The organism is Pseudomonas gingeri (assembly GCF_013385635.1).
Classification (GTDB): Bacteria; Pseudomonadota; Gammaproteobacteria; order Pseudomonadales; family Pseudomonadaceae; genus Aquipseudomonas; species Aquipseudomonas gingeri_A.
On the sequence record NZ_JACAPR010000005.1, the window covers coordinates 1 to 107,143 of the forward strand.

At 61.2% G+C, this 107,143-nt stretch carries 99 protein-coding genes, 1 tRNA gene and 3 pseudogenes; 31 read left to right on the forward strand and 72 right to left on the reverse strand.

Going from position 1 to position 107,143, the window contains the following annotated elements:
* Positions 1–23: 23 nt before the first annotated feature.
* On the reverse strand, positions 24–1,475 hold the full coding sequence (locus HX851_RS45275; protein ID WP_177065096.1) for an MFS transporter: 1,452 nt from the start codon (positions 1,473–1,475) through the stop codon (positions 24–26).
* Positions 1,476–1,604: 129 nt separating this feature from the next.
* On the opposite strand from HX851_RS45275, the gene HX851_RS03885 reads away from it, so the two are divergent.
* A complete protein-coding gene (locus HX851_RS03885) occupies positions 1,605–2,234 on the forward strand; it encodes a helix-turn-helix transcriptional regulator (RefSeq protein WP_218173400.1) in 630 nt (209 codons plus the stop codon).
* A gap of 648 nt (positions 2,235–2,882) precedes the next feature.
* Here the strand turns inward: HX851_RS03885 and HX851_RS03890 are convergent.
* The 9 genes from HX851_RS03890 to HX851_RS03930 form a co-directional block, all read right to left on the reverse strand.
* The gene (locus HX851_RS03890; protein ID WP_177056170.1) at positions 2,883–3,179 is read right to left on the reverse strand and encodes a DUF6124 family protein; all 297 of its coding nucleotides are present in this window, start codon (positions 3,177–3,179) and stop codon (positions 2,883–2,885) included.
* Between the two features lie 517 nt (positions 3,180–3,696).
* Positions 3,697–3,912: a TOBE domain-containing protein gene (locus HX851_RS03895; protein WP_062379390.1), complete on the reverse strand. Its 216-nt coding sequence runs from the start codon at positions 3,910–3,912 to the stop codon at positions 3,697–3,699.
* A gap of 41 nt (positions 3,913–3,953) precedes the next feature.
* Positions 3,954–4,760, reverse strand: a complete 807-nt coding sequence (gene ssuB, locus HX851_RS03900) for an aliphatic sulfonates ABC transporter ATP-binding protein (protein WP_177056169.1) — start codon at positions 4,758–4,760, stop codon at positions 3,954–3,956.
* A complete protein-coding gene (gene ssuC / locus HX851_RS03905) occupies positions 4,757–5,548 on the reverse strand; it encodes an aliphatic sulfonate ABC transporter permease SsuC (protein ID WP_177056168.1) in 792 nt (263 codons plus the stop codon). The genes ssuB and ssuC overlap by 4 nt, the downstream gene beginning before the upstream one ends.
* Positions 5,549–5,557: 9 nt before the next feature.
* Complete coding sequence (gene ssuD / locus HX851_RS03910) at positions 5,558–6,706, reverse strand: FMNH2-dependent alkanesulfonate monooxygenase (protein WP_177065100.1); 1,149 nt, start codon at positions 6,704–6,706, stop codon at positions 5,558–5,560.
* 25 nt (positions 6,707–6,731) lie between these two features.
* Positions 6,732–7,697: a sulfonate ABC transporter substrate-binding protein gene (locus tag HX851_RS03915; RefSeq protein WP_177056166.1), complete on the reverse strand. Its 966-nt coding sequence runs from the start codon at positions 7,695–7,697 to the stop codon at positions 6,732–6,734.
* Between the two features lie 94 nt (positions 7,698–7,791).
* A complete protein-coding gene (ssuE, locus tag HX851_RS03920; RefSeq protein ID WP_042935066.1) occupies positions 7,792–8,385 on the reverse strand; it encodes an NADPH-dependent FMN reductase in 594 nt (197 codons plus the stop codon).
* Positions 8,386–8,680: 295 nt separating this feature from the next.
* Positions 8,681–9,319 carry a peroxiredoxin gene (locus HX851_RS03925; RefSeq protein WP_177065102.1) on the reverse strand — a complete coding sequence of 213 codons (639 nt, stop codon included), beginning with the start codon at positions 9,317–9,319 and terminating at the stop codon, positions 8,681–8,683.
* Positions 9,320–9,639: 320 nt separating this feature from the next.
* Positions 9,640–11,034 carry an OprD family porin gene (locus tag HX851_RS03930; protein WP_177065104.1) on the reverse strand — a complete coding sequence of 465 codons (1,395 nt, stop codon included), beginning with the start codon at positions 11,032–11,034 and terminating at the stop codon, positions 9,640–9,642.
* Positions 11,035–11,716: 682 nt separating this feature from the next.
* On the opposite strand from HX851_RS03930, the gene tauA reads away from it, so the two are divergent.
* The 4 genes from tauA to tauD all read left to right on the forward strand — a co-directional run bounded on the left by tauA (position 11,717) and on the right by tauD (position 15,261).
* Entirely contained in the window at positions 11,717–12,694 is a 978-nt protein-coding gene (gene tauA / locus HX851_RS03935) for a taurine ABC transporter substrate-binding protein (protein WP_017125340.1), read from the forward strand.
* A 47-nt stretch (positions 12,695–12,741) separates the two neighbouring features.
* Positions 12,742–13,536, forward strand: a complete 795-nt coding sequence (gene tauB / locus HX851_RS03940) for a taurine ABC transporter ATP-binding subunit (RefSeq protein ID WP_177065106.1) — start codon at positions 12,742–12,744, stop codon at positions 13,534–13,536.
* Complete coding sequence (gene tauC, locus HX851_RS03945) at positions 13,533–14,363, forward strand: taurine ABC transporter permease TauC (RefSeq protein WP_177056162.1); 831 nt, start codon at positions 13,533–13,535, stop codon at positions 14,361–14,363. The genes tauB and tauC overlap by 4 nt, the downstream gene beginning before the upstream one ends.
* 64 nt (positions 14,364–14,427) lie before the next feature.
* Positions 14,428–15,261 (forward strand): taurine dioxygenase, encoded by an 834-nt coding sequence (tauD, locus tag HX851_RS03950; RefSeq protein WP_177056161.1) that lies wholly within the window; start codon positions 14,428–14,430, stop codon positions 15,259–15,261.
* A 249-nt stretch (positions 15,262–15,510) separates the two neighbouring features.
* On the opposite strand, the gene HX851_RS03955 is transcribed toward tauD, so the two are convergent.
* Together HX851_RS03955 and HX851_RS03960 are read right to left on the reverse strand one after the other, a co-directional pair.
* The gene (locus HX851_RS03955) at positions 15,511–16,149 is read right to left on the reverse strand and encodes a TetR/AcrR family transcriptional regulator (RefSeq protein WP_177056160.1); all 639 of its coding nucleotides are present in this window, start codon (positions 16,147–16,149) and stop codon (positions 15,511–15,513) included.
* A 287-nt stretch (positions 16,150–16,436) separates the two neighbouring features.
* On the reverse strand, positions 16,437–17,813 hold the full coding sequence (locus tag HX851_RS03960) for a glutamine synthetase family protein (protein WP_177056159.1): 1,377 nt from the start codon (positions 17,811–17,813) through the stop codon (positions 16,437–16,439).
* Between the two features lie 278 nt (positions 17,814–18,091).
* Here HX851_RS03960 and HX851_RS03965 point away from each other — a divergent pair, with 278 nt between their 5' ends.
* The 8 genes from HX851_RS03965 to HX851_RS04000 all read left to right on the forward strand — a co-directional run bounded on the left by HX851_RS03965 (position 18,092) and on the right by HX851_RS04000 (position 27,329).
* Positions 18,092–18,868 carry a gamma-glutamyl-gamma-aminobutyrate hydrolase family protein gene (locus tag HX851_RS03965; RefSeq protein ID WP_177056158.1) on the forward strand — a complete coding sequence of 259 codons (777 nt, stop codon included), beginning with the start codon at positions 18,092–18,094 and terminating at the stop codon, positions 18,866–18,868.
* A gap of 41 nt (positions 18,869–18,909) precedes the next feature.
* A complete protein-coding gene (locus tag HX851_RS03970) occupies positions 18,910–20,268 on the forward strand; it encodes a glutamine synthetase family protein (protein WP_177056157.1) in 1,359 nt (452 codons plus the stop codon).
* A 55-nt stretch (positions 20,269–20,323) separates the two neighbouring features.
* Positions 20,324–21,688 (forward strand): aspartate aminotransferase family protein, encoded by a 1,365-nt coding sequence (locus tag HX851_RS03975; RefSeq protein ID WP_177056156.1) that lies wholly within the window; start codon positions 20,324–20,326, stop codon positions 21,686–21,688.
* A gap of 188 nt (positions 21,689–21,876) precedes the next feature.
* The gene (locus tag HX851_RS03980) at positions 21,877–22,968 is read left to right on the forward strand and encodes a polyamine ABC transporter substrate-binding protein (protein WP_177056175.1); all 1,092 of its coding nucleotides are present in this window, start codon (positions 21,877–21,879) and stop codon (positions 22,966–22,968) included.
* A 239-nt stretch (positions 22,969–23,207) separates the two neighbouring features.
* Entirely contained in the window at positions 23,208–24,302 is a 1,095-nt protein-coding gene (locus tag HX851_RS03985; RefSeq protein ID WP_177056155.1) for a polyamine ABC transporter substrate-binding protein, read from the forward strand.
* Positions 24,303–24,382: 80 nt separating this feature from the next.
* Entirely contained in the window at positions 24,383–25,525 is a 1,143-nt protein-coding gene (locus HX851_RS03990) for an ABC transporter ATP-binding protein (RefSeq protein WP_177056154.1), read from the forward strand.
* Complete coding sequence (locus HX851_RS03995) at positions 25,522–26,442, forward strand: ABC transporter permease subunit (protein WP_177056153.1); 921 nt, start codon at positions 25,522–25,524, stop codon at positions 26,440–26,442. Before HX851_RS03990 ends, HX851_RS03995 begins: the two co-directional genes overlap by 4 nt.
* Positions 26,439–27,329: an ABC transporter permease subunit gene (locus HX851_RS04000; protein ID WP_177056152.1), complete on the forward strand. Its 891-nt coding sequence runs from the start codon at positions 26,439–26,441 to the stop codon at positions 27,327–27,329. Before HX851_RS03995 ends, HX851_RS04000 begins: the two co-directional genes overlap by 4 nt.
* A gap of 247 nt (positions 27,330–27,576) precedes the next feature.
* On the opposite strand, the gene HX851_RS04005 is transcribed toward HX851_RS04000, so the two are convergent.
* Positions 27,577–28,218 (reverse strand): HD domain-containing protein, encoded by a 642-nt coding sequence (locus HX851_RS04005; protein WP_177056151.1) that lies wholly within the window; start codon positions 28,216–28,218, stop codon positions 27,577–27,579.
* A gap of 204 nt (positions 28,219–28,422) precedes the next feature.
* Complete coding sequence (locus HX851_RS04010) at positions 28,423–29,109, reverse strand: M24 family metallopeptidase (RefSeq protein WP_177056150.1); 687 nt, start codon at positions 29,107–29,109, stop codon at positions 28,423–28,425.
* Between the two features lie 251 nt (positions 29,110–29,360).
* Between HX851_RS04010 and HX851_RS04015 the strand changes: the two genes are divergently transcribed.
* Complete coding sequence (locus tag HX851_RS04015) at positions 29,361–30,326, forward strand: GlxA family transcriptional regulator (RefSeq protein ID WP_177056149.1); 966 nt, start codon at positions 29,361–29,363, stop codon at positions 30,324–30,326.
* A gap of 150 nt (positions 30,327–30,476) precedes the next feature.
* Here the strand turns inward: HX851_RS04015 and HX851_RS04020 are convergent, their stop codons facing one another.
* The 3 genes from HX851_RS04020 to HX851_RS04030 all read right to left on the reverse strand — a co-directional run bounded on the left by HX851_RS04020 (position 30,477) and on the right by HX851_RS04030 (position 31,857).
* Positions 30,477–30,695 carry a DUF2790 domain-containing protein gene (locus HX851_RS04020; RefSeq protein WP_177065108.1) on the reverse strand — a complete coding sequence of 73 codons (219 nt, stop codon included), beginning with the start codon at positions 30,693–30,695 and terminating at the stop codon, positions 30,477–30,479.
* Between the two features lie 43 nt (positions 30,696–30,738).
* Entirely contained in the window at positions 30,739–31,311 is a 573-nt protein-coding gene (gene rclC, locus HX851_RS04025; RefSeq protein ID WP_177065109.1) for a reactive chlorine resistance membrane protein RclC, read from the reverse strand.
* Positions 31,312–31,515: 204 nt separating this feature from the next.
* On the reverse strand, positions 31,516–31,857 hold the full coding sequence (locus tag HX851_RS04030) for a carboxymuconolactone decarboxylase family protein (RefSeq protein ID WP_177056146.1): 342 nt from the start codon (positions 31,855–31,857) through the stop codon (positions 31,516–31,518).
* 114 nt (positions 31,858–31,971) lie between these two features.
* Between HX851_RS04030 and HX851_RS04035 the strand changes: the two genes are divergently transcribed.
* The gene (locus tag HX851_RS04035; protein WP_177065111.1) at positions 31,972–32,880 is read left to right on the forward strand and encodes an AraC family transcriptional regulator; all 909 of its coding nucleotides are present in this window, start codon (positions 31,972–31,974) and stop codon (positions 32,878–32,880) included.
* 225 nt (positions 32,881–33,105) lie between these two features.
* Here HX851_RS04035 and HX851_RS04040 read toward each other — a convergent pair whose 3' ends face one another.
* On the reverse strand, positions 33,106–35,472 hold the full coding sequence (locus tag HX851_RS04040; RefSeq protein WP_177065113.1) for a penicillin acylase family protein: 2,367 nt from the start codon (positions 35,470–35,472) through the stop codon (positions 33,106–33,108).
* Between the two features lie 119 nt (positions 35,473–35,591).
* Positions 35,592–36,170, reverse strand: a complete 579-nt coding sequence (locus HX851_RS04045; protein WP_370590412.1) for a DUF6436 domain-containing protein — start codon at positions 36,168–36,170, stop codon at positions 35,592–35,594.
* A 111-nt stretch (positions 36,171–36,281) separates the two neighbouring features.
* Here HX851_RS04045 and bipL point away from each other — a divergent pair, with 111 nt between their 5' ends.
* On the forward strand, positions 36,282–37,220 hold the full coding sequence (gene bipL, locus HX851_RS04050) for a phospholipase BipL (RefSeq protein ID WP_177065115.1): 939 nt from the start codon (positions 36,282–36,284) through the stop codon (positions 37,218–37,220).
* 26 nt (positions 37,221–37,246) lie between these two features.
* Positions 37,247–37,675 (forward strand): acyl-CoA thioesterase, encoded by a 429-nt coding sequence (locus HX851_RS04055; protein WP_177056141.1) that lies wholly within the window; start codon positions 37,247–37,249, stop codon positions 37,673–37,675.
* Here the strand turns inward: HX851_RS04055 and HX851_RS04060 are convergent.
* The 17 genes from HX851_RS04060 to HX851_RS04140 form a co-directional block, all read right to left on the reverse strand.
* Entirely contained in the window at positions 37,660–38,316 is a 657-nt protein-coding gene (locus HX851_RS04060; RefSeq protein WP_042935672.1) for a response regulator transcription factor, read from the reverse strand. The two genes, HX851_RS04055 and HX851_RS04060, sit on opposite strands and share 16 nt — an antisense overlap.
* A gap of 159 nt (positions 38,317–38,475) precedes the next feature.
* Entirely contained in the window at positions 38,476–39,531 is a 1,056-nt protein-coding gene (locus tag HX851_RS04065) for a protein-glutamate methylesterase/protein-glutamine glutaminase (RefSeq protein ID WP_177056140.1), read from the reverse strand.
* On the reverse strand, positions 39,528–40,019 hold the full coding sequence (locus HX851_RS04070; protein WP_177056139.1) for a chemotaxis protein CheD: 492 nt from the start codon (positions 40,017–40,019) through the stop codon (positions 39,528–39,530). Before HX851_RS04070 ends, HX851_RS04065 begins: the two co-directional genes overlap by 4 nt.
* Entirely contained in the window at positions 40,016–40,828 is an 813-nt protein-coding gene (locus tag HX851_RS04075; protein WP_177056138.1) for a CheR family methyltransferase, read from the reverse strand. Before HX851_RS04075 ends, HX851_RS04070 begins: the two co-directional genes overlap by 4 nt.
* A 1-nt stretch (position 40,829) precedes the next feature.
* Positions 40,830–41,357, reverse strand: coding sequence for a chemotaxis protein CheW (locus HX851_RS04080; RefSeq protein WP_177056137.1), 528 nt, complete (start codon positions 41,355–41,357; stop codon positions 40,830–40,832).
* A gap of 10 nt (positions 41,358–41,367) precedes the next feature.
* Positions 41,368–43,005, reverse strand: coding sequence for a methyl-accepting chemotaxis protein (locus tag HX851_RS04085; RefSeq protein WP_177065117.1), 1,638 nt, complete (start codon positions 43,003–43,005; stop codon positions 41,368–41,370).
* Between the two features lie 2 nt (positions 43,006–43,007).
* Positions 43,008–45,041: a chemotaxis protein CheA gene (locus HX851_RS04090; protein WP_177056135.1), complete on the reverse strand. Its 2,034-nt coding sequence runs from the start codon at positions 45,039–45,041 to the stop codon at positions 43,008–43,010.
* 3 nt (positions 45,042–45,044) lie between these two features.
* Positions 45,045–45,362 (reverse strand): STAS domain-containing protein, encoded by a 318-nt coding sequence (locus HX851_RS04095; protein ID WP_177056134.1) that lies wholly within the window; start codon positions 45,360–45,362, stop codon positions 45,045–45,047.
* A gap of 7 nt (positions 45,363–45,369) precedes the next feature.
* Entirely contained in the window at positions 45,370–45,735 is a 366-nt protein-coding gene (locus HX851_RS04100) for a response regulator (RefSeq protein WP_017127054.1), read from the reverse strand.
* 35 nt (positions 45,736–45,770) lie between these two features.
* Complete coding sequence (locus HX851_RS04105; RefSeq protein WP_370590413.1) at positions 45,771–46,877, reverse strand: methyl-accepting chemotaxis protein; 1,107 nt, start codon at positions 46,875–46,877, stop codon at positions 45,771–45,773.
* Positions 46,878–47,311: 434 nt separating this feature from the next.
* Entirely contained in the window at positions 47,312–48,220 is a 909-nt protein-coding gene (locus HX851_RS04110; protein WP_177065119.1) for a hypothetical protein, read from the reverse strand.
* 408 nt (positions 48,221–48,628) lie between these two features.
* Positions 48,629–49,099 (reverse strand): glycine zipper domain-containing protein, encoded by a 471-nt coding sequence (locus tag HX851_RS04115; protein ID WP_103032674.1) that lies wholly within the window; start codon positions 49,097–49,099, stop codon positions 48,629–48,631.
* A 207-nt stretch (positions 49,100–49,306) separates the two neighbouring features.
* Positions 49,307–50,389, reverse strand: coding sequence for an NAD(P)/FAD-dependent oxidoreductase (locus HX851_RS04120; RefSeq protein WP_177056131.1), 1,083 nt, complete (start codon positions 50,387–50,389; stop codon positions 49,307–49,309).
* Positions 50,390–52,414, reverse strand: coding sequence for a LodA/GoxA family CTQ-dependent oxidase (locus HX851_RS04125; protein ID WP_177065120.1), 2,025 nt, complete (start codon positions 52,412–52,414; stop codon positions 50,390–50,392).
* A 206-nt stretch (positions 52,415–52,620) separates the two neighbouring features.
* Positions 52,621–54,969: an FdhF/YdeP family oxidoreductase gene (locus tag HX851_RS04130; RefSeq protein WP_177056129.1), complete on the reverse strand. Its 2,349-nt coding sequence runs from the start codon at positions 54,967–54,969 to the stop codon at positions 52,621–52,623.
* Positions 54,966–55,805: a formate dehydrogenase accessory sulfurtransferase FdhD gene (gene fdhD, locus HX851_RS04135; RefSeq protein ID WP_177056128.1), complete on the reverse strand. Its 840-nt coding sequence runs from the start codon at positions 55,803–55,805 to the stop codon at positions 54,966–54,968. Before fdhD ends, HX851_RS04130 begins: the two co-directional genes overlap by 4 nt.
* Before the next feature lie 95 nt (positions 55,806–55,900).
* Complete coding sequence (locus HX851_RS04140) at positions 55,901–56,788, reverse strand: LysR family transcriptional regulator (RefSeq protein ID WP_177056127.1); 888 nt, start codon at positions 56,786–56,788, stop codon at positions 55,901–55,903.
* A gap of 138 nt (positions 56,789–56,926) precedes the next feature.
* Between HX851_RS04140 and lysM the strand changes: the two genes are divergently transcribed.
* Entirely contained in the window at positions 56,927–57,367 is a 441-nt protein-coding gene (gene lysM, locus HX851_RS04145; protein ID WP_177065121.1) for a peptidoglycan-binding protein LysM, read from the forward strand.
* Positions 57,368–57,527: 160 nt separating this feature from the next.
* Here the strand turns inward: lysM and yrfG are convergent, their stop codons facing one another.
* Positions 57,528–58,190 (reverse strand): GMP/IMP nucleotidase, encoded by a 663-nt coding sequence (gene yrfG / locus HX851_RS04150; protein ID WP_103032670.1) that lies wholly within the window; start codon positions 58,188–58,190, stop codon positions 57,528–57,530.
* An 88-nt stretch (positions 58,191–58,278) separates the two neighbouring features.
* Here yrfG and nudE point away from each other — a divergent pair, with 88 nt between their 5' ends.
* A complete protein-coding gene (gene nudE, locus HX851_RS04155; protein WP_177056125.1) occupies positions 58,279–58,845 on the forward strand; it encodes an ADP compounds hydrolase NudE in 567 nt (188 codons plus the stop codon).
* Positions 58,846–58,856: 11 nt separating this feature from the next.
* Complete coding sequence (cysQ, locus tag HX851_RS04160; RefSeq protein WP_177065150.1) at positions 58,857–59,684, forward strand: 3'(2'),5'-bisphosphate nucleotidase CysQ; 828 nt, start codon at positions 58,857–58,859, stop codon at positions 59,682–59,684.
* 37 nt (positions 59,685–59,721) lie between these two features.
* Here the strand turns inward: cysQ and HX851_RS04165 are convergent, their stop codons facing one another.
* Genes HX851_RS04165 through rfbB form a run of 7 tightly spaced genes read right to left on the reverse strand, consistent with a single transcriptional unit; the run spans position 59,722 to position 66,817 of the window.
* Positions 59,722–60,177 carry a YiiD C-terminal domain-containing protein gene (locus tag HX851_RS04165; protein WP_177056124.1) on the reverse strand — a complete coding sequence of 152 codons (456 nt, stop codon included), beginning with the start codon at positions 60,175–60,177 and terminating at the stop codon, positions 59,722–59,724.
* Between the two features lie 22 nt (positions 60,178–60,199).
* Positions 60,200–61,591, reverse strand: a complete 1,392-nt coding sequence (locus HX851_RS04170) for a sigma-54-dependent transcriptional regulator (protein WP_177065122.1) — start codon at positions 61,589–61,591, stop codon at positions 60,200–60,202.
* Positions 61,588–63,402 (reverse strand): sensor histidine kinase, encoded by a 1,815-nt coding sequence (locus HX851_RS04175; RefSeq protein ID WP_177065123.1) that lies wholly within the window; start codon positions 63,400–63,402, stop codon positions 61,588–61,590. The genes HX851_RS04170 and HX851_RS04175 overlap by 4 nt, the downstream gene beginning before the upstream one ends.
* A 37-nt stretch (positions 63,403–63,439) precedes the next feature.
* Positions 63,440–64,324 (reverse strand): dTDP-4-dehydrorhamnose reductase, encoded by an 885-nt coding sequence (gene rfbD / locus HX851_RS04180; RefSeq protein ID WP_177056121.1) that lies wholly within the window; start codon positions 64,322–64,324, stop codon positions 63,440–63,442.
* Positions 64,321–64,866 carry a dTDP-4-dehydrorhamnose 3,5-epimerase gene (gene rfbC / locus HX851_RS04185; protein ID WP_177056120.1) on the reverse strand — a complete coding sequence of 182 codons (546 nt, stop codon included), beginning with the start codon at positions 64,864–64,866 and terminating at the stop codon, positions 64,321–64,323. The genes rfbD and rfbC overlap by 4 nt, the downstream gene beginning before the upstream one ends.
* Positions 64,863–65,738 carry a glucose-1-phosphate thymidylyltransferase RfbA gene (gene rfbA / locus HX851_RS04190; protein ID WP_177065124.1) on the reverse strand — a complete coding sequence of 292 codons (876 nt, stop codon included), beginning with the start codon at positions 65,736–65,738 and terminating at the stop codon, positions 64,863–64,865. Before rfbA ends, rfbC begins: the two co-directional genes overlap by 4 nt.
* Complete coding sequence (gene rfbB / locus HX851_RS04195) at positions 65,735–66,817, reverse strand: dTDP-glucose 4,6-dehydratase (RefSeq protein WP_177065125.1); 1,083 nt, start codon at positions 66,815–66,817, stop codon at positions 65,735–65,737. Before rfbB ends, rfbA begins: the two co-directional genes overlap by 4 nt.
* A 185-nt stretch (positions 66,818–67,002) precedes the next feature.
* Here rfbB and HX851_RS04200 point away from each other — a divergent pair, with 185 nt between their 5' ends.
* The 4 genes from HX851_RS04200 to HX851_RS04215 all read left to right on the forward strand — a co-directional run bounded on the left by HX851_RS04200 (position 67,003) and on the right by HX851_RS04215 (position 72,717).
* Complete coding sequence (locus tag HX851_RS04200) at positions 67,003–69,915, forward strand: aminotransferase (protein ID WP_177065126.1); 2,913 nt, start codon at positions 67,003–67,005, stop codon at positions 69,913–69,915.
* Positions 69,916–70,279: 364 nt separating this feature from the next.
* Complete coding sequence (gene aguB, locus HX851_RS04205; protein WP_177056116.1) at positions 70,280–71,158, forward strand: N-carbamoylputrescine amidase; 879 nt, start codon at positions 70,280–70,282, stop codon at positions 71,156–71,158.
* Positions 71,159–71,163: 5 nt separating this feature from the next.
* Positions 71,164–72,270 carry an agmatine deiminase gene (gene aguA, locus HX851_RS04210; RefSeq protein WP_177056115.1) on the forward strand — a complete coding sequence of 369 codons (1,107 nt, stop codon included), beginning with the start codon at positions 71,164–71,166 and terminating at the stop codon, positions 72,268–72,270.
* A gap of 246 nt (positions 72,271–72,516) precedes the next feature.
* Entirely contained in the window at positions 72,517–72,717 is a 201-nt protein-coding gene (locus HX851_RS04215) for a hypothetical protein (RefSeq protein ID WP_042935701.1), read from the forward strand.
* Positions 72,718–72,777: 60 nt separating this feature from the next.
* Here HX851_RS04215 and HX851_RS04220 read toward each other — a convergent pair whose 3' ends face one another.
* The gene (locus HX851_RS04220; protein ID WP_177065127.1) at positions 72,778–74,871 is read right to left on the reverse strand and encodes a TonB-dependent receptor; all 2,094 of its coding nucleotides are present in this window, start codon (positions 74,869–74,871) and stop codon (positions 72,778–72,780) included.
* 400 nt (positions 74,872–75,271) lie between these two features.
* On the opposite strand from HX851_RS04220, the gene HX851_RS04225 reads away from it, so the two are divergent.
* From HX851_RS04225 to HX851_RS04235, 3 genes are all read left to right on the forward strand, one after another.
* Complete coding sequence (locus HX851_RS04225; protein WP_177056113.1) at positions 75,272–76,558, forward strand: OprD family porin; 1,287 nt, start codon at positions 75,272–75,274, stop codon at positions 76,556–76,558.
* Between the two features lie 142 nt (positions 76,559–76,700).
* The gene (locus HX851_RS04230) at positions 76,701–77,603 is read left to right on the forward strand and encodes an alpha/beta hydrolase (protein ID WP_177065128.1); all 903 of its coding nucleotides are present in this window, start codon (positions 76,701–76,703) and stop codon (positions 77,601–77,603) included.
* 173 nt (positions 77,604–77,776) lie between these two features.
* On the forward strand, positions 77,777–79,840 hold the full coding sequence (locus tag HX851_RS04235; protein WP_177065130.1) for a multicopper oxidase family protein: 2,064 nt from the start codon (positions 77,777–77,779) through the stop codon (positions 79,838–79,840).
* 366 nt (positions 79,841–80,206) lie between these two features.
* Here HX851_RS04235 and HX851_RS04240 read toward each other — a convergent pair whose 3' ends face one another.
* The 7 genes from HX851_RS04240 to HX851_RS04270 all read right to left on the reverse strand — a co-directional run bounded on the left by HX851_RS04240 (position 80,207) and on the right by HX851_RS04270 (position 87,331).
* Positions 80,207–80,980: a hypothetical protein gene (locus HX851_RS04240; RefSeq protein ID WP_177065132.1), complete on the reverse strand. Its 774-nt coding sequence runs from the start codon at positions 80,978–80,980 to the stop codon at positions 80,207–80,209.
* Positions 80,981–80,993: 13 nt separating this feature from the next.
* Positions 80,994–81,809, reverse strand: a complete 816-nt coding sequence (locus tag HX851_RS04245; RefSeq protein ID WP_177065134.1) for an acid phosphatase — start codon at positions 81,807–81,809, stop codon at positions 80,994–80,996.
* Between the two features lie 35 nt (positions 81,810–81,844).
* Complete coding sequence (locus HX851_RS04250; RefSeq protein WP_177065136.1) at positions 81,845–82,690, reverse strand: MipA/OmpV family protein; 846 nt, start codon at positions 82,688–82,690, stop codon at positions 81,845–81,847.
* A gap of 105 nt (positions 82,691–82,795) precedes the next feature.
* The gene (locus tag HX851_RS04255; RefSeq protein ID WP_177065138.1) at positions 82,796–83,830 is read right to left on the reverse strand and encodes a DUF1254 domain-containing protein; all 1,035 of its coding nucleotides are present in this window, start codon (positions 83,828–83,830) and stop codon (positions 82,796–82,798) included.
* A gap of 164 nt (positions 83,831–83,994) precedes the next feature.
* A complete protein-coding gene (locus HX851_RS04260; protein ID WP_177065140.1) occupies positions 83,995–84,978 on the reverse strand; it encodes an AraC family transcriptional regulator in 984 nt (327 codons plus the stop codon).
* Positions 84,979–85,251: 273 nt separating this feature from the next.
* The gene (locus HX851_RS04265; protein WP_177065142.1) at positions 85,252–86,265 is read right to left on the reverse strand and encodes a hypothetical protein; all 1,014 of its coding nucleotides are present in this window, start codon (positions 86,263–86,265) and stop codon (positions 85,252–85,254) included.
* Between the two features lie 658 nt (positions 86,266–86,923).
* Positions 86,924–87,331 carry a hypothetical protein gene (locus HX851_RS04270; RefSeq protein ID WP_042935698.1) on the reverse strand — a complete coding sequence of 136 codons (408 nt, stop codon included), beginning with the start codon at positions 87,329–87,331 and terminating at the stop codon, positions 86,924–86,926.
* A 455-nt stretch (positions 87,332–87,786) separates the two neighbouring features.
* Between HX851_RS04270 and HX851_RS04275 the strand changes: the two are divergent.
* Positions 87,787–87,933 (forward strand): annotated as a pseudogene (locus HX851_RS04275) (toxin-antitoxin system HicB family antitoxin); the annotation flags it as partial.
* A gap of 308 nt (positions 87,934–88,241) precedes the next feature.
* Here HX851_RS04275 and HX851_RS04280 read toward each other — a convergent pair.
* The 7 genes and pseudogenes from HX851_RS04280 to HX851_RS04310 form a co-directional block, all read right to left on the reverse strand.
* A complete protein-coding gene (locus tag HX851_RS04280; RefSeq protein WP_112196099.1) occupies positions 88,242–89,030 on the reverse strand; it encodes an SIR2 family NAD-dependent protein deacylase in 789 nt (262 codons plus the stop codon).
* Positions 89,030–89,584, reverse strand: a complete 555-nt coding sequence (locus HX851_RS04285) for a non-canonical purine NTP pyrophosphatase (protein WP_112196100.1) — start codon at positions 89,582–89,584, stop codon at positions 89,030–89,032. Before HX851_RS04285 ends, HX851_RS04280 begins: the two co-directional genes overlap by 1 nt.
* The gene (locus HX851_RS04290) at positions 89,574–90,557 is read right to left on the reverse strand and encodes an adenosine deaminase family protein (RefSeq protein ID WP_112196978.1); all 984 of its coding nucleotides are present in this window, start codon (positions 90,555–90,557) and stop codon (positions 89,574–89,576) included. The genes HX851_RS04285 and HX851_RS04290 overlap by 11 nt, the downstream gene beginning before the upstream one ends.
* A gap of 253 nt (positions 90,558–90,810) precedes the next feature.
* The gene (locus tag HX851_RS04295; RefSeq protein ID WP_112196101.1) at positions 90,811–91,953 is read right to left on the reverse strand and encodes a beta family protein; all 1,143 of its coding nucleotides are present in this window, start codon (positions 91,951–91,953) and stop codon (positions 90,811–90,813) included.
* Positions 91,950–93,170, reverse strand: coding sequence for an ImmA/IrrE family metallo-endopeptidase (locus HX851_RS04300; protein ID WP_177065144.1), 1,221 nt, complete (start codon positions 93,168–93,170; stop codon positions 91,950–91,952). Before HX851_RS04300 ends, HX851_RS04295 begins: the two co-directional genes overlap by 4 nt.
* Positions 93,160–93,438: a type II toxin-antitoxin system HigB family toxin gene (locus HX851_RS04305; RefSeq protein WP_058418254.1), complete on the reverse strand. Its 279-nt coding sequence runs from the start codon at positions 93,436–93,438 to the stop codon at positions 93,160–93,162. The genes HX851_RS04300 and HX851_RS04305 overlap by 11 nt, the downstream gene beginning before the upstream one ends.
* 494 nt (positions 93,439–93,932) lie before the next feature.
* Positions 93,933–94,595, reverse strand: a pseudogene (locus tag HX851_RS04310) (integrase domain-containing protein); the annotation flags it as partial.
* 581 nt (positions 94,596–95,176) lie between these two features.
* Here HX851_RS04310 and HX851_RS04315 point away from each other — a divergent pair.
* Entirely contained in the window at positions 95,177–95,425 is a 249-nt protein-coding gene (locus HX851_RS04315) for a hypothetical protein (protein ID WP_017127006.1), read from the forward strand.
* Between the two features lie 10 nt (positions 95,426–95,435).
* Positions 95,436–95,705: a hypothetical protein gene (locus HX851_RS04320; protein WP_083875371.1), complete on the forward strand. Its 270-nt coding sequence runs from the start codon at positions 95,436–95,438 to the stop codon at positions 95,703–95,705.
* A gap of 114 nt (positions 95,706–95,819) precedes the next feature.
* Here HX851_RS04320 and HX851_RS04325 read toward each other — a convergent pair.
* The 9 genes and pseudogenes from HX851_RS04325 to HX851_RS04365 form a co-directional block, all read right to left on the reverse strand.
* A pseudogene (locus HX851_RS04325) lies at positions 95,820–96,036 on the reverse strand (IS21 family transposase); the annotation flags it as partial.
* A 70-nt stretch (positions 96,037–96,106) separates the two neighbouring features.
* On the reverse strand, positions 96,107–96,460 hold the full coding sequence (locus HX851_RS04330) for a hypothetical protein (RefSeq protein WP_017127004.1): 354 nt from the start codon (positions 96,458–96,460) through the stop codon (positions 96,107–96,109).
* A complete protein-coding gene (locus HX851_RS04335) occupies positions 96,460–96,966 on the reverse strand; it encodes a Panacea domain-containing protein (protein ID WP_017127003.1) in 507 nt (168 codons plus the stop codon). Before HX851_RS04335 ends, HX851_RS04330 begins: the two co-directional genes overlap by 1 nt.
* A 263-nt stretch (positions 96,967–97,229) precedes the next feature.
* Positions 97,230–97,305 (reverse strand) — tRNA-Thr (locus HX851_RS04340).
* Between the two features lie 443 nt (positions 97,306–97,748).
* Positions 97,749–98,960 carry a methyltransferase gene (locus HX851_RS04345; protein WP_177065145.1) on the reverse strand — a complete coding sequence of 404 codons (1,212 nt, stop codon included), beginning with the start codon at positions 98,958–98,960 and terminating at the stop codon, positions 97,749–97,751.
* A 178-nt stretch (positions 98,961–99,138) separates the two neighbouring features.
* Positions 99,139–99,828 (reverse strand): ABC transporter permease, encoded by a 690-nt coding sequence (locus HX851_RS04350; protein WP_177058151.1) that lies wholly within the window; start codon positions 99,826–99,828, stop codon positions 99,139–99,141.
* On the reverse strand, positions 99,828–100,520 hold the full coding sequence (locus tag HX851_RS04355; protein ID WP_177058150.1) for an ABC transporter permease: 693 nt from the start codon (positions 100,518–100,520) through the stop codon (positions 99,828–99,830). The genes HX851_RS04350 and HX851_RS04355 overlap by 1 nt, the downstream gene beginning before the upstream one ends.
* A gap of 67 nt (positions 100,521–100,587) precedes the next feature.
* Positions 100,588–101,337: an ABC transporter substrate-binding protein gene (locus tag HX851_RS04360; protein WP_177058149.1), complete on the reverse strand. Its 750-nt coding sequence runs from the start codon at positions 101,335–101,337 to the stop codon at positions 100,588–100,590.
* 13 nt (positions 101,338–101,350) lie between these two features.
* Positions 101,351–102,124, reverse strand: a complete 774-nt coding sequence (locus HX851_RS04365) for an ABC transporter ATP-binding protein (RefSeq protein WP_177058148.1) — start codon at positions 102,122–102,124, stop codon at positions 101,351–101,353.
* A gap of 534 nt (positions 102,125–102,658) precedes the next feature.
* Here HX851_RS04365 and gabP point away from each other — a divergent pair.
* Entirely contained in the window at positions 102,659–104,050 is a 1,392-nt protein-coding gene (gene gabP / locus HX851_RS04370) for a GABA permease (protein ID WP_177065146.1), read from the forward strand.
* A 154-nt stretch (positions 104,051–104,204) separates the two neighbouring features.
* On the opposite strand, the gene HX851_RS04375 is transcribed toward gabP, so the two are convergent.
* From HX851_RS04375 to HX851_RS04390, 4 genes are all read right to left on the reverse strand, one after another.
* Positions 104,205–104,609 carry a hypothetical protein gene (locus HX851_RS04375; RefSeq protein WP_177058146.1) on the reverse strand — a complete coding sequence of 135 codons (405 nt, stop codon included), beginning with the start codon at positions 104,607–104,609 and terminating at the stop codon, positions 104,205–104,207.
* A gap of 124 nt (positions 104,610–104,733) precedes the next feature.
* Positions 104,734–105,672 (reverse strand): alpha/beta hydrolase family protein, encoded by a 939-nt coding sequence (locus HX851_RS04380; RefSeq protein ID WP_177065147.1) that lies wholly within the window; start codon positions 105,670–105,672, stop codon positions 104,734–104,736.
* 171 nt (positions 105,673–105,843) lie between these two features.
* The gene (locus HX851_RS04385; RefSeq protein WP_177065148.1) at positions 105,844–106,041 is read right to left on the reverse strand and encodes a hypothetical protein; all 198 of its coding nucleotides are present in this window, start codon (positions 106,039–106,041) and stop codon (positions 105,844–105,846) included.
* Between the two features lie 18 nt (positions 106,042–106,059).
* Complete coding sequence (locus HX851_RS04390) at positions 106,060–106,926, reverse strand: SDH family Clp fold serine proteinase (protein ID WP_177065149.1); 867 nt, start codon at positions 106,924–106,926, stop codon at positions 106,060–106,062.
* Between the last annotated feature and the right edge of the window lie 217 nt (positions 106,927–107,143).

Consider the following 107,143-nt stretch of genomic DNA (forward strand, 5'->3'; position numbering starts at 1 on the left):
CCCCATCGCTGGCAAGCCAGCGCCTACAGGGGGTGCGGTGTTTGTGCCGTCTCACTTTCAGGCATCGCCTCCGCCGGTCGGCCCCGGGTCGAGCGCACCGCAGTGACGATCGCCAGCAGCGGCGCCAGGGTAAACACCGCGAACAACCAGCGCGCCGCGCTGGCCGTGCCTTCGGTTCCCGTCACTTCGCTGATACCGGCCATATTGGCGATCACCCCCGCCAGCGCCGCGCCGAGCGCCATGGCGAACAGTTGCACGGTGGTGATCGACGAGGCCGCGGCATCCTGGTCCTGCGCCGAGGCCATCTGCAGCAGACGGGTCAGCAGATGCGGCCAGCCCACGCCGATGCCGAAACCGACCAGGGTCAGCCCGAGACAGATCGCCGCCAGCAGTATCCGGTTGCCCAGGTCGATCAGGGGCGTGGTCAACGCCAGGATCACCAGGCCGGTCAGGACAATCACCGGCCCGCTGATGATCGCTCGCTGCACATTGCGTCCGGTCCAGCCGGAGCTGGTGATTTCCGCCACGGTCCAGCCCGCGGCCATCAATGCGGTCATGTAGCCGGCGATCAGTGGTGACTGGCCGTGCAGGTGCTGCAGGAAATACGGCATGAAGATATCGCTGCTCATGCCGATCACCAGCAGGCTCGTGGTGGCGTAGAGCGCGCAGAGCGGCGTACCGAGATGAAACGCACCTTCGGGCAACAGGCGGATCACCGCCGTGGATTCAACGCGGATCAGCGCCACCACCAGCACCATGCAGGCGGCAATGCCCAGCAGGTTCCAGCTCGGCAGCGTCGAGACACTGCCGGCACACACCGCCAGCACGGCGGCGGCCAGCAGGATCAACTGCGGCACGGGCAAGCGCACGGTGGCGGGGCGGCTGGCCTCGCGCCGGGGCAGCACGTTGCTGGTGAGCACGATGTACGCCAGGCTCACGGGCACCATCGAGCCAAAGGCGAAACGCCAGGCATCCATCTGCGCGAAGACCCCGCCGACGGCCGGCCCGACCAGTGTCGCCACGCCCCACATGCCGGAGATCAAGGCCATTGCCCGGGGCCACAGGCGCTCTTCGAAGATCAGTTGGATCATCGAGTAGCACAGGGCGAGCAGCAGTCCGCCGCCAAGGCCCTGCAGCGAGCGTCCCGCGAGCATTACCGGCATGCTCGGCGCCAGGGCGCAGATCAGCCCGCCGAGCATGAACACCAGTGCCGCCGTGGCGTAGGCCAGGCGCGGCCCGGTGCTGCGCAGGAGTTTGGCGGTGAGGGCGGAGCCGAGGATCGAGGCGACCACATACAGCGTGGTGTTCCAGGCGTAGAGCCCCAAGCCGCCGATCTCCGTAACCACTGACGGCAGGATGGTGGTGGCGATATAGGTGTTGGTCGCATACAGCGCGATACCGCCGGAAAGGGCGATGGAGCGGGCGGCGTTCTTGCCGGAGAGTAATTCTCCCCAACTGCTTTCCTGGGTGTGCATGGGCGGTTCCCTGTGGCTGCCGTCGCCGCGCGCAAGTCGGCGAATTGCGTCGGCGTCACGCTTGAGTTAATTTGCCAAGTAGATGCTTTGAATATTGCGGCGAGGCGATTTAGTTTGTCAAGAAATGACTTGGAATATTCGACGGCGTCCCCGGCGGATCGTCTGTTGCACCTGCTCAAGACCCGCGGACCGCAACTGGCTGGCGAGGCGGGGGTGATCCTCGGTACCACGGGTGAAGCGGTGCGCCAACAGTGTGTGAAGCTGGCGGCGAGCGGGCTGGTGGAAGCGCGTTCCGAAGCCCGTGGCGTGGGGCGCCCGACCCAGGTCTGGCAACTGACGGCGGCCGGTCATGCGCGGTTTCCCGATGGTCATTCGGAACTGACGGTGCAGTTGCTGCAGACCGTGCGCGAGACGTTCGGCGAGGACGCCATCGAGCGTCTGATCGGAGTTCGCGAGCAGCAGACCCTGGCGCTGTACCAGCGCGAGATGGACGGTGCCGCAGACCTCAAGGCGCGGGTCGAACGCCTGGTGGCGTTGCGGGGGCGCGAGGGCTATATGGCCGAGTACAGCGAACAGCCCGATGGTGCCTTGGTACTGGTGGAAAACCACTGCCCGATCTGTGCCGCGGCGACCGCCTGCCAAGGCTTCTGCCGGGCCGAATTGCAGGTGTTCGAGCAAGTGCTGCGGGCCAGGGTCGAGCGGGTCGAGCACATCTTGCTGGGGGCACGGCGTTGCGCTTATCGCATCACTGCGGTTTGAGGCGGGGATCATTCCTGAACCCCAAAGGGTGGCAGGCGCAAGCCGAAAGGATTTTCTAGGAAAGTTCACGCAAGGGAAAGGGAATCGTCCTCAGGTGGTGCGCAGAGCACTTCCTTGTGGCGAGCGGGCTTGCCCGCGCTGGAGCGCGAAGCGCTCCCAAAACCAGTGATCACGGTGTGTCAGGCAGAACAAGGTGTCTGGTTTTGCGGCTGCTGCGCAGCCGAGCGCGGGCAAGCCCGCTCGCCACAAGGGGTAGGCCCACAATCATGTGTGCCCATCGCTTACAGCTGGCGATGGATACCTCGGTGGATTTCACGAAGGCGATCACTTCACTGCCGACGACCAGCGCTGGATCGCTCCCACGTTCCCGCGTGGGCATGCAGCCGTGACGCGGTGGAGCGGACTTGTCGGATCGCCGCGCCGCCGCGAAGCTTTGAAGCGGACGCGGAGCGTCCAGTGAGGTCTTCCTTTGCTGCGCGTGGGGACGATCACTGTGAACGCCGCAAAAACCTGTAGGAACAGAGCTTGCCCGCGAAGCTTTTAGCGATCTTCACGACGCCATCGCCGGCAAGCCGGCGCCTACAGGTTTTTGCGGCACGTTCAGAATTGAGGCAAATCCGCATCTGCGCGCGGAGCATGTTCAGCGTATCAATACTGTTGCGCGAGCAATCCATCCACCTGGCTCTGCGCCAACTCGATCAGATGCACCGAGGCCATCGCCAGTTGGCGCGGCGTACCGCTGAGTTGGTCGGCGGATTCGTAAGCCGTAGCGGCCGCTGAGCGCAGGATCGAATCAAGATTGTTCAGGATGTCTTCGGTGTTCGGCAGGGGCGTTTTGCGCATGGGATGTCGCGGCAACTCATAGTGGGCGAAGGCGCGTTCGGTGGCCTCTGCGTCTGCAAAAGAGACACTTTGTAACGGTGGGTCAGGAACGATTTTTTTCATGACAACTCCTCGATTGATGGAGCCGACACTGATCGCTACCAAACGATGAGGGTGGCGGCTATACGCAGGTTGGTAGACCGGGAATCAAGGAACCCAGCGCACTCGAAAGTGCCCTGCGCAGAGCCGCCATAGACGAAAACCATGGGCAATAAAAAACGCCAACGGAAAAGCGACTCGGTGGCGCCATGCGCCTTGATTGATCTCGGGCTACCAAACCCGATCACTGTTTTTTGCAGTGACAGGACCAAGCCTAGGTGCCGAAGAGTGGCAGGCGCAAGCCGAAAGGATTTTCTAGGAAAGTTCACGCAAGGGAAAGGGAATCGTCCTCAGGTGGTGCGTAGAGCACTTCCTTGTGGCGAGCGGGCTTGCCCGCGCTGGAGCGCGAAGCGCTCCCAAAACCAGTGATCACGGTGTGTCAGGCAGAACAAGGTGTCTGGTTTTGCGGCTGCTGCGCAGCCGAGCGCGGGCAAGCCCGCTCGCCACAAGGGGTAGGCTCACAATCATGTGTGCCCATCGCTTACAGCTTGGCGATGGATACCTCGGTGGATTTCACGAAGGCGATCACTTCGCTGCCGACGACCAGCTCAAGCTCTTTCACCGAACGGGTGGTGATCACCGAGGTGACGATGCCCGAAGCAGTCTGTACGTCGATTTCCGACAGTACGTCGCCGGTGACGATTTCCTTGATGGTGCCCTTGAACTGGTTGCGGACGTTGATGGCTTTGATGGTCATGGCGTTGATTCCTGTCATTGATTGAGTAGGCAAGGCATGGATTACAGCGCCCAACGCAACTGCGTGGGCAAGGGTGAAACAGGTTCCGGCTCGGGCGGTACGCCAGGCAGCGACAGCACCCGGTTCAACACTTCGGTTTCCAGCGCCGCCAGGCGATGGGAGCCCCGTACCCGGGGGCGCGGCAGTTCGACGTGGAGGTCGAGGCCGATCTCGCCGTCTTCGATCAGGATCACCCGATCGGCGATGGCCACGGCTTCGCTGACGTCGTGGGTCACCAGCAACACGGTGAAACCATGCTGCTGCCAGAGGCGCTCGATCAGTTGCTGCATTTCGATCCGGGTCAGGGCGTCCAGCGCCCCCAGCGGTTCGTCGAGCAGCAGCAGGCGCGGTTGGTGAATCAGCGCACGGGCCAGGGCCACGCGCTGTTTCTGGCCGCCGGACAAGGCCGCCGGCCATTCATTGGCGCGGTCCGCCAGGCCGACCGCTTCCAGGGCTTGCAGGGCCTGTGGCCGCCAGTTGCCCTTGAGGCCGAGGCCGACGTTGTCGATGACTTTTTTCCAGGGCAGTAATCGCGCTTCCTGGAACATCAGCCGGGTGTCCTCGCGTGCTTCGCTCAGCGCCGCGGAACCGGCCAGCAACTCGCCGCCGGTGGGTTGGTCGAGGCCGGCCAGCAAGCGCAGCAGGGTGCTCTTGCCGCAGCCACTGCGACCGACCACGGCGACAAACTGCCCGGCCGGGATATGCAGGTCGATCTCGCGCAGTACCTGGCGTTCGCCAAAGGTCTTTTGCAACTTGCGCACCGCCAGCGGAATACCGCGCAGCAGGCGTGGAGGTTGTTGAGCTGTCATGCGCCACCGCCTTTGGCCACTTGATACGCCGGGTGCCAGCGCAACCAGACGCGTTCCAGGCCCCGTGCCGCGAGGTCGGCCAGTTTGCCGAGCACGGCGTAGAGTACGATGGCCAGGACCACCACGTCGGTCTGCAGGAACTCCCGGGCGTTCATCGCCAGGTAGCCGATACCGGAGCTGGCCGAGATGGTTTCGGCGACGATCAGCGTCAGCCACATGAAGCCCAGGGCGAAGCGCACGCCCACCAGGATCGACGGCAGCGCGCCCGGCAGGATCACCTGGCGGAACAGGCCGAAGCCGGACAGGCCGTAGCTGCGGGCCATTTCCACCAGGGCCGGATCGACGTTGCGGATGCCGTGGTAGGTGTTGAGGTAGATCGGGAACAGGGTGCCCAGGGCCACCAGGAAAATCTTCGCCGACTCGTCGATGCCGAACCACAGGATCACCAGCGGGATCAACGCCAGGTGCGGCACGTTGCGGATCATCTGCACCGAGCTGTCGAGCAGGCGTTCACCCCATTTCGACAGGCCGGTGATAAAGCCCAGGGCCAGGCCGATACCGCCGCCGATGGCAAAGCCGATACCGGCACGCCAGCCGCTGATGGCCAGGTGTTTCCAGATATCGCCGCTCTGCACCAGCGCGACGCCGGCTTCGATCACGGCGCTTGGCGCGGGCAGGATCCGGGTCGACAGCCAGCCGGCCGAGACCGACAGCTGCCACACCGCCAGCAACAGCACCGGCAAGGCCCAGGGCGCGAGCCTGTGGGTGATTTTGGTCAGGGTCGTCATGGCACGGCCTCAGCTCTGGGACGCTGCTTTGGGCAGGATGTCGTTGGCGACCATCTCACCGAAGGGGCTGACGTAGCCGGCGCTTTTCGGCAGTTCCGGGCGTTCGATATCCAGGTGCGGGAACAGCAGCTCGGCGACCCGGTACGACTCTTCCAGGTGCGGATAACCGGAGAAGATAAAGGTGTCGATGCCCAGGTCCGCGTATTCCTTGACCCGTGCCGCCACCGTCGGGCCGTCACCCACCAGCGCGGTACCGGCACCGCCACGCACCAGGCCGACACCGGCCCAGAGGTTCGGGCTGACTTCCAGGTTGTCGCGACTGCCGCCGTGCAGGGCGGCCATGCGTTGCTGGCCGACGGAGTCGAAGCGCGCCAGGGATTTCTGCGCGCGGGCGATGGTCTCGTCGTCCAGGTGGGAGATGAGTTTGTCAGCGGCCTGCCAGGCTTCGGCATTGGTCTCGCGAACGATCACATGCAGGCGGATACCGAAGCGCACGGTACGCCCGAGCTTGGCCGCCTTGGCCCGCACCTGTTCGATCTTCTCGGCGACGGCGGCCGGCGGTTCGCCCCAGGTCAGGACCATTTCCACCTGTTCGGCGGCGAGGTCCTGGGCGGCTTCCGAGGAGCCTCCGAAGTACAGCGGCGGACGCGGTTGCTGGATCGGCGGATAGAGCAGCTTGGCGCCTTTGACGCTGATGTGCTGGCCATCGTAGTCGACGGTCTCGCCTTCCAGTACGCGGCGCCAGATACGGGTGAATTCCACCGAGGCCTGGTAGCGCTCTTCGTGGCTGAGGAACAGGCCGTCACCGGCCAGTTCGTCCGGGTCGCCGCCGGTCACCAGGTTGAACAGCGCGCGGCCACCGGACAGTCGGTCGAGGGTCGCGGCCTGGCGCGCCGCCACCGTTGGGGAAATGATCCCGGGGCGCAGGGCAACGAGGAACTTCAGGCGTTGGGTCACCGGGATCAGTGACGCGGCCACCAGCCAGGAGTCCTCGCAGGAGCGCCCGGTGGGGATCAGCACGCCGCCGAAACCGAGGCGGTCGGCCGCCTGGGCCACTTGCTGCAGATAGCCGTGGTCGACGGCGCGAGCGCCTTCGGCGGTGCCAAGGTAATGGCCGTCGCCGTGGGTAGGCAGGAACCAGAAAATATTGAGGCTCATGGAGTTGTCTCCTAAGGAATACGGTTCAAGGTGCGGTGGCAACGGCGGCCGGTGGGGTCCAGATCACGTCCTTGATGCTCAGCGGCTTGGGAATCAGCTTGAGCTGGTAGAAGCTGTCGGCGATTTTCTGTTGCGCGGCGATCACCTCGGGGGTGAGGAACTGCGCGCCGTAACCCTGGCGCTTCACCGAGATCAGGGTGATGTCGGCGGGCAGGCCGAGCAGCGGTGCCACCTGGGCGGTCACCTCCTGGGGATTGGCCTTGGACCAGTCGCCCACGGCGCGGACTTCCTCCACCAGGGTCTTGATCACTTGCGGGTGTTTTTCCGCGTAGGGTTTGGTCGCCAGGTAGAACTGGTTGTTGTCCACCAGGCCGGTACCGTCACGCAGGGTGCGGGCCTTGAGCTGTTGTTCGGCGGCGGCCTGGTACGGGTCCCAGATCACCCAGGCGTCGACGCTGCCACGCTCGAAAGCGGCGCGGGCATCGGCCGGCGGCAGGTAGACGGTCTCGATATCGCTGTACTTGAGGCCGGCGTCTTCGAGGGCACGGACCAGCAGGTAGTGGACGTTGGAGCCTTTGTTGAGGGCGACTTTCTTGCCCTTGAGCTCCTGCACCGATTTGATCGGCGAGTCCTTGGGCACCAGGATCGCTTCGCTGGTCGGGGCCGGTGGCTCCGAGGCGACATAGAGCAGGTCGGCACCGGCGGCCTGGGCGAAGACCGGCGGGGTTTCACCGGTGACGCCGAAGTCGATGGAGCCGACATTCAGCCCTTCGAGCAGTTGCGGGCCGCCGGGGAACTCGGTCCATTGCACCTGGACGCCCTGGGCGGCGAGGCGTTTTTCCAGGGTGCCCTTGGCCTTGAGCAGCACCAGGGTGCCGTATTTCTGATAGCCGATGCGGATCGAATCGGCTTGAGCTTGAGTAATGGCGCCGAAGGTGACAGCCGCAGCAAACAGAGCGACCAGACCGCGACGCAAAATGACAGTGCGCATGGCGCTCTCCTTTTTGCAGTGAGGGTTTTGGCTGCACCTGCTTGCCCGTTGGCGGGCGAGTAAGGCCAGTACATCTAATGTCGGGTGAAACGGCTCAGATGCTCCAGCGAGCACTCAGCAGGCGATCATTCAGCAGTGTCGGGTCCAGGGGCTTGGGGCGGCGCGCGAGGGCGCTGTGGAACTGCTCCAGGGCCTCGCTCAGGCGTTGTTCCAGTACCGGCACCAGTTGCGCTTGCGCGCTGCCTTCGCCATAGGCGATCTGGCTGTCCTCGGCGAAGATGCCGTGGAGCATTTCCTGTGCCTTCAGCGCGGCCAGGACCGGCTTGAGCGCGTAGTCCACGGCGAGCATGTGGGCGATGCTGCCGCCGGTGGCCATGGGCAGCACCACCTTGTGGCTCAGGGCGCGTTCGGGCAGCAGGTCGAGCAGGGTCTTCAGGGCACCGGAGAACGAGGCCTTGTACACCGGCGTGGCGATCACCAGGCCATCGGCGTTTTCAATCTGTTGCAGCAGGTCGACGATCTGCGGGCTGCCAAAGCGTGCGTGGAGCAGGTCTTCGGCGTTGAAATCGCGGATCTGGTAGCTCACGACTTCGATGCCTTGCTGGTTGAGCCAGCGTTTGGCGTAGTCCAGCAATACCCCGGAGCGCGATCGCTGGCTGGGGCTTCCTCCGAGTGTCACGACCAGCATGAAGGTCTTTCCTCAAAACGTGTGGCGGCGATTCGCGGCGTGCGATCTCGCTTAAGTTGGACAGACCTTACCAGTCAATTTATATATCCATAAATCTTATTTATTCATTTGTTTATTCTTTAAATGCATATATGGCCAGGATTATTCCAGGCAAAAAAATAGGCCGTCGAAACGGCCTTAAAACCCCTGCTTTGTGATTCGGTGACAGCTGGACGCGGAGCGTCCGGGGAGGCATTCCCACGCGGAGCGTGGGAACGATCAGGCGGGATCGCGCCAGCCCCTTGTGGCGGGCCTTTCAGCGGTTGGGCTGCGGCGTCAGGCGCAGGTAGGGTTTTACCGCGCGATAGCCTTTCGGGAAGCGTTTCTTGATTTCCTCTTCGTCCTTGAGCGACGGCACGATCACCACCTCATCGCCGTCCTGCCAGTTGGCGGGCGTGGCGACCTTGTAGTTGTCGGTCAACTGCAGCGAGTCGATCACCCGCAGGATCTCGTGGAAATTGCGCCCGGTGCTCGCCGGGTAGGTGATGGTCAACCGGATCTTCTTGTTCGGATCGATCACGAACAGCGAGCGTACGGTGAGGGTGTCGTTGGCGTTCGGGTGGATCAGGTCATACAGGTCCGAAACCTTGCGGTCGGCATCGGCCAGGATCGGGAAGTTGACGAGGGTGTTCTGGGTCTCGTTGATGTCTTCGATCCACTTGTGGTGCGAGTCCACCGGGTCCACTGACAGGGCGATAGCCTTGACGCCGCGCTGGGCGAACTCGTCCTTGAGCTTGGCGGTGAAGCCCAGCTCGGTGGTGCACACCGGGGTGAAGTCCGCCGGATGGGAAAACAGCACGCCCCAGCTGTCACCGAGCCACTCGTGGAAACGAATCTTGCCGGCGCTGGAATCCTGTTCGAAGTCGGGGGCGATGTCGCCGAGTCTGAGGCTCATGTGCTGCTCCTTGGGTGAAGGTCTGATGGCCTTACTGTGCCTGTTGGCGGATTTATTTAAAAAGAATAAATATCGATTTGTTTAGAAGATTAAGAAATATTAAAAACATCTTCATTGGACGCCGGGCACGGCCAGGAGCACTCTTGTCCACAGCTTGTGAGAGGGCTAAGGGGATGTAAATCAGTGGAGTGCCGAACGCCGGGATGTGGCTGGTTGGCGTGAGGCCGAAGCTGAAAAGGTAGTTGTATGCAAGACGTGAAGCACTCAGCCCGGCATTGCGCCGGGCTGAGTGTGGATCTTGGATCTAGACGATCACGCGCTTACAGCAGCGGGATCGAGTAGCTGACGATCAGGCGGTTTTCGTCCTGGTCGCGCTGACCTGGAATGTCGTTACGCCACATGGCGTTTTTCCAGGCGAAACCCAGGTTCTTGAAGGTGCCTTGCGGTACCACGTAAGCCAGGGTCAGGTCGCGTTCCCACTCGGTGCCACCGGTGCCCAGAGTACGGGTTTGAGCGGTGCCGACGTTACCAGCGGTGTCGATGTTGTTGCCGCGCAGGTAGATGATACCGGCGGTTAGGCCAGGTACACCGACCTTGGCGAAGTCATAAGCGTAGCGAGCTTGCCAGGTACGCTCGCCGGCACGGGCGAACTTCTGGATCTGCATGTCGGTGATGGTGCTGTTCGACGAACCGTCACCCTGGTTCAGCCAAGGGAAATCGCTGTCGCCCTTGCTGTACTGGTAACCGGCACCGAAGGTGTGGCCTTCAACCGAGTACAGGGCCAGGTAGCTGTACAGATCGTTGTCGACTTTGCCCTTGGTGTTAGTGGCAAAGCTCTTGTCGTCGTAGTAGCCGCTGGTGAAGTACGCCGAGGTGTCGCCGTTCGCGCCGTTGTCGCGACTGCGGTAGTAACGCAGGTCGCTTTTCAGCACGCCAGGACCGATGGACCAGTTGTGCACCAGGCCCAGGAAGTTCTGCGAGTAGAAATCTTTCAGCTCACCGTAGTAGTACGAAGCGACCAGATCCTTGGTGATCTTGTAGTCGGCACCGCCGTAGTAGAACTTGTTGCTGCGGCGACCAGTTGCAGTCGGGCTGTTCGCACCGGCAATGGACAGGCCTTCGGTGTTGCTGGAGTTACGACCCTTGGCGTGCTCGATCTGACCGGCAGTCAGGGTCAGGTCTTTGATTTCGTTCGAGGTGATCTGGCCGCCCTGGAAGGTTTGTGGCAGCAGACGACCATCGTTGTATTTGATGACCGGGTTGTTGGGTTGCAGGGTACCGATCTTCAGTTCGGTCTGCGAAACCTTGACCTTGCCGGTCAGGCCTAGGCTGGAGAAGTCGTTGACGGCTTTGCCGTTCGACTCGCTCGGGAACACGGTGCCGCCGTAGGAAGTCGAGGTCGCGCCGTTGGTGCCGCGACCGGAGTCCAGGCGTACGCCCAACAGGCCGATGGCATCGATACCGAAGCCGACGGTACCTTGGGTGTAGCCGGAGATGAAGCGCAGGTCGAAGCCTTGGCCCCACTCTTCGTTCTTGCTCTGAACGCCGGTGGCCTTGACCTTGGCGGTGCCAGCGTCGGAGTCACGGTTGTCAGTGTTGATGTAGTAGTTACGCAGACCCAGAGTGGCCTTGCTGTCTTCGATAAAACCTGCGGCGCTTGCCTGCTGCGCCAGAACCCCTACGGCCACAGCCAGGGCCAAAGTGGACTTCTTCATTGGTCTTGCTCCTCTCATTTCTAATTTTTGTAGGTCTAGGCTCGGGATCTACGCCCCTTTTGCGCCACAGATTGCGCGATTAGCGCCAGATCGTGACTGGCAAGTCAATCGTAACAAGCCATGTCTACGACTTTGGTCTAACTGCTGTTGTTTGGTCCTTGCAGGGTAATGGCTTTGCCATAAATCCAAAAAGAATTGTTTCGTCCTTTTTCAGATGATTCAGGAATAACGTATTTCACCGAATACGACAGCCTGGGGTTCTTATCGACCGCTGGGCTCATTCCTGAAAAGTATTTGCTGCCTGTTTTTTAGAACCCTTGACGCGAGGAAAGGCCTCCGTACGTCACTGGCGATCAAAAAGGCGACGCAATCATGGCTAAACGCTGCCACTCCCGTCAATTTATTACGGCGTTTGTCAGATGAAGATTGCCATGGGGCTGTCATATTCCGACGTTCGGTTCAACTCGTGACCGATAAGGCGAACCGTCAACCCTAGACCATAAAGTGCAATGTTGCCGATCCGATTGTATCGGGGATGAGGCGCGAGCCCTCGTTTCGCGTGGTTTTGCGAACGTATTTACTCTCATAAGCTAATGCAAATAAGTTATTTATTTTAAGATTCTTAGATCATTTAGTCTTCTCAGCACGCCGACTCCCGGCCACCCGTTGAGGAGCTTCTCCCATGAAACTGCATTCCCCACTCCGCCTGCTGGCGGCGTTGTCCCTGGCCGGGGCGAGCTTGTTTGCGCAGGCTGCCGACGTCACCGTGGCCTACCAGACCACCGTTGACCCGGCGAAAGTCGCTCAGGCCGACGGTTCCTATGAAAAAGCCACCCACGCCAAGATCGACTGGCGCAAATTCGATAATGGCGCCGACATCATTGCTGCCATTGCCTCGGGCGACGTGCAGATCGGCTACCTCGGTTCCAGCCCGCTGACAGCGGCCATCACCCGCAAGGTACCGGTCGAGACCTTCCTGATCGCCACCCAGATCGGCGCCGCCGAAGCCCTGGTGGCCCGCGACGGTTCCGGGATCAATTCGCCCCAGGACCTGATCGGCAAGAAAGTCGCCGTGCCTTTTGTCTCCACCGGGCACTACAGCCTGCTGGCCGCGCTGAAGCACTGGAATATCGATCCGTCGAAAGTACAGATTCTCAACCTCGCGCCACCGGCCATCATCGCGGCCTGGAAGCGTGGTGATATCGATGCCACCTACGTCTGGGATCCGGCGCTGGGTGTCGCCAAGGAAAACGGCAAGGTGCTGATCACTTCCGGCGAGCTGGCCAAGTTCGGCGCGCCGACCTTCGACGCCTGGATCGTGCGCAAGGATTTCGCCGAGAAGCATCCGGAGATCGTCAAGGCGTTCGCCAAAGTGACGCTTGATGCCTACGCGCAATACCGCAAAGACCCGCAGGCCTGGCTGGCTGACAAAGGCAACGTCGACAAGCTGGTGAAGCTGTCGGGTGCCAAGGCTTCGGATATTCCGCTGCTGCTGCAAGGCAACGTCTACCCGCTGGCGGCCGACCAGGTCACCGTGCTCGGCAAGCCGACCGCCCAGGCCATTACCGATACCGCGGCCTTCCTGAAAGAGCAGGGCAAGGTCGAAGCGGTGCTGCCGGACTACGCCCCGTATGTCAGTGCCAAGTTCATTACCAACTGATTGAAGCAGCCTGATTCAAACAACCCGGGACCGAGGAGCCCATCGCCATGGCCTTGTTACAGCTGGAGCGCATAAGCGCACAGTATCCCGGTGCGGCCGAGCCGGTGCTGTGGGATATTTCCCTCAGCCTGGGGCCCCAGCAACTGCTGGTGGCCCTCGGTCCGTCGGGTAGCGGCAAGACCTCCTTGCTGAACCTGATCGCCGGGTTCGTCGAGCCCAGCGCGGGGCGCATCACCCTTGACGGTGTGGCCGTCAAGGGTCCGAGCGCCGAGCGCGGCGTGGTGTTCCAGGACGATGCGTTGCTGCCCTGGCAGGACGTGCTGGCCAACGTCGGTTTCGGCCTGGAACTGGCGGGCGTGCCTCGGGCACAACGCGAAAGCCGCGCCCGGGAAATGCTCGCCCTGGTCGATCTGGCCGGCTTCGACAGCCGGCGCGTCTGGCAGTTGTCCGGCGGTCAGAAGCAGCGCGTCGGCCTGGCCCGCGCCCTCGCGGCAGACCCTCGGGTGCTGCTGATGGACGAGCCGTTCGGCGCCCTCGATGCCTTTACCCGCGAACAGATGCAGGAGTTGTTGCTGCAAGTCTGGAAGCGCACCGCCAAGCCGGTGTTCCTGATTACCCACGATATTGAAGAAGCGGTTTTTCTCGCCACCGACCTGGTTCTGCTGGCGCCCGATCCGGGACAGATCGTCGAGCGCCTGAGCCTGGATTTCGGCCAGCGCTACAGCGCCGGCGAGTCCGCCCGGGCGATCAAGTCCGATCCGCGTTTTATCGAAACCCGCGAGCATGTGCTGGCCCGTGTGTTCTCCCAACGCAGCGCCGCGCCGCGGCAGGAGTTCGTATGAGCAGCTATGAATTGCCGGTGGCCGTGACCGCCAAGCCGAGTACGCCCGTGGCGCGGCGCAGCCTGAGCACCCGCTGGATCAGTGTGCTGACCCTGCTGACCCTGGTGCTGCTGTGGTGGGCCGTTACCGCGGTCGGCGTCATCGAGCCGCTGTTTCTGCCGCCGCCTTCGGCGGTGCTGGAAAAAGGCTGGTTGCTGGCGACCAGGGGCTATATGGATGCGACCTTGTGGCAGCACCTCGGTGCCAGCCTCGGGCGGATCGGCGTGGCCCTGGGCGTTGCCGTGCTGACGGCGATTCCGGTGGGGATCGCCATCGGCCACAACCGCATTGCCCGGGGCATTCTCGATCCGCTGATCGAGTTCTACCGGCCGATTCCCCCGCTGGCCTACCTGCCATTGATTGTGATCTGGTGCGGCATCGGCGAGTTGTCGAAAGTGCTGCTGATCTACCTGGCGATCTTTGCCCCGATCGCCATCGCGACGGCCACCGGTGTGCGCACCGTCGATCCGGCCAAGCTGCGGGCGGCGCTGTCCCTGGGCGCGACCAAGGCCCAACTGATCCGCCACGTGATCCTGCCCAGCGCCTTGCCGGACATTCTCACCGGTGTGCGCATCGGACTGGGGGTCGGCTGGTCGACGCTGGTCGCCGCCGAGCTGATCGCCGCCACCAGCGGCCTGGGCTTCATGGTCCAGTCGGCGGCGCAGTTCCTGGTGACCGATGTGGTGGTGCTGGGGATTCTGGTGATCGCCTTTATCGCCTTCGCCATGGAGATGGGCCTGCGCGCCCTGCAACGCAAGCTGGTGCCGTGGCACGGCCAGGCTCACTGACTACAGACAGACCGCAGCCTGTTGAATAAGCCGGCTGCCCGGCATGCATTTGAAGAGACTGACCATGAGCGTGACCATTACCCCCCTGAGCGCCGCCCTCGGTGCGCAGATCGACGGTATCGAGTTGAACCGGCCGTTGAGCATCGAGCAGCGTGACGTCATCGAACAGGCGTTGCTCAAGTACCAGGTGCTGTTCTTTCGCAACCAGCCGCTGAACCCGCAACTGCAGGCGGCGTTCGCGGCTAATTTCGGTGATCTGCATGTGCATCCGATCTATCCGAATGTGCCGGAGCAGCCCGAGGTGATGGTCCTCGACACCGCATTGACCGATGTGCGCGACAACGCGATCTGGCACACCGACGTGACCTTCCTGCCGACCCCGGCGCTGGGTGCGGTGCTCAGTGCCAAGCAGTTGCCGGCCTATGGTGGTGACACCTTGTGGGCCAGCGGGATTGCTGCGTTCGAGGCTTTGTCGGCGCCTTTGCAACAGCTGTTGGACGGATTGACGGCGACCCACGATTTCACCAAGTCGTTCCCCCTGGAGCGTTTCGGCAGCACCGCCGAAGACCTGGCGCGCTGGGAAGAAACCCGCAAGAAGAACCCGCCGCTGTCCCACCCGGTGATTCGTACGCACCCGGTGAGCGGGCGCAAGGCGCTGTTCGTCAACGAAGGCTTCACCACCCGTATCAACGAGCTGGAAGAGGCGGAAAGCGCGGCGATTCTCAAGCTGCTGTTCGCCCACGCCACTCGCCCTGAATTCACTATCCGCTGGCGTTGGCAGGAAAATGACGTGGCATTCTGGGACAACCGCGTGACCCAGCATTACGCGGTGGACGATTACCGGCCGAACCGGCGAGTGATGCATCGGGCGACAATTCTCGGTGACGCGCCGTTCTGAGTCCCTTAACCCGAGCCCTGTGGGAGCCGGCTTGCTGGCGATGAACGATAATGCGGTGTGCCTGAAACACCGCGTCGCCTGAATCGCCAGCAAGCCGGCTCCCGCAAGGGGGGGATTCGCAGGGCCGGATCCCGATCGTTCCCACGCTCCGCGTGGGCATGCACCCGGTGACGCTCCGCGTCACAAGAGCGGACGCGGAGCGTCCAGTGAGGCATTCCCACGCAGGAGCGTGGGAACGATCAATGTCCGTCAGAGCGGGATTTCGCGCTTGGGCAGGTACGGCGGCAGGTACAGCCCCAGATACGCATCGAACACCCGCATGCCTTCCTCGGCCATGCGCGGGGTGATCTGGTCGTGCAACTGCACCGACCGCGCATAGACCCGATCGCCCAACTCCATCGCCAGTGCAAACACATCGACATCGCCCGGCAGCGTCGGCAGCTCGAAGTGGCGGATAAACAGCTTGTGCATCAGGTCCCCCAGCTCGATATCGTGCTGGCGGTCGGCCTGGGTGACTTCCGTCAGGCCGTGCTGGGCGAGGATCAACTGGCGCGCCGCGGCGTCCTCGCTGTAGATGCTCAACATCCGTTGCTCCACCAGCCGTGACAGATCGCGCCAGCTGCCCAGGCCGGCATGGTCGATCGGTGCTTCCAGGCAGGCGCGGAACGCTGCGTGGACATCGGCGGTGAGGGCTTCGAGCAGCGCCGGGACGCTGGCGAAGAAGTGATAGACCGAAGACGGTGGTATCTGCGCACGCTCGGCCACGCTATAGATCGACAGACTGGCCACGCCTTCGGCGGCAAGCAGGGTGCGGGCGGCGTCGAGGATCGAGTCGATCCGCGCCTGGCTGCGTGCACGGGGTTTGCGAGCGGTGGCGGGGCGGGTCATGGGGTTCTCCGGCAAGGGCAGCGGGCATTGTACGCGAGGTTCCGTGGAGTCTGTGAGGACGCCTTCGCCGGCAAGCCGGCTCCCACAGGGTTTGTGTCGTGCCGAATGTGCCGCGCGCCGCTGTGTAGGCGCCGGCTTGCTGCTGATCCGCGCGCCGCCTCGCCACGGACCCTCGTCTGGCCTGGGATCTTGTGGGAGCCGGCTTGCTGGCGATCCGCCGGCAGGCGGGCATAAAAAAACGCCGCTGGCCCAAGGCCGGCGGCGTTCTTCTTTATTACCGCAACCGCTTACACGGTATGCAGGTACCAGTTGTATTCGAGGTCGGAGATGGAGTGTTCGAACTCCTCCAGCTCGCTCTCTTTACAGGCCACGAAGATATCGATGTATTTCGGATCGATGTACTTGGCCATGATCTCGCTGTCGTCCAGCTCGCGCAGGGCATCGCGCAGGTTGTTCGGCAGGCTCTGCTCGTTCTGCTCGTAGCTGTTGCCTTCGACCGGGGCGCCTGGCTCGATCTTGTTGGTCAGGCCGTGGTGCACGCCGGCCAGGACCGAAGCCATCAGCAGGTACGGGTTGGCATCGGCACCGGCGACGCGGTGTTCGATACGCACGGCGTCGGACGAGCCGGTCGGTACGCGAATCGCCACCGTCCGGTTGTCCAGGCCCCAGCACGGCGAGTTCGGCACGTAGAACTGTGCGCCGAAACGACGGTAGGAGTTGACGTTCGGGCAGAGGAAGGCCATCTGCGCCGGTAGGGTCTCGAGCACACCGCCGATCGCGTGACGCAGTGCGGCGTTCTGCTCGGGATCCTCACTGGCAAAGATGTTCTTGCCTTCCTTGTCGAGAATCGAGATATGGACGTGCAGTCCGTTGCCCGCCTGGCCCGGGTAAGGCTTGGCCATGAAGGTGGTGTCCATCTCATGGTCGTAGGCGATGTTCTTGATCAGGCGCTTGAGCAGGACCGCGTAGTCGCAGGCCTTGATCGGGTCGGCCACGTGGTGCAGGTTCACTTCGAACTGCGCCGGGGCACTTTCCTTGACGATGGCGTCGGCCGGGATGCCTTGCTCCTTTGCACCTTCGAGGATGTCCTGAAGGCAGTCGACGTATTCGTCGAGGTCGTCGATCAGGTAGACCTGTGTCGAGTGCGGGCGTTTGCCGGAGATCGGCGAGCGGGGCGGTTGCGGACGGCCGTTCACGTTCTCCTGGTCGATCAGGTAGAACTCGAGTTCGAAGGCGGCGCAGATGGTCAGACCGAGGTCGTCAAATTTGCTTACAACTTGGCGGAGCACTTCGCGAGGGTCGGCGAAGAAAGGTTCACCTTCGAGTTCGTGCATGGTCATCAGCAGTTGCGCGGTGGGGCGCTTTTGCCAGGGTTCATTGCACAGGGTGTCAGGGATCGGATAACAGATTCGGTCAGCATCACCGATGTCCAGGCCCAGGCCGGTGCTTTCCACCGTAGAGCCATTGATATCCAAGGCAAATAATGAGGCCGGCAGGTTGATGCCTTTCTCGTAAACCTTGTGGAGGCTGGTGCGTTCGATGCGCTTGCCGCGCACCACACCATTCATATCCGCAATTAGAAGGTCTACGTACAGAACCTCAGGATGATCCTTAAGGAACGCGTTCGCTTCGTTAAGCTGAACGGCACGCGGGGGTACCGACATGATGCAACACCTTTGTTGTTAAAAATATCAATCATTGATCTTTTCTGGTTTCAGTCAACCCGAACGGCATGCCGAAGTCAAGCGAGGCATTTTTTGCCCTGAAAAAGCGCTTGAAGGCCTTTTTTGGGGCATTTTGGGGCGTTTTTTGCCCCTGTGCGCCCTTGGGCACCGCAGGCTTGAGCGGGCCGTGTTGTATTTTTTACGGGGGTGTTGTGTAAAAAAATGAACAAGGCTAAGCTCGATTAAAACCCATAACAGCAATAATACCGGGGTGCTTCATGTCTCGCCTGCCGTTAATCGGCGTCACCGCCTGCTCCAAACAGGTCGGTTTGCATGCTTATCACATCAGTGGCGATAAGTACGTCCGCGCAGTCGCTGTCGCCGCCAAGGGCTTGCCAGTGATCCTCCCGTCATTGGCGGACCTGTTCGAGCCGTCCGATATTCTGGACGGTATCGATGGCCTTCTTTTTACCGGCTCTCCCTCCAACGTAGAACCTCATTTGTACGGCGGTCCGGCCAGCGCGTCGGGCACTGCTCATGATTCTGCACGGGACCGCGCCACCCTGCCGCTGATCCGCGCCGCCGTGGCGGCGGGCATTCCGGTGCTCGGCATCTGCCGCGGCTTCCAGGAAATGAATGTGGCGTTCGGCGGCAGCCTGCATCAGAAGGTTCATGAAGTGGGAACCTTCATGGATCATCGTGAAGACGAAAGCCAGCCGCTGGAGGTCCAGTACGGTCCCGCGCACGCGATGCAGGTCGAGCCGGGTGGCGTCCTGGCGGGCCTCGGCCTGCCGCTGGAGTTCCAGGTCAATTCGATCCACAGCCAGGGCGTCGACCGCCTGGCGCCTGGCCTGCGGGTCGAGGCACGGGCCCCGGACGGCCTGATCGAGGCGGTCTCGGTGACAGGAGGCAAGGCTTTTGCTTTAGGTGTGCAATGGCACCCGGAATGGCGGGTCCAGTCGAATCCCGTCTACCTGGCGATTTTCCAGGCATTTGGCGATGCCTGTCGAAAGCGGGCAATACAACGCGACGCGGATGCGTCAACGAACGCCTGACCTCTATTATGCAGGTCAGGAAACCCAGCCCAGAGGCATTTATGAGTAACAACCTCGACCAGCTCACCGATTGGTTGAAAGACCACAAGATCACAGAAGTCGAATGCATGATTGGCGATCTCACCGGGATCACCCGGGGCAAGATCTCGCCGACCAACAAGTTCATTGCCGAAAAAGGCATGCGCCTGCCCGAGAGCGTTCTGTTGCAGACCGTGACCGGCGACTATGTCGAAGACGACATCTATTACGAGTTGCTGGACCCGGCGGACATCGACATGATCTGCCGCCCCGACAGCAACGCGGTGTATCTGGTGCCCTGGGCCATCGAGCCCACCGCCCAGGTGATCCACGACACCTACGACAAGCAGGGCAACCCCATCGAGCTGTCGCCGCGCAACGTGCTCAAGAAGGTCCTGAAACTTTATGCCGACAAGGGCTGGCAGCCGATCGTGGCGCCGGAAATGGAGTTTTACCTGACCAAGCGCTGCGAAGACCCGGACTTCCCGCTGCAACCGCCAATCGGTCGCTCCGGCCGCCCGGAAACCGGTCGCCAGTCTTTCTCCATCGAGGCGGCCAACGAATTCGACCCGCTGTTCGAAGATGTCTACGACTGGTGCGAACTGCAGGAACTGGATCTCGACACCCTGATCCACGAGGACGGCACGGCCCAGATGGAAATCAACTTCCGTCACGGCGATGCCCTGTCCCTGGCCGACCAGATCCTCGTGTTCAAGCGCACCATGCGCGAGGCGGCGCTCAAGCACAACGTGGCCGCGACCTTCATGGCCAAGCCGATGACCGGCGAGCCCGGCAGTGCGATGCACCTGCACCAGAGCATCATCGACATCGAGACCGGCAAGAACATCTTCTCCAATGAGGACGGGACCAAGAGTGACCTGTTCCTCAACCATATCGGCGGCCTGCAGAAGCTGATCCCCGAGTTGTTGCCGCTGTTCGCGCCGAACGTCAACTCGTTCCGCCGCTTCCTGCCGGACACCTCGGCGCCGGTGAACGTGGAATGGGGTGAAGAGAACCGTACCGTGGGCCTGCGGGTCCCGGATGCCGGCCCGCAGAACCGTCGGGTGGAAAACCGCCTGCCGGGTGCCGACGCCAACCCGTACTTGGCCATCGCCGCCAGCCTGCTGTGTGGCTACATCGGCATGGTCGAAGGCATGACGCCGAGCGCGCCGGTGGTCGGTCGCGGTTACGAGCGGCGCAACCTGCGCCTGCCGCTGACCATCGAAGACGCCCTGGAGCGGATGGAAAACAGCAAGACCATCGAGAAATATCTGGGCAAGAAATTCATCACAGGCTACGTCGCGGTCAAGCGGGCCGAGCATGAAAACTTCAAGCGCGTCATCAGTTCGTGGGAGCGGGAATTCCTGCTCTTTGCCGTCTGATGCGCCGGGCGCGGCGGTTCATAGCCGCGCCCTCACTGTTATCCAGGAGAACCGTATGACCAGCAACAACCCGCAAACCCGCGAGTGGCAAGCCCTCAGCAGCGATCACCACCTGGCCCCCTTCAGCGACTTCAAACAGTTGAAAGAGAAAGGCCCGCGCATCATCACCAACGCCAAGGGCGTTTACCTCTGGGACAGCGAAGGCAACAAGATCCTCGACGGCATGGCCGGCCTGTGGTGCGTGGCCATCGGTTACGGGCGTGACGAACTGGCCGATGCCGCCAGCAAGCAGATGCGCGAGCTGCCTTATTACAACCTGTTCTTCCAGACCGCCCACCCGCCGGTGCTGGAACTGGCCAAGGCCATCGCCGATATCGCCCCCGAAGGCATGAACCACGTGTTCTTCACCGGTTCCGGCTCCGAAGGCAACGACACCATGCTGCGTATGGTTCGCCACTACTGGGCGATCAAGGGCCAGCCGCAGAAGAAAACCATCATCAGCCGCAAGAACGGTTATCACGGTTCCACCGTGGCCGGCGCGAGCCTGGGTGGCATGACCTACATGCACGAACAGGGCGACCTGCCGATCCCGGGCATCGTCCATATTCCACAGCCTTACTGGTTCGGTGAGGGCGGCGACATGAGCCCGGAAGAGTTCGGCATCTGGGCGGCCAACCAGCTGGAAGAAAAGATCCTCGAACTCGGCGTGGACACCGTCGGGGCCTTTATCGCCGAGCCGATCCAGGGCGCTGGCGGTGTGATCGTGCCGCCGGACAGCTACTGGCCGCGGGTCAAGGAAATCCTCGCCAAGTACGACATCCTGTTTGTCGCCGACGAGGTGATTTGTGGCTTCGGCCGCACCGGTGAGTGGTTCGGTACCGATTTCTACGGCCTCAAGCCGCACATGATGACCATCGCCAAGGGCCTGACTTCCGGCTACATCCCCATGGGTGGCCTGATCGTGCGTGACGACGTGGTCGCGGTCCTCAATGAAGGTGGCGATTTCAACCACGGTTTCACCTACTCCGGCCACCCGGTGGCGGCGGCGGTGGCCCTGGAAAACATTCGCATCCTGCGCGATGAAAAAATTATCGAGAACGTCCACGCCGAAACGGCACCCTATTTGCAGAAACGTCTGCGGGAACTGAACGATCACCCGCTGGTGGGTGAAGTTCGCGGTGTGGGTCTGCTGGGGGCCATCGAACTGGTCAAGGACAAGGCCACCCGTGCGCGGTACGAAGGGAAGGGCGTCGGCATGATCTGCCGGCAGTTCTGCTTCAACAATGGCCTGATCATGCGTGCCGTCGGCGACACCATGATCATTGCCCCGCCACTGGTGATCAGCAAGGCCGAGATCGACGAGTTGGTGGCCAAGGCACGTCAATGCCTGGATCTGACCCTGAGTGCGTTGCAGGGCTAAGTGCTAGGCTCTGAGCGCAAGTGTGTTGTAGGCACTTTCGCTCGGAGCGATCAGAAAGGCGGGTCTTTCCTTGAAAGCCCACCTGGGATCTTGCCAGACTACCCCACTGTTCCGAGTTGCCCGGGAATCGGCCGCCGAACAGCTGGTCAAAAAGAAAAATTGGAGCATGACGCATGAAGGCATTAGGTTTGAAGAACACTGGCAAGACTCTCCTTGCCCTGTCTTTGCTGGGCGCGATGGCTGCCGCCCAGGCCGATGACAAGGTGCTGCACATCTATAACTGGTCCGACTACATCGCCCCGGACACCATCGCGAACTTTGAAAAAGAGTCCGGGATCAAGGTGGTCTACGACGTATTCGACAGTAACGAAACCCTGGAAGCCAAGTTGCTGGCCGGCAAGTCCGGTTACGACATCGTGGTGCCGTCCAACAACTTCCTGGCCAAGCAGATCAAGGCGGGCGTCTATCAGGAACTGGACAAGTCCAAGCTGTCCAACTACGACAACCTGAACAAGGATCTGCTGAAGGCGGTTTCGGTCAGCGACCCGGCCAACAAGCACGCGTTCCCGTACATGTGGGGTTCGATCGGCATCGGCTACAACCCGGAGAAGGTCAAGGCCGCACTGGGCGTGGACAAGATCGATTCGTGGGACATCCTGCTCAAGCCGGAAAACATTGCCAAGCTCAAGAGCTGTGGCGTGAGCTTCCTCGATTCGCCGACCGAGATGTTGCCGGTGGCGTTGCACTACCTGGGCCTGCCGACCGATAGCCAGAAGAAGGAAGACATCAAGAAGGCCGAGGATCTGTTCCTGAAGATTCGTCCTTCGATCACCTACTTCCACTCGTCCAAGTACATTTCCGATCTGGCCAACGGCAACATCTGCGTGGCTGTCGGTTACTCGGGTGACGTCCAGCAGGCCAAGTCCCGCGCCGCCGAAGCCGGTGACAAGGTCAAGGTCGCCTACGACATTCCGAAGGAAGGCGCAGGCAGCTTCTATGACATGGTCGCCATTCCCAAGGATGCGGAAAACGTCGACGGTGCCTACAAGTTCATGAACTACCTGCTCAAGCCGGAAGTCATGGCCGCGATCACCAACAGCGTGCGCTTCCCGAACGGTAACGCCAAGGCTACCGCCCTGGTCGACCAGAGCATCACCAGCGACCCTGGCATCTACCCGCCCGCGGACGTACAGGCCAAGCTCTACGCTATCGCCGACCTGCCGGCCGCGACCCAGCGCGAGCTGACCCGCAGCTGGACCAAGATCAAGTCGGGTAAATAAGCGGCCCCACCTGTAGGAGCCGGGCTTGCCCGCGAAGAACGATAACGCGGTGTGCCTGACGCACCGCGGCGTTCTGGCGATTCGCGGGCAAGCCCGGCTCCCACAAGGTACACGCCCATCGACAGAAAACTTTGCTGGATCGGTTTATCGAGGGTAAGTTGCGCGCCGGTTTTGTCACCGGGCGGTTTGACGCCATGTGGCCCGGGCAACTCAGGCCCAACTAATGAGAGGACCTGCGAGTGTCTATTTCTTTGTTTCGCAAAGCCATGCTGGTCGGTGCCGGCCTGACGTTGACCGTCAGTATCCAGGCCGCGCCCACCGTGCATATTTATAACTGGTCCGATTATATCGGCGAGAACACCCTGGCCGACTTCGAGAAGGCCACCGGTATCAAGCCGGTCTATGACGTGTTCGATTCCAATGAAACCCTGGAAGGCAAGTTGCTGGCCGGGCACACCGGCTATGACGTGGTCGTGCCGTCCAACCACTTCCTCGGCAAGCAGATCAAGGCCGGTGCCTTCCAGAAGCTCGACAAGTCGCAGTTGCCCAACTACGCCAACCTCGACCCGCTGCTGATGAAACGCCTGGAGAAGAACGATCCGGGCAACCAGTACGCCGTGCCGTACCTGTGGGGCACCAACGGCATCGGCTACAACGTCGAGAAGGTCAAGGCGGCGCTGGGCGTCGACAAGATCGATTCCTGGGCGGTGCTGTTCGAGCCGGAGAATATCAAGAAGCTTTCCAGCTGTGGCGTGGCCTTCCTCGACTCGGCCGATGAGATGCTGCCGGCGGTGCTCAACTACATGGGCCTGAGCCCTAACAGCACCAATGAAAGCGATTACAAGCTGGCCGAAGAGAAGTTGCTGAAGGTGCGTCCGTACGTCACCTACTTCAACTCGTCCAAGTACATCTCGGATCTGGCCAACGGCGAGATCTGCGTGGCCGCCGGGTTCTCCGGCGACATCTTCCAGGCGAAGAAACGCGCCGAAGAAGCGAAGAAAGGCGTGGATATCGCCTACGTGATTCCCAAGGAAGGCGGCAACCTCTGGTTCGACATGCTGGCGATTCCCAAGGACGCCGGCAACGTCAAGGAGGCTCACGCTTTCATCAATTATCTGCTGCAACCTGAAGCCATCGCCCAGGTCAGCGATTATGTCGGTTATGCCAACCCGAACCCAAAGGCTGGCGAACTGATGGATCAGTCCGTGCGCACCGACGAAGCGGTTTACCCACCGCAAGCTGTAGTGGACAAGCTTTATGTCAACTCTGAACTACCCCCGAAAATCCAACGCTTGATGACTCGTAGCTGGACCAAGGTGAAGTCGGGCAAGTAGCCCGAAGGGACCCTCGGGTCAAACTATCCAACGCCGGGCCGTCTTGGCCCCGCGGTTAAATTTTGTTGGGAGTTTTGCAAATGGCTGTTGCCTCCGGCGCCTATAAGAAAGCCCTCGAGGGCGACCAATCACCCAAGCAGGTGTTGGTCAAGATCGACCGGGTCACGAAGAAGTTCGACGAGACGATTGCCGTGGACGATGTGTCCCTGGAAATCAAGAAGGGCGAGATCTTCGCCCTGCTCGGCGGCTCGGGTTCGGGTAAATCCACCTTGCTGCGCATGCTCGCGGGTTTTGAACGGCCGACCGAAGGCCGGATCTACCTCGATGGCGTGGACATCACCGAGATGCCGCCCTACGAGCGGCCGATCAACATGATGTTCCAGTCCTATGCATTGTTCCCGCACATGACCGTGGCCCAGAACATCGCCTTCGGCCTGCAGCAGGACAAGATCCCGAAAGCCGAGATCGATGCCCGCGTGGCCGAAATGCTCAAGCTGGTGCAGATGAGCCAGTACGCCAAGCGCAAGCCGCACCAGTTGTCCGGCGGCCAGCGCCAGCGCGTGGCCCTGGCCCGCTCCCTGGCCAAGCGGCCGAAGCTGTTGCTGCTCGACGAGCCCATGGGTGCTCTGGACAAGAAGCTGCGTTCGCAGATGCAGCTTGAGCTTGTCGAGATCATCGAGCGCGTCGGCGTGACCTGCGTCATGGTGACCCACGACCAGGAAGAGGCCATGACCATGGCCGAGCGGATCGCGATCATGCACCTGGGCTGGATCGCCCAGATCGGCAGCCCGATCGACATCTATGAAACCCCGACCAGCCGCCTGGTCTGCGAGTTCATCGGCAACGTCAATATCTTCGAAGGCTCGGTAGTCGATGACGCCGAAGGTTATGCGCGGATCACCAGCCCCGAGCTGGAACGCAGTATCTATGTCGGCCACGGCGTGTCCACCTCGGTCCAGGACAAGAGCGTGACCTACGCGATTCGTCCGGAGAAGCTGCTGGTCACCACGACGCAGCCGCAATGCGAGTACAACTGGTCGCGCGGCAAGGTGCACGATATCGCCTACCTCGGTGGTCACTCGGTGTTCTACGTCGAGTTGCCGAGCGGCAAGCTGGTGCAGTCCTTCGTCGCCAACGCCGAGCGCCAGGGCGCGCGGCCGACCTGGGGTGATGAAGTGTACGTCTGGTGGGAAGACGACAGCGGCGTGGTACTGCGCTCATGAACATGCGAAAGCTCAAGCGCCAGCTGCATCGAATAACCCCCTCTGGCCGCCATGTGGTCATCGGGATCCCTTTCCTCTGGCTGTTCCTGTTCTTCATGCTGCCGTTCTTCATCGTTCTGAAGATCAGCTTCGCTGAAGCGGACGTGGCGATTCCGCCGTATACCCAGATCTACACCTTCGTCGAACAGAAGCTGCAACTGATCCTCAACCTCGGCAACTATTCGATGCTGGGCGACGATGACCTGTACCTGGCGGCCTATCTTGGCTCGTTGAAGATGGCCTTCTTCAGCACGTTGTTGTGCCTGCTCATCGGCTATCCGATGGCCTATGCCATCGCCAGCGCCCGCAAGGAATTGCAGACCGTGCTGGTGCTGCTGATCATGATGCCGACCTGGACCGCGATCCTGATCCGCGTCTATGCCTGGATGGGCATCCTCAGCAACAACGGGCTGCTCAACGCGTTCCTGATGTGGACCGGGCTGATCAGCGAGCCGCTGCAGATCCTCAATACCAACCTGGCGGTGTATATCGGCGTGGTGTATTCCTACCTGCCGTTCATGATCCTGCCGCTCTACGCCAACCTGGTGAAGCACGACAACAGCCTGCTGGAAGCCGCATCCGACCTGGGTTCGAGCCGCTTCAACAGTTTCTGGAAGATCACCGTGCCGCTGTCGAAGAACGGCATCATCGCCGGCTGCATGCTGGTGTTCATCCCGGTGGTGGGCGAGTTCGTGATCCCCGAGCTGCTCGGCGGTCCGGAAACCCTGATGATCGGTAAAGTGCTGTGGCAAGAGTTCTTCAACAACCGAGACTGGCCGGTGGCGTCCGCGCTCGCCGTGGTGATGCTGGCGATCCTGATCGTGCCGATCATTCTGTTCAACCGCAGTCAGGCTAAAGAAATGGAGGGCAAGGAATGAAGCGCTTCAGTTTTTCAAACCTGATGCTGGTGCTGGGCCTGTTGTTCATCTACCTACCGATGCTGATCCTGGTGATCTACTCGTTCAACGCCTCCAAGCTGGTGACGGTCTGGGGCGGCTGGTCGGTGAAGTGGTACGTCGGCCTGCTGGACAACACCCAACTGATGGGCTCGGTCGCCCGCTCGCTGGAAATCGCCTGCTACACCGCCATCGCGGCGGTGGCGCTGGGCACCCTGGCGGCGTTTGTCCTGACCCGTATCACCCGCTTCAAGGGCCGCACCCTGTTCGGTGGCCTGGTCACGGCCCCGCTGGTGATGCCGGAAGTGATCACCGGTCTGTCGCTGTTGCTGCTGTTCGTGGCCATGGCGCAGATGATCGGCTGGCCCCAGGAGCGTGGCATCGTCACCATCTGGATCGCTCACACGACGTTCTGTGCGGCCTATGTGGCGGTGGTGGTGTCGGCGCGCCTGCGCGAGCTGGACCTGTCCATCGAAGAGGCGGCCATGGACCTCGGTGCGCGGCCGTGGAAGGTGTTCTTCCTGATCACCATCCCGATGATCGCGCCCTCGCTGGCGGCGGGCGGCATGATGTCGTTCGCCTTGTCCCTGGATGACCTGGTACTGGCCAGTTTCGTTTCGGGTCCGGGTTCCACCACCTTGCCGATGGAAGTGTTCTCGGCGGTGCGCCTGGGCGTGAAGCCGGAGATCAACGCGGTGGCGAGCCTGATCCTGCTGGCGGTGTCGCTGGTGACCTTCCTGGTCTGGTACTTCAGCCGTCAGGCCGAAGAGCGCCGCAAGAAAGCCATCCAGCAAGCCATCGAGGAAGGTGCGGCGGATTCGTGGAAACAGCCGGACGTGCGTCGCGCGCCGGCGACCGAGACCGCGTAGCGTTCAAAAAGCTTCGCGGGCAAGCCCGCTCCCACAGGTTCTGGTTGTACATGGATTTTATGTACGACTGGAACCCCCTGTGGGAGCTGGCTTGCCAGCGATGAGGCCCTCGGAATGCCGCAATGCGGGCAAGCCCGCTCCCACAGGTTCTGGGCGTACATGGATTTTGTGTACGACTGGAGACCCCTGTGGGAGCTGGCTTGCCAGCGATGAGGCCCTCAAGACCACCGACACATCCGCAGGTGAGTCACTCAGCCCACGGCGAACGCCGGATCACCTCGACGAAGTTCATCGGCTTGAAGCTCGGGTCCTTGTCCTTCAGCACGTCGGTCTTGACGTTGCCGAAGGTGGTCAGCGGACGATGACGCAGCCCGTCGGCGAATGCGCAGATAATGCACTCCTTGAACCCTTCACCCCGTGGATGCGCATGCACCACCGCTTCACGCTGCGCGGTCGGGAACGCGGCATAGTCCATCCCCAGTACATCCATCTCCACCCCCGCCGTCACCAGCGCCACGGTCGGCCGCAGGTACTGGGGCACGCCCGGCGTGGTGTGCAGGGCAATCGACAGCCAGACCTGTTCGATGTCGTCATCCGACAGCCCGTAGGGCTTCATGAACGCCTTGGCGGCGTTGGCGCCGTCCACTTCGAAGCGGTCGTCGTCGCTGCGATGACCTTCCACCAGGCCAAGGTCGTGGAACATCGCGCCGACGTAGAGCAGTTCCGGGTTGTAGGCCAGTTGCTTGCGTTCACCGCTGAGGGCGCCGAACAGGAACACCCGGCGCGAGTGGTGGTACAGCAGGTCGCTTTCCACGTCGCGGATGTATTCGGTGGTTGCCCTGGCCAGTGCGCTGTCGGGGATCCTGATACCGGCAATGGTGTTGCTCATGGTCATGACTCCTGGGGGCGAGCGCCGGGTTGGCGCCGATGGAACCAGTCTGGCGGGGAGGCGGGTTGGCCGCTATCGACACAAGGTGGCGATTGCGGCCATTCGGGGCGGGTTTCGCGCCAGTGTCGATTCCCCGCAGGCACCGAGACGGCTCGCGATCAGCCGGCAGGCTGAACGTGCAAACACGGCCACCGGCTCGATTGCTCAAGCGTAGTAGGCGTCGTCCAGCAGCATGTCTTCGAAGAAGGCACCGAAGCGTTTCTGCGGGTCGCGGATATGGATCTCGAGGATCCAGCGCATGGCCGAGGGGCTCAGTTCGAACTCGGCCAGGGAACCGGTGTGGAGGGTCGCATGGGGGAAGTCCGAGACTCGGTGGCCCGGCAGGTCGAAGTTCAGCTCCCAGCCCATGGCGCGGGCGATACGGTCCGCATGGTCGTACAGCGCCCGTCCGCTGAGCTTGTCGCGGGTCCAGATTTCCCGCACTTCGTGGAACAGGTTCTCGGCGTCACGGGCGCACCGTTGGTATTCCTTGTGCTGGCCGACCACGAAGGTCGCGCCGCCGTCGCCTTCCCAGGCTTCGACACGGGGTGCCAGGTCGATAAAGAAAATGTCATTGTCCTGGAGCACGATGCCGGGCTCCGACGACTGCTTCATGGCCTTGGTGGTGTTGCTGCCAAAGCGTACCCGGGTCGGGTGCCAGCTCAGTTGCAGGCCGCTGCCGACCAGGACCTGCTTGGCCATCTCGACCGCCTCTTCCTCGACCATGCCCGGCTCCACGCGCTCGGCGATACGGGCAATCACTTCACGGGTTTTCTGCCGGGCCAGCAGCATGCCGTCGACCGAAAAGGCCGGGCCGACACGTTCGGCGTTTACAACAACAGGGGTGCTCATGGTGTACATCGCTCCGCTCAACGACGCGGCGCCAGTGCCGCGTCAAGGCCGGCTATTATCAGGATCGGCCAGGGCGCCCCGTAGCCGCGCGAGGGGCGCAATCCGGACAGCCTGGCGGGTTTTCCGGCCGGGCTCGCGGCAGGCGTCGCAATCGTGCCAAGCAGCGGGCTTTTCCGGCCAGCGGCAAGGTCCGCCTCGCATCGTGTCAGGGCTTTGGTTACCGTAGGGCTGATCTGAATGAGGCTTGTTCCATGACCCGTACCGTCGCCGTTGTCGTGTTCTCCGGCGTCCAGTCCCTGGATGTCACGGGGCCGATGGATGTCTTCGCCGAAGCCAACCGCTTCCTCCTGCCCGAGGCCCACTACCAGCTCGACGTGATTGGGGTCGAACGCGGCTGGGTGCCGTGTTCCAACGGTCTGGCGATCCAGGCGCACCGGCATTTCAGCGAAGCCCTGGCGAGCTACGACCTGTTGTTGTGTGCCGGCGGGCCAAGCCTGCCGGGGCAGGATTTCGGCGATGAGTTCCATGCCTGGCTGCGGGCGGCCAGCGCGCGTGCCGGGCTGTTCGGTTCGATCTGCAACGGTGCGTTCATGCTGGCCCGTGCCGGATTGCTGGAGGGGCGGACGGTGACCACCCACTGGAATGACTCCCAGGCCCTGGCGGCGCTGTGCCCGACCACGCGGGTCGAGGCCGACCGCCTGTATATCCAGGACGACACGTTGTTCACTTCGGCGGGGGTGACGGCGGGGATCGACCTGTCGCTGTACCTGTTGTCCCGCGACCAGGGCGCGGAAGTGGCCCTCAACGTGGCCAAGCGGCTGGTGGTGTTTACCCAGCGCTCGGGCGGCCAGTCGCAGTTCAGTCCCTACCTGACACCCTATGCCGAGGCGTCCTCGCCGGTGGCCCAGGTACAGCAGTATGTGCTGGCGCATCTGACCGGGGACCTGAGCATCGCCGAACTGGCCAGGGCGACCAACATGAGTGCGCGTAACTTCTCCAGGGTGTTTGTCCGCGAGACCCGGGTGACCCCGGCGGAGTTTGTCGAGAGTGCGCGGGTGGATGCGGCGCGGGTGATGCTCGAAAGCGGCAACTCGCCATTGAAGACCGTTGCCTACGAATGCGGGTTTCGCGACGCGCACCATATGCGCAGTGTGTTCCAGCGACGCCTGGGGGTGACGCCGCAGCAGTTTCGCCAGCATTTTGCCGGTTTGGTCTGAGCCTTGTGGTGGCTTCAGCGGCCTCTTCGTGGGCAAGCCCACTCCCACAAGGTCCTGGTCGTACACAGACATCAGGTATGGCTCAGAACCCGTGGGAGCGGGCTTGCCCGCGAAGAGGCCATTGGCCTGCGCACAAGGCTCCCGTTGTGCTCAATTCCCGGAGCAGCCGTCGCCCCACACCTGATACGCCAGGGTATGCCGCACGCCCTGTGAATCCTCATAGACCATCTGTACCGGCACGATGCCGCAGGCTTCCTGCGTGTCGGTGATGGAGATGACATGTGCAATATCCGGCTTTTGCGTGGGTTGCCCATCGGCGAAGGCAGTGACGGAAACGGCGGTCAGGAACAGGGCGATCAGGGTTTTCATGGCAGTACTCCAGAGGTAGTAAAAAAGCGGGGCGGGAAAAACTTCAGGTACGTTCACGCAGCAACGCACGGGCGGAATCGGCAATCACCAGCACGGCACCGGCGAGCATCAGGGTGTCCTTGAGCACCAGCCGACCACCGCCGGACAGGTAGGGAAAGCCGTGCTGGGCGTCGCCCAGCGCCGAGACCCAGGCGTCAGGCGTGGTGACCAGGAAGGACAGCGTGACCAACGGCGTGGCGAACGACAGCAGGCCACCGAGCAGTCCCAGGCGCCGTGACAGCGGGTTGAGCAACACCAGCAGGCCGATGCCGATTTCCACCAGGCCAAGGCCGAAGGAGAAGCGGTAGGTGTGGTTGGCGGTCTGCCAGGCGCGTTTCTGTAGGTCGAGCTCACCCTCGTGGGTCAGGTGCGCCTTGTAGTCCTCGGGGTGCTCGTAGAAGAACGACATGAACGGACTGTTGGCGACAAACGGGGTGATGCTGTCCGCTTCGAACGGCACGAATTTCAGTGCGCCGATCCACAGGAACACAATACCGATGGCCAGGCGCATCAAGTGGACGCCGAGGGTGTCGAGACCGCCGAGCAATCGCAGCCAGGGAGTAGAGGAAGACGACATGGTGTTTCTCCGAACTTCAGTGGTTAACAAGTGGGTTTATTCTGAAGTTTCGGAAGTTGTTGTTCTTGTCTGTTGTGCTCAACTTTTTACTCATTCGTCTCAGGTGTTCTTGTGGAAAGAAATGAATAAATAAAAAAAGAGCCCGTGACAGCAAAGTGCCCGGGCCCAAAAGGGAGAGAGAAGCAGAACAGCGTCGGCGATGACTCAGGGTTTCAGGCTGTCGTAAGCCTCCAGAGCATGCAGCGAGTAGATATAGGCGGCCCCGGCGTTCAGCGAAATAGCCGTGGCCAGGGCGGCGGCGACTTCCTCGCGGGTCGCGCCGGCCTTGATCGCGGCGTCGGTATGGGCGCCGATGCAGCCGTCGCAACGGGTGGAAATCGCCACGGCAATGGAAATCAGTTCACGGGTCTTGGCGTCCAGCACATTGTTTTCCGCCGCGGCTTCATCCAGCTTCATATAAGCCTGGACCATCTTCGGATTGGATTTTCCCAACGCGCCAAATGCATTCTTGATGGTGGGTAGTAGTTCGGGCCAGTTAAGAAACATGGTGGTAACTCCTGAATAAGTGAGAGTAGACTGTTCAAACAACGAACTTAGTGTTCCCTATTGGGTGTAGACACTTTTGTCCGATTTACTCAACCCTTTGTCCGATATGCGCAAATGAACTCGATCGATAAACTCATCGTGCTGGCCGGGGTCCGTGGCAGCCTGGATCTGCGCTGCCAGTTGCAGGGCGACTGGGCGATGGATCATGAGCGGGAAAACGTCGGTGTCGCGCCGTATCACATCGTCCTCGGCGGCGATTGCCAGGCCGAATTGCCGGGCGGCCGCACGGTGCGTTTGCAGGCCGGGGATATCCTCGTTTTTCCCGGCGGCGGCACGCATCTGCTGCGTAGCCCCGGGCAGCGCGTGGCACCGGCCCCGCCACGGGTCAGCCAGGGCGGCCTGCTGCCGGTGCATCGGCTCGGCGGCGAGCGCGTGGAGCTGGACCTGCTGTGCGGGCGTTTCCATTACCAGCGCGAGTCGATGCTGTTCGCGGCGCTGCCGGAGTACCTGCTGGTGTCCAGTCGCGACCTGCCGGCCAGCGGGCAATTGGCGGCGCTGGTGGGGCTGTTGCGGGTCGAGGCCGATGGCGATCAGGCCGGGGCGCGGTTCCTGGTGGATGCCTTGTCGTCGGCGCTGTTCACGCTGATCCTGCGGGTCTACCTGCAACAGCAGGTGCAGGCCAGCGGGACGCTGGCGCTGCTGGCGGACAAGCGCCTGAGCCAGGCCTGGCAGGGCATGCTGGAAGATCCGGCCCACGAGTGGACCATCGACGGCCTGGCGGCGCTGGCGAACATGTCGCGGGCCACCTTCATGCGGGCGTTCGTGAAGGTCGCGGGGGAATCGCCGTGGGTGCTGCTGACGCGGGTACGGATGGAGTTGGCCTATAACCTGTTGAGCAATTCCCACCTGGGCCTGAGCGATATCGCCGCACAGGCCGGCTATCAATCGCAGGCGGCGTTCAGCAAGAAATTCAAGGAAATCTACGGCGAGGCGCCAGGGCGTCTTCGCCGGGCGGGTGGCTAGAGTTGTGGGAGCCGGCTTGCTGGCGATTCAGGCGACGCGGTGTTTCAGACACGCCGCGTTATCGTTCATCGCCAGCAAGCCGGCTCCCACAGAGAAACCTGTGTTTTGATGATCGTTCCCACGCTCTGCGTCGGAATGCCTCTATGGACGCTCTGCGTCCGCTTTTGTGACGCGCAGCGTCACGGGCTGCGTTACCACGCGGAGCGTGGGAACGATCAGGGGGAGTTATCTGGCCGGCATCAGCTTGAGCACGCTGCGGGTATTGGCCGAGACCTCGACCTCGTTCATGTGCACCTGCTCGTACCCGCCTTCGATATAGGTTTCGGCCTGGTCGCTGTAGTGCTTGTCGAACACCACGCCGCTCTGTCCCACCGGGTTGATGGTCAGGCTGTGGTCCGGATCGGCGAAGTCGATCAGGCGGCGGGTCGACGGGCCATAGGTCACCGGCCAGGGCGCCGGGCCGATTTTCGCCGAGAGGTTGTTCGGCACTTCGTGGGTGCCCGGCGCATCGAACGGGCCGACATTGAACAAGCGGTCCAGCGGCTTCTGCCGTCCCAGCGGATGGCCGTGGGTCAGGGTATGGGCCTTGCCCCACACCCAGGCGCCCGGATCGTCGCCGTAGGTGGCCTTGAGATGGGCCAGCGTCGCCTGCCAGGCACGTTTCACCGTGTCGGCGCGGTTGCCGTTCCACCAGGGTGAATGTTCATCGGCGGCCAGGCGCGGTAACGCGGCGTCCACCACTCGGGTGCTGAGCAGGGTGTTGAAGTAGTCGTCGCCGAGCTTGTCATGCATGGCCGCGCGGGCCAGTTCGTAGAGGAACTGGTTGAACAGCGTGGCACTGGTGGAGCTCATCGGGTAATCGCCCTTCCACATTGCCAACTGCTCCACCAGCTTCAGTTCGGCCGGGTCCTTCGCCGCTTCGCGCAGCGCCGGCAGCAGCGGCCTGAGCAGTCGTGGGCCGTAGTCGGTGGTGGTGCCCAGTTGCAGTTTCTGGCTGTTCTCCAGGCTCCAGCGCACGCTGGTATCGGCCAGTTGCCGGTTCAGTTGCTGGCCGCGATCGGCGAGGTTGTAGTAACCGGGAATGACCATGCCGGTGGGCGAGGCCGGCTGGGCGTTGGCCGAGACGATATAGCCACGCGCAGGATTCTCTTCCTGGGGATTGGCGCTGAAGGGGTAGAAGCCGTCCTTGTCGGCGTCGCCGGTGCTGCCATCGAGAATGAACGCCGGGTTGACCCCCGCCGGACGCTTGGGCAGCAAGGCCGCGGCCCACCAGCCGATATCGCCCTTGGCGTTGGCCCACATCAGGTTCAGGCCCGGCGCCTGGATCTTGCTGGCGGCTTCGCGCACCTTGTCCAGGGTGTCGGCACGGTTGAGTTCGTAAAAACCCTGGAGGATCGGATTCGGGGTGTCGAGAAAGGCCCACCACATGGCGATCGGCCTGGCCCCGGCGTTGGCCCCGATCACATCGTTGACGATTGGTCCGTGGGGTGACTGCAGCAGGGTGAAGGTCACCGGCGACTGGCCCTTGACCGCGATCTGCTGTTCCGTGCGGGTCATCTCGACCCACTGGCCGTGGTACCAGACCTGGTTGGGGTTCTCGGGGTTGGTCTTCTCGGCGATCAGGTCCAGGTCGTCGTTCTGGAACATGGTCAGGCTCCAGCCGAAGGCCGGGTTGTTGCCGAGAAAGGCGAACGGCACCAGCGCCTGGTGATAACCGTACAGCTCGAAGTTCGGCGCCGACAGCTGGGCTTCGTACCACACCGCCGGGGTCGAGAAGGCGATATGCGGATCGCCCGCCAGCAGCGGCTTGCCGCTTTTGGTCCGGCTGCCGGACACCGCCCAGGCGTTGCTGCCTTCGAACTGCGGCACCCCGGCATCGCGCAGGGCGTCGTCGCTGAGCCGGGCCAGCGCGCCGAGGCCTTTCCAGTCGGCATCGGCCAGCGGTGTCGGCGAGCCGAGCATGCCCTGGGGGCGCCAGTCCAGGTCAAACACCTTCAGATAGTCGGCGCCCAGCTTGTCCCGCACATAAGTCAGCAGCGGCTCGGTGCGGAACGCGGCGGCGAAGCTATAGGCCATGTAGCCGGCGATGCTGATGGTGTCTTCGGCGGTGAAGGGCCTGCGCTCGATGCCCAACACGTCGAACTCCACGGGCCTGGCGTGAGTGGCCTGGTACTGGTTGATGCCGTCCAGATAGGCTTGCAGGGCCTTCCAGGCGGGGGATTGCTTGTCCAGTTCAGCGACATAACGGTCGGCGCGGTCACGAATGCGCAGGCTGCGGAACAGCTTGTCGGTTTCCAGGGCCTTGGGACCGAGGATCTCGGCCAGCTCGCCACGGGCCAGGCGCCGGACGATTTCCATCTGGAACAGGCGGTCCTGGGCATGCACGTAACCCAGGGCGCGATACAGGTCGGTCTCGTTCTCGGCGCGGATATGCGGTACGCCGCGCTCGTCGTAGCGCACGGTGACTGGTCCCTGCAGATTGTTCAGCGTGACCTGGCCCTGGCGCGTCGGCAATTTGCCCTGGACGTACCAGGTTCCCCCGCCGGCCAGGGCGACGATCAGGACAGCGAGAACGGTCATGCTGCGTTTCATGCGGGGTTCCTTGTACGTGTCAGGGCTACCGGTACAGAGCCGCTAAGGTTTAGCACAGGCGAGTAGTTGGATGCATCGCACCAATGAGTGATTACTTTAAAAAGTCCGGTTCGCCTTGTTCATTTGCCAACCCCGTCCCACGGGCAGTAACAGCCCACCGCCATGTTGTGGGTGGCATTGACCGTGCGCCCCTCGCTCAGGGCCTGCAGGATCGGCTCGATAAAGCTGTTGCTGGAATTGCAGGTGGCGCCCTGGCTGTAGGGGCCGAAGTAGGCGAGCCGGCCGTTGCGGTCCCAGATCGCCACGGCCGGGCTGACCGTCAGGTGCTCGGCGCCGGGGAGGTTCGCCAGCGGGCGGATGGCGCCCAGGGTGGCGGGCAACTGGCCATGGGTGCCGGGTTTCTGCACCGAGTAGAAGTCCACGCCCAGCGGTGCAAAATGCTCGATCAATTCGCCCAGGTGCTGCTGGTTGCCGACATTGCAGGGACAGGCCGGGTCCCAGAAATGCACCAGGCGGATCCGGCCCGGGCCGGCCAGGTCCGCCGGCAGGCTGAGGCGGTCACCGGCAAACAGCGCGGTCTGGTCGCTGAAGGCACGGATATAGCGGCCCTGGAACCAGTCGTAGGCCAGCCACAGGCCCGCCGCGCACACCACGGCGAGCAGGCCGGCGAGTAATGTCTTGTGACGAGTCTGGGGCATGACGATTCGGTCCTCGAAGGTCGCGTAGCTTGCCATGCCCGCCCTGACAGAAGAATATCGCAGATCAGTAAAACGCCTCGACGTTGCCGCACCCTTGCCTGGAAGCCCCTTATGCCTGCCACTTTCGACCCCGATTCCCTGCGCGCCAGCCTGCGACCCCTGGCCGCCGCGCAGCCCTTGTCGGCATCGGCGCAGGCCTACCAGCGTTTCTATGGCCTGGACCTGGCCCATCGCACCACGCCCTTCAGCAGCCGCCTCGGCGCTTTCAGGAGCGGCGGCTTCGACCTGGTCAGCCAGCTCTGGCTGCCGCCCAACCCCGTGGCGACGCTGTTCCTGTTCCATGGTTTCTACGATCACATGGGGCTGTACCGCAACGTGATCGACTGGGCGCTGGACCGCGGTTTCGCGGTGATCGCCTGCGACCTGCCGGGCCATGGCCTGTCCAGTGGCGAGCGGGCCAGTATCGACGATTTCGCCGAGTACCAGCGGGCGCTGGAGGGTTTGTTCGACGAGGCCAGGTCCCTTGACCTGCCACAGCCCTGGCACCTGTTCGGCCAGAGCACCGGGGGCGCGATTGTCGTCGATCATCTGCTCCGGCACGGCCTCGACAGCCCGGCCCAGGGCAAGGTGGTGCTGCTTTCGCCACTGGTGCGGCCACGGGCCTGGGGCTGGTCGAAACTCAGTTACTACCTGCTCAAGCCCTTCGTCAAAGGCATTGCCCGGCGCTTCAGCGAGAACACCCATGACCCGGCGTTCATGCCGTTCCTGCAGGCCGATCCGCTGCAACCGCAACGTCTGCCGACCGCCTGGGTCGGGGCCCTGGCGCGCTGGATCCCGGGTATCGAAGGTGCGGCGAAAAGCCCGCGGCGACCGCTGATCGTCCAGGGCGATGGCGACATGACCGTCGACTGGCAGCACAACCTGACGGTGCTGCGCAGCAAGTTCGACCAGCCCGAAGTGTTGATGCTGGCCGAGGCCCGGCATCACCTGGCGAACGAACTCCCGGAATACCGCGAGCGCTATTTCAGCTTTCTCGGCGCCCATTTCTGACCGCTCGTCTTCGAGCCGAGGCCCTTATGACCGAACGCCTGCCACAACGTGCCGATTACCGGCATTTCCAGCCGATCATCACCCGCTGGCACGACAACGATGTCTACGGCCATGTGAACAACGTCACCTACTACAGCTTTTTCGACACGGCGGTGAACACCTACCTGATCGAACAGGGTGGACTGGATATCCACGACGGCGAAGTCGTCGGCTTTGTGGTCAGCTCCGCCTGCGATTACTTCGCCTCGGTGGCCTTTCCCGAACGCATCGAGATCGGCCTGCGGGTCGGCAAGCTCGGCAACAGCTCGGTGCAATACGAACTGGCGGTGTTCAAGGCCGGTGAAGACGAAGCCTGTGCCGCCGGGCGCTTTGTCCATGTGTTCGTCGATCGCGCGAGCAACCAGCCGGTTTCGATCCCCGGCGGCCTGCGTGACGCCCTTCAATCATTGATCTGAATGATCCCTTCGCGTACCGCGAACAGCACCAGCCCGGCGATGTCGTGAATCCGCAGCCGGTGCATGATCTGCGAGCGATGCGCCTCCACGGTCTTGACGCTCAGGCCCAGGCCGACGGCAATGGAGCGGGTCGATTCGCCCCGGGCGATCAGCCGGAGGATTTCCAGCTGGCGGGCGGTCAGCGCGACCTGGCTGGCCTTGATCGGCTGCTCATGGCTCTGTCGTACCGCCTGGTTGACCACCAGTGGCACCACCGCCGAGGACAGGTACTGGCCACCGTGGCGCAGGGCCTTGAGGGCCAGTTCCAGTTCCAGCACCGTCGCGGTCTTGAGCAGGTAGCCATGGGCGCCCAACTGCAGGCACTTCATCACGAAGTGCGTGTCGGTGTGCATCGACAGCATCAGCACCTTGCTGCGCGGCGCCCGCAGGGACAACTCCTTGAGCGCCGCGACGCTGTTCATGCGCTCCATCGACATATCCAGCAGGACGATGTCCGGCTTGAGACTGGAAGCCAGTTCGATCGCTGCCTGGCCATCGCCCGCTTCGCCGACGATTTCGTATTCTTGTTGTTTTTCCAGCAATGCCCGCATACCCGCGCGAAACAGCGGGTAATCGTCGGCAAGCAGTATTCGACAAAGCATAAGCTCTAGCCCATGGCGCAAAGGGAAGGGCGCAGCCGCCGCGTGGGCGTGCTGCGGTTTTTTGTGTCTGGATTCCAACCCAGGGTCTACACGGATTCAGGCACGGCCCGCCCGCATGCCGGGCAGCAACGGGCTCGCCACACGCTTATCGGGTTCAGGTCAACCGTGGCGGCCGCTGTCGCCAAAGTGCTGGATCAGTTTCGGCAGCTTCGCCAGGGGCTCGACCGAGTGCGCGGCACCCAGGCGGATCGCCTCCTTGGGCATGCCGAACACCACGCAACTGGCCTCGTCCTGGGCAACGGTACAGGCACCGTTTTCACGCATGGCGAGCAGCCCGCGGGCACCGTCGTCACCCATTCCGGTCATGATAATCCCCAATGTATTGGCCCCGGCCTGTCGAGCCACTGAACGGAACAACACGTCCACCGAAGGCTTGTGCCGGTTGACCGGCGGGCCGTCGAGTACCTCTACCTGATAGTGCGCACCACTGCGTTTGAGCTGCATGTGCAAGCCTCCGGGAGCCAGCAGGGCCAGGCCGCTATGGACGCGATCCAGGTGCTTGGCCTCGCGAACTTCGATCTGGCAGAGCTTGTCCAGGCGCCGGGCAAAATCGGCGGTGAACTTCTCCGGCATGTGTTGAACGATGACAATCCCCGGGCAGTCACGTGGCAACTGCCGAAGGATGAATTCCAGCGCCTGGGTGCCGCCCGTGGAACAGCCGAGGGCAACTACCCGGTCGGTGGTCCTGAACACCCCGGGAACGGCTGGCGTCGTGGGAGCGGATTCTGCGGCAGGGGCACTGTGGCGAAGGGCCATCGGTCGTGCCCGGGCGCTCTCCTCGACCTTGCGGATCAGTTCGGCGGAGAGCTGTTCCAGGCTCTGCTTGAGCCCCAGGCGGGCCTTGGTGAAGACGCCGACCGCCCCCGCCGCCAGTGCCTCGACGCTGACCGCCGAGCCCTGTTCGGTGAGGGTCGAGCAGATCAGCGTGGGCGTCGGGCGCTCGGCCATGATCTGGCGCAGGAAGGTCAGGCCATCCATGCGCGGCATCTCGATATCGAGGATCAACACATCCGGCCAGTCACGGCGCAGCTTGTCGATGGCATACAGCGGGTCGGCCGCCTGGCCGATCACCTTGATGTTCGGATGGCTTTCCAGGCACTGGGTCAGCACCTGGCGTACCAAGGCCGAGTCGTCGACGATAAACACCCGGATCATCGTGGCCGTTTCCCCAGCAGCAGCGGTTGCACGCTGTTGCGCTGGCAGTCGATCACACCGCTGCTGCCGTCGATATGCAGGCGGCGGTAGTGCTGGCCGTTGAGGTCGCAATGGTCCACCGGCCAGTTGCGCAGGCTGAACTGTTCGCGGGCAAAGGCACTGTTGCTGTGGCCGATCTTGCGGGTCGGCGTGCCTTCGAAACGCACCAGGCTGCCGCCGCCGAAAATCCCTTTGCGGTACTCGTTGGGATGGGTGCCGTGGCGCCGCATGTCGGCCTGGATGCGCTGGAACACGCCCTCGCCGTAGCGGGTGTCGAGGCCGTTGCGCGCGCTCGGGTCGTTCGGCAGCAGGTAATGCGAGACCGCCAGCAGGCGCCAGCGCGGGTGCCAGAGAATGATCGACACGCAACTGCCGAGCAGGGTGGTGACCGTGCCTTCGTGCTGGCCGAAGAAGTAGTCGCCGGGGCGCAGGAATAACGGCGAATTCATAGGCGTTCGTAGACCGACGGGTTGAGCAGTCGCACTGGCAGGTCGAAGCCGTGGATGCTTTCCGCATGACCGATGAAGAGCAGGCCGCCGGGGCGCAACTGGCTGACCAGGCGCTGGACGATGCGCTGCTTTTCTTCGTTGTTGAAATAGATCAGCACGTTGCGCAGGAAGATCACATCGAACAGGCCGAGCCCGTCGGGTAGCGGCTGGACGATATTGACCTCGCGCAGGCTGACCCGCTCGCGCAGGGCGGCCTGGACCCGGAAGCGCCCGCTCATGTCGCCGACGCCGCTCAGGCAATGGCGTTGCAGCCAGCCCTGGGGGAAGTACTTGGCCTGGGCCATGTCGTAGATCCCTTCGGCGGCCTTTTCCAGCATGCTCAGGCTGAGGTCGCTGGCAAGGATCGACCAGTCGCCGCCGCGCAGGTTTTCCTGGATCACCATGGCCATGCTGTAGGGTTCTTCGCCGGAAGAGCAGGCGGCGCTCCAGAACTTCAGCGGGCCTTTCTGGCGAGTCAGCCAGGTGCCGAGGAAGTCGAAGTGCGGGTGTTCGCGAAAGAAATAGGTTTCGTTGGTGGTCAACAGGTCCACCACCAGCCGCCGCTCCTTGAAGTACGCCGGCTGGTCGAGCATCTGCAGGTACTCGACGTAGTTGTCGAGCTGGTAATGGCGCAGGCGTTTCATCAATCGCCCGGCCACCAGCGGACGCTTGTTCGGCGCCAGGACGATGCCCGAGGCCTCGGCCATCAGTGTCTGCAGGCGGCGGAATTCGCTGTCGCCCAGGGTCGGCAGCTTGAGGTAGCTCGACATCTCAGCTTCCCTGGGTCGCGGCAAGGCTGAGCTGGCGGATGTCATCCAGGGACAACACCTGCGGGATGTTCAGGATGATGGTGAAGCCTTGTTCGCCGCGGGCCATGCCGGCGATGAAATCGGTACGGATCCCGGCGCCGAAGGTGGGCGCGGCGACCACCTGCTGCGGGTCGATATCGAGGACCGCATCCACCGCGTCGACCACCAGGCCGATGCGCTGGCTGAGGTCATCCAGTTCCAGTTCGATGATCACGATGCAGGTGCGCTTGCCGGCGGCGGTCAGTTCGAAACCGAAGCGCGCGGCCAGGTCCAGCACCGGCACGACGTTGCCGCGCAGGTTGATCACGCCATGGATGAACGCCGGCATCATCGGCACGGCGGTCACGTCGCCGTACTCGATGATCTCGCGCACCAGGTCGATGGGCACCGCATAGGCCGCCTGCCGCACCCGGAACGACAGGTGCTGGATGCTCAGCGCCACGGGCGCGTCGGGCAGGGCCTGGAGCTGCCGGCTGAGGTTCGCAGTCATGATCCGGCCCTCAATTGAAGCTCACGAATTGGCCTTCATCGACCGCCGCGCGACTCTTGAAACCGTCACGCGGGGCGTTGAAGGCATAGCTGTCCTGGCTGCGCGGCTGCGGCCGATGGGCCGGCCCCGATTCTTCCTCGATGCGGAAGAAGCCGATCAGTTCCTGCAACTGCCCGGCCTGGGCGTTCATTTCTTCGGCGGTGGCCGCCAGTTCCTCGGAGGCCGAGGCGTTCTGCTGGGTGATCTGATTCATCTGGCCCATGGCGATATTGATCTGCCCGGCGGCACCGCTCTGTTCCTGGGACGCCGCGGTGATTTCCTGGACCAGGTCGGAGGTCTTCTGGATATTCGGCACGATCTCGTTGAGCAGGCGCCCGGCCTGTTCGGCCAGTTGCACGCTGCTGGAGGCGACCTGGCCGATTTCCTGGGCGGCGACCTGGCTGCGTTCGGCCAGCTTGCGCACTTCGGCCGCGACCACCGCGAAGCCCTTGCCATGGTCGCCGGCACGGGCGGCCTCGATGGCGGCGTTGAGGGCCAGCAGGTTGGTCTGATAGGCGATGTCGTCGATGATGCTGATCTTGTCGGCGATCTGCTTCATCGCCAGCACCGTGTCGCCCACCGCGCCGCCGCCCTGCACGGCGTCATTGGCGGCCTTGCCGGCGATGCCGTCGGTGATCTTCGCGCTTTCGGTGTTCTGGGCGATGGAGGCTGACATCTGCTCCACCGAGGCACTGGTCTGCTCGACGCTGGCAGCCTGTTCGTTGGCGGCCTGGCTCAGCGACTGGGAGGTCGAGCTGACCTGTTCCGAGGCCGAGGACAGCGAGTCGGCGGCGCTGCGCACATCGCCGAGAATGCTGCGCAGGCGCACGGTCATGTTCTGCATGGCGGCCAGCAACTGGCCGGTTTCATCCTTGCTGATCACCGGCAGGTCCTGGCTCAGGTCGCCGGCGGCCATGCGGTTGGCGGCATCCACGGCGCCGTTGAGCGGACGGGTGATGCTGCGCGTGACCAGCACGCCGATCAGCATGCCCATCAGGGTCGCGGCGATCACCAGGGCGATCATCTGGGTCTGGGAACTGGTGGCGATATCGTTGATCTGCTGATTGGCTTCGGCGGCACGATCCTGCTTGCCACGGGTGACCTGGCCGATCAGCTTGTCGACCACATCGCCGCTGGTCACGGCCTTGGGCAGCAGGTCGGTGACGTCGCTGGTTTCCTGCAACTGGTTGGATTGCTGGTGGGTGCTCAGCACCTGGTGGATCAGGTTCTCGTAGTCCTTGAGTGGCGCATCGATCTGGTCGATCTGGGCCTGGCCTTCCTTGGTGATAAAGGCCTTGCGTGCGTCGGCGATCAACTTGCGGGTCTGCTCCAGGGCGACACGGGCCTGGTTGGCGGCTTGTTCACGACCGGCCTGGCTGGTGGCGAGCAGGCTGTGGCGCATCGAGCGCCCGGCGACGATCAGCTGGATATTGGCTTCCTGCATCAGGCTCATGCCGGTGACATCGAGGTCGTACATGCGGTCCGACAGATCGTTGACCTGGGACAGGTTGCGGATGCCGATCACGCCGATGATCGCGGTCAGCACCACCACCAGCAGGAAACCCGCGGTGAGCCGGATGCCTATCTTCATGTTCCGAATGAATTGCATGATTAATCTCCTGAAAGGCTTGGCAAAGGGGTGTGGTGCGTGAGCGGCGCGATCGCCTCGGCGGGGGCTTGCAACTGGCGGAACAGGCTGGCGATATCGAGGATCAGCGCCACCTGGCCGGAGCCGAGGATGGTCGAGCCGCTGATACCACGCAGGTGCTGGAACATCTGGCCGAGGGGCTTGATCACGGTCTGCAGCTCGCCCAGCAACTGGTCGACGATCAGTCCCGCCTGCTGCCGGCCCTGGCTGACCACGACGATGTTGCGGCGCCGGGCGCTGCTTGGCGTCAGGCCGAAATGCCGGTCGAGGGCGATGCAGGGCAAGGGCTTGCCGCGCAGGTTGAGATAACCCTGGCCCTGGCTCAGCCATTCCGGGCCGGCCTCCATGCATTCGGTGACCATGTCCAGCGGGATGACGAAATTGTCCTGGCCGACGCCGACCTGGAAGCCGTCGATGATCGCCAGGGTCAGTGGTAGGCGGATGCGGAAAGTGCAGCCCTGGCCGGCTACCGAGTCGATCTCGATCATTCCGCGCAACTGGTCGATGGCGCTGCGCACCACATCCATGCCGACACCGCGGCCGGAGAGGTTGGAGACCTGTTCGGCGGTGGAGAATCCGGCTTCGAAAATCAGCAGGTGGATATCCGCATCGCCGAGCTGCGCGTCCGGATCCACCAGGCCCTTGTCGATGGCCTTGGCGAGGATCCGTGCGGTGTTCAGGCCACGGCCGTCGTCGCTGACTTCAAGGACGATCATGCCGGAATCGTGGTAGGCATTGAGGCGCAGGTTGCCCTCGGCCGGCTTGCCGACGGCGAGGCGTTCGGCGGCCGATTCGATGCCGTGGTCGATGGCATTGCGCACCAGGTGGGTCAGCGGGTCGGCGATCTTGTCGATCACCGATTTGTCCAGTTCGGTCTCGCCGCCGACCAGGCTCAGCTGGATATTCTTGTCCAGCTCCTGGCTGACGTCGCGGACCACCCGATGGAAGCGATTGAAGGTCTCGCCGACTTCCACCATGCGCAGTTTCAACGCCGCTTCGCGGATCTGCTCGACGTGCTGGTGCACCGCCTGGGTGGTTTCCATGCAACCGCTGTCGGCGCTGCGCCGCGCCTGCATCTGGGCCCCGGCGGTGCTGATCACCAGTTCGCCGACCAGGTTGATCAGCTCGTCGAGCTTGTGCGCGGCGACCTTGACCATGGTCGTGTCGAGGGCGCGGCGGTCACGGCTGGCCGTGGTTTTTGCCGCAGGCGTATCGAGGGCTGGCGGCAGCCCGGCGACGGGCAGGAGCGCTGCCGTGGCGGGCGGTTCGGGAGGCGTGAGCTGGAGGTTGCAGAAGTCCTGGATAAACTCGAAGACCTCTTCGATTTCCGTTTGGCTGGCCGCGGTCAGCAACTGGAATTCAAAGCCCAGGTGACAGGTTTCCGGATCCAGCTGATCGAGGGTCGGCAGGGCCTCGCTGCGGGTCCGCAGGGCGATGATTTCGCCCAGCCGCTTGAGGTAGCGCAGGAAGGCCGCGGGGTCGAAACCGTTGCGAAACAGCTCTTCGGAGAAGCTGATGGAGACCTGCCAGGTGACCGGGGCCGCCGACACCGGGAGCTCATCTTGCGCCTGAGCCGGCGCCGATTCCTCGGGCTGCTGCCCCTGGGCTTCGAACAATGCCGCGAGCAGCGGTGCCTGGCGGGCTTCGTCGGCGTCGAGCAGACCGCTGTCGGGGTCGACGCGCTCGATCATCGCGCTCAGCTCGTCCATGCAGTTGAGCATCAGCGAGGTCAGTGCCGGGGTCAGCGCGCGCTGGCCGTCGCGCACCGACATCAGCAGGCTTTCCAGATGGTGGGTGAGGTTGACCAGTGGCGTCAGCGAGAAGATCCCGGCAGAGCCCTTGAGGGTATGCACGGCGCGGAACAGGCTGTTGACCGCATCCTGGTCGGCGGGGCTGGTTTCCAGGCGTAGCAGGCTGTCTTCGGCGTCCTTGAGCAGGTCGCGACCTTCGCTGAGAAACCCCAGCAACAGCTGGTTCCATTGTTCGCCACTGAGCATGGGTCAGTCCTCGGTCTGGACGGCGGGGTACAGGGATTCCAGGTTCAGGAGTGTCAGCAGTTCTTGCGCCGTGGCGGAAACCTGGCTCACGGTGGCGGGGTGATCGATGGAAGACAGCGCCCGCTGGATCGCCAGGAGCAACTGGGCGCCGGCGCTGTCGAGCTCGCTCAGGCCGCTCAGGTCCAGCTGCCAGGGCCCCGGCGGCAGTGGCAACAGGCCGAGCAACTGTTCGCGGGCCATACTGACTTCGTAGAGGGTCAGGTCGCCCTTGAGGCGCAATTGCGCGGGCGTGCCATCGGCGGCGGGTGTCAGCGAGAACATGGTGTGTTCACCCCAGGAGCTTTTCGACAGCCGCCAGCAGTTGCTGGGGCTGGAACGGCTTGACGATCCAGGCCTTGGCGCCGGCGGCCTGGCCCTCGGCTTTCTTCGACTGCTCGCTTTCCGTGGTGAGCATGATGATCGGCGTGAAGCGGTACTCGTTGCGTGCCTTGACCGCTTTCACCAGCCCGATGCCGTCGAGGTTGGGCATGTTCACGTCGCTGATGATCAGGTTGATCTTCTGCCCGGTCAGCTTGGTCAGTGCGTCGCGGCCGTCGCAGGCTTCGATGACCTGGTGACCGGCGGCGGTCAGGCTCATCTTCACCAGTTGGCGCATCGACAGGGAGTCGTCGACGATCAGGATGGTCTTGGCCATGTTCATCACTCTTGCAAAGGGAAAAGCGGAGGAAACTAGAAGAAGGTCACGTCGCTGCTGGCCGCCGCCTGGGGCCGACCCTGTCGCTCTTCGTCGGTGGTGAAGCGCTGGCGCAGGCGTTCGAGCCAGGCGGGCGGGTCATTGAGGCTGGTGTCCTGGCGGGCGATGGCGTCGAGCAGGTGCGCGAGGTCGGCCTGGACATGGTCGAGCATCTGGTCGGTGCGGTCCTGGAACTGCAGGCTGACCATGATCGCCTGGATGTCGGCCTGGGTATCCCGGGCGTCCTGTTGCAGGGCGCGGGAGGCATCGGTCAGCTCGTTGAGGTTGTCCCCCAGGCGCGCCATGACCTGGGTCACCGAGCGATTGAGGAAGTCCAGGTTGGCCTGTTCGCTGGTGCCCAGTTCGGCGGCGGCGCCGATGGTGGTCTGGATCGCGTGGTTGATTTCGCCGACCTTGGCGTCCATGCCCTGGCCGGTTTCGGCGGACAGGGTGGAGAGCTTGCGTACCTCGTCGGCGACCACGGAAAAGCCCCGGCCGTATTCACCGGCGCGCGCCGCCTCGATGGCGGCGTTGAGCGCCAGCAGGTTGGTCTGGCTGGCGATTTCCTGCACGCGCTTGGCCATCTGCTGCAACTGGCTGGCGTAGTCGCCCAGGTGGCTGATGGTGTCGAGCAATTCGTGCTGGCGCTGGCTGCTGGTTTCGAAGGATTGGGTCACTTCGTGCAGGCGGTCATTGGCATCGCGCAGGCTTTCGCCGACACCACCGCTGCCGAGGATGCTTTCGGAGTTGTGCAGGCCGCCTTCCAGGCGTGTGGCGATATTGGCGAAGCGCTGGAACAGCTCGCTGATATTGGCCTGCAGCAGTTCGCGGCTCTGGCCGATGCTGTCGCTCCAGCTCGGCGCGACGGCCGGCAACAGCACGTGCAGTTCGGCAACAGGAGCGGCGGTATCAGGGTGTGGCGTAAGGGTGGCGGTGACCGCGGCGTTCGGCGTTTTGGCGACACGCAGGGCGATAACGGCGACGGCAATGAGCGCGAGGCCGGCACCATTGAGGAGGGGGTGGGCGAGAAACAGCCCGACTGCACTTAGCGCGATCCCTAACCAGACTCCAAGATAGATCCGCATCTCCTGCTTCCATTGCATAGCTCAAGGTCGGCGGATCATATCGGTAGCATATTGATATCAGTATCGGGATAACCCTTAATCCGACCGGCCGGGCGACTTGGGGTTTCGATAGGAGCATTAATTTTTAAACTGACCAATCGGTCAGATATTGCAACCATCATCCAGTAACGGCTTAGCCTCCTGGGATAATGGCTAAAAGGCTCTAACGTGAGCCTTCTAGGAAATTGCCTTAAGGCATCGGCAAGCGAGAGATGTAATGGAATGTAACGAATTCCCCGTGACCACGCATCGCGGGAGGGGACGGATTAAGTGTAACGCTTACACGCACAGCGGCCCTCGGGGGAGAGCCGCTGTCGATAGATCAATGCACGAACAGCGCGATCAGGATAATGATCGGGATCGGCACACCCAGAAAGAACAGGAGTAGTGAGCGCATGTTGATTCTCCTCGGTTTAACGCAGGGTTACGGCTTCGGTGCGGTATTCGCCGGCTTTCAGGTACGTCACGCCGTCACGCTGGCGACCGCCGAACGTGGCGGCCAGGCTGGCGAAGAACGCACCGATCAGCAGCGCGATAAACATCCACAGGGTTGACCAGGCGGCGGCTTTGGCGGCCCGCTCGGCAGCCTGCCGGGCATCGTCGACCGCCTGGCGGGCCTGCCCGTAGACCTGGTCCACGCGCGCTTCGGCCTGGGCCTGGCTGAGGTTGGTCCGCTGGCTCACCAGTTGTGCCAGATAGGCACGGTCGTCAGTGCTCAATTGGCCGTTGCCCAGGCTGCGCACGAAAATCCGCGTGACCACGGCGTGGGCCGCGTCTTCACTGACCGCAACCGGACGGTTATCGCGAAACAGCAGGTCGATGAAGTAGTCAGTGCCGCTGCCGCTGTTCTGCGCGATGGTTCCGGCGAGGCTGCTGGTGGCTCCGGAGGCGGCTGTCGCCCCCGCCTTGACGCCGCTGCCAAGCATACCGCTGACGGAGCCGGCGACCACCGTGACGGTCAGCAGGGTCGCCACGGCCCAGGCCAGAAAGCCATGGGCGGTGTCACGGAAGTAGACTTCATCACTGTGCATGCGGGTCCATTTCACCCGCAGGCGCCCGGCGAGATAACCGCCCATGCCCGAGGCGAGGATTTGCGTCACGGCCAGCCAGACGATCGCCGAGACGCCAAGTCCCTTGGCGCTGACACCTTCGCCCGACCACGGCGAAACGGCGGAAAAGCCCAGTCCGGCACCGAGCATGAGCAGCAGGAGAGACAGCGCGGCCGCGGCGGCGGCGCCGGCGAAGATCGCCGCCCAGGAAACTCCTGAGTGATTCGACGAATCGTGCACCGCGCCAGGGTAGGTTTCGGCGTTCCCGATCATTGTTGTTGTGCTCCATAAGTGAGAGAGGTGCAGCCTTCACTCAGGAGATAGCAGCGGACGTGCCAAGCCTCTGATTGTTGAATAATCAGTGATTTCAACGACTTGAAATCATGGCTTGGTCTGAGGCCCATGCAATCTGCATGGTCGACACGCTGGACGACGGGTTTTATGCACTGGGGAACGCAAAGCACCACATAACCTGCAGGAGCCCGGCTCCTACAGGTCCGATCGTTCCCACGCTCCGCGTGGTAACGCCGCTATGGACGCTCTGCGTCCGCTTCTGTGACGCAGAGCGTCACGGGCTGCATGCCCACGCTGGAGCGTGGGAACGATCACTGTGCGGAAGATCGGCTTTTGGAGCCCGGCTTGCCCGCGAAGCCGTTGCGGCTGCACGGGCCTTCTGGCGACTCAGTCGCGCCAGTGGCGACCGTGCTTGCGATGGCCATAAGCGTGACCACGGCCACGGTGGTCGCCGCGATAGTCGCGACGGTCATCCCGGTAACGGCGATCTTCACGGTCGCTGGAGTTGCCCATGTAGTTGCCCAGTGCACCGCCGGCGCCACCACCGGCTGCGGCGCCGATCAGGCTGCCGGTGCTGCCGCCCATGCTGCGGCCGACCACGTTGCCGCCGGCAGCGCCCAGGGCCCCACCGATGGCGGCTTCGCCACGGCTGCGGCGGTCGGCACCCACCGCACTACCGCCCGCGCCACCGAGGGCCGCGCCGATGGTCGAACCGGTGTTACCGCCCAGCGACTGGCCGACGGCGGAGCCGAGCACGCCGCCCAATGCGCCACCAATACCGGCTTCGGTGGTACCGCCAGCCGACGCGAGGCCACTGGCCAGGCTCAGGGACAACAAGAGAATCGACGAGAACTTCATGTGAGAGGAGCCTCAAAGGGATGACGGCGCGATCCTGAGGCTTGTGACGCAGGCGTTACAATGCAAATCCGACGAATAGCACGGGTTGTATACAAAATCATAACTTACTGTTTTTACTGGGGAACTTAGTCGAAAAAAGACAGTCCTACATCACTTCAACCCTGCCGTTTCGCGCGTCCTGCGCATCGTCAACGCGCTTTTTCGACGCTAACGCCGACTCCAGAAAAGCGACTCGCTCCAGCGTTTTTCCATCCCGTAGAACTGCTTCCGGTTAACCAGGTAGGCGGCGTAGATCCGTGCCAGCAGATCGGCATAGGCCGGTAGCGCCTTGTCGTCGCCCTGCAGCGCGGCATGCACGGCCTGGGCACAGTGAATGCCGCAGTAAAGCGCGGTGGCGATACCTTGCGAGGACAGCGGGTCGAAGGACAGGGCGGCATCGCCGACGGCCGCCCAGCGCTCGCCGTGGAACATGGAAAGCCGCCCACTGCCGGCGTCCATGCCGTGGACCGAGGTGCCGGGCAGGTAGCCGTGTTGCCGGCACAGGTCCGACAACAGGCGGGTCTGTTGCAGCCGTTGCCACAGGCCCTGGCTGTTCAGCAACTGCTGGCGATCGAGCAGGTCAAGGTCACTGAGGTAGGTCACCAGCCGTTCTCCCGAGGGCAGCAGCACGCTGTACCACCAGCCGTTCTCGACGGCTTCGACCAGGGTCCGGCCGTCCCGGTCGGTGCCCTGCTGACTGTGCAGCAACAGATAGAACGCCACCAGTCGATCATTTTCCAGGCGCTGCGCACCCTGTCGGCGGGCGAATACGGCGGGGCGGCCACTGGCGTCGATCAGCCAGCGGCTGTGGGCGAGATGTTCGCGGCCGTCGCGGGCCAGGCGCAGGCAGAACCCTTCCTCGTCGGGTGTTTGGCTCAAGCGCGTGGATTCGTGCAGCGCCACCCCGGCCTGGCGGGCGCTGGCGCGCAGGTGACGATCGAACGCGCCACGGTCCAGCTGGAAGCCCTGGCCGTGGGTATGGAAGATGAAGTCATCCGTGTGCGGCTCGTCCGAGCCCCACACAGAGACATTGCCGTAGCTGGGGCGATGCCCGGCGGCGAGAAAGCCGTCGAGCACCCCCAGGTCGGCGAGCAGCGAGCGGGCCGAAGGCGGAAAACCTTCGCCCACCCGGAAACGCCCGGCGGGCGCCGAATCGGCCAGCAGCACCCGCCAGCCCAGGCGCGCCAGGGTGATGGCGGTCGCCGAGCCGGCCGGACCGCCACCGACGATGGCGACGTCGTAGCGCTCCATCTAGACCGGACGGTTGCCGGGTTTGACGGCGCGAGGGGCCTCCAGTGCTTCTTCCTGACTGCTGAAGTTGGCCCCCTTGGGTGGACGCGGTCCCGAGCTGATCGGGCTGCCCGCCGCCGCGAAATCGGCCGCCAGTTGCGGGCTGGCAAAGGTCTGCGCCGGTGGAATGGCCGGACCATAGCTGGCAACCATCATCGTGTCGGGGTACAGCGGATTACCGGGGACCCCCTGGCGTACTTCCAGCAGCCCCATGGAGCCGAAGATATCGACCATGGTCTGCATCTGCACGGCGGTCGGGGTCTTTTTCGGGTAGTTGATGTCCAGCGGTGCGTTCCAGTTGGTGCGATCGGCGAAAGCATCCCGACGTTGTTCCGGTGCTACTGAAGGGTCGATGACCAGGTCGTAGTCGACCTCGCTGAGTACCTGGTTGGGCACGCGGGCCGGCCAGAACGTCGAGGTGAACGGGTTGTAGGCCTGGTCATAGCCGCCGCGGCAATAAGCGGTGTCGGCCTGCCAGGGCAGGCCCATCCAGCGGTTCAGGTCGCCGGGGGCTTGTCCGTACAGCGGGCCGCCGACGGCCAGCGCCTGGGTTTGGTCCAGGGTGGCGCCGTAGTCGGGTTGCGGGCTGTTCGCCGGACGTTGGCGAATACGCCAGGGCTTGGCGTACAGCGGCAGGTGGCGCATCGGCCAGGTCAATTCGCAGCCGGGATGGAAGGCATCGGCCAGGCAGAAGTCCAGGGCTGCGCGATCAAGCATCGCCGGCTGTTCGGCCAGGGGCACCGAATCGAGATGCCCCGGTAGCGGGTCGCTGCTCCAGTCGGCCTCGAAGGTGCCGGCGGCCCAACTGCTGAGCGCCAGGTACTGGGTCTGGGTAATCGCCGCGTTCTGCCGTGGACTCGGGTTGGGGATCGAGCTCATGGCGTCGCCATAGATCCAGGGCCAGGGCAAGACGTTGCCATCGGTCGGATCGGGCTGGCGGAAGCTGTTGAGGATCTGTCGGCGGGTTTCGGCGAACAGGTCATAGTTGCCCGCTGCCGGCTTGCTCGCCAGTTGGGCGATAAACGCCGGGTCTTCGAAGTTGTAGCGACCGTTATGGCCGAACTGGGTGGCAAAGCCCTGGTTGACCCATTGCAGGCCCGACAGGCGTTGCAGGATGGGATAGACGTCATGCCGGAACGATACCGAGGTGTTCGGTGTCAGCCAGCCGGCCTGGATAAACAGATCGTAGGTCAGGTCGTACAGCGTGCGTATGGCCTTGACCTGCGGCGCATAGTTCGGCGGCGCGGTGACGACCCAGGCCGGTTCCACCGGGATCGAGCGCCCGCCGATGCTGACCTGGGCGCTGACCGGGCCATCGGAGGTATCGTCGTACCAGCCGTCGGCGTTGATGAAGCTGTTGCCGTCTGCCGGATTGAAAATCGGTGTGCCCTTGGGCGAGGCCGAGACGCCACGACCACCGAGGAACAGCAGCCGCCCCTGGGCATCGGTGCGCAGTTCGCCAAGGTTTACCGGTACACCTTCGTATTGCCCGTTGAATTCGACGCCACTCTGGTTCAGCCCGCTGATACTTTGCAGGCCACCGTCGATGGTCAACGCCGCACGGGCGCTGGGGTCGGTGATTTTCGCGTTGCGCAGCGGCAACACCACGCTGGCGGCTTCGGGGATATCCATCGCCAGCTGCCACTGGAACCACTGTGCCTTGCTGTTGGCGACATGGGCCGACCAGGTGATATCGGCGTTTTCCGCGGTCAGCTCGGCGACCACTTCACCGGCCAGGTTGTAGCCGTAGATCCGGAACTCGGCGGCCTGGCGCTTCAGCGCGCCCTGGGCATCGCGATAGAACCCCAGGGGCTCGGGCCGGGGTTCCGTCACCTGGGGGCCGACAAAGTATTCCGCCTCGCTGTTGCCGACCCGCGCGACGCCGATGGCCGGGTGGATCGCGGCGCTGACGATGCGGTTGTCCTTGCTGGGGGCGGTTGGGGTGTCACCGTGGTAGTGCGTGGTATGACCGGGCGTGATCGACATGAGTGCTCTCCGCAATCCGTGCTAAAGAGGAATTGCCCGACCTGCGGGCAGGATCCCTGGGCCGGTGCCGGCCATCGCATGGGAATGGATGAAGAGCACCGCCCGGAGACTCTAGTAAAGGGCCATCGGTTTGTCGAATGGCCTTTTGCTATTGCCCGGGCGGCGATCCGAAGCGCTGGTTATAGAGCGCCTGGAGGGGCAGTCGATCAACTGGCCTTGGCCATGATCAACGCGGTTTCGCTGGCCATTTCCAGGCGGATCGCGACGAACTTGGAGGTCGGTGTATGGCTGCCGTCGCCGACGCTTTCCAGAGGCACCAGCGGGTTCACTTCCGGGTAGTAGGCGGCGGCCTGTCCGGCGGGAATATCGAAGGCCAGCAGGGTGAACCCTTTGACCCGGCGCTCGCGGCCGTCTTCCCAGAGCGAGACGATATCGGCCTTCTGCCCCGGCTTGAAGCCCAGGCGGATGATGTCCGCTTCGTTGACGAACAGTACGTCGCGCTGGCCCTTGACCCCACGGTAGCGGTCATCGAGGCCGTAGATCGTGGTGTTGTACTGGTCGTGGGAGCGCATCGACTGCATGATCAGGTCCGGCACCTTGCCGGTGGCGTGGGTGCGTTCGTGGATCAGGTCGGCCGGCAGGATGTTCGAGCGGAAGTTCGCCCGGCCCGAGGGGGTGTTCCAGCGCCGCGCGCCGGCGGCGTTGCCGAGGTAGAAGCCGCCCGGGAGTTCGAGGCGCTGGTTGAAGTCCTTGAAGCCGGGAATGGTGTCGGCGATCAGGTCGCGGATACGCCCGTAGTCGGCCACCAGCCAGTTCCAGTCCACCGGGTGCGTGCCGAGGGTCGCGGCAGCGATGCCGGCGATGATTGACGGCTCCGAGCGCATCTGTTTCGACAGCGGCTGCAACTGGCCGTTGGAGGCATGGACCATGCTGAACGAGTCTTCGACGGTGACGGCTTGTGGGCCTTCGGTCTGCAGGTCGATATCGGTGCGGCCCAGGCACGGCAGGATCAGAGCTTCCTTGCCGTGGGTCAGGTGGCTGCGGTTGAGCTTGGTGCTGATCTGCACGGTCAGGTCGCAATTGCGCAGTGCTTCAAAGGTGCGCGGGCTGTCCGGGGTCGCCTGGGCGAAGTTGCCGCCCAGGCCGATGAAGACCTTGGAGCGGCCGTCGAGCATCGCGTGGATGGCTTCGACCACGTTATGGCCGTTGCTGCGCGGGACCTTGAACTGGAAGCGGCGCTCCAGGGCGTCGAGGAAAGCCGCCGGTGGCCGCTCGTTGATGCCCATGGTGCGGTCGCCCTGCACGTTGCTGTGGCCTCGTACCGGGCACAGGCCCGCGCCCGGGCGGCCGATATTGCCGCGCAACAGCATCAGGTTGGCGATTTCCTGGATGGTCGGCACCGAGTGCTTGTGCTGGGTGATACCCATGGCCCAGCACATGATGACGTTCTTGCCCTTGAGGTACATCCGCGCCGACTGTTCGATCTCCACCAGGGTCAGGCCCGATTGCGTGACGATCTGTTCCCAGGGGGTGTCGTCGATGGCGGCCAGGTAGTCGAGGACGTTGGCGGTGTGCTCGTTGAGGAAATCATGGTCGAACACCGACGGCTCGTTCGCCGCCTGGGCATCGCGTTCCCATTGCAGCAGGAACTTGGCCATGCCACGCAGCAGGGCCATGTCGCCACCCAGCGCGGGGCGGAAGTACGCGGTGTTGGTCGGCTTGTCGCCGTTGGTGAGCATCTCCAACGGGTGCTGCGGGTGCTGGAAACGTTCCAGGCCGCGCTCCTTGAGCGGGTTGATGCAGACCACCTGGGCGCCACGTTTCACCGCTTCACGCAGCGGTTCGAGCATCCGTGGGTGGTTGGTGCCGGGGTTCTGGCCCCAGACGAAAATCGCATCGGCATGTTCGAAGTCGTCGAAGGTCACGGTGCCCTTGCCGACCCCGACGCTTTGCGCCAGGGCCACGCCGCTGGCTTCATGGCACATGTTCGAACAATCGGGGAAGTTGTTGGTGCCGAAGGCGCGGATAAACAGCTGGTACAGGTACGCCGCCTCGTTGCTGGCCCGGCCCGAGGTGTAGAACTCGGCCTGGTCGGGGCTGGAAAGGTTCAGCAGGTGCTTGGCGATCAGCGCGTAGGCCGCTTCCCAACTGATGGGCTTGTAGCGGTCGGTCGTCGGGTCGTAGCTCATCGGCTCGGTCAGGCGACCCTGGTATTCGAGCCAGTAATCGGACTGCTCGAACAGCGCGCTGACGCTGTGCTTGGCGAAGAAGGCGGCATCCACCCGGCGCTTGGTGGCTTCCCAGTTGACCGCCTTGGCGCCGTTTTCGCAGAACTTGACCATGCCGCTTTCCGGCGAGTCGCCCCAGGCGCAGCCCGGGCAGTCGAAGCCGCCGTTCTGGTTGGTCTTGAGCATCATGCGCAGGTTCTTCAAGGCGTTGTCGCTGGTCAGCCAGGCCTGTGCCACGCTGATCAAGGCGCCCCAGCCACCGGCCGCGCCCTTGTAGGGCTTGTAGCGTGGGGTCGGGATCTGGTCGGCTTGTTGATGATTGCTCACGCTTGTTTCTCCATCGCAGGGCTGTAGACCCGCGGCGCACTTTTCTGCGGCAGGTGGATGAGATTGAGGTTGTGCCGGCGGGCCCATTGCAGGGCCAGGCCGGTGGGGGACGACAGGCTGACCAGGGTCTGGATGCCGGCCCGCAGGACTTTCTGGATCAGTTCGAGGCTGCAGCGGCTGGTGACGATGGCCAGGCCGCCGGCGGTCGGGATCTGTTGGCGGATCAGCGCGCCGATCAGCTTGTCGAGGGCGTTGTGCCGACCGATATCCTCGCGGCCCAGCAGCAGTTCGCCCTGGTCGTTCATGAACAGCGCGGCATGCACCGCACCGGAGTACTGGCCCAGGGGCTGGAAGGCGCTGATGCGCTGGCGCAGGTTGTCGAGCCAGGCGGCGGGCGGCAGGGGCGCGCCGGGCAGTACCGCCAGTTCGGGCAATGCCTGTTCCACCGCTTCCACGCCACACAGGCCGCAGCCGCTGGTGCCGGCCAGTTGGCGGCGTTGTTCCTTGAGGTTCCAGAACGCGCGGCTGGAAATTTCCACCTCGGCATGTTGCGCCGAGCCGCTGCCGCTGAGCTTCAGGTCATAGAGTTCGCAGGCGTCGTGGATAATCCCGCTGCCGATGCTGAAGCCGACGATAAAGTCTTCCAGGTCGGTGGGCGTGACCAGCATCACGGCCTGGCTGATGCCGTTGTAGGCAATGGCCAGCGCCACCTCTTCGGCCAGCGCCGTTTCGGCGGCTGCGCTGTGATCGAGGTTGCAGTACTGGTAACTCTGGCTGGCGGCGGGCGCGGGTGCTGCCGGGGCAGGGATCGCGCAGGCCTCTGGCTTGGCCTTCATGGGGGGATTACCGGTGGAATATCCAGTATCAAGACTAAGCGCGGCAAAAGGTCGCGTCTAATCGCTAGTACTGATCCACCGATAGATGACGTCGATCAAGGTTCGCTCTGCAATTTCTGATAGAGCGCGAAACAGGCTTCCGCCAGGGCCGAGCGCGGGGCGCCACGGCGCATGATCAGGCCCAGTCGGGCCAGGGTCTGGGCGTTTTCGATCGGTTGCAGGCGCAGGTGGTCGGTCAGGGCTTCGAAACCGCCGTGCAGCGGCATGATCGCGCAGCACAGGCCGCCGTGTACGGCTTGCAGCAACTGATGAACGGCATCGGTCTGCAGCAGCGGTTGCGGGCTCAGGCCGCGGCTGTGGAAGTTGTGGTCGATGGACTGGCGAAAGTGCATGCCGCTGGTGAGCATGCCCAGGGGCAGTTCAATCAGCGCTTCCCAGCTCAGGGGTTGTTCGCCGAAGTTGAAGAAGCGCTGGTCATAGAGCAGGCCCATGGCGGTTTCGCTCAGGGCCAGGGCTTCGAAGCGGTCGGTGTCCAGGCGTTCGAGGTAGGACACGCCGAGGTCGAGGCGATTGCTCGCCAGTTGTTCGAGGATCTGCTCGGAACTGAGGGACGACAGCTCGAAGCGCAGGCTCGGGTGTTCGCCGTGCAGGCGTTGCATGAGGTGCAGCGGGTCGAAGCTCGACAGCGGCACCACGCCCAGGCGCAGGGTGCCGACCAGGTTGCCGCGACAGGCGGCAGCCTCGGCCTGCAACCCGTCGTAGGCGGCCAGCACGGTGCGGGCCCAGGCCAGCACCCGTTCGCCGGGGGCGGTGAAGCCTTCGAAGCGTTGGCCGCGGTTGACCAGTTGCAGTTCGAGCTCTTCTTCCAGGCTGCGCAGGCGCATGGACAGGGTCGGCTGGGTGATATGACAGCGCGCCGCCGCCTGGCCGAAGTGGCGGGTCTCGTCCAGGGCAATCAGGAATTTCAGCTGTTTGATGTCCATCGTCGCTCCAGGCGCGGTCCAGGCCGGGATTCTAGCGCGGTTGGACTACGCTGAGTCATTGGTCGGTCCGGAACCTGCCGCAGACGTCGCCGGTCTAGTCTTTCGCGTCTGGGTATCACTCTATAAGGAGAAAGAACCATGAGTATCTTGAGCTTTGTGAAAGAAGCAGGCGAGAAACTGCTCGACCTGCTGACCCCGGGCAACGCCAATGCCAGCGAGCAACTCAAAGACCATATCGCCAAGGTCGGGCTGGGCAATCCGAATGTCCAGGCCACGGTGGACGGCGACAAGGTCACGGTGACGGGGCAGGTGGCCAGCCAGGAAGAGAAGGAAAAAGTCCTGCTGGCGCTGGGCAATATCGCCGGTATCGGCAGTGTCGACGACCAGATCACCGTTAGCGGGCCGGGCCAGTCGGCCGCGCGGTTTGTCGTGGTGAAGAAGGGCGACACCTTGAGTGCGATTGCCCTGACGGTCTATGGCAACGCCAACCAGTACAACAAGATCTTCGAGGCCAATAAACCGCTGTTGTCACATCCCGACAAAATTTATCCGGGGCAGACGCTGCGCATTCCCGATTGATCCATATGCTGTGGAAGATCGTTCCCACGCTCCGGCGTGGGAATGCCTCTTCGGACGCTCTGCGTCCGCTTCTGTGACGCGGAGCGTCACGGGCTGCATGCCCACGCGGAGCGTGGGAACGATCAAATGGCGCCAAAGGCTTCGCGGGCAAGCCCGGCTCCTACAGACCCTTGATCAGCTCGCGGTAGTCGCCGACCGCCGCGAACTCCTCCGTATCCTTGGGGCCCTTGCGACTGTCCGGTTCGCTCACCGCCAACAGGTGCGCCACGCCGAAGCGCCCGGCGCTGCGCAGGATCGGCAGGGTATCGTCGATAAACAGGCTGCGCGCCGGATCAAAGCCGATATCGGCCTGCAGTGCATCCCAGAACTGCGGGTCTTCCTTGGCAAAGCCGTAGTCATGGGAACTGATCAGCCGTTCGAAATATGCCGCCAGTTCGATTCGCTCCAGCTTCAGCGACAACGAGTCGCGATGGGCATTGGTGATCAGGATCACCCGTTTGCCCGCCTGGCGGATCGCCGCCAGAAAGGTATCGGCATCCGGGCGCAGGGCGATCAGGTCGGCGGTTTCGCGCTTGAGTTCGCGCACTGGCAGCTTCAACTCGGCACTCCAGAAGTCCAGGCAGTACCATTTCAGCTGGCCGGCATGGTCCTTGAACAACGGGCCCAGTTCGGCCTCGGCGAGGGCCAGGCTGACGCCGTGCAGTTCGGCATAACGCCGGGGCAGGTGCTCCATCCAGAAGTGATTGTCGTAGTGCAGGTCGAGCAGGGTGCCGTCCATATCCAGCAGAACGGTATCGATGTCGCGCCAGGGTAATGAGGGCATGGAAAACTTCTCGAACGGTAAAAAGATATCCGACACAGACAATCGGAAAAGCCACGGTATAGTAACCCGTTCACTTCAAGGAGCCGCCATGCGCCAGAAACCCACCGTACTTGCCCGCGAAATCGTCGCCAGCAGCCGCCTATTCCGTGTCGAAGAGGTGCAGTTGCGTTTTTCCAATGGCGTCGAGCGCACCTACGAACGTTTGGTGGGCAAGGGCGCGGGGTATGGCGCGGTGATGATCGTGGCGATGATCGACGCCGAGCATGCGCTGCTGGTCGAGGAGTATTGCGGCGGCACCGACGAATACGAGCTGTCGTTGCCCAAGGGCCTGATCGAGCCGGGCGAGGATGTGCTGGCGGCGGCCGAGCGTGAGTTGAAGGAAGAAGCCGGTTACGGTGCCCGGCAACTGGAGCACCTGACCGAGCTGTCCCTGTCCCCCGGTTACATGAGCCAGAAGATCCAGGTGGTCCTGGCCAGTGACCTTTATGAAGAACGCCTGGAAGGTGACGAGCCGGAGCCGATGCGGGTCGACCGGGTAAACCTGCGCGAACTGTCCAGCCTGGTGCTGAATCCGCAGTTCAGCGAGGGGCGTGCCCTGGCGGCGTTGTACCTGGCCCGGGACCTGTTGACCCAGCGTGGAGTGTTTCAACCATGAGTGATCTGTTCATGAATCTGCCGCACCCGTACCTGGCCCCTGTGATCGAACTGGCGCACCAGGCCGGTGAGGCGATCCTGCCGTTCTGGCGCGCTGATGTCGAAGTGATGGACAAGGCCGATGCCTCGCCGGTGACGGCGGCGGACCTGGCGGCCCATCACCTGATCCTGGCCGGCCTGACCGCACTGGATCCGAGCATCCCGGTGTTGTCCGAAGAGGACGCCGATATTCCCCGGGAGGTGCGCGCCGGTTGGCAGCGCTGGTGGCTGGTGGACCCGCTGGACGGTACCAAGGAATTCATCTCCGGCAGTGAAGAGTTCACCGTGAATATCGCCTTGATCGAGCAGGGGCGGGTGGTGTTCGGCGTGGTGTCGATGCCGACCAATGGCCGCGTTTACTTCGGTGGCGCCGACCTGGGTGCCTGGCGCGCGGATGCCGGTTTGCCGCCGGAGCCGATCCGGGTGCGCGAGCTGCCGCCGGCCGGTGCTGCGTTTACCGTGGTCGCCAGTCGTCGGCATTCGAGCCCCGAGCAAGAGCAGTTGCTGGCCGGGTTGAGCGCCAGCCTGGGTGAACTGGAACTGGCGAATATCGGCAGCTCGCTGAAGTTCTGCCTGCTGGCCGAAGGGGCGGCCGACTTCTATCCGCGCCTGGCGCCGACGTCCCAGTGGGACACGGCGGCGGCGCAAGGGGTGCTGGAAGGCGCTGGCGGCGAGGTGCTGGAGTTGAGCGGTGAGCGCTTCAGCTACCCGGCGCGCCCGTCGTTGCTCAACGGGTTTTTCCTGGCGTTGCCGGCGAAGGCCCAGTGGCGTGGGCAGTTGCCGGACCTGCTGCGCGACTGAAAACGCCGTGCCCTGCAGGTGCCGGCTCCCACAAAGATCAGCGGTGCAGCACGTACTGCCCGCTGAACTGCACGGCGGCGTCCTCGCTGCCGGTATTCATCACCTGGGTCTCCAGGGTCAGGCGCGCCCGCCCGTAGCGCTGGTAGGTCGCGAGGAATTTCTTCCAGGTCTTTTCCTCCGGTGCCGCGCAGCGTGCCTCGGCATCGCCGGTGACCGGCAGGGGATAGCTGATCCGGCCTTCCTGGATCACGATATGTCCGTCCTCGATCCCCGCCTCGCGCAGGCTCAGGTGCAGCCAGCCCCAACCGGCCAGCACCGCGCCGCAGTACAGGCTGCCACCGAACATGGTGCTCTTGTGGTTGACGTTCGGCTCCAGCGGCAATTGCAGGCGCAGTTGCCCGGCGTCCCAGCCGCCGACCTTGAGACCCATCTCGCGGGTCAGGGGAATGTCGTGGTGGAGGATGGACTCCAGGTAACGACTGTCGCGGTTCATGCAGTGACCTCTGTGGCGTGATTCATTCGAGTTCGTCGCTGGCACTGTTGCCGCCGCTGTCGAAGTTCAGCCCGTGCTTGCGCAGCTTGTCGTGCAGGGTCTTGCGCGGGATGCCCAGGGCTTCGGCGAGGCTGCGCAAGGAACTGTGGGAGCGCGCCAGCTCGGCGGCGATCAGGGATTTCTCGAAGTGCTCGACCTGCTCGCTGAGGCCGCCTTCGATCACCCCGGCGATGCTCGCGTCGAGGCTCTGCGACGCGTTGTTGTCCAGCGCCAGTTCCAGGCCGAGGGCAAAGCGTTCGGCGGCGTTCTGCAGTTCCCGCACATTGCCCGGCCAGGTGTGGCGCAGCAGCAGCGCCCGTTGTGCCGGTTGCAGGCTGTGGGGGGGCAGGCCGTGGCGACTGCTGGCCTCGTCGGCGAAATGCTGGAACAGGATCAGCGCATCTTCGCCACGTTCGCGCAGGGGCGGAATCCGCAACGGCGCGACATTCAGCCGGTAGTACAAGTCGGCGCGGAAACGGCCCTGGTCGGCGGACTGGCGCAGGTCTTCCTTGGTCGCGGCGATGATACGGATATCCAGCGGGATCAGCTGGTTGCCGCCCAGGCGTTCGACCACCCGCTCCTGCAAGAGGCGCAGCAGCTTGACCTGGACATCCAGGCTCATGCTTTCGATTTCGTCGAGGAACAGGGTGCCGCCGTTGGCGAATTCGAACTTGCCGATACGGCGCTTCTGCGCGCCGGTGAAGGCGCCCGGTTCGTGACCGAACAGTTCGCTTTCCACCACCGATTCGGCCAGGGCTCCGGCATTGATCGCCACGAACGGGCCGTTGCGCCGGCTCGACAGGTCGTGCAGGGCGCGGGCGACCACTTCCTTGCCGGCCCCGGTTTCACCGAGGATCAGCACATCGGCCTTGGTCGCCGCCAGGGCACCTATCTGCTCACGCAGGCGCAACATCTGCGGCGAATGGCCGACCAGGCGTGCACTGAGTTGCTGGCGATCGCTCAGGGCCAGGCGCAGGCTGCGGTTGTCCAGCACCAGGCGGCGCAGGGCCAGGGCACGGCGCACGCTGTCGAGCAGGGCGTCGCTGGCGAAGGGTTTTTCCAGGAAGTCATAGGCGCCGGCGCGCATCGCCTGGACGGCGAGGGGCACGTCGCCGTGACCGGTGATCAGCAGCACCGGCAGATCCGGGTCCTGGGCATGCAGTTCATTCAGCAGGTCGAGGCCGTCCATGCCCGGCATGCGGATATCGCTGACGATCACCCCCGGCCAGTCGCGTTCGATGCGCCCGGCCAGGCCCTGGGCCTCGGCCAGCGGCAGGATCTTCAGGCCGGCGAGATCGAGTGTCTGGCTCAGGGCCTGGCGCAGGTGGGGATCATCGTCGATCAATACCACCTGGATGTGGTGGTCGATATTCATACAATCGAATCCTCGGCAGGTTGCAGGCTGACCCCGGGTGCACCGGCGCGCAGCCGCAAGGTAATCAGGGCACCGCCTTCACGGTGGTTGGCGAACAGCAGTTCGCCGCCGAAGGCGCGCATCAGGGAGTCACAGATCGCCAGGCCGAGGCCGAGGCCCTGGGTGCGCGTCTTGGTGGTATAGAACGGTTCGCCGGCGCGGCCCAGGGCTTCGAGACAGAACCCCGGGCCGTTGTCGCGAATGGTCAGGGTGACGCCTTCCGGTGACGATTGGGCGCTCAGCCAGAGTTTGCGCGGCGGGCCTTTTTCGGTCAGGGCATCAAGGGCGTTCGCCAGCAGGTTGCCGAGCACCTGGCGCAGACGGGTTTCGCCGGCCTCGACCCACAGCGCGGCGGCCGGCAGGTCGCGGATCAGCTCGACTTCCATGGACCGCCGACGCTTGGCCAGTAGCGCCAGGGCATCGTCGAGCGCCGGTTGCAGGGCCACGCTTTCCGGGGCATGGCGGTCGCGGCGGGCAAAGGCGCGCAAATGGGCGATGATCGAGGCCATGCGTCCGGTCAGTTCGCTGATCAGCTTGAGGTTGCCGCGGGCGTCATCGGTGCGTTCGTGGTCGAGCAGTACTTCGGCGTTTTCCGCATAGCTGCGGATCGCCGCCAACGGCTGGTTGAGTTCGTGGCTGATGCTCGCCGACATGGTGCCCAGGGCCGAGAGCTTGCCGGCCTGGACCAGGTCGTCCTGGGCGCGGACCAGCTCCTGCTGGGCGTGTTCGCGCTCCAGCACTTCCTGCTTGAGCCGGCGGTTGAGGCCTTCCAGGTCGCTGGTCCGTTCGGCCACGCGCATTTCCAGTTCACGCCGGGCCTTGGCCTCGAAGGCGATCCGCTCCAGGTAGTGGCGACGGCGTTGCATCATCAGGCCGAGCAGCAGCATCAGCACCAGCAGGGTGGCGCCGCCGACCGCGACCACGGTCCGTACCGGACGGTCGATCAGGGTGCGCGGGGCGAGGATGCTGACGCTCCAGCCGGTTTCTTCGATCTGCTGGGTCTGGGTCAGCCAGGCCTTGGGATTGATGTTCAGCGGCTGCGGATTGCGCGTCGGGTAGGGCTGGATGGCGGTGATGGCATCGCGTTCCGTATCGCTCAGGGTACGGGTCGCACGAAAGCGCCACTCCGGCCGCGAGGTGAGGATCACCACGCCGTTGTGGTCGGTCATCAGCAGTTGTTCCGGGGTCTTGCCCCAGAGGCTTTCGGTATGGTCCAGGTCGACCTTGACCACCAGCACGCCGATGACGTGTTCGCCGTCGCGAACGGCGGCGGCGAAGAAGTAGCCGCGCTTGCCCGAGGTGGTGCCGAGGCCGAAGAAGCGTCCCAGGCGACCGGCCATGGCTTCGCTGAAGTAGGGCCGGAAGGCGAAATTACGCCCGACGAAGCTGTCGTGCTTGTCCCAGTTGGAGGCGGCCAGGGTCTTGCCGCTGGTGTCCATCAGGTACATGACTTCGGCACCGGTCTGGCTGCAGATATCGCGCAGCAGACTGTTGGCGCTTTCGATGCGCGGACCCTGTTCCGGTTCGGCGAGGGCGGCGCGCAAGGCCGGCAGGTCGCCGAGGATCTGCGGCAACACCTCGTAGCGGTGCAGGGTGCCCAGCAGGTTGGCGACGTAGAGGTCGAGGGTCTGGCGATTCTGCCCTACCAGCTCGCTGCGGTAATAACGCTCGGCGAGGTGTTCCAGCGGCCACAGCAGCGGGGCCAGGCACAGGAACAGCAGGGCCAGGCTGCGCCAGCGGGGTCTGCGGGGAATAGGTGGGGTCGTGATCATCGAGAACATGCGCCGGTGGAGTCCGACGCATTATGTCTCAGCCCTGCTCCGCAAGACACTCGCGTAATGCGGTATGCCAATCCGGCTGGCTCACCTGCCATTCGCGCAACAGGCGGCTGCAGTCCAGGCGCGAGTTCAGCGGGCGGGTCGCAGGCGTCGGGTAGGCACTCGACGGGATGGCTTCGAGGATTGCGCAAGGCTTGTTCAGGGCCAGCAATTGCTCGCCGATGGCCTGGGCAAAACCGAACCAGGAGGTTTCGCCACTGGCGGTCAGGTGGTAGGTGCCCCAGGCACCGGCCTGGCCGGCCTGCCAACGCTCGATCAGGGCGCGGGTGCTGTTGGCGATGGTCCCGGCCCAGGTCGGCGCGCCCACCTGGTCGGCGACGATGCGCAGTTCCGGCTTCTCCTGCAGCAGCCGCTGCATGGTCAGCAGGAAATTGCGCCCGTGGCTGGAGTAGACCCAGCTGGTGCGCAGGATCAGGTGTTGGCCGTGGGCCGCGGCGATGGCCCGCTCGCCGGTCAGCTTGCTTTCGCCGTAGACGCTCAGCGGGTTGGTCGCGTCGTCTTCGTTGTAGGGTTCGCTCTTGCTGCCATCGAACACGTAGTCGGTGGAGTAGTGAATCAGCGGGACACCCAGGTCGGCGGCTTCCTGGGCGAGGATGCCCGGCGCGGTGGCGTTGATGGCGAAAGCCAGCTCCGGCTCGGACTCCGCCTGGTCGACGGCGGTATGGGCTGCGGCGTTGATGATCAGGTCGGGACGGTGGGCGCGGACGTGCTGGCGGATCTGCTCCGGACGCGCCAGGTCGAGCTGGTCGCGTCCCGGCACCAGCAGTTGGCCCAGGTCACCCAGGCGTTTCTGCAACTCGCGGGAGACCTGGCCGTGCTGGCCGCTGATCAGGATTTTCAGGGGAGATGGGCTCATTCGAACAGGTCGGCCTCGTACAGGGATTTACCGTTCTGATCCTTGGCCGAGAGTTGCACAACTCCTTCGAATTCCCAATCGATGGCCAGGGTCGGGTCGTCCCAGCGGATGCTGCGCTCGGCGCTGGGGGTGTAGTAGTCGGTGGTCTTGTAGAGGAATTCGGCGTAGTCGCTGAGCACCACGAAACCGTGGGCGAAGCCTTCGGGCACCCAGAGTTGGCGATGGTTCTCGCCCGACAGGCGTACGCCGACCCATTGGCCGAAATGCGCCGAGCTGCGGCGGATATCCACGGCCACGTCGAGGACTTCACCGGCAATGACGCGCACCAGTTTTCCCTGGGTGTTTTCCAACTGATAGTGCAGGCCGCGCAACACGCCTTTCTGCGAGCGTGAATGATTGTCCTGGACGAACGCCAGATCCAGCCCGGTGGCCTCCTGGAAGGCCCGGGCGTTGAAGCTTTCGTAGAAAAAGCCGCGCTCGTCGCCAAACACCTTGGGTTCGAGGATCAGCACGCCCGGCAGGCGTGTCGGTGTGGCCTTCATCGTTGCTCTCCGGCGAGGGTGAACAGGTACTGGCCGTAGCCGGTCTTGCCGAAATAGCGGGCGCGCTCAAGCAGGTGGTCTCGATCGATCCAGCCGTTCTGGTAGGCAATTTCCTCGAGGCAGGCGACTTTCAGCCCTTGGCGGTGTTCGATGGTCTGCACGTACTGCGAGGCTTCCAGCAGACTGTCGTGGGTGCCGGTATCGAGCCAGGCAAAGCCACGGCCGAAGCGCTCGACGTGAAGATCGCCACGCTTGAGGTAGGCATTGTTGACGTCGGTGATTTCCAGTTCGCCCCGTGGCGACGGTTTGACCGCCCTGGCGATCTCGATCACGTCGTTGTCGTAGAAATACAGGCCGGTCACCGCATAGCTGGATTTCGGCTTGGCGGGTTTCTCTTCGATGGACAGTGCACGACCTTCGCTGTCGAAGTCGATGACGCCGAAACGTTCCGGGTCCTTGACCCAGTAGCCGAAGACCGTTGCGCCGCTGGGTTGCCTGGCGGCGCTTTTCAGCTGGGTGCTGAAAGACTGCCCGTGGAAGATATTGTCGCCGAGGATCAGGCACACCGGATCGTCGCCGATAAACTCCTCGCCGATCAGGAACGCCTGGGCCAGGCCATCCGGGGATGGCTGCTCGGCGTAGCTGAAATGCACGCCGAACTGGCTGCCGTCGCCCAGCAGGTTGCGGTATTGCGGCAGGTCTTGCGGGGTGGAAATCACCAGGATCTCGCGGATACCGGCGAGCATCAGCACCGAGATCGGGTAGTAGATCATCGGCTTGTCGTAGATCGGCAACAGCTGCTTGGATACCCCGAGGGTGATCGGGTGCAGACGCGTGCCGGAACCACCGGCCAGGACAATACCTTTCATCATGCCAACAATTCCTTGTGATCGAGGGCGCCCAGGCGCTCGCCCTGATAGCTGCCGTCCTGGACCCGGCGGCACCATTCCAGGTTGGCCAGGTACCACTGCACGGTCTTGCGCAGACCGCTTTCGAAGGTTTCTTCCGGTGTCCAGCCCAGCTCACGCTCGATCTTGCCGGCGTCGATGGCATAGCGCAGGTCGTGGCCCGGGCGGTCCTTGACGAAGGTGATCAGGTCGCTGAACCGCTCGACGCCGGCCGGACGTGCCGGAGCCAGTTCTTCGAGCAGGGCGCAGATACCCCGGACCACGTCGATATTCTTCTGCTCGTTGTGACCACCGATATTGTAGGTCTCGCCCACCACGCCGTCGGTCACCACCTTGAACAGCGCGCGGGCATGGTCCTCGACGAACAGCCAGTCACGTACCTGCAGGCCGTCGCCGTACACCGGCAACGGCTTGCCGGCCAGGGCATTGAGGATCACCAGCGGGATCAGTTTTTCCGGGAAGTGGAACGGGCCGTAGTTGTTCGAGCAGTTGGTCAGCAGCACCGGCAGGCCGTAGGTACGGTGCCAGGCGCGAACCAGGTGGTCGGACGCGGCCTTGCTCGCGGAATATGGCGAACTGGGGGCATACGGTGTGGTTTCGGTGAACAGGTCGTCGACGCCATGCAGGTCGCCATACACTTCGTCGGTGGAAATATGGTGGAAGCGGAAGGCGCTTCTTGCCGGCTCGGCAAGCTTCGACCAGTAGCCGCGAGCGGCTTCCAGGAGGCTGTAGGTGCCGACGATATTGGTCTGGATAAAATCCGACGGACCGTCGATGGAGCGGTCCACATGGGACTCGGCGGCCAGGTGCATGATCGCATCGGGCTCGAAACGCGCCAGGACCGCGCTGACGGTCGCCTGGTCGACGATATCGGCCTGGACGAACTCATAGCGGGTATCGGTCGCGATGCTGGTCAGCGACTCGAGGTTACCGGCATAGGTCAGTTTGTCGAGGTTGAGGACTTCATGTGCGGTGTTGCGGATCAGGTGCCGAATCAGGGCGGAGCCGATAAAACCGGCGCCGCCGGTGACGAGAATACGCATGTCGGTGTGCCTTTTCCTTAGACGGACATTCAATTGATGCAGCATAGCTTGTGGGTAGGCGCGCAGCGGTGCAAGTACGATTGCTCTTGTATCGGTGCCGATCCTTCCTGCTTTACTTCCTGCTTGCGTATTGACGGCACCAATGGCGATATAGACAGCCAATAAAAACTTCAGGGAGTCGTTACATGTTGCTCGCCACGTTGATCCGCCGCGCCAGTCTGCCAGGCCCGAATGTCTCGCCAGCGCGGGCGCTGCAACTGCTCGAGGAGCATTACGGACTCACTGGCACCTTGCAGGCGCTGGGCAGCCAGCAGGACCTCAACTATCGGGTCGACAGCGCCGCAGGCCGGTTCGTTCTGAAAATCTGCCACGGCGATTACGCCACCGTCGAGTTGCAGGCCCAGCACGCGGGGCTGGCGCACCTGGCGGGTCGCGACGGCCTGCGGGTGCCGCGGGTGATTGCCGCGAACAACGGTCAGGACCTGCTGTCCCTGGAGCTTGGCGGGCAGCCGGTGCATGTGCGCCTGCTGGAATATATCGAAGGCCAGTCGTTGACCCACCTCACGCACCTGGGCCGCGACCTGGTGGTCGGCCTGGGGCGGTTGTGCGGCGAAATGGACCGGGCCCTGGCGGACTTCCAGCATCCGGGCCTGGAGCGCACCCTGCAATGGGATGCCCGGCATGCCAGTGCACTGATCAACCACCTGCTGCCGGTGATCCGCGACCCGCAACAGCAGTCGGTCATTCGCGAGGCGGCTGCCCAGGCCGAGCGTCGCTTGCAACCGCTGGTGGCAAAACTGCCGGTACAGGCCATTCACCTGGATATCACCGACGACAACGTGGTCTGGCGCCGCGATGGACAACGACACTGGCAACTGCAGGGCGTGATCGACTTCGGCGACCTGATCCGGACCTGGCGCATCGCCGACCTGTCGGTGACCTGCGCGGCGTTGCTGCACCATGCCGCAGACGATCCCTTTGTGATCCTGCCGGCGATCCAGGCCTATCACGCGGTCAATCCGTTGCAACGCGAAGAGCTGCTGGCCCTGTGGCCGCTGATCGTCGCCCGGGCGGCGGTGCTGGTGCTCAGTGGCGAACAGCAGGTCAGCATTGATCCGGATAACCACTACAGCCGTGACAATCTCGCCCATGAGTGGGAGATCTTCGAAGTCGCGACCTCGGTGCCCTTCGAACTGATGGAAGCAGCGATTCTCACCGCGCTCGACCAGCCCCTGGAGCCTATCGGCAGCGCAGGCTTTGCGCCCCTGCTGCCAGGGCTGGTGGGACGTGAGTTCGCGCTGATCGACCTGGGTGTGCTCAGCCCGCATTTCGAGGCCGGCAACTGGGAGCAGGACGGCATCGACCAGCGCCTGTTGGCCGATGCGGCGGCGGTTCATGGCCTGGCGGCCAGCCGCTACGGCCAGTACCGGTTGTCCCGCACCCGGCCGGACAGCGCGGTGGAGCCTGACACTTGTCCCTTGCATGTCGACTTGCAGGTCCCGGCCGGCACCACCGTGGAGTCGCCTTTTGCCGGGACCCTGCATGCCCTGGCCGACGGCGGCTTGCAGTTGGTCGGGCATCCCCTGAGCCTGCGCTTGTGGGGCCTGCAGGCGTCCCTCAGATCCGGCGCGGCGGTGCTCAAGGGGCAAGTCCTGGGTGAGACGGGCGGCGCGTTGCGGGTCCAGCTGTGCCGGCATGCCGAACTCGATCCGCCGTTGTTCTGCACACCGTCGCGTACGGCCGCCTGGCAGGCCCTGTGCCCGTCGCCGGCGGCGTTGCTGGGGCTGGCCTGCGACGCCGAGCCGGAGCTGGATGCGGCCGACCTGCTGGCCCGTCGCGCCGCCAGTTTTGCCCGTACGCAGAAGCACTACTACGTCGACCCGCCGCGTATCGAGCGGGGCTGGCGCAATCACCTGATCGACATGCAGGGCCGTTCCTACCTGGACATGCTCAACAATGTCGCGGTGCTCGGCCACGGTCATCCACGGATGGCCGCCGAGGCGGCGCGGCAGTGGTCGCTGCTCAACACCAACTCACGGTTCCACTACGCCGCCGTGACCGAGTTCTCCGAGCGGCTGCTGGCGCTGGCGCCGGACTCCATGGACCGGGTGTTCCTGGTCAACAGCGGCACCGAGGCCAACGACCTGGCGATCCGCCTGGCCTGGGCCTACAGCGGCGGGCGCGACATGCTCAGCGTGCTGGAGGCCTATCACGGCTGGTCGGTGGCGGCCGATGCGGTGTCCACCTCGATTGCCGACAACCCCAAGGCCCTAAGCAGCCGCCCGGACTGGGTGCATCCGGTCACCGCGCCCAACACCTATCGCGGTGCCTTTCGCGGTAGCGCCAGTGCGCCGGACTATGTGCGCAGCGTCGAGCACAACCTGGCGAAGCTGGCCGAAGAGAATCGCCAACTGGCCGGCTTTATCTGCGAGCCGGTGTATGGCAATGCCGGCGGGATTTCCCTGCCGCCGGGTTACCTGCAGCAGGTGTATGCGCTGGTGCGGGGCCAGGGGGGCGTGTGCATCGCCGATGAGGTGCAGGTCGGCTATGGGCGCATGGGCAAGTTCTTCTGGGGCTTCGAGGAGCAGGGCGTGGTGCCGGACATCATCACCATGGCCAAGGGCATGGGCAACGGCCAGCCGCTGGGCGCGGTGATCACCCGCCGGGAGATCGCCGAGGCGTTGGAGGCCGAGGGTTATTTCTTCTCGTCGTCGGGTGGCAGCCCGGTCAGTTGCCGTATCGGCATCGCGGTGCTGGACGTGATGGCGGAGGAAAAACTCTGGGAAAACGCCGAGATCGTCGGTGGCTACTTCAAGCAGCGCCTGGAGGCCCTGATCGACCGGCATCCGCTGATGGGGGCGGTGCACGGCTCCGGTTTCTACCTGGGCGCCGAACTGATCCGCAATCGCGAAACCCTGGAGCCGGCGACCGAGGAAACCGCGCTGTTGTGCGATCGGTTGCGGGAACTGGGGATCTTCATGCAGCCCACCGGCGATTACCTGAACATCCTCAAGATCAAGCCGCCGATGTGCACCACGCGCCAGAGCGTGGATTTCTTTGTCGATATGCTGTCGAAGGTGCTGGACGAAGGACTGTAAAAGCATCGCCGGCAAGCCGGCTCCTACAGGTTGCGGGTGTATTTGATCGTTCCCACGCGGAGCGTTGATCGTTCCCACGCTCCGCGTGGGAATGCCTCTGTGGACGCTCTGCGTCCGCTTTTGTGACGCGGAGCGTCACGGGCTGCATTCCCACGCGGAGCGTGGGAACGATCTTGATGTCGATTCTTATCGATAAAATAAACGTAAAAAATAGCTATTTTTAGTTTACATGCTTCTAAAGCCGATTTTTATCGGTTATAAAGTCGCCACTGCCTTCGCGTGGCGCTGTGGCGCCCGGCTGCTCTCAATCTGTCATCGGTCGACACCTGGAGTCGACCCTCTGCAACCGTTCAGGAGATGATTCATGAGCCGTATCGTTACCGTCGCCGCCACCCAGATGGCCTGTTCCTGGGACCTCGAAGCCAATATCGAGACCGCCGAGAAGCTGGTGCGCGAGGCGGCCGCCAAGGGCGCGCAGATCATCCTGATCCAGGAACTGTTCGAAACCCCGTACTTCTGCCAGAAGCCCAATCCGGACTACCTGCAGTTGGCCACCGCGGTGGAAGACAATGTCGCGATCAGGCACTTCCAGAAGGTCGCCCGCGAGCTGCAGGTGGTACTGCCGATCAGCTTCTTCGAACTGGCCGGCCGCGCCCGCTTCAACAGCATCGCGATCATCGATGCCGACGGCGCCAACCTCGGGATTTATCGGAAAAGCCATATCCCGGACGGTCCCGGCTACCATGAGAAGTATTACTTCAATCCGGGCGACACCGGCTTCAAGGTCTGGAACACCCGTTACGCGAAGATCGGCGTGGGCATCTGCTGGGACCAGTGGTTCCCCGAGTGCGCCCGCAGCATGGCCCTGCAAGGTGCCCAGATCCTGTTCTATCCGACCGCCATCGGCAGCGAGCCGCACGACAAGAGCATTTCCTCCCGCGACCACTGGCAGCGCGTGCAGCAAGGCCATGCCGGTGCCAACCTGATGCCGCTGGTCGCCAGCAACCGCATCGGCAACGAAGAGCAGGACGGTTACGACATCACCTTCTACGGCTCGTCATTCATCGCCAATCAGTTCGGCGAAAAAGTCGAAGAACTCAATGAGACCGAGGAAGGTATCCTGGTCCATCGCTTCGACCTTGACGAGCTGGAACATATTCGCAGCGCCTGGGGTTCGTTCCGCGACCGCCGACCGAACCTGTACAGCGCCCTGAAAACCCTCGACGGTTCCCTGGAGTCCTGATCCCCATGACTATCTTGCACAGCACCCCACGCGCCGACGGCTTCCATATGCCCGCCGAATGGGCGCCCCAGACCCAGGCCTGGATGATCTGGCCCGAGCGCCCGGACAACTGGCGCCTGGGCGGCAAGCCGGCGCAGGCGGCCCATGCCGCCGTGGCCAAGGCCATCGCCCGGTTCGAACCGGTGACGGTCGTGGTCTCCGCCGGCCAGTATGAAAACGCCCGGGCGCGCCTGGACGTACCGAATATCCGCGTGGTGGAAATGTCCAGCGACGACGCCTGGGTACGCGACAGCGGGCCGACCTTCGTCATCAACCATCAGGGCGAAGTCCGTGGCGTGCATTGGGGCTTCAATGCCTGGGGCGGTTTCGACGGCGGTCTGTACGCCCCGTGGAACCGTGACGAGCAGGTCGGCGGCAAGATTCTCGACATCGAGCGCTGCCAGGAATACCGCACCGAAGGTTTCGTGCTCGAAGGCGGCTCGATCCATGTCGACGGCGAAGGCACGGTGATCACCACCGAGGAATGCCTGCTCAATCGCAACCGCAATCCGCACCTGACCCGCGAGGAGATTGAACAGGTGCTGTCCGAGCACCTGGCGGTGGACCAGGTGATCTGGCTGCCGGACGGTCTGTTCAACGACGAGACCGATGGTCATGTGGATAACTTCTGCTGCTACGTGCGTCCGGGCGAAGTGCTGCTGGCCTGGACCGACGATCCGCAGAACCCCAACTACCCCCGTTGCCAGGCGGCCATGCAGGTCCTGGAGAACAGCCGGGATGCCAAGGGCCGCGCCTTCGTGGTGCACAAGATGCCGATTCCCGGTCCGCTGTACGCCACCGAAGAAGAGTGCGCTGGCGTCGATGCCGTCGCCGGCAGCCAGGAGCGCAACCCTTCGGTGCGTCTGGCCGGGTCCTATGTGAATTTCCTGATCGTCAACGGCGGGATTATCGCGCCGAGCTTCGACGATCCGATGGATGGCGTCGCCAGGGACATCCTGCAGAAGCTCTTCCCGCAGCATGAAGTGGTGATGGTACCGGGCCGGGAGTTGTTACTGGGTGGGGGAAATATTCATTGCCTTACACAACAACAACCTGCGCCGCACCATGGTTGAGTGGGCCTGTAACAAATAGTGGCACTGCTACAAATGATGGCACTTTTGCATCATGTTAAATATTTCTTCATCTAACCCGCGGCCCTGATGGGTCGCGGGTTTTTTTATGTGTCGTGGTCGACAGAACTGGCACTTTGGCATAGCTCTTGTATCAGCTTCCGCTATAGGCGAAGCGTCTTTTAGATTGCGACGTTCTGTCATAAACCTTGAGTAAGTTAGCCGCTCATGAATCAGGAGAGCGTCGAGATGAACGTAGCCAGCGAGCGAGTTTCGCATCCCCTGTCGGTGACGAGCGAGTCGCTTCAAGTTCTGGCCCAGTGGTTGAAAAGCAATGGAACGCGTACCACCCGAGGTCAGGATCCTCGTCGGATTATTATCGACCGCTATCCCGCGGGCTTGTTCAGCGAAGCTGAACTGGAAGCCTTGCTGGGGGTTTTGCAGGGTTAAAGGACTGAAGAAAAACGCCGCTGCCCGGAGCGATCCGGACAGCGGCGTTTTTTATCGCCCTCAGAAACTGTAGGTGCCGGTGACCACCAGGTTGCGCGGGGCGCCCGGCTGGATCTGGAAGGCACTGGTGGCCGAGGTGTAGTAGGTGCGGTCGCTGATATTGTTCAGTGCGGCGCGCACGTCCCAATCGCGGGTACGCAAGCCTACCAGGGCATCCCAACTGCCGTAGCCCGGCAGGACAACGGTATTGGCGTTGTCGGCATAACGGTCGCCGACCAGGGTCAGGCCGGTCTCGGCGTACCAGCCCATTTCCGGTTTCCAGGTCAGGAACAGGCTGGCGTTGCGCTTGGCGACGTTGCTCACGCGCTTGCCCTCGAAGCCGTTGTTGTCCTTGACGATGGTTGCGTCCTGGAGACCGATGCCGCCGCGCAGGTACCAGTTGCCGACGATCTTGCCGGTGCCGGTCAACTCGACGCCCCGTGAGCGTTGCAGGCCGCTGAGCAGGGTGATCCCCGGGTTCAGTGGATCGCTGGTGCGGCGGTTGTAGAGTTCCAGCTCGTAGACCGCCAGGGTGGTGCTCAGGTGCTCGCCGAGCCAGTCGCTTTTCACCCCGAGCTCTTTCTGACGGGTCATCTCCGGGCTCAGGTCGTTGCCGTTGCCGGCGGCGTTCGGGGTGATGCCGATCAGGCCACCCCCGACAGGCGAGAAGCTCTTGCTCCAGGAGGCGTAGAAGGAGTGGTCCTGCAAGGGCGTCCAGACCACCCCGAACCGCGGGCTGGTGCTGTGGCTGTCGCGGCTGTCCTTGACGCGGGTCAGGTTGTTGGTGGTCTCGACATCGAAGCTGTCGTAGCGCAGGCCGCCGAGCAACTGCCATTGATCATTCAGGCGCAGTTGGTCCTGGACATAGATCGCCCGGCTCTCGACTTCGGTGTGGTTGTCGCTGGACGGCACCATGGCGCCGGTGTGACTCAGGTTGTGGTTCGGGTTGAACAGGTCCAGCGACGGCACCGCACGGCCGCCGCGGTTGACGGCGAGGGCGGTGTAGAGTTTCGGATCACGGCGCTGGCTGCCCAGCTCCAGGCCGGTCAGCAGGCGGTGTTCGAGACCGAAGGTGGCGAAGCTGCCTTCGGCTTCCAGGTTGCTGTAGAGATTGCGGGTGTTGAGGTCCTGTTGCCAGCGCTGGCGCGTGACCTGGCGGGTCGCGGGCGTGTAGCCGGTCAGGTAGGTGTTGTCGAAATCGCTGTCGAGCTTGAATACCCCGAGGGTATGGCGCAGTTGCCAGTTGTCGCCCAGGGCGTAGGTCAGCTTCGAGCGCAGGGATTGTGCCTTGTCGTCGATGTAGTCCCGTGGGTCGCCATAGCTGGTGTCGCGCCCGACATCGGCCGGACGACCATTGACCCCCGGCACGCCGCGATCGGGTGTGCGGTTGTAGCGGCTGTATTCGTACTGCACCAGCCAGTTCAGGTCCGGTGTCAGTTGCCAGCTCATCGACGGTGCGAACAACTGGCGATTGCCGCTGACGCCGTCGCGGAAGCTGTTGGCGTCCTGATTACCCATGTTCAGGCGCAGGCTGAGGTTTTCCGTGGGATCGACGCTGAGGTCGGTGTAGAGGCTGCGCAGGTCATCGCTGCCGCCCTGCACTTCGACCGTGGAGCGCCGGCCGAACTGCGGCAGCTTGCTCACCCGGTTGACGATCCCGCCCTGGCTGCCACGGCCGTAGAGCACCGCCGCCGGCCCCTTGAGGACATCGATGCGCTCGATATTGTGCAGGTCGCGCACGTACTGGCTGTCGTCGCGGACACCGTCCAGGTAGAAGTCGTTGCTGGCGTCGAAACCCCGAATCCGCAGGCTGTCGAAACGGGTGTCGGCACCGCTGCTGACGTTGGGAATACCGCTCAACGCCTTGCCCAGGTCATTGGTGCCGTAATCGAGCACATTCGCGGTTTTCAGCGAGTCGATGGCCTGGGGCACATAACGCACCGGCGTGGCGGTGCGGGTCGCGGTGCTGACCTCCTTGACCCGCGGATCGTCCGGGTCGGCCTCGGCACTGATCGACAGCTCCGGCAGGGTGGTGGTCGTGGCGCCGGCAAATCCGGCGGACAGCAGAACGCAAAGCCCGAGGTTAATGGGCGTCAGGCAATAAGGGGCAGGCATCGAGGGGGTGTATCCGTAGGGGCGTGAGAGGGAAGGGAAAACAGAGTTAATAGTAACGATTGTTATTAACTACTGATAATACTTCCCAGTCGCGCCCGTTCAGAGTTTGTGTCTGAATGTTTCGATACTGTGAATCTGCCGCGTCGGTGGCTGATATGCCTTTTTTCGAGGTTGACCGAAAAATCTTGTCTAATTGCCGAGGATTCACGAAATTGACACTTTAGTCGTGTCGCGGATACGATCCGCGTCACGCCTGTGGCTATAAGCCATATAACAAAATAAATAAAAGGCCCGCTGCAGACACCTGCGGCGGGCCTTTTTGTTTCTGCGTGAAACCACCAACACACACAGGTTCAGCTCGGAGCCGCAGGGCGTTTCATCCAGCAATAAGGAAAATAATATGTTGAACAAACGGATCGGTCTGCTCGCACTGGGCATCCTCAGCGCTACTCAGGCCATGGCAAGCGAACAATCGGACGCCAAGGGTTTTGTCGAAGACAGCCACCTGAACATTCTGCTGCGCAATGCCTACATCAACCGCGATTACAAAGACGGTAACAAGGACAAGATCGAGTGGGGCCAGGCGGCCATCGGCACCTTCAAGTCCGGCTTCACCCAGGGCACCGTGGGCGTCGGCGTCGATGCCTTCGGCCTGTACGCCCTGCGCCTGGACGGAGGCCGTGGCGAAACCGGTGCACAAGGCATCGACTTCTTCGCCAAGGACAACAAGGGTGACCCGGCCCGTGATATCGCCAAGGCCGGCGCCGCGGTGAAATTCCGTCTGTCCAACACCGTGCTGACCTACGGCGACCAGATGCCGGCCCTGCCGGTCCTGAACTACGACAACTCGCGCCTGCTGCCGGAAAGCTACACCGGTACCCTGATCACCTCCAAGGAGATCAAGGGCCTGCAACTGGACGCCGGTCACTTCACCGAAGAGTCGCGCAAGAGCGACGAAGGTCGTGACAGCGGTGGCCTGAAAAGCATCAACGTGCTGGGCGGTAGCTACCAGTTCACCGACAACTTCAAGGCCGCGCTTTATGGTTCCGACATCGAAGACGTGCTGAAGAAGCAGTACGTGAACCTGAACTACGTGTTCCCGGTGGCCAAGGATCAGTCCCTGACCCTGGACTTCAACGGCTACCGTACCGAGCTGGACAAGGACTACGCGGCCAAGGCCGGTGCCGGCGGCGAAGACAACAAGATCTGGAGCCTGGCGGCCACCTACGCCCTGGGCGCCCACTCCTTCACCATCGCCCACCAGCGCAGCACTGGCGACAGCCTGCTGGGCTACCCGTACGGCGGCTACCAGCGTGGCCAGGGGCGTGTCGGTGACGGCGGCAACACCATCCTCCTGTCCAACTCCTACTGGTCCGACTTCAACGGCTCGGACGAGCGTTCCTGGCAGCTGGGCTACGGCCTGGACTTCGGTGCCTATGGCGTTCCGGGTCTGAGCTACAACGTGGCCTATGTACGCGGTGACAACATCACCACCTCCACCAGCACCGGCGGGACCGAGCGCGAAATATTCAACCAGGTCAAATACGTGGTCCAGAGCGGCCCGGCCAAGGACCTGAGCGTGAAGCTGCGTAGCTCGATCCTGCGTGTGTCGCAGAAGTCCAGCGAGTACAACGTCAGCGGTAACGAAGTACGTGTGTACGTCGACTACCCGATCAACGTGTTCTGATCGACGCGACAATGCTCTAGCAACCTGATGCCAGGTTGAACAAACGCCCCGACTGGTTCGGGGCGTTTTTGTTTGTGGCGGTTGCGAGTAATCTGTGGGCCTTGTGAGCCGACGCTTCCCCTGAGACCGAGACCCGGGCGCCATGACCGTCAGAACCTTTATCGCCCGTCGTCGCTGGTTGTCCCTGGGCTTGCTGGCGGTGTTCCTTGCCGTCGGCCTGCCCTATGGCTGTTCGCGACTGGCCTACAAGGAGCGCGAGTTGCTGTTCAATATCCAGCCGGGCACCGCCAGCTGGTTCAGCGGCATTCCAGCGGGGGTCAGGGAACTGCAGATCCCGGTCAGTGGCGGGCTGGTCGGCTCCGACTACCTGCACGCCTGGTGGTGGCCGTCGAGCCGGGCCAACGCGCCGGCCATCCTCTACCTGCACGGCACCCGCTGGAACCTGACGGCGCAGGTCGGGCGGATCACCCAATTGCGCGACCTCGGTTTCTCGGTGCTGGCCATCGACTATCGCGGCTTCGGCGACAGCCCCGGCGACCTGCCTTCCGAACGCAGCGTGTACCAGGATGCCGGCAATGCCTGGAAACGCCTGGTGCAACTGCAACCCGACGCCCGCAAACGTTATATCTATGGTCATTCACTGGGCGGCGCGGTGGCGGTGGACCTGGCCGAGCGCCTGGCCAGCGGCAAGGAGGCCCCCAAGGCGGCCGGGCTGATTATCGAATCGACCTTTACCGACCTTGGCGACGCCGCCCGCGCGGCGATTCCGACTTCGCTGCCGGTCAGTTGGATCCTCTCGGAGAAATTCGACTCCATCGACAAGATCAACCAGATCGACATCCCGGTGCTGATCGTCCATGGCACCGACGATCCCTATGTGCCGTCACGCTTCAGCAAGGCCCTGTATGAAGCCGCGGCGCAACCCAAGCAGTTGCTGCTGATCAAGGGCGGCAACCATATCAACAGCATGACCCTCGGCAGCCGCGAATATGCCAAGGCCCTGCGCCAGGCCTTCGATGGTTTCTCATCGCCCGTGGTTCGCTGACTTTGCAGGCCAAAACACTGGCAAACCCCAATAAACATTGCACTGCGCCGATAACGAACTAGCTTTATGCCAGCACGGATGGCGGTGGTCGAAAATGGAGGCTGCGCGTCTGCCTTTCCCGCCACGCCTGTGCTGACCACTGACGTTCACGGTTGATTTGCAGGAGCAGTACCATGAAAGGATTGCACAAGGACAAAGCCCGCCATGCGCTGGGCCTGATCGCCCTGGCGGTGATGGGCCACGGCGGCACGGCATTCGCGGTAGAACCTTCCCGGCTGTTCTACAACCCGCCGGGCCTGCAACAGGAAGCGCCCAAGCCGAAGACCGGGACCCTGTTGCTCAAGTCCACCCAGGCTCCCGAGGCGGCGCAAGGCCACGCCGGCACCGAGCGGCGCCTGGACTTGACGATCAAATACACCACCAACCAAATCTACGATCCCGCGACGCAGAAGGATGTCCCGGTCTCGCTGCGCAGCTACGTGGGCACCGATGTCGACCCGGCCGCACCGTTTGTGGCGCCGACCATCAATGTCACCCCCGGCGATACGGTGCGTATCAGCCTCAACAACACGCTGCCGGCAGACCCCAGTTGCACCCAGCCGCAGGCCAATCCGGATGCGCCGCACTGCTTCAACGGCACCAACCTGCACTCCCATGGCCTGTGGGTCAGCCCGTCGGGCAACAGCGACAACGTGCTGCTGTCGATCAACCCCGGCGTCAGCTTCCAGTATGAATACAACATCCCCGCCGACCACCCGGCGGGCACCTTCTGGTATCACCCGCATCGCCACGGTTCCACCGCGATCCAGGTTGCCAGCGGCATGGCCGGCGCACTGGTCATCCACGGCGATCGTCTGCCCGGCAAGGACGTCAACGGCGATATCGATACCCTGCTCAAGGATGACCAGGGCCAGGCGTTTCCCGAGCGCCTGCTGGTGTTCCAGCAGATCCCCTATGCGTGCAAGGGACCGGATGGCAAGTTCCGCTACAAGATCGTCAAGGACAAGGACGGCAAGGACAAGAAAGTCCTCGACTGGACCTGCAAGGACGGCGAAACGGGGGTCGTCGAGTCGTTCGACCAGTTGCAGCCTTCCAGCTGGTCCGACTCGGGGCGCTACACCAGCGTCAACGGCCTGGTGCAGCCGATCTTCGACGGTGCCAAGCCGGGCCGGGTCGAGCGCTGGCGGCTGGTGCACGCGGGGATTCGCGACACCATCAAGCTGAAGTTCCGCCGGCTGGACGACAGCGCCAAGCCCGCCAGCAACCTGGGTATCGCGGCGTCGGAGTCGGCGCAGTTCATCGACAAGCAATGCACCGGCAAACCGGTGGAATACCACGTCATCGCTGCCGATGGCCTGACCATGAAAGAGGCGCAGAAGCGCGACATGGTGACCTTGCAGCCGGGTTATCGCAACGACCTGCTGCTGACCTTCCCCGAGTCGGGGCGCTACTGCGTGATCGATGAACAGGCCAGTGCCTCGGGCAACGTCGACCAGGCGGCCAGCAGCCGGCAATTGCTCGGCTTTGTCGATGTCGGCGCGGGCGAAAAAGTCCCGGACACCACCGCGCACCTGACCAAGGTATTGGTGGCGGCGGCCAAGCAGTATATGCCCGATGACGTCCGCGACACGGTGGTCAAGGACCTGGAAAAAGGCCTGCACCTGGACAAGTTCATCCCGCACCCGGACATCGCCGAGAGCGAGCTCAAGGGCAAGGGCCAGACCCTGGTCTTCCTGATCGACACCAGCGATCCGGAGAACACCAAGTTCGCCGTGGGCAACACCTTGGCGGATGCCGTGCCCTACAAGCCGGGGACGATCAATCGCAAGCTGCAACTGGGCACGGCGGAGCAGTGGGTCCTGCAATCGGCGCGGGCGAGTCACCCGTTCCATATCCACGTCAACCCGTTCCAGATCGACAAGATCATCGGCCCGGACGGTACCGACCTGAGCGTGCCCGGATCGGTGGATAAAACCGACAAGGGCGACAACGAATACGCCGGCTTGAAAGGCGTGTGGAAAGACACCCTGTTTGTGAAAAGCCGCTCCAATCCGACAATATTCCCGAAGGGTGAAGGGGTCTACACGCTGTACGTGCGCACCCGGTACGAGCGCTATATCGGCGAGTTCGTGCTGCACTGCCACATCCTCGATCACGAGGACCAGGGGATGATGCAGAACGTGAGCATTGGCCTGTCGGATGGCTCCGGGGGGATTTCGGAGGGGGCGCATCATTGAGACAGGTTTGAGGAAACCGGCAGAGGCTCGCCGTTGGGCGGGCCTTTGTTTTTTGGGAAGCTTGCCAGGGAGTGGGTGGAACTATGCGCAATTATGTTGAAAAACATAATTATGGAATTTTGCATAATTGGACATAAACCAGGATCCCAACCCGTATTGAACAGGCGGGAGTTATTCCGTGAACGTGATGAATTACCAGGGTTAGGCTGCACGCATCTGGCCGTCAAGGCGCAGTTGGCTCATAAAAGTATCGATCAGTGGATTACGCTCCCAGAAGCGTTGGGACACCCGGATAACTGTGCGCTGTGCATTCAATCGGGTGACGTGGGACCGGATTCCCCAATGGGGGCCCAGGTATGCGCCACTTCAGAATCTTCCACTGATACCCAGCAAGGGCCCCTTCTGGACAATGTCGTAGACGAACCCATCGTGACGATAATTCACCCCCATGGCCCGGTAGCCGGCCACCGCCGAAAAGCCGGGCCAGAACTCCCAGCCCGCCAGCGCTGCCAGGTCCCAGTCTTCCCGGGACTGCCCGGCGCCCGCCATCCCCCAGGATGACAACCAGAACCGGTCATTCACGGCATAGTGCCCGCGCAGTCCCGCCATGGCGTCCGCCCACGTCGCGTTGTCCGAGCCCGATAGGCCACCCGCGGGCCCACCGTGCAGGCTGATGGTGGTGCCGCTGTACCAGACACGCACGCCGCCCGCGACATCCAACCGATGGTTGTCATCACCCAGCACCGTGTAGCCGCCCCCGAGGAATCCGGAGGCGGTCTTGCTTTCCACCTCGAGCTTGGACGCCGGGGCGCCCGCCGGCAGACGGTTGCGGGTGTCGGTGTCGATATACATCAGGTCGGCGAGTACGCTGTATGGACCCCGCCGCGCCTCGCCCATGAGCATCACCGACATATCGACGGTACGCGCGATATCGGAGAAGTCGGATTTTATAAACTGGGTGCCGGTGCTGCGATGGCCCACGTGTCCTCGGATACCGGCGCCCCACACGTAAGGGCCGCCGTTGAACTGCCACTCGTCGCTGTCTGCCGCCCTGGCCACGGTTGGCAGGCTGGCGGCGGCAAGGGCACCCGCCAGCAGCGCCAGGCAGGTCGGCCTGCGCCGGTTGTCACTGTGCATCATGGTTTTTCTCCGGTCAGTGCTGGGTCAGCGAGAGCGCCACGCCTTCGGCCGCACAGTCCTCTGTGGGTTTCAAGCCTGCTTTTTGCGCCGCCTTGACCTCTTCCTTCGCGGCCGCGAGGTCCGCGAGGAACGCCGGGTTGTCATGCAGGCTCGCCACCGTGGCGGCCCCCATGATGCGGCCGGCATCCACGTCGCTCTGCCAGTGTGCATCGCAGATGACCCGGCTCTGGCCGAATGACAAGCCGCGGGTCATCAGTTCAGTGGCGCGCGCCGGCTGAATCTCGGCCAGCACCAGCCCCCAGGCCCAGCCGGCCGCGGAGTGGCCGGACGGCCAGGAACCGTCCGTGCGCAGCAGCGGTTCCATGTCCTTGCGGCATGTCCCTTCGTCATGTGCCACGAAGGGGCGGGTTCGGTTGTAGGCATTCTTCCCGGCGTAGGTGGAGCCACCTGCGTCCGTCAGGGTGCGTTGCATCAACGTATAAAGGTGCGGCGTGTTTTTCTCGGTGATCGGCGTGCCCATCGCGCAGGAGAATGCCTGCGCCGGTCCTGGAAATGACAGCTCCGCATCCTTGGCCGCGAGTTTCTCCCGGGCCGTGCCCCGTAGCGACAGCGCCGCCCAGCGTGCTTCCTCATCCCGCGCAAAGGCAGCAGTGTCCGGCTTGGGTGGAGCGCCAAGCAACGCCAGGCGCACTGGCAGGTCTGCCGGGTCAAGATAGCCTGGCGCCAGCTTGAAGTGAGGGTCCGTGACCTTGGTGGTCGCATCGTCGGCCAGCACCAGCCCTGACCAGAGCAGGCCAGCCAGCCCCAACTGCTTGTATAGGTTGTTCATCGATTGTTCCTTTATCCAGCCCGGTTGCCGGTCGATCAAAACCGGTACAGGGCATTCAGATAGGCGCCCGCGCCGACCTTCTCATCCGTCAGCGGGCTGTTGCGGGCATCGGAGACCAGGGCATAGGTCTTGATGCCGCCTTCCAGTGCCAGCTGTGGCTGCCATTGCCAGGTGAGGCCCAGTTTCAAGGTCACGTCGCGCATCCCGCCGCCTGGGTGGTATTCGTCGAACCGGGTGCGCGCGGCTTGTTGGGCCGTGACGCCGAAGCGGGCCATCATGTCGTTCTCGTTGCTCCAGGTGCCGTACAGCGTCGAGTCCAGGGTCAATGTCGACGACAGTGGATACGCCGTGGCGACCCCGGCTTCCAGGTACGCCGTACGGCCCAGGCTTTCGCCACCGTAATCGCGGTTCTGGCTCGATTGCAGGCCACGAACAAACAAGCGCCCGGCCGGCAGGATCCAGTACGCTTCCGCCCCGACCAGGGCCGTGCTGTCCAGGTTGCCCATGCCCCTCAGGTAATCGTCACGACCGCCCAGGGTCTGGATTCTTTCCTTGCGCCCCTGGTCGTAGCCGATCAGCAGGGCCACCCCGAAAGGAGCCAGCCCCGGCAAGTCCCAACGCAGCCCCTCCGGGAAGGCCGCGGTAAACGTGCCCCAGCTTTCGGTCGGCAGGACCGCCTTGAGTTTTAGTGACGGGAACGCGGCGTACCGTGAAGAGCCTTCGTACAAAGGACCCACGGCAACGCCGCCGCCTGCCGTCACGGAGGGCGTCCTGCTTGAATCGTCCGCATGGGCGGGCAGTGCCATCGCCAATGCGAGGGTCGCACCTATAAAGGCCATCCCCTGATATCTGGAAAAGTGTGAATTAACCGGGCGTGTCATTGCTTCTTTCCCCTGATGTAAAACTCTGTAGTTCAGAGAAGTCCCTGACGTATCAGCTCTTGCGCTTGTTTATAAGCGTCGAAACTTTTTAGTTGATGTACTTGATTAGAGTTTGACGGGCTGCGGCTGTGGAAAACGCCATTGGCCATTGAGTATCTGGTAACTTGGCTGATAGAGCCTGACCGTATAGTTCCAGCCGGGAGGGGTAGGCAGGCAGTTGGCAATCTTGCCGTCACAGCCGCCGAACTGGATGACGATCGAGCCATCGTCACTTTTCCTGGCCGTGAGGTTATTCAACGAGTAGGCGTCATACGGGTTTTTCTGGAAGTAGCCGTCTGCGTTGTAAACACTCACAGACCAGAAACTGTTGACCGGGACATCTCCCACTTTGAGCCGGTAAACGGTTTTCCCATCGTTCTTCGGTATGGCGCTGCCAAGGTAGATCGCGTCCCTGGCCGGGTTTCCGCCCCAACCCGTCGCGGTTCCGATCAGGTGATGGATCGGATTGACCTTGCCCTTGGGGCCAAAGGATTGGTTGTAGTCGGGAATCGTCGAGCCCAGAACGGCCAGGGCATCGCGTATCTTTTTCTGGCTCGCCTGATCCCACTTCGGCACCACGAACTCCCCGCTTTTGGCCTGGCTGACCTTGATTGCATCCTGCAGTGCATGCACCTGTTCAAGGTCCTGGAGATCCGTGGGATCGAAGAACAGACGGACAGCGACAAAGACATAGCGTGTGCCGACAGCCTCTTTCGTCAGCATATGGTCGCCGGCTTCGTAGAGGACGGCGGGTACGTATTGATCTTCGTTGACCACTTGCATCGACATGAAGCGCTTGCCGGCCTCGGGCAACGTGATCGTCACGGGGCCGGCATCGAGATCGAACACTGCCGAGGAGTAAAGCGTGTCCCGGTTCATGCGGATGACATTCTGAGCGTCGATGGGCACCGGTTCGCGGCTATGCACAAACTGACCAAAACCCCCACTCGCCACCATTTTTCCCATGTAGAGATCGGACTCGGCACGGACAAAGTTATCCACACCAACCGGTATCGCCGCATCTGAGGATGACTGGGCGTTCGCACCTGCAAAAGTTGCCAGCGTCAGGGCAAGGATGCAGGCCATGGATGAATGGGACATTGAAACCTCGTGGTCTTATAAGTTGACGTTACCTTTTTGACTCTATAAGAACGTCCTGGTGGAAACTTGCCATTTGGTGCCAAAAGCGAAGCGGGCGCGTGCCAGTAGGGCAGCGCCTGAAGGAGGGAATGCTCGGGAGGAGGGGGATGGGTCAGGCGAGGATGTCAGCGATCGTGTTGCAGGACCGCGCGATAGCGCGATGGCGGGCTCCCGGTCCAGCGCTTGAAGGCCCGAGTGAAGTGCGCCGGATCGCTGTAGCCGACCATATAGGCAATTTCCGTGGCGGTGTATTTACCGCTGGCCAGTAACTGAAAGGCCTCGTTGCGACGGGTTTCGTCACGTAAAGCGTCGAAGTCGATGCCGCAATATTCGAGGCGACGCTGCAACGTTCGAGGCGACATTCCCATCTTTCTGGAAATGCTGGCGAGCCTGGATTGTTCCTGGTCGGATATCTGCCTGGCGAGCACATCGGCCGCCCGAGCGGTGGAGCTCAAGGCCCGGGTGGTCTTCCAGGCATCATCGCGGGTGTTTTGCAGGGGAATCTCGAGCAACTCACGATCGAATTCGATCATGTTGTACTCGGCGTTCATTTCGAGGTTCGCGCCCAGGTATTCTTCGAGCGCCTCGTCTCCTCGCTCCCTCGGGTTTTTCAGATGTATGCGTATGGCGCCAGGCTCGCCGGACATGAGAGGCACTTTTCTCAGCACCGCGAGGGTGCCGAGAATGACCTGCTTGGGATCGGCCCCGTGCTGCCCGGTAAATTGCTGGATCAGCCTCGTCGTACGGCCCTCGGTGATGATTTTTACTTCCCCGCCCTGATGCAGCAATTTCGTATGGACCGCCGCCGCCGCACAAGCCTGGGCGAGGTTGGTCGAGCCCAATATCAATTCGCCCCAGGCACCGAGGGAGCCCACTTCGATCAGGTGTCCCACGCAGGCCCCGGCGAAGGGATCCTGGGTGATCGCCGCCATTTCATTGGCGATATGAAAGCAGGCCGCTCGCGGTACCCAGGCATCAGGGTTCTGAAAAACATGAGGGGAAATATCAAAACGCCGAAAGAACTCCAGCGGTGACACCCCCCGCATGCCCAGATAGGGAGCGATTGGCCGAAGGGTGCTGAGTTTGATGGAGGGCGTGGCATTCGTCATGGGCGTTTACACCGGTATCATCGCTTGTTCGACATTCGCACCGTACCGTCGCCAATGCATTTCAAGGCGCAAGCCGTTTCAAAAAGCATAAGGCAGCATAGGCGAGATTCGCCAGCGCTCACCGCAACCCATACGAGTAAACCCCCACATCATTGCTGTCATACCCGTTCCCCGTGGCGGATGCAGCCGGTGCTGGCTGGGGGGATGCCGGAGAATGGCAGGTTGACCGGTTGAGCACTATCACTCAAGTAAAATGTTGCAGCGGTATCGCGGTCACTTATTGTTTGTTGAAGTTGTCGGTGTGACAAATTCTGCGTCATTACTCGTTTGGATGGTCGTTGAAGGGGTGAACCATTTTTTGTTTGATTCCAGTTTTGCAAAATCAATCCATCCATTAGATAGCTTGGGCATGTTTTTCTTGTTTTTCACCGCGCTCTCTATTTCTGAAAATTTGAGGTGTAGTATTTCGCTCTTCGCATCGCTGTCGCAGAACATGAAAGAGTGAAAGGATTCGGCGAACCAGATTTCATTTTTTCCTGAGCTGGCGACACCGTAGAACTGCACGATGGGGTCTTCCTTGAAGCCAGTCAGGTTACAGATATCAAACATCAGGATCTGTAACACCCCTTGGGGCAGATGCTTCTTTCTATTATCGATTTCTGTTCTTATCGTCCTCTCGACATTTGTTTCCAGCTGATCTTGCATCTGGATCGGCTTGTCAAGCAGGTCAAGGAAATCTATCATTTTACTTTGCGGGGTTTTCAGTTCAATCGCAAAGATTTGTTGGTTTTTGCTTACGTAGTAGTCTGGAAATGTCCCGGCAAAACTGCCCTTGTCGCTCCTCACGTCGTTAAGTCCAATCGCATAATGATTAAACAAAAAGCTCTTGGTTTTTGCCAGGCCATTCAAGAATCCGGGCTCTTCGACTACGCTGGTGCTGATGTTTTTACCGCGAAGCTCTTTGTTGTGTTTTACAAAAGTCATGGCTCTGGAGAAGAACAGGTAGCCTTTGGCATCCAGCATTTCATATATTTTTTCTTGTGATACAGACTCGCCAACCATGTATTTCTTTTTTTTATCCGTATGCTCCAGCTCTTCCTCACTTTTGGTTTTTATTTCGAATGGCTCTGCTATCAAGCTGTGTTCGCGTTTGTTTTTCGCGATTTTTTCTTTTTTTTCTTCCTCGACTTGTTTGAACATGCTGGTTGCGATGTCAGTATTTGATGAGGGCACTGGTGAGGGAGTTGTGGGTTTCTTGGGGGGCAGGGCAAACGGATTGGGTTGCACCGCTTTTACCAGAAATATTCCCGGGTTCTGTATTGATTTGGATATGGGTTTCCCACATGTCCCACACTTGTATTTGTACCATAAGTCAGGACTTATCTCTTTTTCCGATCTTGAGGGCTGTTTGCAGTTGATATTCGAGCACTCATAAAAATATGGCATGCATGCCCCCTGGGTTTGATGTCTGTAGCGGGTACGGTTTCACCAGACTGAAATACCCATCTGAAGCAGAAAGGATCATCAGCACATCGTTCAAGTAGAGTCAGACTAGTTTAGAAGAGGATTTCCATTCGGCAAGGCCGAGACCAGGGCTCTAAGTGGGGCCCCTGGGCGGCCACCGTTTCCGAGTGCTCCTGGCCGTTTTCGTGACACGCAGGCGCCCCGAGAAAACCGGTCAGTAATCGTCCCAAAATACCTGCCTTGACTCAGCAGGAATTGAGCGCCCGCAGGTGGCGCAGCTCCAGCACCTGCCCGACCACATTGCGCAGCGGCTGGAAGTACACCTCCCCGAACACCATGAACTCCAGCGCGGCACCATTCAGGGCCTGGCTGGTGTGGAAAGCGGTTCAGGTGGGCGGGCGCGGTAGTTGGGGGACTGCGGGGTGGGACGTCTAAGCAGCATCGGCAACCGCCGAACCGGGCGGCTGCCGAAAGGCCAGGTTCAGCTCGACAGCTGCGGGTTGGCCCCTGCAAGCAGAGAGTCCACCACCGTCCGCGACAGCTCCAGCGCATGCATCACGCCCCTGAACAGATCGCGATCAACGCCGTGCAGATGAGGACCGATTTCATCGGCATTCAACTCGGCAACTTTGAGCAAATCCGAGACATGGGCCAACGCGACCGTGGCGGTGATTCCTGGTTGTACGCAAAACAGCGCTGACCTATGGGCGCAGTCGGGAGGGGCAGCGTTGAAAGCAGTGGTGGTGAGAGTATCGAGCAGCAGGCACGGCGGTGGATCTGCATTGATCTGTTCTAAAGCGCCGTAGACGGCACCGCATAGAAAGTCGCTCTTTTCAGAAAGACTGGAAGTGCGGCAAGGAGGCGGATCGGGGGTGATTTTCTTAGCCATGGTGAATCTCCAACAGGTTAAGGAGATCTCCACTCTCGCTGCGAAACAAGGGTGGCGAACTGTACGCAGGTTCGCAGACCGGTCTGTTGGAACACCGGCAGGCATAAGCCTCCTGCGCACAGCCCGCCATAACGCAGACATGAAAAAGCCGCTTACGCGGCGCTGTGCGCCAACAGAAACCGCCGGGCTGCGAAACCCGCATCGCTGATTTTGCAGCGACCCTCGGAATGTAGACCCAGCAGTAAGCGCACACAACATTCTCCCACGTCCAAAATGCGTAGGAAATATGAGTTTTTTTGGAAAGCCATTTCTGCTCATTACAAGGCACCGGTGTAGCACTCAACCAATCCCGTATCTTGAATCGGCCGATTTGCTCCATCGTCTGCGTGCACTGTGGTTACCGGCAGCGCTTTGACGTCGTGTGAACAGGTCGTTGGTCCGAGCGCGCAGCTCGGCGTGCTCCACGGAAGCTCTACTCCGGTAATCTGAGCGTGCGACGGGTTCCGGTTCTTCATGCCACAGTGGCAGTCAAGGCGCAGTCGGCTCACAAGAGCATCAATCAGTGGGTTTCTGATGTCCTGGATCGCGAAGTCTGCGCCTGATCCTTCTCAAGCCAGGCTGTCTCATCAGAGCGGGCTTTTGATTTTAAATGGAGGCACCAGGAGTCGAAAAATCGGACTTTTTTAATTCAATACAATGAGATAACAGCTATGGTTAATCTGCTATACCCCTAAAGCTACCCTAAGATTTTGCAGTTTTTTCGCTAGGGATTATTCCCATAGCAGGTGCAACGATGTGGTTAATAAATTTCAGAGTCTACTTTTAGACCTTTGGCCTGCTGTGAGCCATCTTTAAAATCAGGCCGAAGTCGTAAATTTCTTTGATTTAGGCTGCTAAAGCTGCATTTGAGTTATACAAAATTCTCTAAAAATTCCGCGAGAGCATCTCCTTGGGAGTCTACCTGAGAAGAAAGCATGTTAATTCCCCATTGGTTAAGAATGGCTTCTTGGACGGGGTTTGGTCTAGGTGAAAATATGTATGACCGAGGCTGTGCCTCACTATTGCAGTTGGCCTTCCAGATTTTGGATAACTTGTAGAATAGAAACCTTAAATTTATATCGGCAAGTCGGTAACCAATGAATAGTACTGATTTGCCAAGCACGTCCGATCGCAATTTAATATCTAGAGGTGTTTCGAATTCTAATCTTTCAAAATAACTAGTTTCATCAAGTACTATCGAGGTGTCATCATCGAAGTCTCCGTGAAACTTAATTATTTGAGTGCTTCCAGGTCTTATCTTAGTTACGTCAGATACTGATGCTATTTTGGTGTATGGCTTTTGGAAGTGATCGAATGTGTTTTCGAGCCATCGATCATAGTTTGTAGTATAAATTATTGGAAAGTTGGCTTTTGCAATCAGTTCATGAATTTTCGACGATTCGATATTGATAGTCGGAGCATGCCAGCTTCGGTCCATCCAGCTTCGGAGGGGACCGATACTACCTTTTTTGATCCTATAATATTCGGCAAGGGCGTAATGATCGCCAAATGTCTTATAAATCTCAGGGTCATACCCTAGTTCTTGAGCGATTTTGTCGATCAGTTCGCCCCAAGATGGAAGCCCCAGATTGGTGGATACTCCAGCACCAACGAAAAGTATAACGTTGCCTTGCTTAAAAGATGATAGTAACTGTTCCATCAAGTATTTCCATCTTTAAGAAACTGTTTAAATTTATCGAATGCAATACGCCTCATCGATATGTCATTTTTTCTATCCCCCATTTCCGCGAAAGTTTCAGTAAAGCCTTCTGGAATAAAAACACAATCCCACTGAAAGTCTCTGTTTCCTCGGGGTTCAGCAGATATGGTGCCTTTTATTGCACCTTCAAAAAGATGGATTTTCATAGAGTCGCAATATCCAATTATCGTTTTTGCGACCAAGTTAGTATTTTCCCCGGATCCAAACAGGGTCGAAAATTTGTCAGCTTGAAGCTTGTCCCAAAAAATCTGTGTTAATCCACCTGGGAAGCCATTGAGGCTGTCAATATAGAGACCAGTATGCTCGACGAAAACAGGGCGTCCTATTATATTGAAAGCCTTCAGTAATTTATCTCTGACCAAACTATCAACATTCTCAGTTTGGATTTCATCAATTGAGTATCGGGCAGCAACGACCTCTACCCCAGTATCCTGAAGTATTTGTTGGACTTCTTGGACTTTGAAGTTGTTTTTTGAAACAAATCTAATTTTCATTTTGATCTTCCATGAAGCTATATTTTCTTTGTAAGGTCAGCATGTTCTCGAGGATGGCACTATTTTCTGTTTCTTTATAGAACTCATTATAGTCATCGCTAATGCTCGCACCGTGAATCGCCGGATTGTCCGAGCAAATAACGAATGGTACACCGAATTTTATGAACTCACATACAGGGTGGGACTCGCTTGATTTTACAGCACCTGTTAGGCGGTTGCTAATAGGGCATACCTCTACACATATATCGCGCTTGTGCATCAATTCCATGATTTTCGTTGATTTGAATGCGGCTGTACCGTGTCCAATCCTGTCAGCATCAAACTCGGTGATAGCTTCTATAATATTTTGGGGGTTGCCTGTTTCCCCTGCGTGTATAGTGACTTTTAATCCTAAATCAGATTTTGCTTTCCGATATAACTGAGGGAGCTCTGTTGGAGATACGGTATCTTCGTTGCCAGCTAAATCTAGTCCTACTATTATTCCGGGCTTACCAATAGATGCATAAGCGGCTAAGAGGGTACGTAGATGTTCCGCAGCGTAATCCCCGCGTGAAACTGTTAATATCAGCCCGCCCCTAATACCGTATTTTAATGAGGCGCTGTAAATCTCTTCGGTCAACCACAAGAGCGCCTCGGGTACTGTGACGTTATTAAGAAGTGCAAGATAAATTACGCTACTCCGTAACTCGACAAACTTTACATTTTGAGCTGCTAGGTTTTCGAATGCACTAAAAACCATTAAATTGAGAGCTGTGCGACCTTGAGGAATAAGCCTTAAAACTTGCCAAGGCTTTAGATATGTCTGAAGGTCAGGGGAAGGTGTAAACCTGGTGAGGTCTCTTTCTAAATTAAAATTATCAGGAATTTCTGCTCCCTGCTGCTGGAGTAAATCAATAACTAGGCGAGTACTGACGAGGCCATTTAAGTGTACGTGTAGCTCACCCTTTTCCATGCTTTTAAAATCGTGTTCCATCAGAGAGGTCTTCATCAATAAAAAGTTGATCTAGAGGCTAAATTGCGCTGGTAATATGAAGGGTGCGAAATAGGCAGTAAAGATCTCTAGACTTATAATGGGTAACAAGACTTTAGACACAGTTACAAGCTGAAAATCCTTGGGTGCCGATTTTATTAGATTTATGCTCATCGAGTCCGGACGTACTGCTGGGGGGCATCCCATACCCCCTTTTGATATATTGGTTCAGAAGCTAATTATCTTGGAAATTACTTCAAGAGCTCAATTCGCTTTCTTCTAAGCTTGAACCAATAACGGATAGCTCAAAGTTGTTAACTTCGGCCATCACATAGGCCAGATGGTGGCTAGTGTCATTGGTAATCCATTGTGGGTGCCCCCCCATACACTCTTTCTTGCTGCATTCTAAAATACGGTTATCACCCCAGCTAAAGGTTTCCCCCATATAGTATCTAGACTCAACAACAGTTTTGGCGAGCCCCCACATTTGTTGACCTTTTCCAGGAAGCTTCATGGAGTGACCGCGAACTATGAAAAAGTGCTTATCGATTGTATATCTGATTTTTCCATTAGCGTGAGGGTTTCGAATGCCTTCGTTACTCGACGGACCTCGTACACCATAGTCACTATAGATGATCCGCAATTTCGGATTGCTTTGACGGATCGCTTGCCATACCAACATTTCTTTGCGTGGAATGATATCTGATGTGTCGGGTTTCTTTACAGCTAGATCAATTGATTTAGGCAGTGAGCATCCTGATACAGCAATGTAGCTGAATGCGTATTTTTCAAGGATAGAAAGAATCGAATCTACCTTATCCAGCATGTCTACAACGGACCAACCGGTCACGTCGCCAAAATCAATTAGGCAAGAGCAGTTGCTTGGTTCAAGTGACAAACCGTCTAAGATAGACTCAATGTTCTCTTCGAAAAACTCTGGCTCTTCGGTGTCCTCTAAGGCTTGAAGATCAAGGCGTATACAGGACTGATGTAAAAGTTCTGGATCTAAGTTTTGTAGTGCCAATCGATAAGCTTGGTTTTCCCAGCGGTCATATCCGATTATTGGACGGATATTAACTCCGAGCGCGGTGAGTCTGCCATAAATATATTGGACGATATGCTCTCCAGACTCTACAGTCGCGTCTGGTTGCCAATGGAAGGCATCGACCATCGATGTTCTGCCTTTCCATACAGCGGCAATCCTATCAGTCACTTCGTTTAGGTACGCTGTGGTCAGATGAGCGCATCCTTCAAAACGCTTTGCTTCAGTAATGTTCTTGCCGATACGTGGGATTTCAAACAAAGGGCAAGTTCGGTCGGCAGTTATCTTGCTCATTTGAGCAACTGCTTTGAATTCGCTATCCATTGCTTTGAGAACAGGTATGTATCGAGGGGTCATTTGAAAACCTCGTAATCAGCTGTGGATAAAAACAACGATTTTACTTGGTGCTGCCCTGTCAAATCTGGAAAGCTACTATAATTTCCAGATTCTTTCCTCAATCTACCGGCAATTATAGCTGGATGGATTCTAAGCTCTCTTGCTAATGCCTCTATGTTTTCTCTATTTGGGGAGATGAAGGCATCACTTCTTCTCCAGATTCCTCTAGGAATAAATGCCTCTCGCGCCAATCGATTGGCTTCCGCCTCACGCCGATCCTCCGACTCTGTATTAAGATCGTCTAAAAAGGCATCTTCATTCCCTACATGCTTCCAAATATGGGCGACCTCATGAAGCAGCGTGAACCAGAAGTTGTCTAGCCTATCGTATCTCAGTGTTAACGCGACAATTGGAGTGCCATCATTATCTTTCAGAGCTGCACCGTCCAATTGGGTGCCTTTAAGGTGAGGCTCAATTACTACTGCTATTCCTTGCCTTTCCAAATACTCTACAGCAAGTAGCGGGCCGCGTTCCGACCAGCTAAGTTGTGCGAGCTCTCTTAAAAAATTGCTGGAAATATTTTCACTGTTGAACGGACCAAGTTTTGGTTTTCTTATACGTGCGGATTGTATTACTCTAGCTAGCCAAGCATAAAGGGAGTATTGGGTTGTTGGAGATTTTGCTTCTCCCGAAAGCGTTCTTCGAAATGCTGCGGCTCCGAACTGTAATCCTGCGTTTGAGATGAAATGTTTAACAATATCTTCAACCGAAGTTTTTGCTTGAAATGAAAAGTTTTGCAGCCATCCCCTACGTGTCATTTCTTTAATTGGAAATTTCGACCAATCTATATCTTGTTTTGTTTGCTCGTTATCAGGGCTTGATAAACCTATAAGAGTTTCTGCAGATATGCCCAGTCCAAGTGATAATGCTCGAATCATTTGAACGGTTAAAGGTCTTTTTCTATTTAAAACTTCTGAAACCCGACTGCTGGTACCGAAGTAGGGAACGAGGTCTGCCTGCTTCAATCCCTTTTCTTGCATGCGAAAGAGAATTGCATCAATTGGATCTGGCGGCTCAACTGGGTACTTACTATTTTCGTAGGCTTCAAGTAGGACAGTGAGTACTTCAAGTCTGTCACTATCAGTAGTGTAAAGGGATGGATTTTTGGCCATCAGTACCTGAACTTCTTCAAGGTATGCTCGGTACTGTTCGTCTGTCCGGATAACCTTAGTGTCCATGGGTGTCTTCGCTAACTTTTAGATCTGTAATAAGGGCTACACCCTGCGGGAAGACGATTAACAGTTGTATCGTTAAGCCGCCATTACATACAGGGAATAAAAACGTACCATTGCCAGTGTTTTTGGCATTTGGGAATTGGCTGCTCACTTCAGTGGGATGCTTCCAGTGAGCGCTCATGACCTCAGACGCCCAGGTTCGCACCCACTTCTCAATTTCGCTGCCGATGCCTTTCAAGCTGGCTAGCTTTTCACGTCCGATGAGTCGCATATTTTTTCTTCCCGATTTGGGAGGATAATGCTCGGATTAGATAAGGCTGTCAATATCCCAATTTGGGAAAACCATCTATGCGTAAGCGCCAGTGCTTTTCCCATGAAGGCTTTCGCGTGATGGTTGGCTCTCTTGGGGGTGGGGCGGAAATCCACAAGGTCGTTTCTCCTTGTTTTGACTGACTATCATTCCCACAAGCTATGGGTCTAGAGCAGACAATTTGATGGTACGTAACGTCCAGATCTTTCCGGCCCTTTTGCAAACCAAATGCGCGGTAACCAGATAGTAGGCCCGTGTGTAGGGGGAGTGCTGGGCTAGATGAATGTCGAAAAACCAGACGAGATGCTTTCGTTGCCAGGTCCAAGGATTGTCTCGTTGCCAGCGATCAGAGATCGCCGCTTGAATGATCTTTGCCTGGCGTATATGACGCTCGCGTGTGGCATGCGATCCGGTCAGGACGGCAGCCAAGAAAAGCTCGATGTCGAATGGCTTACTCACGTCCTACCGCCGATATAAGCTGACACAATGTCGACCCTGCCATGGCCCAGTTCATAGCTGATTTGGGTTCTGGTCTCCTGATCGAGACGCGGGTCGAGCTGGTAGCATCTGCCTCCGTTGATCGGCGCTTGATGGTGGGAGAGTTGCTCATAGCGTTCGCACGCATAGGCCGCCCGCAATTCGTGAAACCCTTTAAGGTTGTGCGTATGGAGGATGTCCCGGGCAGGCCGAACGACGCACTGCCTGAAGTCGCGAAAGCTTTCGTGCGGAGCTAACAGGTTGCGGCTACCGTCGGGCGAGACTTGTTCGGCAAACCTCAGCGCGTCACGAATATGATCATCTACCGTAATCCATCGATGTGCCGACGCACCCGAGCGCCCACCTTTGGTGCCATCCTGGATGTTGATCCTGCCGAATTGGTTTGCCTCACGTTTTAGGCGTACAAGGTCGGCCAAGATAGCCTCTCGCAAGCGCATTCCGGTGGCTCTTGCCAACTGTGTAATAGCGGCGGCACGGGGATGCTGTTCGCGAAGCGCGTCGATAATGCGTATCACCTGTTCACGATCCTGACCTTGCGGTATCGCTGAGCGGACCGTGGTGCGCTGCATTCCCAGCTCTTTGCTCGGACTCGGTACTTTTACATACTGATCACCGCGCAAAAAAAGGGGACAGATTTATTTTCCTAAAAATAAATCTGTCCCCTTTTTTTTCTTTTTTTTCATCCAGGCGGGGCGGCTTTGCAACCCTGCCTGGATGGACCCGTGTGGACAAGCGAATCACTGAAATCCTGCCGGTAAGCGCTTACTTTATTGCGCCCAATTTACCTTTGGCTAAGCGACGTTCTCGCTAGTCCGGTCCGAGAGTTTGTGAGCGATGACGCTGCACTATGGGAGATCGAGGTGCGTGTGAATTATTTTATTACAAATTACCCATAAGTTATGCACAGGCAATGGGCTTGCATAACTTTTGATGGCACATTATCTTGTGTTCTTGGCGTAAAAAAACACTACATGTTGTGTTATTCGCCAACAATCTGTCGTTGGGTTAAGCGTCAAAAATCTGCGAGTGATGGCACGAAGTTGTCGAGACCAGAATGCCATCACTCGCACCGCCCAAAGCCAGAAAACTATGCGTAGCCCAAGGGGGCTTGCATTGAGCCAAATCGTGACTTAACCGTCAATGACTCTCTGCTCGGCGTCCCCCCGATGGCTTGTTTAACTCAAAATCGGGAGGGCCCCCCATGGGACCTAACACCAAAGCTACATCGAATAAGGTTGCTCAACTCGCGTCCGAGACGCTTCGCAACCCAAATGCCTCAGCCATTGCCAAGAGCTTGGCGGCTTCAGCGCTTGCTCAGACGCACACGGATAGGCAAACCGGTGCTGATATGGAGCATAAAGCTGGGCAGGTACTTCAGAGTGAGAAATACAGCGAAGCGACGAAGACACTCGCCGGATCGTTGGTTTCTCAAGCTAACAAAGAACGCTGAGGGACGAACCATGAAAATTGATATGGCCCATGTAAGAACCCGTTCGACTACAGGTGGATGGATTGACTACGCATTGTTTAATGCGAAGTCTACCAACGGCGATAACGACGGTCTCTTGGCCCGGTTAACCGGCAATGCAAGAAACGCAGGTCTAAAAGTCGATCAGTCTGCACTTGTCTATTCCTCGGGAGGGCGTAACCGCTTTTATGGCTCGCGGCATTTGGTCGACCACTTAGCCCGTCATGGCGTGCCAAATTGGACCCATGAAATCGATCTCTGAGATCACAAAGCTACCCCCAGTAAGGGACTTGAGAACCTCAAGGCTCTTACTGGGCAGGGGAAGGTAAGAGTACTGACTTTCCACCTGTCCCCTTTTTTTGTCTGTCCCCTTTTTCTTGGCAGCCGAGAGGCGGTAATGCTCGCATAACCAACTGTACTGGAAGCATTGTGGGTGAGCGAGGTCGATATTCTTGCCAAAGCAGGGCCCGAGTTGGGTCGGGGCGGCGCAACTCGGGGTGGACATGAGCCCAGTCCGGCGTCGGACATTGATCGCCTGGTGCAGGCACTGTCGGCGGAAAAAGGCACCGATTCAGTTCAGCATCGGAAATCGACCATTCTCAAGGCGCGCACGATGTTCCTGGAAAAAGGATGCGATGGTGAGTCGAGGGCACTGCGTGGCGATTACTTCTTGGTGGCGGAGCCGAACACGAAGCCGAGGGCTGATGTTGTAAGTCCATACAGCCATTTTCTGGCTTCATTGAGCTCGGGAGATTCTTGCATGAAGAAGCTGCCGACGATCAGAAGGGCCGAAATGGCAATCACGAAACCGGCAATGTTGGTGGGGGCTGCGCGGTCGGTCGCTCCCCAGAATTTACCCAGCCAACCGAGGTTTTGTTGATTGTGCTGCAGGCGAAAATGCTGTTGGCCGTTGGCGAAAAAAGCATTTTCATCGTTGCCTGAGCCGTTGAGCACCGGTGTAGCGGCTTCAGCGGCAGGATCAATAGGCAGTGAGCCCAGGTTTTTGGTCTGGTTCATCAGACCTGGACCGCCGCCTGACCGTTCTGAGCTTTCTGGGTCGCCTCCTTGAAGTGAGCGGCGATCATCGGGAACGGAATGTCTACACCGCGTACCCCTTTTGCCGCAGACCAGGTCATGTCCCAGGGAGTGCCAGAAGCATGGGTCATTTCGGAGAGTCGAATGCCGGAGTAACGACCATAACTGTTATAGACGTTTTGCAGGAAGGTACGAATATCAGGGTCGGCCGGAACGGCCGCTTCTCTGACGCCCAGGGCGTCATACTCGAATGCCTTGCCCGCGATCTCGCCTGAGCCGAAGCGCTTGAATTCGTGATACAGCGAGGGAATGACGGGGCCGTACTGCCAGGCCTCGACTGCTTCGTTGATCAGCGGTTGGTCGGTGTAGCCGGCGTACCAGCCATGGGCGTAATAAACGAGTTTCTGCAGTTTCATGGGGCTAATGGACTCGCCTCTGGCAGCGGCCAGTTCGAGAAAGTAATTAGCTATCGACTTTGCATTGAACACGTTTTTCCTCCTTCTGCGACCTCGGCAGCCTGGCTACCGGAAGGCCCCGGCCCCTCGCGGATCCAGCCAATACAGCTCCTTCGGAGGCTAGTATGGCACAGCAATTTCGGATCCCATGATAAATAGCTATAGGCTAAACGCAAGGATAAAACTGTATCTATATACAGTTATTTGTGGCTGCCTGATAACAAGCTTTGCTACGTGTCTATGGCTTGCGCAGAAACAACAAAGCCCCTGCATTTCTGCAGGGGCTTCGTCTTATATGGTGCCGGCACCAGGAGTCGAACCCGGGACCTACTGATTACAAGTCAGTTGCTCTACCAACTGAGCTATACCGGCGTGTTAGGGCGACGATTATAGCGATTGGCAGAGTTCTGTAAACCCCTGATATCTGACTATTTTTGCTGAGCTGAGATTCTTTCGTCCGGCCCTTGTCGGCAACCCTGGGCCTGCTCCTCATGGGCCGGGCTTGCCGCGTCGATCACCGCCAGCAGCCGGCGTGCCGTTTCAAGCGCTGTTGGCGGGCCTTCAGGCTCGGGAAAAAACCAGCGTTATGTCGATTGGCTAGAGCGCTTATGCACAAGTGGTTGGTCGCTGGCGGGCCGGGAAAGCGAATTTGTGGACTCGTTCTCATCACGGCGCAACTGCCTGTTTTTTCGGTGCTTTATTTTATGAACAAAAAATGACCAGGCAGGCTTTGACGCTACAGGCTTTGTTTTCCGCGGTTGTCTAGCAAAAGCATCAACAGAGTTATCCACAGGCTGGACATGGCAATGTGACAGTTAGCCGCGTTCCGCCAGGAGCATCAGGTTGCGCGGCGTCAGCGGGCTTTCGCAGAACTGGCCGAGGCGAACGCGGTAACCCTGTGCTTCGAGGAACAGCGCGCGGTCGAGCACCAGCCAGAGTTCCAGCGGGCGGCGGAACAGGCCGCGCAGCAGTTCCAGGTTGCGCACCTCGGCCAGCCGTTGCCAGCCTGCGGCTTCCAGCGCCGTCCAGTCCTGTTCCCCCATTGTGGATAACTCTTTGAGCGCGGCCAGGTCGCGGCAGTAGTCGGCGAAGGGTTTGTCGAGCCAGGCGCTGGGCAGCGACGGGGTGGGCAGGTAGTCGTCGCGCTGGCGCAGTCGGCGTTGCAGCAGGTCGAAGGCCAGGCGGCGGGCCATGGAGGCGTCGCGCTGGCGCCGTACCCGGGCGCCGGCGGTCACGGTTTCGCTCAGGGGCAAGGCGAGGTCGTCCAGCGACAGCCGCAGTGCCGAGGCCTGGGCGGCGGCGGACAAGGCCTGGTAGTGATCGCCGCCGATACGGTTGTAGCAGCACGGGGCGATCGCCAGTTGCCGGCAGCCGGCGTGGCTGGCGAGGTGCATCAGGCGCACATGCAGGTCGCCGCAGGCGTGCAGGGCCACCGGGGTGTGCCGGGCGCTCAGGCGTGAAGCGGCGTCAGCGGCCATGACGTCTTGCCGGAGGTGGCTGGCGGGCAGGTGATGGTGGCGGCTCAGTTGCTCACCGCTGGCGACCAGGGCCGGATCGTATTCCAGGCAGGTCAGTTGCTGGCCCGGTTGCAGCAGGCGGCGGCCGAGATGGCCCTTGCCGGAGCACCAGTCGAGCCAGTGTTCGGGCGAGCGGGTGAAGTCGAGGCGGGCGGCGAAGGCTTCGATCTGCTGCCATTTGCGGCCGGGGACATCGACGTTCAGGCGGTGACTGGCGGGCGGCAATGCGGTTTCGCCGAGGGTTCCGATAGCGCCCAGGGTCCTGGATTCGGCCGCGAGCGCAGGAAAGGGCGCCGGGGCGGCAAGCTGCTCCGGGTGGTTGTGGCTGGTTTCGGCGTCGTCGAGGCTGCGTTGGCGTAGCCAGGTGGCGAGTTCCGGATGTCGGCGTTCCCACGGCAGGTGCAGATGGGTGAAGGGGCGCGGGCGCCAGAGCGGTTGGTGTGCCGTCAGGAACGCATCCAGGGCCTTGAAGCGGGTGTGCAGGGCAGGGCCTTGGAGGATCGAGGGCATGCTGCGGCTCCGGGTATTTAAGCGCCAATGCAAAGCAGTCACGGGACCTGTAGGAGCCAGCTCGCTGACGATGGCGGCGGTGAATGTTACAGCGCAATCGCCAGCAAGCCGGCTCCTACAGTGGATCGCGTTCGGGCTTCAATTGGCGGGGGATTTTAAGTCCCCCGCGCCGGGCAAGTCACCGCCCCTGGCAGGCATCGACCCGCATCCAGCGTTCCAGCTGCTTGAACGCCTGCACCAGCAGGAACGAGATCACCAGGTAGAACACCCCGGCGGTGAAGAACATGTCCACCGTCAGGTAGTTGCGCGCAATGATGGTCCGGGTCATGCCGGTCAGTTCCAGCAGGGTCACGGTACTCGCCAGGGAACTGGCCTTGAGCATCAGGATCACTTCGTTGCTGTAGGCCGGCAGGCCGATCCGCGCGGCGCGGGGCAGGATGATGTAGAACAGCGCCTTGGGCCGCGACATGCCCAGCGCGCGGGCCGCTTCGATCTCGCCCGGCGGGATGGCCTGGATGGCCCCACGCAGGATTTCGGCGATATACGCGGTGGTGTGCAGGGTCATGGTCGCCGCCGCGCACCAGAACGGATCGCGCAGGTAGGGCCACATGGCGCTGGTGCGGATCGACTCGAACTGCGCCAGGCCGTAGTACACCAGGAACAGCTGGACCAGCAGCGGCGTACCCCGGAAGAAGAAGATGTAGCCGTAGGGCAGCGCCCGCACGAACCACAGCTTCGAGGCCCGGGCGATGCCCAGCGGCACGGCCAGGATCAACCCCAGCACCACGGCGATGCCCACCAGTTCCAGGGTCAGCAGCGCACCCTGGAAGAACTTCGGCAGCCATTTGATGATGACTTCCCATTCCATTATGTGGTCCTCACAAAACCGCGCGCGGCGCGTTTTTCCAGGAAGTGCATGCCGATCATGGCGAGGATGGTCAGGCCCAGGTACATGAAGGCCGCCACCAGGTAGAAGGTGAAGGGCAGCTTGGTGAACTGCACGGCGTTCTGTGCCTGGCGCATGATTTCTTCCAGGCTGATGACCGAGACCAGGGCGGTGTCCTTCATCAGGATCATGAACAGGTTGCCCAGCCCCGGCAGGGCGATACGCCACATCTGCGGCAGAATCAGCCGGCTGAAGATGCGCACCTTGGACATGCCCAGCGCGACTCCCGCTTCGCGGTGACCCTTGGGGATCGCCAGGATCGCGCCGCGAAACACTTCCGTGGCGTAGGCGCCAAAGCACAGCCCCAGGGCAATCACCCCGGCGGCGAACGGGTTCAAGGCCAGTTCGGGGTTGCCGAAGATATCGCCCAGGGCACTCATCAGGTTGACGGTGCCGTAGTACATCAGCAGCACCCAGAGCAGTTCCGGCACGCCACGGACCAGGGTCGAATAGGTGCCCCCCAGCCATTGCAGCGGTTTGTACGGTGAAGTCTTGGCCAATGCACCGAGCAGCCCGAGCACCAGTCCCAGGCACAGGGCACAGAGCGCAAGCTTGACGGTCATCAGCGCGCCGGCGGCAAGCGCCGGGCCGAATCCGAAGAGATCAATATTCATGGGCAAGGCAGGCTTTGCTTGGGGACGACCGGCACCTTGCGTCGAGGTGCCGGCCATCGGGGCAGGATCAGAGGATGCTGAACGGGAAGTACTTGTCGTTGATCTTCTTGTAAGTACCGTCGGCGATGATTTCCTTCAGCGCGGCGTTCAGTTTTTCGCGAATCGGGTCTTTCTTGCGCACGGCGATGCCGATCTTGTCGCTTTCTTCCACCGGGTCGCCCTTGAACTCGTAAGACTTGCCGGCGTCGCTCTTGAGCCACTCATAGTTGACGTACTTGTCGGCGAGAATGCCGTCCAGGCGACCGGCCTGCAGGTCGAGGTAGGCGTTTTCCTGGGTGTCGTACAGCTTGATGCTGATGTCGTCACCGAAGTGGTCTTCGAGGAAGGTGCCGGCCAGGGTCGCACGCTGGGCGCCGATCACTTTGCCTTTCAGCGAGGCCTTGTCGGTCTTGAAGTCGACGTTTTTCGGCGCGATGAATTGCAGCTTGTTGGAGTAGTACGGGTCGGTGAAGTCCACGGCCTGCTTGCGGTCGGCGGTGATCGACATCGAAGAAATCAGGAAGTCGAACTTCTTGGTGTTCAGGGCCGGAATGATCCCGTCCCAGTCGGAAGTGACCACGGTGCATTCGACCTTCATCTTGGCGCACAGGGCATCGCCTATGTCCTTGTCGAAGCCGACGACATTACCGCTGGCGTCCTTGTTGTTGAACGGCGGGTAGGCCGCCTCGATGCCCATTTTCAGGGTCTCGGCGAAGGCGCTGGCGCTGAAGGCCATGGAGACGGCAGCGGCCAGGAGGATTTTCTTGTAGGTCTGCATGCGTGTTGCTCCGTTAGCGGTTGCTGGACATGAATTGTTTGCAGCGTGCCGAAAGCGGGTTCTCGAAAACCTGCTGTGGCGTTCCTTGCTCTTCGACCAGGCCCTGGTGCAGGAACACCACTTCACTGGAGACCTGGCGGGCGAAGCCCATTTCATGGGTGACCAGCAGCATGGTGCGGCCTTCTTCGGCCAGGGCGCGGATCACGTTGAGGACTTCCTGGACCATCTCCGGGTCGAGGGCCGAGGTCGGCTCGTCGAACAGGATGACCTTGGGCTGCATGGCCAGCGTGCGGGCGATGGCCGCGCGTTGTTGCTGGCCACCGGAAAGCTGGGCGGGGTAGGCGTGGCGCTTGTCGGCGATACCGACCTTGGCCAGCAGCGCCTCGGCGACTTCTATGGCTTCGGCTTTGCTCTGGCCGAGTACCCGGCGCGGGGCCTCGATGATGTTGTCGAGGATGCTCATGTGCGGCCAGAGGTTGAAGTTCTGGAACACGAAGCCGATTTCGCTGCGCAGGCGATTGATCTGCCGGCCGTCGGCGGCCACCAGTTCGCCGTTCTTCGCGGACTTGAGCTTGAGTTCTTCACCGTTGACCAGGATCTGGCCCTGGTGCGGATTTTCCAGCAGGTTGATGCAACGAAGGAACGTGGACTTGCCGGAACCGGAGGAACCGAGGATCGAGATCACATCACCGTCGCGGGCGGTCAGCGAGATCCCCTTGAGTACCTCTAGCTCTCCGTAGCGTTTGTGCAAGTTGCGGATTTCCAGCGCGGGCGTGGCCTCAGCCATGTGCGTTCCTCATTGTTCTGTTGCGCTCCTGCTGTTGGCGGCCTTCCTGGCGAGCGCCAAGCTAGCATAGGGTTCGGACGGGGGAGGGCGGTGCGGTGGCAGGTTGTCGCATCGGCACAGCTGACTGTCGCCCCATCAACAACCGAACCTCCGTTTGACCCGCCTTCAGCCCGGCAGTCGCGTCAAAAAGGGCGCGATGTTGCCAGCTTTGGCCGAGGGTTGGAAGGGTAAACCGGCTTAACGGGCATTGGCTTGCCCCTTAATGGGGCGAGACGATGGTTTTTGCCTGTTCCCGGTGCGTGTCGAGAGATCGGGATCTGGGTGGCTCGGTAACGTTCTGGCGAATTGCCATTAATCTCAATGACTTATGATTTATCTTCGGACGGGCACATGGGCCCCGGCAGCCGGGAGCCTGTAACATTTTGGCGCAAATTTTGCGTAAAAAATAAAATACGCCCCCGTTGAGTTCTTCTTACAAGGTTGCCAGTGACGCGGGGTGGAATGAATAGCTCTTCATTGCATAGGTAGTCCTCAATGAGTGGTACGCACACTTCCAACAATCTGGAGCAGGGGCTCAAGCCCCGGCATGTGACGATGTTGTCGATTGCCGGGGTGATCGGTGCCGGGCTGTTCGTCGGCTCCGGGCACGCCATTGCCGAGGCCGGTCCCGCGGTGCTGCTGGCGTATGCCGCAGCCGGTACGCTGGTGGTCCTGGTGATGCGCATGCTGGCCGAAATGGCCGTGGCTTCGCCGGATACCGGTTCCTTCTCGACTTACGCCGACCGTGCCATCGGGCACTGGGCCGGTTTCACCATCGGCTGGCTGTACTGGTGGTTCTGGGTGCTGGTGATCCCGCTGGAGGCCAACGCCGCCGCGACCATCCTCCATGCCTGGTTCCCTGGCGTGGCGATCTGGGCCTTTACCCTGATCATCACTTTGCTGCTGACCGCGACCAACCTGTTCAGCGTGAAGAACTACGGCGAGTTCGAGTTCTGGTTCGCGCTGATCAAGGTGATCGCCATCATCGGTTTCGTGGTGCTCGGTCTGCTGGCGATCTTCGGCCTGCTGCCGACCAGCCAGGTCAGCGGGGTATCGCATCTGGTGGATACCGTGGGCTTCATGCCGAACGGCATGGGCGCGGTGCTGGCGGCGATGCTGACCACCATGTTCTCGTTCATGGGGACCGAGATCGTGACCATTGCCGCCGCCGAGTCGAAAGATCCGGGCAAGCAGATTTCCAAGGCCACCAACTCGGTGATCTGGCGGATCGGCCTGTTCTACCTGGTGTCGATCTTTATCGTGGTGTCGCTGGTGCCGTGGAATGATCCGACCCTGGCGGCTGTCGGTTCCTACCAGACCGTGCTGGACCGCATGGGTATTCCGAACGCCAAGCTGATCGTCGACCTGGTGGTGCTGGTGGCCGTGACCAGTTGCCTGAACTCGGCGCTGTACACCGCTTCGCGGATGCTTTTCTCCCTGGGCAAGCGCGGTGATGCGCCGGCGGTATCCAAGCGCACCAATGCCAGCGGTACGCCTTACTGGGCGGTGATGCTGTCGACGGCGGCGGCGTTCCTGGCGGTCTTCGCCAACTACGTCGCGCCGGCGGCGGTGTTCGAATTCCTGCTGGCCAGCTCTGGCGCCATTGCGTTGCTGGTGTACCTGGTGATCGCGGTCTCGCAACTGCGCATGCGCCGTCAGCGCATGGCGAAAGGCGAGAAGATCGACTTCAAGATGTGGCTGTTCCCGGGCCTGACCTGGGCGGTGATCGGGTTTATCGTCGTGGTGCTGACGGTGATGCTGTTCCAGGAAGCCCACCGCGTCGAGATCCTCGCCACGGGCTTGCTCAGCGTGCTGGTGGTCGCGGCCGGCCTGCTGGTGGCCCGTCGTCGGCGGCTTGAGAAGGCCGGGAAGGTGGTGTTGAACTGACGGTCTGGTTTGTCTGGAGGCCTTTATCGATCGTGAAGGCCTCATCGCCGGCAAGCCGGCTCCCATAGTTTGATGTGCGACGCGAACCTTGTGGGAGTCGGCTTGCCGGCGATGGTCGCGAACGATGACACGGGGTATCCGATACCCCGCGTTGCTAGTCGGCGGCTTTCTGCAGGGCTTGCGAGGCGGCGACATAGTCGGCCTGGAAGGCCGGGCTCTCGATCCAGGCCAGTGCGGCTTCCTCGCTGGCCTCGGTGGCCCACTGGCGGTATTCGATCAGGGCGGACAGGATGAAGTCCGTCGCCTCTTCCTCGCCTTCCTGCTCCAGGACCAGCTCCAGCAGCGGGTCTTCCAGGAAGACGCTGCACATGGCCTGCTGGCTGGTGGTTTCGGCGTTGCGCATTCTCTTGAAGAGATCGGTCAGGTCGACCGATTCGAAATCGATCCGGTCATCGTCCACCGGCAGCGACTCGGCCGGCTCGGCGCGACGGGTACGGTTCTGCTTGGCCTTGGCTTTCGCCCGTTGCGCGCGTTTGTCTTGCTTGTTCTGGGATGCCATGGGCTCTGCTGCTTTCGGAAAGAGGTCAGTGGGGAATTATCCCTGTGAACCATTGCAATGCCAAAGCGCATTTTTTCTCGGGCGCTGAGGGTGCGGTTCAATTCGTGACGCAGCGCGTCACACTTCAGCGCTGAATGACCTGCCCTGGCGTCTGTGCCCCCAGTTCCCCTTTTCTTAACCAGTGCAACGCAATCGGCCAAAGCTTTTCCTGATACTGGCTACGGAAGAACGCGAAATGCCCCACCTCGGTTTCGGCGATCTCTTCAGGGGCGATTCGCAGGTGGGTGCGTTCGCTGCTCGTGAAGTAGCGCAGGAGCCGCTCTATGGCCGCTACCGTGCCGAAAGGATCGTCTGTAAGGCTGATGGCGAGGATTTTCGCCTGTACGCGGGAGAACGGCAGGGTGGCGAGCTTTCGTGCGCTGGGGCGCTTCTCGTAGCCTGCTGTCGGGGTGCTCCAGTCTTTCACCACGCCGGCCGGGGTGTCTTCCAGCCAGCCGAGGCGCTTGCCGGGGAAATAGCCGTAGAGGCGGGTCAGCAGCGGCATCACCAGGTGCCACTTGGCGAACATCTTCCAGCGCGAGGCGGGTGCATAGTCGCGCCAGTAGGCGAACTGCGCGCCGACGGTGACCAGATGCCGGATCAGGTGGCCTGACGTCGCCAGTCCGGCGCCGCAGCCGCCGAAGCTGTGGGCGACGACATCGATCGGCTGGCCGGGGAATTCGCGACTGGCCCGCAGCAGCATCGATTCGAAATCCAGCGCGCCCCAATCGGTCCACGACGCTTGCAGCCCGCGCATCGATGCGGGGCGCGACTCACCGATGCCGCGATAGTCGTAGGTGATCACATCGAAGTCATTGGCGAACAGGTAGTCGGCAAAGCGCGAGTAGTAGCGGCAGCGCAACGAGGTGGCGGCGCTGATGATGACTACCGGGCGCCCGGCCCTGATCTCGCCGTGACGCCAGCTGAAACCACCCAGTACGAAGCCATCGACCGCGGCCTCGATAAAGGGCACGGCAATGCAGTCGGCGGGCGAAAGGGCGGAGGGGCACTCGGAGGTGGTCATTGAGCAGGTTCCTTGCGTTTGCAGCGAGGCTTGCGGGAGGGCCTCGTCACCGCTTTTGTCAGAACCCGACGCTATCAAATTCCAGGCAATAAAAAACCCGCACTGGGCGGGTTTTTCAGTTTTCAGATGACGTTGACACCACCTGAAAGTAATGAGTGGTGCGACGTAAACTCACAAGGAGCTTGGCGGGAAAGTCATCGATGACGGGTTGATTGGAGCAATGTTGTAGCGCTCAGGCTGAACGGCTCCAGATTTCACAAGGCGATCATAACGATCGTTGATCGCTGAAAGGCGTTCAGATCTCTCTCCCGAACGGATTACCGACTCGCGCTCGAGCGCCTCAGCTGTACGGTTTGCAAGCGTCGTCATGGCATCCTCCCTTGCTGGTTATGTGTAGTGAAGCATGAAAGCAGATCGTTGACGTTCTGCATGCTCTGCGATCAATTCTGAATAAACGCGCAGATTCTGCCTGAGTTCTTGATCATCAGTATAGTCTTCGATCTTTAGCTTCAGACCACCGGTTAGCGTGTTGATTCCGATCATTCTGCCGTGCGAGTGCCAACGGTTGTTATCGCTGAGATCTTTTGCGATCTGCTCGGCACGGGCCTCTTTTTCGGTTTCGGACACGGCCGTACCCGGGTTGGTACAACCATGAACTGTCCAGTCTTTGAATTTGTATTTCACAAGCCAGAGCTTTAGCAGGCTGACGGAGAGGTCCCTGGCTTGTTCATAACGACGCAGAGTAGCCAGATCCAGGCGCTGTAGCATCATGAACTCTGCATCTGTGAGGCTACCAGCTGCAGATTTTTCGATAAGTTGATTCACCTTGTCGATGTAACCGAGAGCAGGGACGAGCTGCCCATCTGCCAAGGGAACCTGCGGGTCAATGGGGCCGAGCGAGGAGGTGTAGTCCATGAAAATCTTATCGCCGGACATACAAAAAATGGTACCAGCGGACATTGCGGCCGTAGGAACCACGAAAAAAACTTCATCAAAATGATGTCGAGTTACCTCGACCATTTTTTCAACCGCTTCAACCACCCCGCCTGGCGTAGCTATGACGATGCAGATTCGGTTCGGATTTTCTGTATCTGCGCGATGCTGAACTAGCTCTTCTATCGCATTCACGTACGCGCTTTGAACTGCGGGATGTATTGGGCCTGAATATGCCAGCAACGAACATCCGAAGTGCTTTGCAATAAGTCCCCGGTAATGAGTCAAAGCAATGAGAATGTGATTATCAAGACTAGGCATATTTGATTCCTGAGTTCTCTCAACTCGACGGTGCAAGTGACTTTTACTAATGCCACCTTAGCTGGCAATTTGAGGTCATGCCATTTTGCCGCTGTGCTACGCAACACTACCCCGTACCGGGGTAGCGACAGAGAACGCTGTTTCTAGTTACCGTCGCGGTACTCTTGTGGAAGATCTCCGAGTGTGCGCATTGGCGCTGAACGAGCCCCATGAAAGA

What these genes read in the sequence shown, in the direction of transcription:
- HX851_RS45275 (WP_177065096.1), bottom strand. Translation starts at nt 1,475, where the DNA reads ATGCACACCCAGGAAAGCAGTTGGGGAGAATTACTCTCCGGCAAGAAC.
- HX851_RS03890 (WP_177056170.1), bottom strand. Translation starts at nt 3,179, where the DNA reads ATGAAAAAAATCGTTCCTGACCCACCGTTACAAAGTGTCTCTTTTGCA.
- HX851_RS03895 (WP_062379390.1), bottom strand. Translation starts at nt 3,912, where the DNA reads ATGACCATCAAAGCCATCAACGTCCGCAACCAGTTCAAGGGCACCATC.
- ssuB (WP_177056169.1), bottom strand. Translation starts at nt 4,760, where the DNA reads ATGACAGCTCAACAACCTCCACGCCTGCTGCGCGGTATTCCGCTGGCG.
- ssuC (WP_177056168.1), bottom strand. Translation starts at nt 5,548, where the DNA reads ATGACGACCCTGACCAAAATCACCCACAGGCTCGCGCCCTGGGCCTTG.
- ssuD (WP_177065100.1), bottom strand. Translation starts at nt 6,706, where the DNA reads ATGAGCCTCAATATTTTCTGGTTCCTGCCTACCCACGGCGACGGCCAT.
- HX851_RS03915 (WP_177056166.1), bottom strand. Translation starts at nt 7,697, where the DNA reads ATGCGCACTGTCATTTTGCGTCGCGGTCTGGTCGCTCTGTTTGCTGCG.
- ssuE (WP_042935066.1), bottom strand. Translation starts at nt 8,385, where the DNA reads ATGCTGGTCGTGACACTCGGAGGAAGCCCCAGCCAGCGATCGCGCTCC.
- HX851_RS03925 (WP_177065102.1), bottom strand. Translation starts at nt 9,319, where the DNA reads ATGAGCCTCAGACTCGGCGACATCGCCCCCGACTTCGAACAGGATTCC.
- HX851_RS03930 (WP_177065104.1), bottom strand. Translation starts at nt 11,034, where the DNA reads ATGAAGAAGTCCACTTTGGCCCTGGCTGTGGCCGTAGGGGTTCTGGCG.
- tauA (WP_017125340.1), top strand. Translation starts at nt 11,717, where the DNA reads ATGAAACTGCATTCCCCACTCCGCCTGCTGGCGGCGTTGTCCCTGGCC.
- tauB (WP_177065106.1), top strand. Translation starts at nt 12,742, where the DNA reads ATGGCCTTGTTACAGCTGGAGCGCATAAGCGCACAGTATCCCGGTGCG.
- tauC (WP_177056162.1), top strand. Translation starts at nt 13,533, where the DNA reads ATGAGCAGCTATGAATTGCCGGTGGCCGTGACCGCCAAGCCGAGTACG.
- tauD (WP_177056161.1), top strand. Translation starts at nt 14,428, where the DNA reads ATGAGCGTGACCATTACCCCCCTGAGCGCCGCCCTCGGTGCGCAGATC.
- HX851_RS03955 (WP_177056160.1), bottom strand. Translation starts at nt 16,149, where the DNA reads ATGACCCGCCCCGCCACCGCTCGCAAACCCCGTGCACGCAGCCAGGCG.
- HX851_RS03960 (WP_177056159.1), bottom strand. Translation starts at nt 17,813, where the DNA reads ATGTCGGTACCCCCGCGTGCCGTTCAGCTTAACGAAGCGAACGCGTTC.
- HX851_RS03965 (WP_177056158.1), top strand. Translation starts at nt 18,092, where the DNA reads ATGTCTCGCCTGCCGTTAATCGGCGTCACCGCCTGCTCCAAACAGGTC.
- HX851_RS03970 (WP_177056157.1), top strand. Translation starts at nt 18,910, where the DNA reads ATGAGTAACAACCTCGACCAGCTCACCGATTGGTTGAAAGACCACAAG.
- HX851_RS03975 (WP_177056156.1), top strand. Translation starts at nt 20,324, where the DNA reads ATGACCAGCAACAACCCGCAAACCCGCGAGTGGCAAGCCCTCAGCAGC.
- HX851_RS03990 (WP_177056154.1), top strand. Translation starts at nt 24,383, where the DNA reads ATGGCTGTTGCCTCCGGCGCCTATAAGAAAGCCCTCGAGGGCGACCAA.
- HX851_RS03995 (WP_177056153.1), top strand. Translation starts at nt 25,522, where the DNA reads ATGAACATGCGAAAGCTCAAGCGCCAGCTGCATCGAATAACCCCCTCT.
- HX851_RS04000 (WP_177056152.1), top strand. Translation starts at nt 26,439, where the DNA reads ATGAAGCGCTTCAGTTTTTCAAACCTGATGCTGGTGCTGGGCCTGTTG.
- HX851_RS04005 (WP_177056151.1), bottom strand. Translation starts at nt 28,218, where the DNA reads ATGAGCAACACCATTGCCGGTATCAGGATCCCCGACAGCGCACTGGCC.
- HX851_RS04010 (WP_177056150.1), bottom strand. Translation starts at nt 29,109, where the DNA reads ATGAGCACCCCTGTTGTTGTAAACGCCGAACGTGTCGGCCCGGCCTTT.
- HX851_RS04015 (WP_177056149.1), top strand. Translation starts at nt 29,361, where the DNA reads ATGACCCGTACCGTCGCCGTTGTCGTGTTCTCCGGCGTCCAGTCCCTG.
- HX851_RS04020 (WP_177065108.1), bottom strand. Translation starts at nt 30,695, where the DNA reads ATGAAAACCCTGATCGCCCTGTTCCTGACCGCCGTTTCCGTCACTGCC.
- rclC (WP_177065109.1), bottom strand. Translation starts at nt 31,311, where the DNA reads ATGTCGTCTTCCTCTACTCCCTGGCTGCGATTGCTCGGCGGTCTCGAC.
- HX851_RS04030 (WP_177056146.1), bottom strand. Translation starts at nt 31,857, where the DNA reads ATGTTTCTTAACTGGCCCGAACTACTACCCACCATCAAGAATGCATTT.
- HX851_RS04035 (WP_177065111.1), top strand. Translation starts at nt 31,972, where the DNA reads ATGAACTCGATCGATAAACTCATCGTGCTGGCCGGGGTCCGTGGCAGC.
- HX851_RS04040 (WP_177065113.1), bottom strand. Translation starts at nt 35,472, where the DNA reads ATGAAACGCAGCATGACCGTTCTCGCTGTCCTGATCGTCGCCCTGGCC.
- HX851_RS04045 (WP_370590412.1), bottom strand. Translation starts at nt 36,170, where the DNA reads ATGCCCCAGACTCGTCACAAGACATTACTCGCCGGCCTGCTCGCCGTG.
- bipL (WP_177065115.1), top strand. Translation starts at nt 36,282, where the DNA reads ATGCCTGCCACTTTCGACCCCGATTCCCTGCGCGCCAGCCTGCGACCC.
- HX851_RS04055 (WP_177056141.1), top strand. Translation starts at nt 37,247, where the DNA reads ATGACCGAACGCCTGCCACAACGTGCCGATTACCGGCATTTCCAGCCG.
- HX851_RS04060 (WP_042935672.1), bottom strand. Translation starts at nt 38,316, where the DNA reads ATGCTTTGTCGAATACTGCTTGCCGACGATTACCCGCTGTTTCGCGCG.
- HX851_RS04065 (WP_177056140.1), bottom strand. Translation starts at nt 39,531, where the DNA reads ATGATCCGGGTGTTTATCGTCGACGACTCGGCCTTGGTACGCCAGGTG.
- HX851_RS04070 (WP_177056139.1), bottom strand. Translation starts at nt 40,019, where the DNA reads ATGAATTCGCCGTTATTCCTGCGCCCCGGCGACTACTTCTTCGGCCAG.
- HX851_RS04075 (WP_177056138.1), bottom strand. Translation starts at nt 40,828, where the DNA reads ATGTCGAGCTACCTCAAGCTGCCGACCCTGGGCGACAGCGAATTCCGC.
- HX851_RS04080 (WP_177056137.1), bottom strand. Translation starts at nt 41,357, where the DNA reads ATGACTGCGAACCTCAGCCGGCAGCTCCAGGCCCTGCCCGACGCGCCC.
- HX851_RS04085 (WP_177065117.1), bottom strand. Translation starts at nt 43,005, where the DNA reads ATGCAATTCATTCGGAACATGAAGATAGGCATCCGGCTCACCGCGGGT.
- HX851_RS04090 (WP_177056135.1), bottom strand. Translation starts at nt 45,041, where the DNA reads ATGCTCAGTGGCGAACAATGGAACCAGCTGTTGCTGGGGTTTCTCAGC.
- HX851_RS04095 (WP_177056134.1), bottom strand. Translation starts at nt 45,362, where the DNA reads ATGTTCTCGCTGACACCCGCCGCCGATGGCACGCCCGCGCAATTGCGC.
- HX851_RS04100 (WP_017127054.1), bottom strand. Translation starts at nt 45,735, where the DNA reads ATGGCCAAGACCATCCTGATCGTCGACGACTCCCTGTCGATGCGCCAA.
- HX851_RS04105 (WP_370590413.1), bottom strand. Translation starts at nt 46,877, where the DNA reads ATGCAATGGAAGCAGGAGATGCGGATCTATCTTGGAGTCTGGTTAGGG.
- HX851_RS04110 (WP_177065119.1), bottom strand. Translation starts at nt 48,220, where the DNA reads ATGATCGGGAACGCCGAAACCTACCCTGGCGCGGTGCACGATTCGTCG.
- HX851_RS04115 (WP_103032674.1), bottom strand. Translation starts at nt 49,099, where the DNA reads ATGAAGTTCTCGTCGATTCTCTTGTTGTCCCTGAGCCTGGCCAGTGGC.
- HX851_RS04120 (WP_177056131.1), bottom strand. Translation starts at nt 50,389, where the DNA reads ATGGAGCGCTACGACGTCGCCATCGTCGGTGGCGGTCCGGCCGGCTCG.
- HX851_RS04125 (WP_177065120.1), bottom strand. Translation starts at nt 52,414, where the DNA reads ATGTCGATCACGCCCGGTCATACCACGCACTACCACGGTGACACCCCA.
- fdhD (WP_177056128.1), bottom strand. Translation starts at nt 55,805, where the DNA reads ATGAAGGCCAAGCCAGAGGCCTGCGCGATCCCTGCCCCGGCAGCACCC.
- HX851_RS04140 (WP_177056127.1), bottom strand. Translation starts at nt 56,788, where the DNA reads ATGGACATCAAACAGCTGAAATTCCTGATTGCCCTGGACGAGACCCGC.
- lysM (WP_177065121.1), top strand. Translation starts at nt 56,927, where the DNA reads ATGAGTATCTTGAGCTTTGTGAAAGAAGCAGGCGAGAAACTGCTCGAC.
- yrfG (WP_103032670.1), bottom strand. Translation starts at nt 58,190, where the DNA reads ATGCCCTCATTACCCTGGCGCGACATCGATACCGTTCTGCTGGATATG.
- nudE (WP_177056125.1), top strand. Translation starts at nt 58,279, where the DNA reads ATGCGCCAGAAACCCACCGTACTTGCCCGCGAAATCGTCGCCAGCAGC.
- cysQ (WP_177065150.1), top strand. Translation starts at nt 58,857, where the DNA reads ATGAATCTGCCGCACCCGTACCTGGCCCCTGTGATCGAACTGGCGCAC.
- HX851_RS04165 (WP_177056124.1), bottom strand. Translation starts at nt 60,177, where the DNA reads ATGAACCGCGACAGTCGTTACCTGGAGTCCATCCTCCACCACGACATT.
- HX851_RS04170 (WP_177065122.1), bottom strand. Translation starts at nt 61,591, where the DNA reads ATGAATATCGACCACCACATCCAGGTGGTATTGATCGACGATGATCCC.
- HX851_RS04175 (WP_177065123.1), bottom strand. Translation starts at nt 63,402, where the DNA reads ATGATCACGACCCCACCTATTCCCCGCAGACCCCGCTGGCGCAGCCTG.
- rfbD (WP_177056121.1), bottom strand. Translation starts at nt 64,324, where the DNA reads ATGAGCCCATCTCCCCTGAAAATCCTGATCAGCGGCCAGCACGGCCAG.
- rfbC (WP_177056120.1), bottom strand. Translation starts at nt 64,866, where the DNA reads ATGAAGGCCACACCGACACGCCTGCCGGGCGTGCTGATCCTCGAACCC.
- rfbA (WP_177065124.1), bottom strand. Translation starts at nt 65,738, where the DNA reads ATGATGAAAGGTATTGTCCTGGCCGGTGGTTCCGGCACGCGTCTGCAC.
- rfbB (WP_177065125.1), bottom strand. Translation starts at nt 66,817, where the DNA reads ATGCGTATTCTCGTCACCGGCGGCGCCGGTTTTATCGGCTCCGCCCTG.
- HX851_RS04200 (WP_177065126.1), top strand. Translation starts at nt 67,003, where the DNA reads ATGTTGCTCGCCACGTTGATCCGCCGCGCCAGTCTGCCAGGCCCGAAT.
- aguB (WP_177056116.1), top strand. Translation starts at nt 70,280, where the DNA reads ATGAGCCGTATCGTTACCGTCGCCGCCACCCAGATGGCCTGTTCCTGG.
- aguA (WP_177056115.1), top strand. Translation starts at nt 71,164, where the DNA reads ATGACTATCTTGCACAGCACCCCACGCGCCGACGGCTTCCATATGCCC.
- HX851_RS04215 (WP_042935701.1), top strand. Translation starts at nt 72,517, where the DNA reads ATGAACGTAGCCAGCGAGCGAGTTTCGCATCCCCTGTCGGTGACGAGC.
- HX851_RS04220 (WP_177065127.1), bottom strand. Translation starts at nt 74,871, where the DNA reads ATGCCTGCCCCTTATTGCCTGACGCCCATTAACCTCGGGCTTTGCGTT.
- HX851_RS04225 (WP_177056113.1), top strand. Translation starts at nt 75,272, where the DNA reads ATGTTGAACAAACGGATCGGTCTGCTCGCACTGGGCATCCTCAGCGCT.
- HX851_RS04230 (WP_177065128.1), top strand. Translation starts at nt 76,701, where the DNA reads ATGACCGTCAGAACCTTTATCGCCCGTCGTCGCTGGTTGTCCCTGGGC.
- HX851_RS04235 (WP_177065130.1), top strand. Translation starts at nt 77,777, where the DNA reads ATGAAAGGATTGCACAAGGACAAAGCCCGCCATGCGCTGGGCCTGATC.
- HX851_RS04240 (WP_177065132.1), bottom strand. Translation starts at nt 80,980, where the DNA reads ATGATGCACAGTGACAACCGGCGCAGGCCGACCTGCCTGGCGCTGCTG.
- HX851_RS04245 (WP_177065134.1), bottom strand. Translation starts at nt 81,809, where the DNA reads ATGAACAACCTATACAAGCAGTTGGGGCTGGCTGGCCTGCTCTGGTCA.
- HX851_RS04250 (WP_177065136.1), bottom strand. Translation starts at nt 82,690, where the DNA reads ATGACACGCCCGGTTAATTCACACTTTTCCAGATATCAGGGGATGGCC.
- HX851_RS04255 (WP_177065138.1), bottom strand. Translation starts at nt 83,830, where the DNA reads ATGTCCCATTCATCCATGGCCTGCATCCTTGCCCTGACGCTGGCAACT.
- HX851_RS04260 (WP_177065140.1), bottom strand. Translation starts at nt 84,978, where the DNA reads ATGACGAATGCCACGCCCTCCATCAAACTCAGCACCCTTCGGCCAATC.
- HX851_RS04270 (WP_042935698.1), bottom strand. Translation starts at nt 87,331, where the DNA reads ATGGCTAAGAAAATCACCCCCGATCCGCCTCCTTGCCGCACTTCCAGT.
- HX851_RS04280 (WP_112196099.1), bottom strand. Translation starts at nt 89,030, where the DNA reads ATGGAACAGTTACTATCATCTTTTAAGCAAGGCAACGTTATACTTTTC.
- HX851_RS04285 (WP_112196100.1), bottom strand. Translation starts at nt 89,584, where the DNA reads ATGAAAATTAGATTTGTTTCAAAAAACAACTTCAAAGTCCAAGAAGTC.
- HX851_RS04290 (WP_112196978.1), bottom strand. Translation starts at nt 90,557, where the DNA reads ATGGAACACGATTTTAAAAGCATGGAAAAGGGTGAGCTACACGTACAC.
- HX851_RS04295 (WP_112196101.1), bottom strand. Translation starts at nt 91,953, where the DNA reads ATGACCCCTCGATACATACCTGTTCTCAAAGCAATGGATAGCGAATTC.
- HX851_RS04300 (WP_177065144.1), bottom strand. Translation starts at nt 93,170, where the DNA reads ATGGACACTAAGGTTATCCGGACAGACGAACAGTACCGAGCATACCTT.
- HX851_RS04305 (WP_058418254.1), bottom strand. Translation starts at nt 93,438, where the DNA reads ATGCGACTCATCGGACGTGAAAAGCTAGCCAGCTTGAAAGGCATCGGC.
- HX851_RS04315 (WP_017127006.1), top strand. Translation starts at nt 95,177, where the DNA reads ATGGGACCTAACACCAAAGCTACATCGAATAAGGTTGCTCAACTCGCG.
- HX851_RS04320 (WP_083875371.1), top strand. Translation starts at nt 95,436, where the DNA reads ATGAAAATTGATATGGCCCATGTAAGAACCCGTTCGACTACAGGTGGA.
- HX851_RS04330 (WP_017127004.1), bottom strand. Translation starts at nt 96,460, where the DNA reads ATGAACCAGACCAAAAACCTGGGCTCACTGCCTATTGATCCTGCCGCT.
- HX851_RS04345 (WP_177065145.1), bottom strand. Translation starts at nt 98,960, where the DNA reads ATGCCCTCGATCCTCCAAGGCCCTGCCCTGCACACCCGCTTCAAGGCC.
- HX851_RS04350 (WP_177058151.1), bottom strand. Translation starts at nt 99,828, where the DNA reads ATGGAATGGGAAGTCATCATCAAATGGCTGCCGAAGTTCTTCCAGGGT.
- HX851_RS04355 (WP_177058150.1), bottom strand. Translation starts at nt 100,520, where the DNA reads ATGAATATTGATCTCTTCGGATTCGGCCCGGCGCTTGCCGCCGGCGCG.
- HX851_RS04360 (WP_177058149.1), bottom strand. Translation starts at nt 101,337, where the DNA reads ATGCAGACCTACAAGAAAATCCTCCTGGCCGCTGCCGTCTCCATGGCC.
- HX851_RS04365 (WP_177058148.1), bottom strand. Translation starts at nt 102,124, where the DNA reads ATGGCTGAGGCCACGCCCGCGCTGGAAATCCGCAACTTGCACAAACGC.
- gabP (WP_177065146.1), top strand. Translation starts at nt 102,659, where the DNA reads ATGAGTGGTACGCACACTTCCAACAATCTGGAGCAGGGGCTCAAGCCC.
- HX851_RS04375 (WP_177058146.1), bottom strand. Translation starts at nt 104,609, where the DNA reads ATGGCATCCCAGAACAAGCAAGACAAACGCGCGCAACGGGCGAAAGCC.
- HX851_RS04380 (WP_177065147.1), bottom strand. Translation starts at nt 105,672, where the DNA reads ATGACCACCTCCGAGTGCCCCTCCGCCCTTTCGCCCGCCGACTGCATT.
- HX851_RS04385 (WP_177065148.1), bottom strand. Translation starts at nt 106,041, where the DNA reads ATGACGACGCTTGCAAACCGTACAGCTGAGGCGCTCGAGCGCGAGTCG.
- HX851_RS04390 (WP_177065149.1), bottom strand. Translation starts at nt 106,926, where the DNA reads ATGCCTAGTCTTGATAATCACATTCTCATTGCTTTGACTCATTACCGG.